This window comes from Aedoeadaptatus urinae (assembly GCF_900155585.1).
Classification (GTDB): Bacteria; Bacillota; Clostridia; order Tissierellales; family Peptoniphilaceae; genus Aedoeadaptatus; species Aedoeadaptatus urinae.
This window is the reverse complement of sequence record NZ_LT707416.1, coordinates 1-115,343: the sequence shown is the minus strand read 5'-3', so window position 1 is coordinate 115,343 and position 115,343 is coordinate 1. Positions and strand designations below refer to the sequence as shown.

Below are 115,343 nucleotides of genomic sequence, written 5' to 3'. Positions count from 1 at the left end.
GTTTCGGCGATCTTTGTTGAAAAGCCGCCGGAAACCTATAACGTAAACCTCGTATCCTCGCCGCCGTTGGGCGGCACGGTGGGCGCAAGTCCCACTTCGGGAAAAGCAGGCACAGAGGTCACCGTATCGGCGACGGCCAATACAGGCTACACCCTCGACACGATTTCCGTCGTCGACGCAAATAATAAACCGGTTACCCTCGCAAACAACAAATTTACCATGCCCGCCTCCAATGTCACCGTCACGGCGACATTTACCAAAAATCCCGATCCCCAAACGCCGGGCACCGAAATTCATGAAGGCGAACTGGCTCTAATCAAAAACAAGCAAACGGGCTTGGATATGAAGATCTTTAAAAAGAACTTCCTGGGTACGGGCTTGAAAGATGCCATCTTCATCCTGACGGAAACGGAATCGGATTACACGACGGAAAAACCGGGCGGCAAAAAACTCAAGGCGAAGTCCGACGACAAGGGCCGGCTGATCTTTATCGACGAGCAGGGCAATCCTTTGGATTCTCAGCTGTTACCTGAAGGCTACTACGTGCTGAAAGAAGACAAGGCGCCCCTGGGCTATAAGAAGATCACGGCACCGTGGAACATTCACGTAAAAGAAGAAAACGGCCAATTAATCGCCGAATACTACGGGCCGGAAGAAACGGCGTCCACGTACCTGAATCTAATTCGGGAGGAAAACGGTAAGTTGGTGGACAAGGCCATGGTCAAAGAATTGACCACGACGCCAAGCGGAATCAAGTACGCCTCCCGCGTCGTGAACATCGATCCGGAAACCAAGACCTTTAGGCAACGGCTCTATTTGGATACGCGGTCGATTGCCGACACGATCAACGTGCAAATCAATCCCGTCATAAAACGGGAAGAAAAAGACACACCGGGTCAACCGCCCGAGACCTTAAGTCCGGGCGTCAAGACGGCCTACCGCACCACCTACAAGGTGGCGGATCCGGGGGCCAACCCGGACGTGGATTCGATCTTAAAATCCTACGACCTGTCCAATAAAAACGTGGCCATGGTGAACACGGCCCGTTGGCGTCCCTTCGATTGGGGCTTCGACGAAGACCAATTGAACTTAACGCCGGGCGTCTACTTTATCGACGTGGAAGGCTACTACGACGACAACATCGTGAAAGACGGAAAGATCGACATTAAATTCGACTTCTTCCGCGGCGAGCGCACCTTCCGGGAAGCCACCGGCGTTACCAACGGATACATCACCTACAAGAGTAGAGATAAGGTCCTCTTACACGACTCCTATCAAAACGGCGATGCAAAGATCGCCGAAGCCTTAGGAGCAAATGGCGATGCGTGGAAGAAGCGACTGTCCCCCGATGGAAAATATCCAAACTGGATAGGGAAGTTGGGCGGTAGGGTCTACCCCGCCGTCGATCCCAAGGATTCCAAAGACGTGGACCACAGTTATGTCGATCCCATGGAAACGCAGACCACCAGCATCAATATCAACCCCCTGTATACGTCGTCGAAACCGAAGGTCATTTCCGAATCGGGCATGATTATTACCGACGAAGAAGAAACCTACAACATTACCTTCTCCAAGCACGGGAAAGACGGCGACGATGAAAGCTGGAATAATACCGGGGCGAAGGTAGCGGAAAATCGTTTGGAAGGCGCCGTCTTCAAATTGCAACAATGGGCGCCTCTCTCCAACAGGTTTGAAGATGTGAAAGGCTCCTATGTGGCATCGGCCTTCAACGGCTACTTCGGCTTCCGCGGCTTAAAGCCCGGGCGCTACCGCCTCATGGAAGTCAAGGCGCCGGAAGGCTACAAGCCCATTGAGGGCGCGATCCTCGAGATGACCATCGCTTACAAAGACGGGGAGCCTGATAAAGATACAGGAAATATTACCCCGGGCAAAGGTCAAATTACGTTGGAATATAAAGACGCCAACGGCATCATTCAATACGTGGATGCTAAAAACCATGAGCTGAACTCCAAATTGGTCGACTTCGTCACCTCCGGTACGGCAAAGAACATGGGTAAAATCGTGAACACCAAGCCGGGCAAAGGGGAAGTCACCGTCACCAAGGTCGATGAAAACGGCACTAAACTGCCGAACGGCGCCACGTTCCGCTTAACCCGCCTGGCAGCCGGAGACAAAGCGACGGCGGACGATATTCGAACCCTTACCGTCGGCGACGACGGCACGGTGAAATTTGACGGCCTCGGCATCGGCAACTACCGACTGGAAGAACGCTCGCCCCACCCGGGCCACATGAACACCGGAATGGTTTGGAACTTTACCGTCGGCGGGAAGACCTTGGACCCCTATGCGGAAGATGCCAACCAGCCCACCCGAGATATTACAGACAACATCCTCCTGAAAAAATCCGATGTCAAGGTACAAAAGTACATGGAGGGTGACAATACCCCGACAGACAACAACATCTATCCCCACAAGGCTCAAAGCGTCAGCATACTCAGCGACTTTAAACTCAAGGATTCGGCACCGGCCATTCAGCCGGGCGATTACTTCACCGTGAAGATCTCCGATTCCATCGACTTGCAGGGGATTTACAAGAATCGATCCATTTCCAACTTGGACATCTTTGCCGACGGCGTCGGTACCGTTGCCAAGGCGAAGTACAACAAGGAAGAAGGCACCATCACCTACACCTTTACGGACTACGCCAAGAGCTACAACTTGGAAGACTTCAAGACCCAGCTCGTCGCGTGGATCAATTTGGAAGAGATCAAAGAGGACAAAGAGAATGTTCGCGTCGGGATCGGCTTAGGCGGAAAAGATCTGCCGGACAGTGAACTTAAGACTAAGCCTCTGAATGTCCACTACGACATCGACAAGGAAACATCCAGTATTCCCGATTACAATGTCTACGACTACAACTATAATATTTCCGGTAAGATCTATGAATTGGACCCCAACACCGGGGAATTCGTTCAGTACTACTATATTAATAGGCAAAAAACTGCCGGCGGCGTTATGCCCAGGTTCAAATTCTATGCCAATCACACGGTGAACGACGTCAGCATCTCCATCGACAAGCTGAAAGACAACAACGACGACATGATCAAAAAATGGATGCCGGAATCCTTTGCCGTGCCGGCCTTCGATAACAGAGAATTGTGGCCGACGGCGCGCTTCGACAGAAGACAGATCACCGAGTACACCTACGATTTCAGCGACGACTATTACGAAGGCATGGGCGAGGACGATTCCTACATCGTCACCGTGCGCGGCAAGGTGGATCCCACCAAAGCCAAAGACCTGCACACCTATGGGCAACTTTTGCTGTGGAACAGGTATGGCTATCCCTACGTTCAAGTCGCGCGGGAAGACTGGGCCTACTTCGATGAAAACAAAACCGAAGCCAAGGCGGCCCTCGCCATTCGCGCCGTGAACCCGGCGAACAAAGTGGTCTTTGAAAAAGTCGATATCGATGGGAAACCCCTGGCAGGCGCAACCTTTACCCTGTTTAAGAAAGATCCGAAGACAGGCGAATTCGGGGGAACCGGACAAAGTCCCAAATCAGGGGATGACGGCCTTATTACCTTCGAAAAAATAGAGCCCGGCGAGTATCAAATCAGAGAAACCGGGGCGCCGGCAGGCTATGCGATTAACGAAGACATCCTTCTGGAATTTACGGTGGATGCCTCAGGCAAGATTATCAAAAAGGTCAAAGGTGCCGCAGGCAATCCCGTCGGTCAAGGAGAAGAAGAAGACGGCAGCGTTCCCATTCGCGTAACGAACCACAGGCTCATTCAGCTTGAAAAGAAAGATGCCAACGACAAGACATTCCTTGCCGGCGCCGAATTCGACGTCTACTACAAGGAAAAAGAAGACGGCAAATACGAAAAGTATGAAGTAAAAGATAATTCAGGAAAGATGATTCCTTACCACGTCGCGGTCGGCCAAGACGGCAAAGTCAGCTTGAAGCTTTACAAAGCAGGCTACTACGCTTTGGAAGAAACCAAGGCGCCGAAAGACTATATTAAGCCCCCGGTGAAGTTCGTAAAGGAATTCAGACTGGAAGACGACCGCTTCTCCATTAAGGAAAAAGGATTTGATGGAAACATCAAGAAAGAAGCTTACGGCACGGATGCGGACACGTCCTTTGTCTTAGGTGAAAAGAACAGCGACATATCGGGAGCATTCAACGCCTATGTGGTCATTAACCCGGCCCATGAAGAGCGCAGCTACAAGCCCGGTGCCAATGTCCTCTTTAACTACAAAGACTTGGGCTACTACACCATGCTGGGCTATCGCATCGACAAAGACGGCAAGCGCACCGATTTTATACCCGATGTTACCTGGCAAGAAGGCCACGATCCCAAGGCCGACCTGTATAAGGCCGCCGGCGGAACAACAGAAGCGGAATTTAAGACCACGGACACCATCGTCCTGAAACTTGTGGCCACGCCGGATAAGGCGGAAAATCCCGTGACGATTACCACGGCCATCACCGATGGAAGCGGCACCAAAAAAGCGGAATACAAGTTTAAGTATGGCGACTTGCCGCAGACCATCGACACAGGGACGTACCCCAAACATCCCGAAGCGCCCGACAAACCGGCGAACTACGACAGCGACGACAAGGCCAAAGCCGATTACGACAAGGCCTATGCCGATTACAAAAGAACCTTGGCAGATGTCATCGACCACTACCGCAACAAGGATCTCACGATACAATATAAAGAGACCGAGCCTGTGGAAGTGTTGAACTACAAGGGTGTCTATCCCTTCACCGGTGGTTTCGGTCCCAGATGGATTGTGATTATCGGGGCGATTATTGCGGCTGTGGCGGCGGAAGAATACATTCGCCGCAAGCGGACTTCCGCGCCGAAAGGGGGTGCGTAATGGGTATGCGGTCCCTTCGGTACAAGCATTGTATGTATGTGAAGATGGAATGAAGCAGAATTGGGCGTGAAGCCCTCTCTCACTAAGTTTTAAGCGCCCGGGCTTTTCCGGCCCGGGGGTTTAAATGTATTTATTGTTTAAAAAAAGGAGGAATGTAATGAAACGTAAGAATACGATATGGTCACTGGTCTTAGCACTGGTGATGGTACTTGGCGTTATCGCACCGCTAAGTGCTTTGGCAAGTTCGACAGGAACTACGAATGATAAGGTTCCCGGAACAGAAGGAAACCCGAAGCCCATTACGGTTAATGTCCACAAGATTTTGATGAATAAGACCGATCTAAAGGCACACGATGAAAACAAAACCTATAAGCCCAGTGAAGGCATTGCAAACATCACTGATTTCTTCGGCGCTAGTGCGAAAGTAATGAAAGGCGTTTACTTTGTAGCCTTAAAGTCAGACCACGCAAACTACGGTAATTTTGAAGATCTGACGGCAGCAGAGCAAAAAACTGTTGTTGAATCAGTGGCCGCAAATATGAAAGGTCTTACTAACGATCAAGGTGTAATTCCATTGACGCTTGAAAGTCCCGGTGTATATAAGATTTATGAAGTAAAATCGATGTCTGAATATGACAAAGATAACACAGATCCGGCAACAAGAAAAATGTTGGCAGAATCAAAAGCAGTTCCTGTCATCCTAAAATTACCGGAACACGCACGGACCGAAGACGGCATCGCTGATGCCATCCACGTTTATCCTAAGAACACGGATGACACACCGACAGTAAAAAAGAAGATTGTAAAGAAAAGCAGAAAAGTCACCGTAAACGATGCCGGAAAAAAGGAAATCAAGGAAGATTTCATTGATGCTGATGCAGCTTCTTTTGACAAAGATGAAGAACACACCTGGGCAATTGAAGCTACGATTCCGACCGGCTTCAAAGATTACGAAGTGTTCAAATTAACGGACGTATTAAAGGAAGCCTTGACCTATAAATCAGGCCAAACTGTAACGGTCAAAGTGAAAGAAGACGGTACGAACATTACCTTGAATAAGGGTGACGATTACAAACTAACAGAACCGACTGGAGACAAAGGCGGAACGTTAATTGTTGAATTAACTAAGGCAGGTATTAAGAAATTAGCCGGTGCCGAAGGAAAAACATTACGGGTTGAGTTTGTTACCACTATTAATGACACTGCTGTTATGTCTAAAGACATTCCTAACGGTGTTGAACTTGAGTATGGTCACAACCCTACGAATACCGGTAAAAAGAAACCGGAAGAACCGAAAGTATACACCGGTGGTAAGAAATTTAAGAAGATTGACTCCGGCGAAAATAAAAAAGCCCTTAAAGGCGCTCAATTTGTTGTTATGCGTACGGTTGGCGAAGGCGACAATGCAGTTAAGCAATGCTTAGTTGAAACTAACGGAAAGTATTCCTGGAAGACAGTCGAAAGTGATAAGGGTGCTGATTTAGCGAAAATTTCGGGATTGAAAGTTATTGAATCTGACGCCAACGGTCTCTTTGAAATCACAGGCCTGGCATATGATCGCCCGAACGGCACAGAATATAAGCTTGTGGAAATTAAAGCACCGGATAAATATTCTTTGTTAGACGATCCTATCAAGTTTACGGTCAATGACACATCCTACTATAAGGATGCAACTCAAGTTACAGTAGTACCGGCAGACCCTCAAGAAGTTGACAATAAGAAGTTAACTATTCCTCAAACCGGCGGTATGGGCACCATGATCTTTATGGTCGCAGGTATCGCTTTAATGGGCGGTGCTTTTATCGCCATGAGAAAACGCAGCGCTGAACAAGCCTAAGAAAGAAGGTGAACCATGCTAAATCTACAAAGTAGGCTTTGTAAGCTTGTATTTGCGGCTCTCGTGTTTAGCATGGTTGCTTTTGGTCTCTTCGCTCCCGCGATCGCCTTGGCCGAGGGGGCGAACACCAAGAGTATGACGATAGACTTAACCCGTTCCGGAAAAAAGGCTGAAGTGGCAGGCCGCAGCATGACGATTTGGAAGCTATCCGACGGCTTGACGGCGGCGGAAAGCGGCCTCAAGGGCGCAAAGAGCCTTCAGGACGTGACGCGCCTGTTGGAAGCAAAGTCCGACAAGGAGTTGAACGACGCCTATTCCTCTCACAAGTCCTATGAAGCGGACGCCGGGGGCAGGCTGAGCTTGTCCTTGGAGCGGGGCATGTATTATCTTCGCGTGGCGGATAAGAAGGGAGCGATTTCGTTTTTCCCCCTTGTCTTTGTGGTGAATCCCGGCGATTCGGAGTCGGTGATTTATCCCAAGCCCAAGGAGCCCTCGTCCAGCGGCGTGGAGCTTTTAAAGATTTCCACGGATCGGGTGCCTCTGCCCGGGGCGGTGTTCCAGTTGTTTCGCTATGAAGGCAACAACCGCATTCCGGTGAAGAACGCCTCCGGCGGCGCGGATTTTACCACGGATGTCACGGGCAAGATCGTGATTAATGATTTGGCTCCCGGCAAGTATGTCTTTGTGGAAGTGAAGGCGCCGGCGGGCTACCGCATCAAGCATCCGGAGGTGCCCTTTGAAATCACGGACAAGAAGGTAAAGAAGCTGACTGTGGAAAACTACAAGGACACGCAGGGCGGCAAGACCTTTAAGAAGGTGTCTTCCGTGGACGGCAAGCCTCTTGCGGGGGCGCAGTTTTTGGTCACGAAGAAGAAGGGCGAGACGTATTTGCGCATGAAGAAGGGGGGCAAGGACATGGTCCTCACCTCCGGCGCAGACGGCACCTTCGTCGCCGACGGTCTTCCCGACGGGGACTATTATCTCTGGGAGATCAAGGCGCCCGACGGCTACGAGCCTTTGAGCAGCAGCATTAAGTTTATCGTAAGCGCAGATTCATTGAAGAAGGAATTGGTTATTAAGAACAATCCCCAGAGCACGCCTCCGGGCACGACGCCTCCCGGCGAGACGCCTCCCGGCGAGACGCCTCCGGGCAAGACGCCGCCTTATGACGACAAGCACGTGAATATCCCGAAGACCGGGGACGTGCAGCTCCTCATGATGAGTGTGGCGGGCCTTTTGAGCGGCATGCTCGGGGTGAAGATTCTGAAGGACAATGAATAGCAGATACAAGTGGAAGGATGTTCCTTTCAAGAAATCCTCTATCTTTTTTCGGTAGGGGATTTCTTTACATATTGGTTAGTTTAGGAGAAAGGACATCGGTCCATGGCTAAGAAGAAGCAGAGTAATTGGTTTTTTAAATTAATTTTCGTCTTGGGTTTTTTGATTTTAATGTATCCTCAGGTCTCCCGGCTCTATTACCGGGTGCAGTCCACCCAAGAGGTGTCGGCTTTCGAAGAGGGCAAGGCGGCGTTGAGCGATGAGGAAATCAAGAAGCGCATGGCCCTCGCCCGGGATTTTAACGATTCGTTGGTGAATCAAAACATGGAGGATCCTTATTCCAAGGCGCGGCACGAGCGGGGCCGGGCGGCTTATGCCCACATGCTGGAAATTCACGAGCAGATCGGCCACATTCAGATTCCCACCATCGACCTGGACATTCCCATTCGTGCGGGCACGTCGGAGGAGGTGTTGCAGACCTCGGCGGGCCACCTGGAGGGGACGAGTCTTCCCATCGGGGGCAATTCCACGCACACGGTGATCACGGCCCACTCGGGCCTTCCCACGGCGAAGCTGTTTACGGATATTCGGGATTTGAAGGAGGGGGACCGCTTTTACATCCACAATATTGCCGAGACTTTGGCTTATGAGGTGGATCAGATTAAGGTGGTGGAACCGTCGAATTTCGAGGATCTCTTGGTGGTGCCGGGCCACGATTACGCCACGCTTTTAACCTGTACGCCCATTGGCATTAACTCGCACCGGCTTTTGGTGCGGGGCCACCGGGTGCCTTACGACAAGGCCGTGGACGATCAGTTTGTGGCGGACAACAAGCTGGGCTTCTTGTATAAGTATGCCTTCTACGCGGTGATCGCGCTGATTCTGCTTTTGGCTTACGGCTCGTGGAATTACCGCAAGAAGCTGAGACAGCTGGAATCGGATATTCGCGCTTTTGAAAAGGTCATGGGCGCAGGCGACGGGAAAGGAGACGGCGATGGCAAGCAGTAAGCGCAAGACCTGGCCTTTTGTCGTGATTTTCATCCTGGGCTTTCTCTTGATGATGTATCCCATGATTTCCAATTACTATTACCGCATCGATGCGAATCGGGAGATTCAGGAGTTTCAGGACGGGGCAAATAAGCTGGACGATGTGGAAATTTTGCGCCGTATCGAGCTCGCCCGCGCCTATAACCAGACCTTGGACCCTTCGAAGCTCGGGGACCCGTACACGGAGAAGGAGAAGGAAGGGATCGCCGCCTATGCCAAGATGCTGGAGGTGGCGGAGAAGATCGGTTTCGTGGAGATCCCCAAGATCGACGTGAATCTGCCTATTTATGCGGGCACGAGCATGGAGGTCCTGGACAAGGGCTGCGGCCACTTGGAGGGCACGAGCTTGCCTGTGGGCGGGCCGTCGACCCACGCGGTCTTGACGGCGCACCGGGGGCTTCCCAAGGCGAAGATGTTTCGGGATCTGGACAAGCTGAAGGAAGGGGACGTGTTTTACGTCCACAACATTCAAACGGTGTTGGCTTACAAGGTGGACCGGATTATGACGGTGGAGCCGTCGAATTTCGATCCGATTTTGGTGGAAGAGGGGAAGGATTACACCACGCTTCTCACCTGTACGCCTTATATGATTAATTCTCACCGGCTTTTGGTGCGGGGGCACCGCATTCCCTACACGCCGCCGGTGGATGAATCGAACCGCGGCTTGCCTTTTATCAATATGGATTTCAGGGACGCGCTCTTGTTTGCGCTGCCGCTGTTGATTCTTTTGGCGCTGATTTACGCCTATCAACGGAAGCAGTTTAAGAAGCAGCGGGCCCGCGTGGATGCCCTGTACGGCTTAAAGAAAAAGAAGGAGGAGAAGGATGAATAGAAAAGGGATGCGGGTGATGGGTCACTTGCTTATACTTCTGGGGATCCTCCTGCCTCTTTACGGCTTCGGCAGCTTGTCCAAGGGGATTTTGCTGGAGAAGGCGAACTACAGGCGCTATATGGCGTCGGACCGTTCGTCTTACGAGAAGGTGGCGCCGGTGATCGAGAAGTACAATGCCGAGCTCGGCGGGCAGGTGGCGGCGGTGGATCCCTTCGCCACCGACGATTACGCGGCGGCGGAGTCCTTTATCGACGATCCCGACGGGGTGTTCGCTTTTCTGCGGATTCCCAAGCTGGATCTGTACCAGCCCATCTACATGGATGCGTCCAAGGAGAATTTGGCCCGGGGCGTGGCCCATATTATGGGCACGGACCTTCCCGGGCAGTCGCCGGGGCTTCGGGCGGTCATCGCCGGGCACCGGGGCTATTACCAATCCACTTTCTTTATCTACCTCAACGAGCTCGCCGAGGGCGACCCGGTGTATGTGGAATGGAAGGACAATGTGCTGGAGTACAAGGTAGTGGGGCAGGAGGTCATCCAGCCCTGGGAGGTTGAAAAGCTGAATCCCGTGGAGGGAAAGACCATGCTCACCCTGCTGACCTGTAATCCCATGCGCCCGCCCCGCCGCCAACGGCTCTTGGTGAATTGCGAGCTGGTGAAGAAGGATGAGGGCAATGCCGCCGCCGCTTCTTCCGCAGGCACCTCCGCCGGGGAAGGTAAAAAGACCCCCGTGTCGAAGAAAGTGAAACAGATGAATGCCGCCGTGCTGGCGATAACCGTCGTGCTGGTTGTCTTGCTTCTGTGGCGAGGGAAGAAGTTTGTGGATGAATTTAGGAAGAAGGAAGATGAAGCAAGAGAATAAAAAAGGACCCGTTGCACTGACCCCCAAAAGTTGGACCAAGAAATCCAACCTTTGGGGGTTTTTTAATGGCAAAATACAGTTATGAATTGAAGAGGGAAATTATTGAGGAATATTTGAATGGACACGCAGGTCATAAAATCCTGGCTAAGAAATACCAAATAGGCGTCTCACAAATTGAACGCTGGGTCAACAATTACAAACATTTTGGCGATGAAGGCTTAATGCGCTCTAGAAATAAACGTGAGTACAGTGTAGAGTTTAAGTTAGAAGCCATTACACGCTACGAAACGAGCGAATGCAGCTACCAACAACTGGCCCTTGAACTCGGTTTGACGAATCCGTCCATCATCGCCAAATGGCGCAGTCAGTATCGAGAGGATGGTATTGAGGGGCTGCAATCACATAAGCGAGGGAGACCTGTGACGAAGAAAGACGCCTGCAATCAACCACCGAAGTCTGCAACTAAGAAGGAGCCCCTTGATGTATCTACACGGGAGGCATTGGAAAATCGCATCAAAGAATTAGAAGCGGAGAATGAAATACTCACCATTCAAAAGCTATACCTGGAGGAGCTAAGGAGTTTGGCGAGGGAAGAAGCAATGAACAAAAGGCGAGGATCGTCGCCAAACTCCGAGAACAATTCCAACTAAAAAAGATTCTTGCCGCCATCAACTTCCCAAAATCCACCTTCATGTATTGGCAAAAAAAATGGAGCGAAGAAGACAAGGACCAAGCGTTAAAAGATGAAATCTTGGCCATCCGGCGCGAACACAAAGACTATGGCTACCGAAGGATCCATCTGGAGCTGAAGAATCGGGAGTGGGTGGTGAACAAAAAGAAAGTTCAGCGACTGATTCAAGACATGGGCCTTCAAGTCCGCGCCTATGGCAGAAAGTACAAGAAGTACAACTCGTACAAAGGCGTCGTCGGGAAAATCAAGAAAAATCGAATCAACCGCCGATTCAACACCTGTATCCCCTACCAAAAAATTACTACCGACACCACGGAATTCAAATACTACATCGAAGATCAAACTGGGAAACTTCAAACAAAGAAACTCTACCTCGATCCGTACATGGACATGTACAATCTGGAAATCATCAGCTACGTCCTCTCCGACCAACCCAACGGCGTCACCATGCTACGAGGCTTAGAAGAAGCCATCGAGCGAACCAACGGCTGTCCCTACCGGCGCACCTTCCACTCCGATCGCGGTTGGGGATACCAAATGACCGCCTATCAAGCCATGCTGAAAAAACATCACATCTTCCAAAGCATGTCCAGAAAAGGCAACTGCTACGACAACGCACCCATGGAAAACTTCTTCAGTGTGCTGAAAAGAGAAATCTACGACGGCTACGTCTACCGAAGCCGGCAAGAACTTGTGCGGGCCATCGAACACTTTATACGCTACTACAACAACGATCGAATCAAAGAAAAGTTAGGAGGCATGAGTCCGAAGCAATACCGTGAACGAATGAACGCAGCATAGAAGGAATGCTATGTAAAACAAAATCGAGCAAGCGAAATGCTTACTCGATTAAGTCCAACTTTATGGGGTCACTCTACGTTGGGTCCTTTTTTTATTGACAGAAAAAGAGATGGAAAAATAGACAAAGTAATCCCATTCATGTACAATCAAATTATAAAAGGGGGGAGAAGCATGGCAACAAAGAGCTTTTTAAAGTCAGTAGATATACGAAATCCGAAACAGACAAGAAACATTGCACATGCCATAGCTAAATCCGAAGCATTTGTGAAAAAGGCACCTCATCGAGAGGAGCCGGCAAAGATCCTTTCCAGAGATGCGATAAAAAAGTATTTTTCAAAAGAAGGCTAGGCCATGGCTATGGGAGTGCAAAAGCCCGTTCCTTATGTTGCTAATCTTAAGGATTTACTCGAAGAACTCGGTGAAGAACGAGTAAAGGAGATTCTTGCTGAATTTGACTGCGCGTATAACGAGGATGTCAATTATTTCCTGCATGAAAAGGCGATAGAGTTTTCAAACCGCGGTTTTTCCACAACGTATTTGGTTTTTCTACCATTTCGCGGAGAACCGGCGTTTGTCGGTTATTTTGCCATCGCCACGAAAAGCATTGATTTTTATAAACTTTCCAGTTTCAACAGCAGATACAAAAATAAAATCACTACTTATGCGACCTATGATCAGCGTTTAAAAAAGCATACGCTACCGGTTTATTTGATCGGTCAATTAGGAAAAAATTATAATGCGGTTGACGAAGTCCTTTCTTTATTTAGCGGCGAACAACTTTTGCGCTTGGCCTGCGATCGTGTAAAATTTATACAGAGTCTTTCCAGTGGGCGTTTTGTCTATTTAGAATGTGAAGACACGCCGGCGCTGTTGAAGTTTTATGAAAGCAATGGCTTTCGCGTGTTTGACAAGCGAGCATTGGACAGGGACGAAAACAAACATTTTGAAAAATCCTATTTGGTGCAATTGATTCGCTATCTATAATAAAATATCGAAGATACAAAAAATAGACCACAGGCTTGGTGCGCCGGCGGTCTATTTTTGTTATTTTGTTGTATTAAATTTATTTTTCCAACTCTAAAAGCATTCCATCAAGTTTATCTAGTAAATGATCTGATGGATTCTCGTCATCGTTTTTCATATTTATCATTTTAAATAGATCCTTATTTGTCAGTAATAGAATTAATTTTCCATTTTCTCTTAAGCATCCTTTTGCAGCCCAGTAAGCATTTTTTTCATATCCATTAGGGGTTATTATTATTCCAACAGATCTGAGAGCCTTTGAATACAAATATCTTTCAGTTGTAAAAATTTCTCTTTGACTAATTGCTTTGGAATAATTCTTAAATTCAAAAACGATATATTTTGACTCAAAATAATTTTCGACAATTGACCAAAATGTTTTCGTATTGTCATCCTTGATTCTGCACAACAAATCAAACCTATATAAATCATTATTTGATTTTTGTTGTTTCTCCCATAGGGCTAAATCGTTCGAGAACAACATTTGTAATATCTTAAAACAAATATCTTCATAGTTTTTAGAGTATTCCCTTCCGGGTTCACATTGCTCTAGTTCCTTAAGTAATGATTCTGTACAATTGCTATCTTCCAAGAAATTTACGCTGAGGAAAGATTCTTTGGGAGAAATATCTTCCACAGAAAAAGGTAATATCGAAGTCAAGCCATACTTAAGCCTGTCATTATTTTCAACAGCATAGAGCAAATTAGAAATGTCAATTATTTCCAGTTCCGGATATTTCTTCTTATAGGCATCTTTTTCTTCCTCTTTAATTTCATAAGCTGTAACAATAACAGGAATCATGTCTGTGCCTTCGATGTAGCTATAAATTTGCTCAATCGCTCTTGCTGATATTGTTGAAAATTTAACCTCAACGCAGTATTCAATTCCCGCTTTTTTTGCAATTACATCTGCTCTTCTATATGGCTTGTCTTGTTTAAGATTCTTTAGTTGGACTTCATTCTTAACGTCGTAACCGAGTTCGCTAAATAAATTTGATACAAATCGTTCAAATAAAAGCCCTGCTCCTGCAATCTTATTATTCATACCGAATTCTCCTTTTTATGGAATTATTCTATCATAACAATTATATGCTAAAGACGTGCCCTGACCTTGCTATTGCCCCTTTTTGCCACTTCTATTTCCATCTACCGAAAAGACAGGCGCCAATGGCTAATGGCTGCTTTGTTCCACATCGATGATATGGTCTACGACGATCATCATGGCTACGGCCACGTCGGCGTAGGCCTCGTCGATGACTTCGATGACGAAGGTGTCGCCCCAGGCGAAGATTTTCTTTTCGATGGCTGCCACTTCACGGTCGGCACTATCCAGGATTCTAAAGTCCCAGGAAAACACATCGCCCTCGAGGAACAGGCTTTTGCCCTTGTAGCTTATGTCGATTTTCTTTTTGAAAAGGGCGAAGCGGGCCTTAATGTCCATGACGTCGCCGTTTTCGAAGTGCACGTGATAGGTGGGCAGCAGGTGCATAAGCTCCTGTTCCACGGTAAAAAGAGGCTTTCTCTCTTTGTCCGATACGCGGACGTCGTAGCCGAAAAATTTCAGATTCTGATCGATAAAATAAATCGGCGTCTCCGATTCGTCGGTGACGGCGTAGTGATCCTCGAGTTTTAAGACTTTTTGTTTTGCGTAAAGACGATACATGATGACCTCCGGGTGGTTTCTTATTTTTTCTTTTTTTATTATACCCAGAGGAGACCGCAGGAGCTATGTATCTTTTTAAGCGGAGCTGTCTTTTTATAATCAAGAAACTTTCTTCGCTCAAAATTTGTTCTTTCACGGCTTTGAGACCAGGGGAAGGGCCCAGGGCGTTGCGATTCGCCCTCAACCCGCAGGGGCCACGAATTTAAATTGCATAGCTGACTCAGTGTAATCAAGAAACTTCCTTTTCTAAAAATCCATTCTTACATGCCTCTTAAACCCGGGGACGGGGGAAAGGTTCCTGCCGGGCCTCGTTTTATTGTGTAGCAGTCTTTTTATAATCATATTACGTTTTTTCTTAAATATTGATTCCTACATGGCTTTTAAACCAGGGGAAGGGCCCAGGGCGTTGCGATTCGCCCTCTGGCCCTTCCCCTGGACCCCATCCCACTCGACCCACAAAACGCTTTTTAGCAGAACGGAACCCTGACGGGTTTCGATTCCTGTTGGGCCGTGTTGCGGAAGATAGAAGGTGAGTTAGGCGATTAATCAGATGAGTATAAATGAGTGCATTATTTTGGAGTGAGCAAGCGTAAAATGGAAGGCGATCGCTTGAAGGAGCAGGGGCAGCGGATTATTAGTGAGGCCAGTCACCTGCATAGTGCCGGTCAACTGTTGTGACATAGGTTTACTATCGCAACGACGAAAAGGGCAATTAGTAGAAAATGCCGCAGGCATTTTCTAACCAATCATACGCGGCCAGAAAGGGGTGGTACAACTATACATCCGTTTCGAAAAGGCTTCGCCTTACCGAAACGGTGTAAGACTGCATCTGACCTTCCTACGACTCGCTTCGCTCGTCGGGATAGGTCATGAGGGTCCCGGGGACGGGGGAAATGCGGCCTTTAACCCGGTCCCCAAGATTTGGACATTCCCCCTACCTTAAATCGTGTATAATTCAATTAAGGAGGGAAACCATGGGACGAGGAAAACTAACCGCTGAAGAGCAAGCCATCTTACGCACCAATCCAAATGTCAAATCAGTCAACGATCAATGCATTTTCTATACGGCCGAATTTAAAAAACACTTCATTGAAGCGCTAACCAAGGGCAAGCGGCCTAAACAAATCTTCGTTGAAGCCGGCTTTGACCTGGAAATCTTAGGCGACAAACGCATCGAACGAGCCACTGCGCGATGGAAAGAGCGCCACATTCGGGACACCATTCTCGCATCAATTGACCAAGAAGCCGCAAAAGAAGCCCTGCAGGCCATCGATGCCATTGACGATCTGAAAAAAGCCAAAGAGCAACTGGCAAAGCAAGAAAAAACCATACAACAACAAGCTGCGGAGATCGAAGCATTAAAAAAAGCTGGCTGGCTAGGAGGGAGGCGATGCGACAAGAAGGTATATGGAACGACTGATCTCTGTAAAATCATCGAAGAAACCGTCGAAACCTACGGGAAAGCCATTAACATCAAAGCCCTTTGCGAAAATCTTCAACTGCCCAGGAGCACCTATTACTACTATAAAGCCAGCAAAGAAAACCGGCAACGAAGAGAAGAAGCAGATCGAGAAGCCCTGTACTTCATACAAAAAGCCTATGACCATAGCGGCAAATACTACCACAAAGGCAGCCGCTCCCTTCGCATGATCCTGAAAAACGACTACGACATCATCTACAACCGCAAAAAAATCCAACGCATCATGCGGAAATACCAACTCAAGTGCCCTGTGAAAAAAGCACGGCCCTACGACAAACGGAAAAACGACGGCCAAGAAAGCAAAATCGCACCCAACCGCGTCAAACGCGCCTTCAAGCCCGGCAAAGCAAGAAAACTCTTCCTCACCGACATCACCTACATCAAACACCAAGGCCACTTCTCCTACGTCTCCGTCATCATCGACGCCCAAACCAACGAACCCGTCGCCTACAAAACCAGTACAAGCTACAGCCTCGACTTCGTCCTCGAAACCCTCGAACAACTCAACACCTGCGGCTACAACCAAAACGCCATCATCCACTCCGATCAAGGCGTTCACTACACAGCAAAAAAATTCCGGGACACCGTCCAATCCATGGGCCTCATCCAATCCATGTCAAGAAAAGGCAACTGCTGGGACAATGCACCCTGCGAATCCTTCTTCGGCAAAATGAAACAAGAAGTCCCGTTCGACGAAAACGCCGACGACCAAGAGATCGAAGCCGCAGTCAGCGACTACATAAACTACTACCGCTACCGCCGATACCAAGAAGGCCTCGGCGACATGACGCCATACGAATACGGCTCAACACTGCTCCACGCATAGGGGTTGACGTGTCCAAATAAGCGGGTCCGCCTTACCTTCGCTCTGAGCCCTTTCCCCCGTCCCCGGGTCTCAAAACCATGTAAGAATGAATATTTAAGTAAAAAAGTATTTTGAAAACATCGTCTTACCAACGCTATTGGAAAGCGTCACAAAAAACTACCGTATCTTTTCCTTCAACATCTCATGTCCATCCTCACTAACGAAAATCTTCCATTTTTCCCTAAAAATACACCCTTCCTCCTCCAGCTCATTTAAATACCGATACAGGCTCCTCATGGGGATGGCCAGAAGATCCGCCAGGTCTTCTCTCTTCAAGGGCAGCATGGCGGGGAAGGGGGCTTTGGCGTTTTTGTAGATGGCGTAGGCGAGGCGGTCTTTTTTGCTCAGGTGTTTTTCCGCGGCGCTTTGGCGCATGGTCTCCTCGTTGAGCCCGGCCAGGTAGCGCAGAAGGAGCATGAGGGTCTCGGGCTTTTGAAAGAGGGGATCTTTCATGTTCAGGCTGTAGTAGCGGCCGGCGGTGACGGCTTTCACGCCGGAGAGGACGGGGCTTTGTGTCAGGCTTTCGATGAGGCCCAAGCATTGGGGGGCGGTCATAAAGCTCTGGAGGATGCGGCTGCCGTCTTGGGCGTAGCGGGACACTTCCACGGTGCCGGTTTCCAAGAGCAGGACGGAAAATTCGGCGCTGTCGGGATACATGAGTTGATCCCCCGGACGAAAGGCGATGGCCGGGGCGTTCAGGCTGCGAAAAAGTTCTTGAAAATTCATCTTTTCCTCCTAAAAGGTGCCAGGTGGCATCTTTTTTTCTTACCAATCAGTATACACTGTAGTTAAGAAAAAAGGGACGATTTTTTGTGACAGGAGGCTATTATGGAACGCTTTTTCACCATGGACGAATTTCATCAAGCGGTGCGCGACGTGCAAAAGGACACGGCGCAAACTTACGAGCAACAGACTTTCCGCCTGGCAAAGCTTGCGGAAAACAGTTTGGATTATCCCGTGGCGAATGACGACGCCTTTTACGACCTCTATGCCAAGGGGGAAATTTGCGATTTGGATGAAGGCCACGCCCCCTATGCGCCGCGCTATATTTTGCCCGACTACGAAAAGTTTTTGAAAGAGGGCAGCGAATTTTTGCGCATCGAACCGCCGAAGACGCTCCTTGAAGCCACCACGGCGCTTTTGATTATGTATCACCACGTCCCCAGCATTACCCGTTTCCCGGTTTACATCGGCGCCCTGGACGATCTCCTGGAGCCCTTTGTTGAAACCACCGACGAGGAGGCCGCACGGGGGATTTTAAAGAGCTTTTTAATGCAGCTGGACCGCACGGTGGACGACTCCTTCTGCCATGCCAATATCGGCCCCTACGAAACGAAGACGGGGAACCTGCTTCTGGAGCTTTTGGAAGAGCTGCAATCGTGACGCCGAATATGACCCTCCTTTACGACGAAGAAAAGACACCGGACGCTTTCGCCGAAAAGGCCCTGGCATGCAGCTTGACCTGCGCCAATCCGGCCTTCGCCAACGACGCCTATTACAGCGCCGATTTCGGCGACGTGCCCTACGGCATCGCTTCCTGCTACAATGCCCTGCCGAAACACGGCGGCGCCTTTACCTTGAGTCGTTTGCGCCTGAACAAAATCGCTCTGGGCGCGGACAGCGTGGAAGGCTTCTTCGAAAAGAATCTGCCCCACGCCATCGACACCATGATTCACTTTATGGAATCCAAGATTCGCTATTTGGTGGAAGAAACGGCCTTCTTTAAATCCAATTTCCTGGTGAAGGAAGATTTCATCGACCTAGACAATTTCGTCGGCCTCTTCGGCATGGTGGGCTTGGCGGAATGTACGGAAGCCCTCCTGAAGCTCGACGGCAAAGAAGGTAAGTACGGCACCGATGAAGCGGCCGATGCCATGGGCATTCGGGTCATGGACTTTATCCAAGAGCGGGTCGGCCAATTTGAATCGGCCTACAGCCCGGTGTGGAACCACCGCTTTATGCTCCACGCCCAAGTGGGGGCTGCAAACGACGAGGGCACCACGGCGGCCCACCGCATTCCCATCGGACAAGAGCCGGATCTGTACAGCCACATTCGCCAAGCGGCGAAGTTCCAAAAATACTTCCCCTCCGGCGTGGGCGATCACTTCCCCTTCGACGAAACGGCGAAGAAGAACCCGAAGGCCGTGCTGGACGTATTTAAGGGCGGCTTTAAGCTGGGGAACCGCTACCTTTCCGCCTACAACGACGACGGCGACCTCATTCGCGTCACCGGCTATCTCGTAAAGAAATCCGACGTGGAAGCCTTTAAGGCGGGCAAGCAAGTGTCCTACGACACGGTGCAATACGCCGCCGATCCCCTCACGAAATACGGCATTTTGGACCGGAAGGTGGAAGGGGTTTAATGCTTCTCGTCAACAAGCTGATTCCCATGAGCGTCGTGGACGGTCCCGGGAATCGCTTTGCTATCTTCCTGCAGGGATGCAATTTCAACTGCAAGTACTGCCACAATCCCGAGACCATTCACCGCTGCATCCACTGCGGCGACTGCGTGCCCGGCTGTCCGGCGGATGCCCTTTCTTTCGTGGAGGGCAAAGTGGTGTGGAATCCGGTGACATGCGTGGACTGCGACAAGTGCATCGCCACCTGCACCCACGGCGCCTCGCCCAAGGTGCGGGCCATGGACGGTGCAGATCTCATGGCGGAAATCGAAAAGGCCGTGCCCTTTATCGAAGGGATTTCCGTGAGCGGCGGCGAAGCCACCCTGCAGGCAAAGGATTTGATCCCCCTCTTTCAATTGGCGAAGGAAAAAGGCCTCACGGCCCTTATCGACTCCAACGGCGGCCTGGATTTCTCCAAGGGCGATTTAAACCGCCTGCTCGAGATTTCCGACGGGGTTATGCTGGATGTGAAGGCCTGGGAGAAGGAAGACCACCTTCGGATTACGGGCCGGGATAACGAACCGGTGAAGAAAAACCTCGCCTACCTGGCCAAAGCGGATAAAATCGAAGAGTTGCGCTTCGTGCTCCTGGACACCTTGGACAACGAACACAGCCTGCGGGAAGCGGCGAAGGTGTTGGGCGAAAGGATTCACACCACTCGGGCGAAACTTATCAGCTATCGCCATTTCGGCGTACGAGGCGAATTCATCGACGAGCTTCGCGCCCCCGATCGAGAAGAAAAAGACCAGCTCTTGGCCTTGGCGAAGGAGCTGGGCTTTCATGAAGTCGTGGATATTTAAACCTGCTGTTTCGGCAGGTTTTTTTGTGCCGTGAATTGAGGGTGTTGATTTTATATAGGGGGGGGTATAATGAAAGAAAGAAGGATCGAGAAAAGGAGGTTAACATGAAAAAATTACTCGGTTTGGCACTGGCCCTGGCCATGATTCCCGGCCTGGCCTTTGCCGCTGAACCCATCACCCTTTATATTAACGGGATCGACGCAAGAGACTATAAGGAGCAGCCCATTCTGCGGGACAATCGCCTGTTCCTTCCCGTGCGAAGCGTCACGGAAGCCATGGGCTACAAAGTGGACTGGAAGGGCGAGAGCAAAACCGTCACCGTCGGCGACGTGGAAATGGTCGTCGGCGAAAAAGATTATGTGGCGAAGGGCGAAAAAAAGACCATGGATGTGGCCCCCTTTATTGAAAAGAACCGCACCTACGTGCCTCTGCGCTTTTTGGCCGAGGGGATGAAGCTCCCCGTCACTTGGGACGAAAACAATCGGGCGGCCGTCGTCGGCGAGTACAAGAGCGCGCCCGCCTTTAAGCCGGAAAAGACCGTCACCTACGGCAATGTGACCTTCTCCCTGCCGAAAGATTGGGAAAAACAGCTGACCATTACTTACGCTTATAATCAAGTGACCTTTTACGACAAAATGAATCACGACGCTCAGGACGGCTACGGCCGCATCGGCGAAATCTATAACACGGCGAATCCCGACTATCCCGTGCCCGCCATTCTTCTGGCTAAGGGCAATTGCTTCTACACCCTGTTCACTTTTTCGAGCGACGTGCAGGTGGCGGATACGGGGAACAAAAAGCTTTGTGACAGTTACACGAAATCCAATCAACTGGTGAAGGAAATCTTGAAAACCGTGGAAATAAACGACGTATTTAAGGAAGCCGACCGCGTGAAGGTGGGCGAGGTGTCCATGGTGCTTCCCGAGGCCTACAAAGACGTGATCGGCGTGGAAGAAGCCGGCGGAAATGTGTTGCTCTTTGAAAAGACCAATGAAAAGGCGAAAAAGGGCAGCGGCCTCATCGGCACCTTCCGCGTGGTCAATCAAAAGGAATTGGAGAAAATAGAAGAGGACTACCGCCTGTTCCGATACAATAAAGACGGCAGCCTGATCTTCGTCAGGGCGGATAAGCCGAGCCTGAAGGATCCGGTTCTGAAAAAAGCCTACGAAGAAGGTGTGGGGAAAGCAGGAGACATTCTCCAGACCGTGAAATAAGAAAAGGAGCCGAGAGGCTTCTTTTTTTGTGGCGAAGAGGGGCGAGGACGATGGTTTTTCAAATAAAGGCGGCGGGGGAAGGGAGGTTTTGCGAAAATTATACGAAATAACTTGCAATTTTTTTTATAGCGGAGTACTCTATAAGAATACAGAAAAAGTTGTCTGCAGGGCACCGACAGGTATCGATTCAGCCCGAGGAATTATTTTTTTATACGCTTCATCTGATAAAGCGATACTCAGTTAATGGCAAGGACGCTGCGGACCGAATGAGCCGGCCCGATTGGGCGAAGGAGGCATTATGAATATAAAAAGAAAAGATATTATTGTTTGCGGATTTGCTCTCTTCGCCATCTTTTTTGGCGCCGGCAATATGATCTTTCCGCCTTACTTAGGCGTACTGTCCGGCGACCGTTGGGTCACCGCCTCCACCGGCTTTATTCTCTCAGACCCGGTGCTTCCCATTTTAGGCGTCATCGTCACCGCCCGCTTAGGCGGACGGGCCATCGACCTGGGCAAGCGGGTGGGCTGGAGGTTTTCGGCGATTATTTCGGCCATATGTATCTTGATTATCGGGCCCTTCTTTGCCGTGCCCCGAACCGGCGCCACAACCCACGAAATTTTTATCGCGCCCAATCTTCCCGGCGTGCCGCCCTTGGCGACCTCCGTCGTCTTCTTCGGGCTGACGCTGTACCTGGTCTTAAATCCGGGGAAGGTGCTGGATTACATCGGCAAAATGCTGACGCCGGCCCTATTAATCGTTTTAGGCGTCATTACGGTCACGGCCGTGGTTCATCCGCCGGCAGCGGCGATTACCACCGATGCGCCGGACTTATTTAAAATGAGCTTTAAGGAAGGCTACCAAACCATGGACGCCCTGGGTGCGGCTCTTCTTAGCGGCATCGTCCTGTCCGACTTGATTCGCCGCGGCTACTCCGATGGCAAGACCCAGGTGAAGGCCAGCATTCAAATCGGCCTCGTGGCCTTTATCTGTCTGGCCCTGGTCTACGGATCCCTCACCTATGTGGGCAGCACGGTAAGCGCCCTTTACACGCCGGACATGGACCGCACCGCCATTTTGTTGGGCGCTGTGGAAAACCTGCTGGGGGGCGGCGGCAGATTCGTTTTGGGATTGGGCGTGGCCCTGGCCTGCCTCACCACCTCCACGGGCCTCATTTCCACCTGCGGCAATTTCTTCAGCGACGTCACGGGCGGCAAGCTGAAATATAAATACGTGGTCATCGTCGCCACTTTAATCGCCTTCGCCATCTCCCTCATCGGCGTGGAAGGCATTATTAACATCGCCGTGCCCGTGCTGACGGCGGTATTCCCCATCGTGATCTTCCTGATCCTGGCATCGATCTTCGATTTCCAAATCAAATACAACGGCTTCTTCATCGGCGGCGTCATCGGCGCCGGCGTCATCAGCGTCATCGAAGCCGTGAATGTCTTCTCGAAAATGCAAAACGGCGACGCATTAGGCGGCCTGGTGAAAACCATCGAGACCTTCCCCCTGGCGAACTTCGCCTTTGAATGGCTGGTCCCGGCACTGATCTGTGCCGTCATCGGCGGGCTCATCGGCAAATTCACCGGCCTCGGCGGTACGAGAGAGGACGTCTACAGACAACAGGCCATTCGCGAGGAGCGCCTGGCCAAGGCCTTGGAAGAAAACGCGTAAATTACTATGTAAAAGACCTCCCCAAGCGGGAGGTTTTTTTGTGCCGTGAATTTGTAATTTAGGGCAAAAAAAATCCGCCGGCTTTCACCGACGGATCGTGAGCGGATCTTATTTAACGGCGTCGTGTAATACTTCGCCTAAGCGCTTAATGCCTTCTTCGATTTTGTCTTCGGGCATGCAGCTGTAGTTCAAGCGGAAGTGGTTTTCTTCCGGGCTTTCGGGATAGAATGCGCCGCCGGGTACGAAGGCCACTTTCTTTTCAATGGCTTTTACGGCGATGTCGCGAGCGTTTAAGTTTTCCGGCAGGGTAACCCACAGGAAGAGACCGCCTTCGGGATTGGTGAAGGTGACTTTTTCGGGGAAGTATTTCTTCATGGCTTCGACCATGACGTTTTTACGGTTGCCGTAGACTTTAATGATTTCGGAGATGTGAGCTTCCAGGTCGTTGTCGTCGAGGAATTGAGACAGAATCATTTGAGTCGTGGTGGACGTTTGAAGGTCTGCCCCTTGTTTAACCATGTTAAACTTGTTCAGGACTTCCTTCGATGCGTTGAACCAACCGACGCGGATGCCGGGGCTGAATACCTTGGAGAAGGTGCCCATGAAGATGACGCGGTCTTCGGTGTCCAAGCTGCGGAGGGAAGGTTGAATTTCGCCTTCGAAGCGGAGTTCGCCGTAGGGATTGTCTTCGAGAATCATGACGTCGTATTTATTGGCCAATTCGATTAAGCCCTTGCGGCGTTCCATGGTCCAGGTTTTGCCGGAGGGGTTTTGGAAGTCGGAAATAACGTAGATGAATTTCACGTTGTCGTGATCTTTTAATTGTTTTTCCAATTCTTCGAGAACCATGCCGTCTTCATCCAAGGGAACTTGTAAGAATCTGGGTTCGTAGGCTTTAAAGGCGTTCAATGCGCCTAAGTAAGTAGGACTTTCGACGACGATGTAATCGCCCGGATCGATAAAGACTCTGGGCATGAAGTCCAGACCTTGTTGGGAACCGGAAAGGATTTGAATGTCGTCAGCTGTAACGTTTTTGACGCCGACTTTGTTCATGCGGGCGATGCAGTGTTCTCTCAATCCCTTAAAGCCGTCGGTGGGGCCGTATTGAAGGGCGGCGGCGCCGTTGTTTTTCATGACTTTATTCGATGCTTCGATCCATTTGTCGATGGGGAACAATTCGGCTGCGGGAAGACCGCCGGCGAAAGAGATGATGCTCGGGTCGGCCGTTAAAGCCAGAAGCTCACGGATTTCGGACGCTTTCAGGTTGTCCATTCTTTTAGCAAATTTAGGCATAAGAACTCCTTTCATGTGATAGAAAAAATGCGTGGTAACGTTTTACGCGTTCATTGTATATCGTACACGAATGAAAGTCAATTACAGGCGAGGGCGCGGGGGCGGGGCTTTTTTGCGAAAATTTTGTGGCTCGCGGGCAAAAAGAAAAAATAATTCCTTTGACGGGCAAAAGATTTTATTTTTTGACGAGGGGGAGGGAAGGGAGCGGAATCTTTTTCAGAAAAGAAAAATACGCGTTAAAATATTTTTTTTTTGGCGATACCGGTGGCGAGAACGAAGCTTGCTTTAGCGAGAGCGGCGCGTCCATGGTGAAAAATGAGAAAACCGTTTCTTTTCACGGCCCGCGCCTTTGTTTTATTCTTTACCTTCGGGTTCGTGTTATAATGATTTCAAAATAAAGAGAGGGGGAGGTTCTGTGGTTAAAAAAATTTTAGAAACGGTGCGCTATTCTAAATCCGAAGAATGTGTAAATGCCCTGTCCCATTGGCTCGGCGTTCTTTTGGGCATTGTAGGTTTGGCGGTCTTGGTTAGATTCGGCATTAAAAACCATTCGACGCCTGAGATCGTCGCCTTTTCCATTTACGGCGGCTGCTTTATCTTTATGTACCTTGCCTCCGCCGTCTACCATACCGTGCCTCTGTCCAAAGCCAAGGGAGTTTTGCGTATCTTCGATCACTCGGCCATCTTTTTATTTATCGCCGCAAGCTATATGCCTATCGCTATTTTGAGCTTTACCGGTTGGTTAAGGATTGCTACCATTGCCGTGGTATGGGCCATCGCCGTCGCAGGCGTCATCTTTAAAATTCTCACCGCCGGCGCTTTTAATCGGACGAAAAAATTGTCGCTCTTTCTCTATTTGCTCTTGGGCTGGTTCGCTCTTTTGTTATTGAAGCCCATTGTGCAGGCCACGGACATCCGCTTTCTTTTGCCCTTGGTCCTGGGCGGCGTTATTTATTCCGTAGGCGCCGTCTTTTATGCGAAGAAGAATTTAAAATTCAATCACGCCATTTGGCATATCTTTGTGCTGACGGGATCCGTGGTGCATTACGTGGGAATTTTGAATTTCTACGCTTTAAGATAAAAAGCCCCTCGACGAAAATGTCGAGGGACTTTTTTTATTGCTCCAGAAAGGCCAAAGCCGATGCCACTTCGGCGCAGATGCCGTAGGTGATGGCCTCTTCCTCCGGGTAAAATTCCGCCGTGTGAAGGGCGTGACGCTTATCTCCCGGCTTTTTTGCGCCGAGATTGATGAAGCTGCCCGGCGCCTTTTGAAGGTAGTAGGCGAAATCCTCCGCACTCATGGTGGGCCGGGGCAGAGTCACGACTCTGTCCGGGCCCAATGCCTCTACGGCGGCTTGCCGGACGATTTCCGTAGCTTCGGGATCGTTGATCAGGGGAATGTAGCCCTTGATGACCTCCATGTCGCAGCGGCAGTCGTGGGCCGCGGCGGTAGTGGTGGCGATGTCTCTCAGCCGGGTGCGCAGAATATTCATATTGTCCATGGTGTCGGCGCGAATGGTGCCTTCCAGGGTCATGGTGTCGGGAATAATATTGTGCTTGTTGCCGCCGTGTACGGAGCCGATGGTGACGACCGCAGGCGTCAGGGGCGAGAAGCGACGGGCCACGATGGTCTGCAAAGCGACGATAATATGGCCTCCGCAGACGATGGGGTCGATGCAGGCGTCGGGGTGTGCGGCGTGACCGCCGCGGCCGGTAATGGTGAATTTAAAATCCTCCACTCCGGCGTACATAAAGCCAGGGCGAACGCCGACGGTACCCAGATCCAAGTAGGGGGACACGTGAAGGCCCATGACATTATCCACGCCGTCCATGACGCCTTCGGCCACCATGACCTCGGCGCCGCCGTCCTTCTCTTCGTTAGGTTGAAAGATGAGGCGGACGGTGCCGGCAAATGCTCTGTGGCGTGTAAAGTAGGTGGCCGTGCCCAAGAGGATGGCCATGTGCATGTCGTGGCCGCAGGCGTGCATCAGGCCTTCGGTTTCCGAAGCGAAGGCAAGGCCCGTAGCTTCCGTTACGGGAAGGGCGTCCATGTCCGCGCGAAGGGCCACGGTGCGGCCTTCTTTCTCGCCCTTAATGTCGCCGTGAAAGCCGCCGTTGGAGTAGGGGACGACTTCGATGCCCATGTCCTTTAAAATCGACTGAATGTATTTCGCGGTTTTGATCTCCTCGCCGCTCAGTTCCGGATGGGCGTGGAGGTGGCGGTAGTGTGTCCGCACCTCGTTCGCGATGGCTTCGATGGCTTTTTTATTCATGGCGGCTCACCAGCTTTCCGTAAAGATCGGGGCGACGCTCCTTAAAGAGATCAAACTTGTCCTTGGCCTCTTCCACTTTGGACAGATCCAGATCCACGGTGTGGACGCAGGCTTCCGTGCCCGTCATGAGCACTTCCTCGCCCATGGGATCGTAGATGCAGCTGCCTCCGCCGCCCATGGCCGGGTAGTCGCCGAGCTTGGTGCAATTCACCGCCACCACATAGCATTGGTTCTCCACGGCCCGTGCCCGGGCGAAGAGATGCATGTGGGGAACGCGGGAAAGGCCCCAGGCCATGGGGACGAAGAGAATTTTCGCCCGCCCCATGACGGCGAGGCGCACCCATTCCGGCATGCGCAGCTCGAAGCAGGTAATAATCCCCACGGGAACGCCGTCCAGTTCGAAGGCCAGGTTTTTCTCACCGGGCTTGAAGTAGGTTTTCTCCGCTCCCATGGGAAAGAGATGGGCCTTGTCGTAGGTGCCCAAGAGGGCGCCGGCGCGGTCGTAAATAAAGCTGCGATTGGCGCGGGCGTCATGATCCCACACGGTGATGCTCCCCGCCACGAGATTCACCTCGTGCTCTTTAGCAAAGGCGGAGAGATCCCGGCGCAAGCTTTCTTCTTCGTAATCGTCGTCTGCGGAGAAGCGTTCCGGGTAAAAGCCCGTGTTCCACATTTCCGGCAAGACGATGACGTCGGGGGAGGATTTTAGGGCCTCTTCCATGGCGTCGAATATGGTTTTTCTGTTGACCTCTTGGGTCATGGGGCCGATGGGGGCCTGTACGATGGAAACTCTCATGCCCGTGCGTTTAAATGTTCTTCCAAAATTTGGATGGCGTTGAGGGCGGCGCCTTTTCGAATGTTGTCGGCGACGACCCAAAGGTTCAAGCTGTTTTCGCAGGAATCGTCTTTGCGAATGCGGCCGACGAAGACTTCGTCCTTGCCTTCGGCATTGATTTGCAGGGGATAGACGAGGTTTTTCACATCGTCTTGAAGCACCACGTGGTCCATAGCCTCATAGGCGGCGCGGAGCTTGTCCAGGTCCACGGGCTTTTCGCAGGTGACGTTGACGGAAATGGCGTGGGCGCCCTTGACCGGCACGCGAACGGCGGTGGCGGTAACGGCGAGGTCCGGGCGGTGGAAAATCTTCCGCGATTCGTTGACCATCTTCATTTCTTCCTTGGAGTAGCCGTCTTCAAGGAAGTCGTCGATGTGAGGCAGGCAGTTGTAGGCGATGGGGTAGGGATAAAATTCCGGATCCTCGCCCTTCATGCCCCGTTCCAAATCGGCGATGCCGCGCACGCCGGAGCCGCTGACGGCTTGGAAGGTGGTAAAGACGATGCGCTTGATCTTAAAGAGATCCTCCACGGGCTTCAGTGCCACGACAGATTGAATGGTGGAGCAGTTGGGATTGGCGATAATGCCCGCGTCGTCGATAATGTCGTCGGGATTGATTTCCGGCACCACCAGGGGAATGTCCTTGTCCATGCGGAAGTGGGAGCTGTTGTCGATGACGATGCTGCCCGCTTCGGCGGCTACGGGGCAAAAGCGCGCGGCCAGATTGCCGTCTAAGGCGCTCAGGACGTAGTCGAACTTGCCCTCTCTCAAGGCCTCTTCCGTAAGCTCTTCCACCATGTGTTCTTCGCCGTTAAAGGTGAAGGTCTTGCCCGCACTTTTTTCCGATGCGAACATAGAAAGCTCCAAGGGGAGATGCTTTTCTTCCAAAATACTGCGCATGGTTTGACCGACCAGGCCCGTTGCGCCTAAAATTGCTGTGCGATAGATCGTCATTGTAAACCTTCTTTCTTATTAAACGATGTTTTACTTGACTATAGCAAAAACACTCTAGTATAGTCAATTCATAATGATTGCAAGGAAAGGGGAAACTATGAAACTGGCATTGATTGGATTCGGCACCGTCGGCCGCGGCGCCTACGACATTTTAAAGGATCGACAAGAGCTTTTCGAAAAGACCGTCGGCCCCATGGAGATCGCCTATGTGGTGGCATCGGATCGGAGCAGAAACACCTTGGAGCTGGAAATCGACGAGCCCGTGGTTACGGCGAAGGAATACGACAAGGTTCTGGAAGAAGTGGACTGCGTCGCCGAAGCTACCGGCGCCATGGACATGGCCTACGAGTACATGCGCCGCGCATTGGAAAAAGGCGTGGGCGTGGTCACCGCCAACAAGGCCTGCGTCAGCGCCCACTACGAGGAGCTGGTGGCCCTGTCGGAAAAAACCGGCGCGCCCTTTTTGTTTGAAGCGGCGGTGGCCGGGGGCATTCCCGTCCTTACGCCACTGAGAGCCCTCTGCCTTCAAAACGAAATCGAAGACGTGAAGGGCATTTTAAACGGCACCTGCAACTACCTTTTAAACGCCATGTTTAAAGAGGGCGCCGATTACAAAGACACCTTGGCCCTGTGCCAAAAGCTGGGCTATGCCGAGCAGGATCCCACCGACGATGTGGAAGGCTACGACACCCGCAGAAAACTCCACCTCTTAATCGAAATGGCCTTCGGTCACGTGGACGGCGACGCCATTCCCACACGGGGCATCGCCCAAATCGATCAGTCCGTGGTGGCCTACTTGAAATCGCAAAATAAAAAGGTGAAGCTCGTAGCCTCCGCCAAGCCCGCAGAGGGCGGCATCGAAGCCGTGGTGGAACCGGTGATCTTCGATGGGGGCCACAGCCTGGCCATTTTGCCCGATGCCATTAATCAGGTGAATGTGAAGGGCAGCTGGGTCGGCGACTTGGCCTTTACGGGCCCCGGCGCCGGCAAGGAGCCCACGGGCAACGCCGTGGTGGCGGATCTCGTGGCAGCCGCCACGAAGAGCGCCATGCCCCTTTTAAAGCGCGGCGACGTAAAGCTTGCACCCATACGCGGCCGCTACTTCGTGGCAAAAGAGCTGGAAGGGGATTTCGTCGACCGAGTGGAAGAGGGATTCACCTACACCAAGGACATGGCACGGGAAGAACTGCTGAAGGCCTTGGACGAAAAGACCTTCTTCGCCCGCCTGGAAGATTAAAAAACGAAAGAGACAAGCCTCCGCGGCTTGTCTTTTTTTGCAAGAAAAAAACGAGTGCCGAAGCACCCGCTTTATTTTTCGTTGATCCGTATGGCATTGTGTTCCCGAATGTCCTTGCCCTTGACTTGATTCAGTGCGCCGATGGTATTGGTCCTTTTAATGGAAATGGACTCTCTGAGGCGCATTAAAAAGTCGTCCAAGGCCTTCGACGAGGTGGACTTAATGCGAATTAAAAATTGGTATTCGCCCATAAGCTTCCAGCAGTCGGTGACTTGATCCGAGGTCTCGACGTAGTTAATAAATTCTTCCAAGGTGTTGTCCTCTTCGGAAATGTCGATGAGGCAGAAGGAGTGGATGTAGGAATCGTCCTCTTCTCCGCCGAGGAGGATGGTATAGCCGGCGATGACGCCCGCATCTTCCAGGCGATGAATCCGATTACGGGTAGCCGAAACGGACAGGCTGACCTTTTTCGCGATGTCGCTTAAGGACATGCGGCTGTTCTCGTTTAACAGGGACAGAATGTATGTGTCGATGGAATCACCGGTAAAGCGATTGATGTGCACGTTATGCACCTCCTTTAACCAAAACAAATAGCTTTATTTGATTATACCAAAAAACCGACTTAATTTCATGGATAAATTGAAAAAATTTGCAAAAAAGCAGGGATTTTTTTGCTTTTACGAAAGAAAAGTGAGTGGGGCGGTGGGCGAGGGGGTCGTTTCATAAGAATGCAGTCGTTATTTCAGGAGATCGGCGAAAAAATATCAAAAAAAATCGCCTGCTCCGTGCTCCGTTTTTTGCTTTAGTCGTGCTCAAGTGATAAAATAATTTTAGTTGCAAATCTTTAAGATACGGGATTTGCCGAAATAAAAAGGGAAAGGGGACTAGGTTGGAACAATTGATTCGAAGCGTCATCGAGCTTGACGAGCGAACCGACGCCATGGTTGAGAAGCAAGAGACGACCATCGACGAAGAAAAGGCGGACCTGCAAAAGCGCTTCACTGAAATGGAAGTGGACGAGCGGGAAGCGTCGAAGGCTTCGGCGAAGGACAGCTACGATACCATTTACAACGAGGCCATGGGCGTGGTGGACAAGATAAAGGAAAACAATCGAAAGAAGCTGGAGTCGGTGGATTCGGTTTACAAGGCCCACAAAGCGGAATTGGTGGAAGAAGCGTTTCAACTCCTGGACATTTAGTGGGAGGCGAATATGAGCTACGCTGCAGTAAACACCAAAGCGGTGACCGTCTATGCGCGCTACCTGAAGCCGGAAGTGCCTTTAAGGATTCTGGAAGCGGGGAATGTAAAGGACGGCTTAGTCATTTTAAAGGATACTTGGGGGCTGGAGCTTTCCGACGACCCTCATCTTTTGGAAATCAATGTGAAGATGGCCCAAAAGGTGTACGACACCTTGATCGGCTTTCACTACTACTTACAGGGACAGGACCGGATTTTTTTCAATGCACTTTTGGATCGCTACGAGATGCAGGATTTAAAGCGGATTTTCCGTGCGGTCTATCACGAGGAAAATGTGGACATCGTGAGGAACAGTCTCCTCGCATTGGATGCGAACTTTTTGCCCAAGGATCAAACCGTGGGTCCCGACGAATTGTTTAAGGCCTTGGAGGGAACGCCTTACGGGCGGATGCTTTCCGCCTACAAGGACGTGAGCCGAGACCGTATTCTTTTTTATATCGAAATGGAGCTGGACAAGAGCTACTACGAGCGCCTGATCAAAGAGGCGAACAAGCTGCCGAAAAAATATCGTAAGGACATTATGGCCATGTTGGACCGGCACGTGGATCTCTTGAACATCCTCTATATCTATCGGGGCAAGAAGACCTATGACATCATGAAGTCGGAAATGGAAAACTTCGCCATTCGCGGCGGCAATATTCCAAGGAAGCTTTTGGATTCGTGGATCTATGCCGACGATGTGGAGGCCCTGGTTCGCTCCGTGCGTGCGTCGTCCTTTTCATTTCTTTTTGAAACGGCGCGGGAAAATCACATGACCGACGTCATGGCGTCGAGAGATCTTGCCGCCATGTATTTCAAGCATTATCAGCAAGGGGGCTTGAGCCCGGCGCGAATCGTCGCCTTATCTATTTTGTTGGAAAACGCCATTAAGGACGTTTCCACCACTTTGGAAGGGCTCAGGCTCGGCTTTGGCAAGGAACTTATCAGGAGTCTGTTGACGATTCCTATGAAAGAAGGTGAAGTATGGCAGTAGAGAGAATGAAGATGCTCAGCGTCGTCGCCCGAAACGAGGACATGAATGATATTCTGTTCGAGATCCTGGATTCCGAAGCGCTGGACATGGTCGATGCCATGACCCAATTGGCGGAGAACAGCAATATCTACTCTCTCGAAGACAATGTGGACATGGTGGTGGATTTAAACAATCTGGCGCCCTTTCCCATTGATACCGAGGTAAGGCAGCGCACCCAAGAGGCGCAAAAGCTGGTGGAGTACTTCCACATTAAGGACTTAAACATAAACAGCTTCGAAGGCACCGACGGCCTGGACGAACGCTACCGGGCCCTGGTGGATCGGGTCGAGCCCTTGCGGGATGAGTACGACAAGATTCACAAGCGCCTGGATACCATCGCCATGTTTAAACAAAACATGGCCCTCTTCGAAAACGTAGATGTGGATTTGACGAAAATCCGGGACATGAAGTATTTCACCGCCCGCTTCGGCCGGCTGGAAAAATCGGCTCGGGTGCGCTTAAAGAGCAGCTACGAAAATCTTCTCGCCCTGATTCTGCACACGGGCTCTTTCGAAGATGAAGAAGTGTACATGATCGTCTACCCCAACGAGGTGTCGGAGGAAATCGACCGGGTGTTGAAATCCATTCACTGGATCGACGTGCCCGTTTTGGACAACGCCATGGGGACGGCGAAGGAAACCTTGATCCGGCTGAAAAAAGAAGAGACGGATCTCTACACCCGTATGGCGGAGCTGGACGAAGAGAGAAAGACCCTGTACCGCGACGATCGGGACACGGTGCGTGAAATCCTGGGCCACACCCTCTTTTTGGGCCGCATCGAAGAAGCGAAACAGCAAATGGCCATTGCCAACAAGTACTTCCTGATCACGGGCTGGGCCGACGATGCCGGCGTGGAAGAAATTCGCCGCCGCACGGCAAAATTTAAAGACGTGGTCATTACCACTCAAAGCGAAGAAGAGGTGGCCAAGGGCATTACGCCACCGACCAAGCTCAAGAACCCGAAGTTCTTCAAACCCTTCGAGCTCTTGGTGCGCATGTACGGCATTCCCCACTACAACGAAATCGACCCGACAATCTTCGTCGGCATTACCTATATGCTCCTCTTCGGCGCCATGTTCGGCGACGTGGGGCAAGGGGCGGTCTTTTTCCTTATCGGCTTTATCCTCTCGAGGCGCCGGCAAAAAGACATGGGCGGCCTTTTGATGCGCATGGGCGGATCGTCCATGGTCTTCGGCTTTTTGTACGGCTCGGTCTTCGGCTACGAAGACGTCATCGACGCCTTGTGGCTCAGACCCTTCCAAAACATCGAGCAGGTGCTTATGGCCGCCATCGGCTTCGGCGTCGTGCTTCTGGTTTTGGCCTACGGCATGAACTTTGCCAATGCCATTAAGAACAGAGACTTGGCCCGCGGGCTTTTCGGCGAACACGGCCTCTTCGGCTTCTTGGTCTTCGCCATGCTTTTAATTATGATTCTGGACGTGGCGGGCATCGTGTCCTTTATCCCCATGTCCGTCGCTGCAGGTATCCTTATCCTATCCATCGTGCTTATGATCTTTAAAAAGCCGATTATGGCAAAGATCCAAAAGACCGACGTGGATTACGAAGGAAACAAGAGCGGCTACTTTATCGAAAGCTCGTTTTCCATGATCGAGCTGTTGATCTCCACTTTATCGGGGATCGTGTCCTTTATTCGTGTCGGCGCCTTTGCCATTAACCACGTGGGGCTGTTTATGGCCTTCCACGTCATGAGTCAAATGGCTTCCCACGACCTGGGCGGTTACATTATTTTAATTTTAGGAAATATTTTGATCATCGGTCTGGAAGGGCTTATCGTCTTTATCCAAGGCCTGCGTCTCGAATACTACGAATTGTTCAGTCGCTATTACGACGGCAACGGACGGGAATTCCGCTCCGACAATTTGAATTTGAATCAAAAATAAGCATTGAGAAGGAGATTATTATGGAAAAAATATTATTTTTAGCATCCCTCGTCGTTTTATCGACGATTATCGCGGGCTTCGTCTTTTTGGAACGGGGCGTGTCCTCTAATCGCGTGAAGCTGAAAAAGGCCATGCGCACCAATTTATTGGCCTTTATTCCCACGGTTCTCGCCGCCTACGTGCTCCTCGCCCCCGGCGTCGTACACGCCGCCACCGGCGCCACCGAAGTCAACGGCCTGGGCCTTTTGGCCGCCGCCCTTTCCACGGGCCTTGCCACCATCGGCACGGGCTATGCCGTGGGCATCGTCGGATCCGCCGCGCTGGGTGCGGTCAGTGAAGACGACTCCATTTTAGGGAAGACGCTGATCTTCGTCGGCTTGGCCGAAGGGATCGCCATTTACGGCTTGATCATTTCCATTATGATTTTGGGGAAACTTTAATGATCTCCAAAGTCATCTCTCGTGATGACGAGTTTCTCGTCGCCCTTCGCATGAGCGGCTTCGAAGGCGTGTTCTGTGCCGATTTAGAGGCGCTGAACGAGGTCTTTGACGCCACTTTGCAGGACAAAAACATCGGCATGATTATCTTAAACGAGAAGGACTTTCGCGCGTTGGAAGAAAAGGTGCTGGCTGTAAAAGCGAAAAAGCGCAGCCCCTTTATTTGCACATTGCCCGGAAGAGGTGGCTATACGGAGGATGATTTCATTATGAAATACGTACGCGAGGCCATCGGGGTCAAACTGGATTAGTAGGTGAGAAAATGCTGCAAGTCGAAAGTAAATTGGAATTATTCGAAAACGTCGTCTACAAGCGACGCTTCGTGGATTTGGAAAAGCGAAAAGAGGCCTGGGAAGAGGAAAAAAATAATCTTCTGCGCCGCAAAGAAAAACAACTGAATGACGAAAAAGAGGCCATCGTTCGTCGCCGCGCCGACCTGGCGAAGGTCATGGGCAATGAAGAGATTGCCAAGGCCAAGGAGAACGAGCGGGTCTTGGAATTAAAAAAGATCAACGAATTAAAGAAGGACTTTATCGAAGCCATTCGCGAGCGCGCCGCGGAATATACCTTTACGGAGCAGTACGCTTCGGATTTGGCCGTCCGCGTGGAGGAATCCCTGGACAATTTAGAAGCGGGGGAATATCGCTTCGCCATGGTGGCCGGAGATATGGACAAGTATTTCGAAGGCTTTCGCGCCATGGCCGAGAAAAAGGGCATTACCCTTCACCCGGAAACCCTGGAGGACTGGCACATCGGCGGGCACACCATCAGCGATATGGACAAGAACTACAGCCTGAACTACGACCTGTACACCTTGATCGAAGATAAGCGCTACACCATCGGCAAGTTGCTCTATCGCCTGTTCCGAGAGGAGATGGACCATGAGTAAAGAAGCGAAGATCATCAAGATTAACGGGCCCGTGGTCATCGGCAAGCCCATGGGGGATTTCTCCATGCGCGAAATGGTTCAGGTCGGACAGAAGAAGCTTATCGGCGAGGTCATCGCCATTCACGGCGACGAAGGCACGGTACAGGTCTACGAAGAAACGGAAGGGCTCATGCGTGACGAATCCATCGTCTCCACCGGCGGGCCTCTGTCCGTGCGCTTAGGCCCGGGGCTGTTGGGCAATATGTTCGACGGCATCGAGCGGCCTCTAAACCGCATTAACGAAAAATACGGCAGCTTTATCCCCGAAGGCATCGGCATGACGAACCTGGACCTGGAAAAGCTGTGGGCCTTCGAGCCCAAGGTCAAGGCGGGAGATGAGGTTTCCGCCGGCGCCGTCTTAGGCACCGTGGATGAAACGGAGATCATTACCCACCGCGTTCTCCTTCCCCCGGACATTTCCGGCGAAGTGACCTGGGTCGCCGAAGCCGGCGAGTACAATGTGGTGGATCCCGTCTGCAAGGTGAAAGACGAATCCGGCGAGGAACACGAAGTGGCCATGAGCCATCGCTGGCCCGTGCGGATTCCCCGTCCCGTCACGGAATTTTTAGACGCGGATCAGCTGCTGGTCACCGGCCAGCGGGTACTTGACGTATTCTTTCCCATCGCCAAGGGAGGCACCGTGGCCATTCCCGGCGGCTTCGGTACGGGCAAGACCATGACTCAACACTCCATCGCCAAGTTTTGTGACGCGGACATTATCGTCTACATCGGCTGCGGCGAGCGGGGGAATGAAATGACGGAAGTATTGGAAGACTTCCCGAAGCTTATCGACCCGAACTCGGGCAAGCCTTTGATGCAGCGAACCATTTTAATCGCCAACACATCGAATATGCCCGTAGCGGCTCGTGAAGCGTCCATCTACACCGGCATTACCATTGCCGAATACTTTAGAGATCAGGGCTACGACGTGGCCATGATGGCGGACTCCACCTCCCGTTGGGCGGAAGCCCTCAGGGAAATCTCCGGCCGTCTGGAAGAAATGCCGGCGGAAGAAGGCTACCCCGCCTACCTGCCCAGCCGCATCGCCTCCTTCTACGAGCGCAGCGGATCGGCAAAGACCCTCTCGGGCGGGGAAGGCTCCGTCACTACCATCGGCGCCGTCTCCCCGGCGGGAGGCGACTTCTCCGAGCCCGTTACGGAAAACACCCGTCGCTTCGTCAATGTGTTTTTGGCACTGGATAAGGACCTGGCTTACTCCCGTCACTATCCCGCCATTCACTGGCTCCATTCCTATTCCGGCTACATCGGCGCTCTGTCCAATTACTACGACAATCGGCTGGACGGCGACCTGCCCGGTCTGCGGAAGAAGTTTATGAACATTTTAAACGAAGAGGCCAGACTCCAGGAAATCGTCATGCTCGTCGGCGAAGACGTGCTCCCCGACAAGGAACGCTTCCTTTTAATCGTGGCACGCTTAATTAAAGACGCCTTTTTGCAACAAAACGCCTTTAACGACATCGACCAATCGGTGCCCTTGGAAAAACAATTTGCCATGATGGAAGTCATCGACACTTTGTACGAAGAGGGCAAGGTGGTGTTGGATCAGGGCATCTCCATCGAAGAGGTGAAGGACGACGCCCTTCATTCCCGGATCGTGAACATGAAGTACAATATCGCCAACGACGATATGAAGTCCTTCACCCACCTGATGAACGACATTCAAGAGCACTACCGCGAAATTCGCATCGAATACGGCATCGCCGAGGACGAAATGGACGCCTTGGAAATCGAAGGGAAAAAGGAATCGGACAAAGCGGACGAAGCGAAGGAAGCGGACGAACAGAAAGAAACAGCGAAGGAAAAGGAGGCGTAGGACGTGAAGAAAGAGTATTTGCGCCTGGATAATATCGACGGATCCCTGATTCAGCTTTCCGGCCTGCATCGGGTGCGCTACGGCGAAATCGTCTCCATTACCAATCGGGAAACGAAAGAGACCTTAGTGGGGCGGGTCATCGGTATCGACGAAGATGCCGCCACGGTTCAGGTCTTCGGCGAATCCATGGGGGTGTCCACGGAAAATTTAAACGTGGTCTTCGAAGGACGGCCCTTTGAAATTCCCCTGGCGCCGGAAATTTTAGGCCGCCGCTTCAACGGCATCGGACGGGCCATCGACAAGGGCGGCCCCGTCTACTCCGACGATTTTTATAATGTCAACGGCAAGCCCATGAACCCGGTGGCCCGGGAGTATCCCCGGAACTTTATTCAAACGGGGATTCGGGGCATCGACTCGGTTATGACCTTGATTCGGGGCCAAAAGCTCCCCATCTTCTCGGGAGCGGGTCTGCCTCATAACGAGCTGGCCGCACAAATTATTCGCCAGGCCAATATCGCCGACGACGGAAGCGGCGACGATTTCGCCGTGGTCTTCTGCGGCATGGGCCTGAAGCGGGAGGTGGCCTCCTTCTTCACCGACAGCTTTATGGAAGCCGGCGTTATGGACAAGGTCGTCATCTACATGAACTACGCCGACGACCCGATTATGGAGCGGATCATCGCCCCGAAATGCGCCCTGACCGCGGCGGAATATTTGGCCTTCGAACGGCACAAGCACGTCTTGGTCATTATGACCGACATGACCAGCTACGGGGAAAGTCTGCGGGAGGTCTCCTCCCAACGGCAGGAAGTGCCTTCGAGAAAGGGCTACCCGGGCTATTTGTATTCGGACCTCGCCGCCATTTACGAGCGGGCGGGCATGATCAAGGGCGTGAAGGGATCGGTCACCTTGATCCCCATCCTAACCATGCCCTCCGACGACATTACTCACCCGATTCCCGACTTGACCGGCTACATTACCGAGGGGCAAATCGTATTGTCACGGGATCTTAACGGCCAGGGCATCTATCCTCCCATTAACATTCTGGACTCCCTGTCCCGTCTCATGAAAGACGGCATCGGGGCGGACTACACCCGGGAGGATCACAGCGACGTCTCCGCCCAATTGTTTGCCTCCTACTCCAAGTGTACGGAAGTGCGTTCTTTGGCCCAGATCATCGGGGAAGAGGAGCTGTCGGAAGGCGATCAAAAGCTGTTGGCCTTCGGGCGCCGCTTCGAAAACGAATTTATCGGCCAGGATTTTAACGAGCCCTCCACCATCGGCCAGACCTTGGACAAGGCCTGGGAGCTCTTGAGGACTTTGCCCAAGGACAGCTTGGTGCGTATCGATCCGAAAATCCTGGACAAGTATTATTAGAGGTGAGCTATGGCGAAACGCGTGACGGCGACAAAAGCCAATTTAATCAAAACAAAAAGCGCCCTGGATTTTGCCAAGAGGGGCTACGGCCTTTTAGACAAAAAGCGGGCCGTGCTTATGCGTGAGATCATGCGCCTAAACGCCCGGGCCCAAACCATTCAACAAGAGGTGGAAGAGCGCTTCAGCCAGTCCTACGACGCCCTGACCATGGCCTCGGTGACCATGGGCTGGGAGTCCGTGGTGGAAATGAGCAAGTCCATGCCCACGGAGGAGCCCTACCACATCGGCTACCGCTCCGTCATGGGGGTGGAGATTCCCGAAATCCACTACAAGGCCTTTAAGCCTCAAACCACCTTCAGTATGTTTGAATCCAATTTTGCCTTCGACGAAGCCTATATTCGCATGCACGATATGCGGGCCAGGATTTACGAGCTCGCGGAAATCGAAACGGACTTGTACCGCCTGGCCAAGGAAATCAAAAAGACGGTGAAGCGGGCCAACGCCCTGGAAAAAATTCAAATTCCCAGGTACGAGGCGGCGAAAAAAGAGATCGAAGACATTTTGGCGGAAAAAGAGCGGGAAGATTTCTTCCGCTTGAAGCGCGTGAAAAACAATGTGAGCAAGTAAGGAGGTCGCCGTGGAACTGAGGCGTATTTACGACGAAGACTTTAACTATCTGGGCTATTTAAAAGATCGAAAAGAGCCATTGGATCCCGAGGAGTATTACGTCGTCGCCGGCGTCATGGTGATTTCCGAAAAGAAGCTTCTGGTGACCAAGCGGGCGAAGGGCAAAGATTTCGCCCATCAATGGGAATTCACCATGGGTAGCGTCGTGGACAAGGAAAGCCCTCTTCAAGGCGCCCTTCGGGAGCTGAAAGAAGAAGTGGGCATTCGCGCCACGGATCGGGACCTTTCTTTTCTCGGCACCATGAAGGAAAATCAGAAATTTTCCAAGATCTTTCTCCTCGTAAGGGACGTGGACAAGATCAAGATGCAAAGAAGCGAAGTGGAAGATTATAAATTCGTCGGCAAAAAAGAGCTGAAGGCCATGTTGGCTTCAGGTGAATTTGCCCCGCCTATGGCCAAGCGCATTGAAAATTATTTCGAAAAAATCGAAGGTTTGATGGAAGATTGATCCGGCGCCCGAAGGGGCGCTATTTTTTTGCGTCATTTAAAAAATCCGAAGATAGTTCACTTCGGTAAAGTAAAGCAGAAAAATTCCGTGTTAATGGAAAACAATCTTTTACATTGTAGTCGTCTATGGTAAAATGTGAACAGTTGTAATAGTACATAGGAAAGAAATTGAGGTGACCCATGGATCTACTACTGAAAGTGAACGGGTATTTGTACTACCCCATACTTATTATTATTTTAATCGGCGCCGGCCTTTACTTCACCGTGCGCACGGGATTTTTGCAATTATCTATGTTCGGTGAATCCCTGCGCGTGTTGAGAGAAAAGCCCCACCAAGGCGAAGTCTCTTCCTTCCAGGCGCTCATGGTTTCCACCGCCTCCCGTGTCGGCACGGGGAACATCGTCGGCGTGGCCCAAGCCATTTGCCTCGGCGGCTACGGCGCCGTGTTCTGGATGTGGCTCATTGCCATTATCGGCGGGGCGTCGGCCTTTGTGGAATCCACCTTGGCGCAAATTTACAAGCGCAGAGGAGAACACGGCAACAGCTTCGGCGGCCCCAGCTACTATATTGAAATCGCCCTGGGCTCCAGAGCCGTCGGCGTGCTTTTCGCCGTCTTTTTAATTTTGACTTACGCCGTGGGCTTCAACATGCTCGCCTCCTTTAACATGACCGACTCCTTCCGCGTCTACGATTTCTTCGTGGAAGGCAGGACCACCTGGGTCATCGGCGGCATCCTGGCCATCGTCGCCGGCTACTGCATCTTAGGGGGCGGCAAGCGCATCATTAAAGCCACCTCCGCCCTCGTGCCTTTCATGGGCATCATCTTCGTGGCCATGGCATTGTTTATGATCTTCAAAAACATTACCTACATGCCCACGGTCTTCAAGAATATTTTCTCCGACGCCTTTAACTTCAAAGCCATCTTCGGCGGCTTTGCAGGCTCCGCCATGGTCCAAGGGATCAAGCGGGGGCTGTACTCCAACGAAGCCGGTATGGGCTCCGCACCCAATGCGGCGGCATCGGCGGATGTATCCCACCCGGTTAAACAAGGCCTGGTTCAAATGTTTTCCGTCTTCTTAGACACCCTGGTCATCTGCTCCGCTACGGCCTTTATGGCCATGGCATCGGGAATAGACGCCACGGAAGAGCTGGCAGGGGCCGCCTACGTGCAAGAATCCCTGGCCACGGTCTTCGGCCACTACGGCTACGTCTTCATCTCCCTGTCCCTGACTCTCTTTGCCTTTACTACTCTCTTAGGCAATCTCTTTTACGTGGACAGCTGCTTGAACTACCTGAATAAAAAGATGCCCTCTAAAACCTTTATGCTGTGCTACCGACTGGTGGCCATCGTCCTTATCTTCTTGGGCAGCAGTATGAAAATGGAACTGGCATGGAACGTGGCCGACTTCTTAATGGCCCTGATGGTGCTGGTCAACATCCCCGCCATTTTGCTCTTGAGCAATCAAGCCATTGCGGCGCTGAAGGATTACAAGGAGCAAACCCACGCCGGCAAGGATCCCCACTTCCTCGGCCGAAGCATCGGCCTGGACGAAAGCAAGCTGGACTATTGGAAATAAGAGAAAAGCAAGCCTCGCGCTTGCTTTTTTTGTGCTCGAAAACGGCCGCCGCCACTTATTATTTATTTTTCCCATGGGAAATAAATAATGAGGAAGTTTTTATTACGAAAGCCTTACCTCCACTTTACTTTTTGGTATAATAAGACCGATCTATGTATGTAAAATTTTACGGAAGGAGAGTTTATGGGCGAGGTAAGTTCATGGTCTCAAATTGATTGGCATTTTATTGCCGGCGGTCTGGGACTGTTTCTTTTCGGCGTTAAACTCATGGGCGACAGCCTGACGAAATTTGCCGGCACAAAGATTCGGGACTATATCGAAAAATATACGTCCAATCCCATTATGGCGGTCCTGGTCGGCATCGTCATGACCGGCCTGATCCAATCCTCATCGGCGGCGACGGTCATCGCCATATCTTTGGTGCGAAGCGGACTGATGGGTCTGAGCCAAGCCATCGCCATTATCCTCGGCGCCAATATCGGTACCACGGTGACGTCGATTTTAATCGGCTTTCAGCTGGATTACCTGGCCTACTTTATTTTGCTTGTAGGCGTCTTTTTGGTCCTTATGGCATCAAAGAAAAAAACCATCTACCTGGGCGAAATCATTATCGGCTTCGGCCTCCTGTTCATCGGCTTAAACACCATGGGTGACGCCTTAAAAGAGCTGCAGTACATCCCGGGCTTTGCGGATATGGTGGTACGGCTCAGTCGTCAACCGATCCTGGCGGCACTTATCGGCGCCGTGGTTACCGGGGTCATTCAATCCTCCTCGGCCATCGTCGGGATCGTGCAAACCCTCTACGCCACCCATTCCATTACCCTGGTGGCGGCACTGGGCCTGGTCTTCGGTGCCAACATCGGCACCACGGTGACGGCGGCCTTGGCCTCCGTGGGCGGGAGCCTCGCCGCCCGGCGCACGTCACTGTTCCACTTTTTATTTAACGTGTCCGTGTCCGTTTTTTTCCTGGCCATCATCGGTCCCTACGAGCGCTTCGTCCACCACGTGACGGATCTGCTCCACTTTAACGACATGATGACCATCGCCTTCGCCCACTTCACCTTTAACTTCGTGGGCATGATTATCTTTTTGCCCATCATTCCCCAATGCGTCAGCCTGCTGAGAAGGATCATGCCCGGTCGCGACGATCTCACCGAGGAAATGGGCAAGATCCAGTTGGACGAAGCCATGATCACCGCCTTCCCCGCCGGGGCATTGACCCAAGCGAAGGTGGCCATCCTGCAGGTCTCGGACATCGTCACGGAAGCCTTGGAAGACAGCAAGCAGTACCTGTTGACCAAGGACAAAAAATACTTCCACGAGGTCAATCAGCTGGAAGACATGATCAACTCACTGGATACGAAAATCGAATCCTACCTTTTGAAAATTTCCAAGCAGTCCTTGACGGAAGAGCTGGCTGACGAATACTCCGCCGGCCTTCAGGTGCAAAAAAACTTTGAGCGCATCGGCGATTTGGTGCAAAACCTGGTGGAATATTTCGAGATGGTCTACGATTCCGGGGAAAGCTTCCACGACGAAGCCATGAAGGAGCTCACGTCCATTTACGATTTGCTGATTCACATGTACACCAACGGCGTAGAAATCTATAAGGGCGGCGACCACCATCTGTACGAAACCATGAAACAGGAAGAAAACAGCCTGAACTATTTGGAATACGAGCTTCGCGCCTCCCACTTCAGGCGCATGACCTCTCAACACGAAGAGGCCACGGTCACCACATCCCTCTACGTCGACATCCTGGGGACGCTGGAACGTATCGGCGACCACATCTTTAATATCGCCCGCCTCACCTTCGACCCCATTAAGACCCACGGGGAAAAATCCCTGGTGGCGGAAGAAATGGCTCAAGGGGCGGAATAAATGCAACGAACGGCATGCCGAAGGGCGTGCCGTTTTTTGTGGAAAATATGGCGAGGGGGGAGGATATAAAATAAAAGAAGCGGCAGACAATCTGCCGCTTCTTAAATAATTGTCGGTACATTTCTCGTGCTTTCCTATTGATTGTTTTGGGGAAGCAGGCGGTGTTTGAGATCCGCTTCTAAAGCTTCCAGCTCCCGCTTGGCCTTTTCTCTGTTTTCGTGGCCTTCGATTTGAATCTTGCGCACTTCGTCCAGTGCGGCGATGAGCTGTTCGTTGGTGTAGCGAATGGTGTCCACATCCACGATGCCCCGCTCGCTTTCCCTCGCCACATTCACCGTGCTTTGGCGCAGAGTTTCGGCGTTTTTCTTCAGGAGCTGATTGGTGAGATCCGCCACTTTCTTTTGGGCTTCGGCGGCCTGTTCGCTGTGGTGCACGCCGAGGGCGAGGACCATTTGGTTTTTCCAGATGGGGATGGTGTTCACTACCGTGGACTGAATCTTTTCCGCCATGACCGTATTTGAAGCCTGCACCATGCGAATTTGCGGTGCCATTTGCAAACTCACCATGCGGGTGAGCTCCAGGTCGTGGAGCTTCTTTTCGAAGCGATTGGCCATGTTTTGCAGGTCGTTGGCCTTTTGGGCCTCCAGGCTTCCCTCCGTGGCCGAGGCCATAAGGGCGGGGAGCTCGCGACTGCGCACGTCTTCCAGCTTTTGATTGCCGGCGAGGATGTACATGGAAAGTTCTTTAAAATACTTTTCGTTGAGATCGTACATTTGATCCAACATGGAAATGTCCTTCATCAAAGTGATCTGATGGTTTTCCAAGACTCGGGCGATGTCGTCCACGTTTTTTTCCGCCTTGTCGTACTTGGCCTTCATGGCGGTGACTTTATTGGCGGAGCGTTTCAGGAGGCCCTTCAGGCCCTTTTCGTCTTCGTTTTCGAAGGTCTTCAGCTCCGTCACGACTTGGGAGAGGAGATTTCCCACTTCGCCCAGGTCCTTCGTGCGCACGGAGTTTAAGGTCTTCTCGGAAAAGTTCGAAATCTTTTTCTGTGCCCCCACGCCGTATTGGAGGATCACCGAGGAGTCGGTGAGGTCGATGGTCTTGGCAAAGTCGTCCACCTGCTTCTGTTCCGCCGGTGTCAGCTTCACTTGGGCCTCCACTTCCTTGGGTTCCAAGGTCAGTTCCGATTCGATGTCCGCGTCGGTGGCGCCGTCTAAGGTCAATTTAATTTCATCACTCATGGAATCCGTCTCCTTCCGATTCTTCGATTAGTCCGTCTTGTTTCATCACCGTCTCCATCACATCCATTTCGGCGTTGAGATCCAAGAGGTCGTCTTTATATAAGGTGTCCAACAATTTTTCGTAGCCGTCGATGACTTTGTCCAGGGAGCGCAAAATATCGTCCATGGTCTTTTTTATGGAATCCGTAATCACCGAGGAGGATTCAAACTGCAGATACCGCTCGATAAGCTTGATGGTGGTGGGGGTGTAGTAGTCCACGAATTTGTTTAAGCTTTCCACCCGGCCGGGATCCGTGTTCACCGCATGGCGAATGGCATCCAAAAGCTTTAAGAGGGCGGAAATTTTTTCCTTCAGTGCGCCGTCGCCGGTACGATCCCGCTGGGCCTTTAAGGTCTTTTCGTAATCATCCATGGCGGTGGCCCGGTCGTCGTCGTTGGTGGCCTGCGGCTCTTCGATTTCAGGCACGTCGTTTTGTGCCACGGCTGCGCGGCCCATGTAATTGTCTTTGTAGGCCTTGTAGGCGGCGTGATCCACGAGGAGCAGATCGCCCCCCTCCACCAGGCGGGCCTGGGGCAGGTAGTCTTTTCGGATCATGTGATTGATCTCGGCGGCCACCGTTTGTTGGGGCTTGTTCAGTGCCGTCACGATGTCTTCCACGGCGAGGACCGATTGGTCTTGAATCTCCCGGCGAATGCGGAAGAAATCCCGCGATAAAATCATATTGCGCTGGCTGATGACGGTGCCTGCGGCGAATACTGCGGCCGAGATCAAAAGAAAGAGGAACGCGGCAATGGTGTCGGAGGAGAAGAAACCATAGGCGATGTCGTCGATAAAGACAAAGAGGGCACAAAGAAAAGAGCTGATGGCCGAAAGGGCGGCTGCATTTCTCAGCCAAAACCAGGTGTTGGGGGCCGTCACCTTTTGCTTCACCTTGGCGGGATCCCGGTTTACGGGAAGGCGCACAGGTTCCTTCGGCCCGAAGCCCTTTTTCACCCCCCGCATGAGGGCGCCGGCGCCCATTTTCGAGTAATGGATGGCGCTTTCCACGCTTTTTTCTATGACATCGGCCACGTCTTGAAAGTCGTCGTCTTCCATGGCGCGGTCCACAAATTTTTCAATGGCATTTTTATCTTTCAATCGGGAAACTCCTTTCACGCCTTGTTTTCATCCAAAGCAGTCTACTTTAAGTTTAGCACAAGACAAAAAATTGCGGGGGGTTTTTTCGCCTTTTAAAAAATCTTAACCGAGACTTAAACATTAAATCTTTTTCCGAAAGCCTTGCAATTGTCGCCGCCATCCTTCATAATAGAAAGAAGTGAAATAATCAGATAAACAAACCAACTGAGTAGTCCGCGGGACTGCTTTTTTTTTTGAAACGAGGAGGAACGTTTGAAATTTAATGAATTTAATCTGTCGGAAGCCATTTTAAAGGGCATCGAGGCCATGGGCTTTGAGGAAGCATCGCCGATCCAAGCTCAGAGCATGGCGCCCCTTTTGGAAGGCAAAGACGTCATCGCCCAAGCCCAGACCGGCACGGGCAAAACCGCCGCCTACGGCATTCCCATGCTGGAGCGGGTGGAAAAGAAGGGCCCGCTCCAAGGTCTGGTGCTCTGCCCCACCCGTGAGCTTTGCCTGCAAGTGGCCAACGAGCTGGCCAATTTAGGCGCCTATAAAAAGGGCGTGAAGATTCTGCCCGTCTACGGCGGCACCAGCATCGACCGACAAATCCGCGCCTTAAAAGGCGGCGTGCAAATCGTCGTGGGCACCCCGGGCCGGGTCATGGACCATATGCGCAGAAAGACCCTGCGCTTCGATAATCTGTCTATCGCCATCTTGGATGAGGCCGACGAAATGTTCGACATGGGCTTTCGCGACGACATGCGCACCATTTTAGACGAGACGCCGGATAACCGCCAGACCTGCTTCTTCTCCGCCACCATGGAAAAGGACATTATGGATTTCTCCCGTAAATTCCAAAGGGATCCGGAGATCATTCGCATTAAGCACAAGCAGCTCACCGTGGAAAACATCGAGCAGTACTATTTGGAAATGAAGGCCTCCATGAAGCCGGAAATTTTAAGCCGCCTCGTGGATATCTACGATCCCACCCTGGCCATCGTCTTCTGCAACACCAAGCGCCGCGTCGACGCTTTGGTGAGCGAAATGGCTTCCCGCGGCTATGCCGTGGACGGCCTTCACGGGGACTTGAAGCAGAACCAGCGTGATTCTGTCATGAAGCGCTTCAGAAACTCCTCCATCGACATGCTGGTCGCCACGGACGTGGCGGCGCGGGGCATCGATGTCGGCGACGTGGACATGGTGGTGAACTACGACCTGCCTCAGGACGAGGAATACTACGTTCACCGCATCGGCCGTACGGCCCGGGCAGGGCGCAAGGGCCTGTCCTTCTCCTTTATCGTGGGCCGGGATATTTACAAGCTGGAAGACATCGTCCGCTACACCAAGGCCGATCTCTCTTACATGGAGCTGCCCACCATGGAGCAAATGGACGTGAACAAGCGTGAAAGCCTGGAGGGCAAGGTAGCCGAGCTTCTCGATGCCGAGGCGGATCTTTCCGAGTACAAGCCCATGGTGGAAAGCATGCTCCGCCTGGAATACGGCGCCGTGGAAATTTCCGCCGCCCTACTAAAGCTTTTAGACGACAGCAGCCAGTCGAAGAAGCACGACGCCTTGGATGAGGTGGACTACGGCAAGAAATTCCGTGCCCGGGGTCTGAGAAAAGACCGCAAGGGCAAGGAGAAGAAGGAAAAGGGCGGCAAGAAGCGCTTTTCCAACAACGCCAAGCTCTATATGGACAAGGGCAGAAAAGACGGCATCAATCCCAAGGCCGTTCTCGCCATCTTTAAAAAGGAAACGGATCTGGGCGCCGACATCGTAGGCAATATTTTGATTCGCGATCACCACACCGTCATCGAGGTGCCGAAGAAGGCCGCGAAGAGCGCCATCGAGCAATTGGACGGCATGAAGAGCCGCGGTAAAACCTACCACGTGCGGACCTACAGAGACTGATCTTTTCGGTGGATGAAAAATAAAATAGAGTGAGGATATTTCCTTAAAAGAAAAAGCACTAAGCGTCACTGCCTAGTGCTTTTGTAATATGGCGTTGGCCAGGCGAATCATCTCCTTGGCCATTTCGAAATTTTCGCCGATTAAATCGTAGACCGCATCCTCGGTGAGGACGCCGCAGTCCACGGTGATCTCGCCCTCGTCGTAGGCGTCCACGTCGTCGAACCAATCCTGGGAGCTGTAGTACCTGTCCAAGACGTCGAAGGCGTCCTGGGCCTTTTCAAAGGCGTCCAGGGCCTCTTTAAACTCGGCCACGGCACGGCTGTGATCGTTTAAGATGGTTTCCATGGCGGCGACCCGTTCGTTTCTGTCCATACCTTCTCCTTTCATGAAAAAAGCACCGAAGCCGCGGCTTTGGTGCTTGGTTTCAATTCATTTTAATAGTTTTCGACGAAGATTTCAAACCATTTTTGCGGGTGGAAGCATGCGGGGCATTTTTCCGGCGCTTCCTTGCCTTCGTGAATGTAGCCGCAGTTGTTGCATTTCCAAAGAACGACTTCGTCGCGCTTGAAGAGCTTGCCTTCCTTGACGTTTTCCAAAAGCTTCAGGTAGCGATCGCGGTGCGCTTCTTCCACTTCGGCGATTTCGATCCAGTTGTCGGCGATGTCGTCGAAGCCTTCTTCCCGAGCAATTTTCGCAAATTCGGGATACATATCGGTGGCTTCACCGTCTTCGCCGGCGGCGGCGTTTTTCAGGTTTAATTCCGTGCTGCCCAAGGCGACGGGGTAGTCCCATTTGACTTCCAGTTCGTCTTCGTTGAAGTCGTCGATTAAGTATCTAAAGAAGCGCTTGCCGTGTTCTTCTTCGTTGCGTGCAGTTTCCAAGAAGATGTTTTTAATTTGAACGGAAGCATCTTTGTCCGCTTGCTTTGCGTACATGGTGTAGCGTGCAGTGGCTTGTGATTCTCCTGCGAAAGAGATCAACAGATTGTTTGCGGTTTTCGTACCTTTTAATGACATAGTGTCCTCCTAACTTCCTATAGTTTCTGCGGTTGCCCTCAGTATACTCCAATTTGTCACTACGTTCAACCGAGGGGGCCGTGATATACTGTAGGTATAAAAACGGGGAAGGTTCCCGGGGGAGTTGAAGGGATTTTCCCTGAGCCTAAAGGGACAAAAGCTATGTTATAATGGGAGCGAGGGGGTGTTTCTTTTTTGAAGGGATTATTTATCGTCATCGAAGGGCCGGACGGCTCAGGCAAATCCACGGTGGCGGAAGGCATTCGACACTATTTTGAAGAAAAAGGCGTCGACGTCCTCCACACGCGGGAGCCCGGCGGCACGGCGATCTCGGAAGACATTCGAAAGATCTTATTGGATCCCGAAAACAAAGCCATGCACCCGCGGTGCGAGGCCCTCTTGTACGCGGCCTCGCGCGCCCAACATGTGGAAGAAGTGATCCTCCCGGCACTGGAGGCGGGGAGTCTCGTCCTGTGCGAGCGCTATGTTTTTTCCAGCCTCGTCTATCAGGGCCTGTGTCGCCGACTGGGGATACAAGCCGTGGAGGCCGTCAACGCCTTTGCCACCGACGGCTTAAAGGCCGATATCACCCTTTACTTAGACGTGCCCAAGGGCACCGGAGACAGCCGCATGAAGGATCGCCTCGCCGACCGTTTAGAGTCCGATCGACGGATCATGGACACGGTGGAGGAGTATTACAGAATTTTAGCCAATCAGCTGAAGGAGGAGCTGGTCCTTATCGACGCATCGCGGGATGCGGAGCAGGTCCTTAAAAGCTGTATAGAAGCCATTGAAAAGGAGTACCGGTTCAGATGAAACTTATATTTGCTATCGTGCAAGATCAAGACGCCGCAGGTTTAATCGACGCCCTGACGGAAAAGCGCTTTCGGGTAACGAAGTTGTCCTCCTCCGGGGGCTTTTTGAAAGCCGGCAACACGACCCTTTTAATGGGCGTTAACGAAGAAGACATGGACGAGCTTTTCGACATTATGGAAGAAAACTGCTCCGTGAGAGAGGAGCCGTCGACATTGGCTATGTCGCCGGGGGAATCCTTTATGCCTTATCCTTTAAATGTACGCGTCGGGGGCGCCACCATATTTATTCTCGACGTCGCGGAATACAGTCGCTATTAAGGGGGGCATCATGAATAAAATGGTGTTTGCGATTATCGCCGACCGCTTTATCGGCGAGGTCATCGACGAATTATTGGAGGCGGACATTGCCGTGACGGAAATGGCCTCCACCGGGGGCTTTCTGAAGGAAGGCAACACCACGGTGGTCATCGGCGTCTCCAATGAGCAATACGACCAATTAAAAGAAATTTTGGACCGCGTCGTCGGCAGTCGCGACGACAAGGACAGCATCCACGCCGGCGCCCACGTCTTTGCCATCGATTTGGTCAAGGGCATACGCATTTGACCGGGGAACTCTTTCAATCTCATCTCCACGCCTATATCTTAAAGGGAGCGGGGGAGGAGGCGCTGAAGGAAGCCCGCCGCCTGGCTATGGGCTATCTGTGTCGAGGGGAAGAGGCGCCCTGCGGTGCGTGCCCTTCCTGCCGGCTCTTTTTGTCCGGGGAAGGTCGGGGAGAAAATCATCCCGACTATATCGAAATTGCCCCGACGAAAAAAACCTCCAAGGCCTCCATTAAGAAGGAGCGCATCGAAGGAGTGCTTAAGCAGGCGGCCATGACCGATTACGGCGAGGGGGGCAAGGTCTTTCTCTTCGTGGACTTCGACGCCACCACGGCGGAGGGGCAAAACGCCCTTTTAAAGGTCCTGGAAGAGCCGCCGGCGAAGACCCGCTTTCTGCTTCTGTCTTCGTCTCCCGAAAAAATCTTGCCCACGGTTCGTTCCCGGGCGGGCTTTTTGGATTTAAAGGCGAAGGAGGCCCCGGGAGATCCCGAGCGGCGCCACCGCACCTACCGATTAATGGAGAAGGTGTTTTTACGGCGGGAGGAAGTTTTTTTTGCGCGCCATTTTTTCGAGGAAGAGAAGGAGCATTTGCCGGAAATTTTCGATTATATGCTCTCTTACCTAAGGGATATGGCCGTGGTGTACGAGACAGGGGATGTGTCCCTGGTAAAAAATCAGGACTACGGAACCCTCATCGCCGAGCAGGCGCAGTCTGTGGGTCCGCGAATTTACGAGATCATCGACGCCCTCTACGAGGCGCGTCGCTATATAGACATGAATGTAAATAAAAGCTTTGCCTTTGAATGGCTGCTTTTAACTATGGGAGGCTAAAGGAACTTGACAGAAACGAGAGATGTCGTCGGCGTACGCTTTAAGCGCCGGGGAAAAATATATTACTTCGATCCCAAGAACGCGGCGCCCGCCGTGGACGAAGGGGTCATTGTGGAGACGGCTCGCGGCGTGGAGTACGGCTATGTGGCCATCGAGCGCAAGGCGGTGGAGGAAGAGTCCATCGTCGGCGAGCTGAAGCCCATTATTCGTACGGCTACGGAGGACGACGAGAGGCGCAACGCCGCAAACAGAAATTTGGCCAGAGAGGCCATGGCGGTGTGCGAGGATAAGATTCGCGAGCACGGCCTGAAGATGCATTTGATCAACGCGGAATACACCTTCGACAATTCCAAGCTGCTCTTTTACTTTACCGCCGACGGCCGGGTGGATTTTCGCGGCCTGGTACGGGATTTGGCGTCGATCTTCCGCACCCGCATCGAGCTGCGCCAAATCGGCGTGAGAGACGAGGCGAAGCTGGTTGGCGGCATCGGCATCTGCGGCAGGGAATGCTGCTGCACCACCTTCCTCGGCGACTTTGCCCCGGTGTCCATTAACATGGCCAAGGATCAGGGCCTTTCCCTGAATCCCGACGCCATCAGCGGCGTCTGCGGCAGGCTCCTGTGCTGTCTGCGCTACGAGCAGGACGGCTACGAGGAGAATTTAAAGATTCTGCCCCGCGTTGGTCGCACGGTCTATACCTCCGAGGGCCAAGGCGTGGTCGTCGGCACCGACACCTTGCGTGCCTTGGTGAAGGTGAAGATCGAAACCGATGACGGCGTGGAGTTCGTCGTCGTTTCCGCATCGGAGGTTTCGAGAAAGCCCTGTCACGGAAAGGGGTGCCCCCATGAAGCAAGTGAAGCAAGTATGGAAGAAGCTGAATAGCGGCCTCTTTAACGGCGGGCGACTGGTGTGGCTCGCTGCCTTTCTTGCGCTCTTTTTGCTGGACGCCTTTCCCGGCTTTTACTTTCAAGCAAAGATTCCCCACCTTTTGGCCGATGCGGCCCTGTGGGGGATCTATTTTTGTGCCCTGACGGCCCTTCTCTTTGTCGTCGGAAAGTGGGCCCGCCCCGTCCTGACACCGGCGGCCACGGAGCTCATCATGCTCGGCCTCCTGGCCTATATGGTAAACGACGTGATCCTATCCACATCGTCACTAGGTCCCTCCTCCGACGCATACACCTACGGGGCCACGGCGGCGGTGGTGGCGGTGATTTGGCTCTTCGCCCTGGGAATCGGAGCGCGAAAAATCTTCCCCATGGGCACCGTCCTCGGCGCCCTGCTCATGGCGGGACTGATCTTTCTCTGCGCCTGGCCGGGGCCCAAGACCCGGAAGGATTTCGCCGCAGCGCAAAAAGAAATCCCCCCTTCTTACAAGGTGGAAAAAATTACATACGGCCCGAAGAAGGCCTACGACTTCGGCGAGGAAAGCTACAGCCGCTACATGAGTCTGCCCAAGCGGCAAGACCGTTTGCGGGAAATGTTTTTCGGCTACACCCCCGACCACGTGCCCTACGAGGGAGATCTCTATCTGCCCGTGGGGGTCAAGCATGCGCCTCTGGTGGTCTTCGTTCACGGCAATCACAATATGATCGAAGACAATAGGGGAGGCTACGAGTATTTGGGCCGCTACCTGGCCGCCCGGGGCGTGGCCTTTCAGTCCGTGGAGCAGTCCCACTTTAACGCCTATTTGGGCAAGGGCCTTTCCGGCGAAAACGACGCCAGGGCGCTGAGCCTCTTGGATCACGCCGTGAAGGTGGCGGAGGATCCGAGGCTGAAGGAGCGCATCGATGCCGATAGAATCTACTTCGGCGGCCACAGCCGGGGCGGCGAGGCGGCGGCCATTGCGGCCTCCTTCGCGAAGCTCCCCTACAATCCCGACACGGGAGAGGCGACGAAGACCCTCAACGTGGCCGGAGTCTTGGCCGTGGCGCCCACAGACAGCCAGTACAAGCCCGGGGACCGTCCCGTGGCTTTGGACGTGCCCTACTTCCTCGTCACCGGGGCATGGGATCAGGACGTGGCTTCCTTGGAGGGCATGGATCAATACATGCGTGCCCGCGCCTGGCGGGGCCAGCTCATGGTGGATTACGCCAATCACAGCCAATTTAATTCCAACTGGGGCCGGCTGGACCGGGAAGGGCTGGAGGCTTTGGCCCTGGACACGGGCAATGTGCTCCGCAAAGAGGACCAGCAGCGCTATTTGGAGGTGGCGGCCTACGCCTTTGTAAAAGACCGGGCGATCTTCGACGATTTTAAAGCCTATGTGCCGGAGGCGGGTGTCGTCTTGGCCACGGAGCCCGAAAGCTATGTCCTCGCCGATTTCGAAGAAGACAGCGATCTGACCACGGCCAGCGCCGAGGGTGCATCCCTTGACTTTACCGGGGCAAGCACCTATGAGGAGGGGGCCTTCGTCCCCTCGGATCGGGGCGGCAACAATCACGTAGCGCGACTCTTCGGCACCCTCAGCCTTTCCGCGGAGAAGGGAGCGGAGGGCGACTTCGCCATGGACGTGGCGGCGAAAAGAGGCCGAGCCGACGTGAGGGTGAAGCTGATCGATGCCGCCGGGGAGGCCGTGGAATTTCATCCCGACAAAAACAACCTTCATGCCGCCCTGGAGACCGGGCTCTTGAAATGGCAGTACGCGGCGAAAAGCTGGGAGTACAAGCGATCCTTGGAGACCGTGCGCCTTTCGAGAGAAGCCATGGCCGAGGCGAATCCCGCCTTTTCCATCAGGGACCTGCGCCGCGTGGAAATCACCGCCAAGAGCCTTACGGAAATCGACAACATTCGCATCGAGACCGCTGATTAAAACAAAAGCTCACGGGTATATACCTACCGAACAGAGTTCGGGGGGTTGGGTTCATGCACGATACACTTTTAATTAAAACAATCAATAAAGAGAGTGCCGGTATTCGAAATATATTTTTTCAAATCGGCGATATGGACGCGCACATCGGCGAGGTAATGGACCTTTTAAATCGTCCCGAAAGCCCTTACGCCGGGCGCTGCCTCTTTCGCTATAACGGCATCCGTCTCAGATTGGAAGTCGACGAAATCCCCGTTGTTCTGGCGCTGCTCGTGGAAAAGGGCGTGCCGGTGTATGGCGTATATGAACCGTATTTTTAATTTGAAAGACCGGGAGGAAAAGTATGTCCAACGAATTAAGCAAGAAGCTGAACGAACAATTAAACTTTGAAATGGAATCGGCCTATCTCTACATGGCCATGGCAAGCTACATGGACGCACAAGGCATGTCCGGTTTCGATCACTTCTTCGTGCATCAAGCGAAGGAAGAATTGGAACACGCCAAGGATTTCTATGACTTCCTGCAAGAAACAGACTGCGTACCGGAATACGAAGCCATTCCGAAGCCGCCGAAGGAATTCGGCAACTTCACCGACACCTTCCGTGCCGCTTACGAACACGAACAAGAGGTCACCCGTCGGATCAAGGCCATTTATAAGGATGCCATTGAAGTGGGCTGCCTCAACACCCAACAATTCTTGAATAAATTTATCGAAGAACAAAGAGAAGAAGAAGACACCTTCCGCAGCATCGTCGAACGCCTCGAACGCATTAACGAATCCTGGAACGGCCTCTATATCTTCGACCACGAATTGGGCCAAAGATAAGCAAATAAAAACTCCCTCGCCATGTGGCGGGGGAATTTTTTTGTGCAAAAAGAAAGCACTTGTTTTTCATACCTAAAATTAAATCACCACAATACGCGTCGATGCGGCGCAAGCACGTGGACCTGAAAAAAGCGCCCTCATAAAGCCCGCGGCAATCCTTTTGTCCTCCCCCTGATTGAATCGGTCGGGGGTTTTAGTTTGTCTGCGGTTCAATTTCCCGATTTAAAAGGCCTTGATGAATGTAGGACCTGATTTGGAAAGAAACACTGAGCAGAAAGCGCGTTTGACTGTTGCTTAAATCGATCTGACAAAGCTCTGTAATGCGACGAAGGCGATAAGTGACCGTGTTTCGATGGAGGTAAAGCCGCTTGGCTGTTTTTTGGACGGACGCTTCCGACTCTAAGTAAACCTCGAGGGTGCGGTAAAGTTGGCTTTGGTTTTTTTTATCGTAATCCAGGAGAATTTCTAAGCTCGGGTGAAGGTAGTTTCCCCAGGAAAAATCCTTCTCGCTTCGTCGTTGAAATTCTTGTAACAGGGCTAGAAAAAAGACTTGATCGTAGGAGTTGACCGGCTCGGGGGTTGGCGTTTCTAAAGCCATTTGCCCTTGCCGAAAATAGTCGGATACTCGGTTTAAATCCTCAAACCCATGGCTGAGGCCGACAATCAACTGTTGTTCCGATGCCAGATCCTCCAACCTTTTCAATATTTGAGGGAAGGAAGATTTTTCTTTGGCATAGGAAAGAAAGAGAACGGCTTGGTTTTGGAGCTCGGCCACGGGAGCGGTAGGAAAGTACCGACGAATCTTTGCCATAGGCGGCGCTATTTTTTCATCTTTTCCACGCGCCTTTAAAACGGCTATTCGGTGGATCTCTCCTTTTGCAAGTAATTCGTTTGAATGGGCCAGATCTTCGGGATGCGCCCCTACCAAGAGACGATAAAATGCCTGATCCACAGGACGCCCCTCCGGCGACGCGGCGGGAAGGAGCCGAGGCAAAATTTCTTCTAAAAGCCGGCTGATTTTCGGCAGATTTTCATAATGCACCGCGGAAAGCGGGGAAGATTCTTCGATAAGGATGATGGCGCCCCAGTACCGGCCGTTGAAAAAAATCTTGCTGTAAATCTTCGGACTGGGCGTATGCTGACAAATCTCCCCGAGGTACGCTTCTCTGCTTCGTTGCCCCAGCCGGAAGGAGGGGGAGGCTTCACTTGCCTTGATTAAGGGATACAAGCAGTAGCCTCGCCGAACGATTCGAGCCCAAAGATCTTCTTTCACCGGCGGGCAATTGGAGCTTGCGACGACGCGGTAATCGGCATCGATGAGAATCAAGGGATTATCTAAGCGCAGGGCAAGGGCATTGATAAAGCTTTCAAAGTCCTTCGCCTGATACGCCAAGTCTTTAAATTCCAGATACAAATCCGGCACTTCTTTTTCGCGAAGTATTTGCTGCGCCATATTATAGACGGAAAAAATCCGGTCCTCCGGAAATCGAAGGAAGCAATGCACCTCCCCCTTGATTTTTGCATCGCCGAAAAGAAAGCCCTGAAGGGGCGGATTGTCGCCGAAATCATAAGCAAAATAAAGAACATCCTCCCTGTAGCTCTCTTCACTGCCATCCAAAAGGCGCACCTCGCGAATCGCTGGGGCCTCTTCCATGGCCAAGTCCTGAAGGGAAAAATGGTTTTTTAAAATATCAATAAGTTCGCTAAAGTACATAAGAAGCACCTCCCATCATAGCGTCCTTTTATTTTGGTGCATTTTGCACAAATGGTCAAGCTTTTTTTGTCCGGTACGTCCATTGTTGCCCTTCCCGTCGCCACCGTATACTAAAGGCACCAAAGATTTGTTATAAATCAAACGATTAAAAGGAGGATCATTATGGATCAAGTTGAAAAGTTACTTGCAATCGAGGAAATCAAGCAATGTAAAGCAAGGTACTGGCGAGCCATCGACACCAAAAATTTCGATCTCTTAAGAACCGTATTTGCAGATGACATCGTGTTTGACCTTTCCGACTCTACCCGAGACCCCCTTAAGGGACAGCATCCGGACATTCCTGAAAAGTCGGAACCCTCGAGATCTTGTGAGCAAATTATCAGCAACTCGAAAAAACTTATGGGCGCGACAACGCAAAGTGCCCATATGGGACATATTCCTGAAATTGAACTTACATCGGAAACGACGGCAAAAGCCTATTTCCCCTTCGAAGACAAAGTCATTACTCACGGCTTTGCCGCATTCACAGGCTACGGCTACTACGCAGACACATTCGAAAAGATCGACGGTTGCTGGAAGGTTAAGACCAGCAAGATTCATCGTTACCGCGTGATTTTCGACGATATAAACGACTAGGAGGTACTTATGTATTCCCATTTATTTTCAAGAGGCAAAATCGGCAAGGTAGAGATTAGAAATCGCGTCGTTATGCCCGGCATGCTGACGCTTTTAGCGGATTCTTACGGTCGAGTCGACGACGCCTTGGTGAAATATTATGAAGAAAGAGCAAAGGGCGGCATCGGCCTGATTATCGCAGAATACGCCAACATCGACTTTGAAACCGGTCGCGCGGCACCAAGCCAGTTGACCATGCTGGATTTAAATTCCGCTTTGTCCGTTCAAAAGATCGCCAGAGTCGTTCATCGCCACGGCGCCAAGTTTTTCGCCCAGCTCGCCCATGCAGGACAGGGAGCCAATCCTCTCTTGCTGAATGGAAAAGATCCCATCGGTCCTTCGGAATCCACCACCCCTGACGGACGTCGGGTGCGGGCCATGACCGTAGAGGAAATTCAAACCTTGATCGATCGATTCGTTCAGGGAGCTGTTTATGCACAGCTCGGAGAAGCGGACGGGGTTGAAATCCACGCCGCCCACATTTACCTTCTCTCTACCTTCTTAAGCCCTCACTTAAACCGCCGCGAGGATGCCTACGGTGGAAGCCACGAAAATCGCGCCCGCGTCATTTGCGAAATCATCCGCGGCATTAAGGAAAAATGTGGTAAGGATTTTCCCGTCAGTGTCCGCTTTAACGGCTCGGATTTTGTCGAGGGAGGCACCACCTTGGACGATGCCGTCATCACGGCGAAGCTCCTCGAAGCGGCCGGAGCCGATGCGCTAAACATTTCCAACTCCACCTTCGGCGCCGAAAAGCCCGTCATCGAACCGGTTTTTTACGGCCAAGGATGGAAGAAGCACTTGGCAAAAACCATTAAAGCCGCTGTTCAGATTCCCGTGATTGCCGTAAACACCATTAAAACACCGGAATTTGCAGAATCCCTTCTCGAAGAAGGCGTCAGCGACTTCGTCGGCTTGGCGAGACAGTCTCTGGCAGATCCTTATTGGTGCAAAAAAGCCATGGCAGGCGAAGAAGATCTCATACATCACTGCATTTCATGTCTGTATTGCGCCGACTGTGAAAGTAAGTTCAAAGTTGTCTCCTGCGCCGTCAATCCGAAGACCGGCAGGGAATCTGAACTTGCGCCTTTAAAAATCGACGGCCAAGGACGGCAAGTGGTTGTTATCGGCGGTGGCGTCGCCGGTATGGAAGCCGCCTCTGTTTTAGGTCAACGGGGCTTTAAAGTCACTTTATTCGAACAAAAAGACCATTTAGGGGGCGATACCTTCTTGGCAGGCCAACCGCCTATGAAAGATTGGACCCACCAATTGCCCGAGGTTTTGAAAAGAGAATGCGACAAGTACGGTGTTGAAATCCATTTAAATCATGGGCCGACGGTCGACGAGATCAAGTCTTTAAATCCCTACGCCGTCTTCGTCGCCACAGGTGCGGATCCGGTTATTCCTAAAAAAATTCCCGGCATCGAATCCGATCACATTTACACCGTAGGACAAATTTTAGATCAAGAGATTACACTTTCCGGGAAGAAAATCGTCGTCATCGGCGGCGGTTTATCGGGACTGGATGTGGCTTCTTTCCTGGCAGAGGATAATGAAGTCCAAGTTGTGGAAATGCAAAAAGCCATCGGCATCGGCGTCCTTCCCACCTACATTAAGCCGGAACTGGACCACTTAAAGGAAAAAAATGTAGTCCTCAACACGTCTTGTGCACTTCAATCGATTCAAGAAAAATCAGTCACTTTGGAAGATTTAAACACGGGAAAAGTCTTTGATTTGGAAGCCGATGCCGTCATCCTTTCCTTAGGCGTCCGCCCCAATAACGAGAAAATCCAAAAGATTCAAGACAATTTCGAAAACGTCCGCGTCATCGGAAGTGCCGTCGCCACCACCGGCCGCATCGGCCAAGCCATGCGAGACGGCTTCGATGCCGCCTATGCCCTGGATTAGAAAGGAAACAGCCATGGAAAAGAGTATGCCGAAAAAAATTCATTATGCCTGGATTATTTTAATTGCCTGTTGTTTGATGAGTGTTGCCGGAATCAGTATATTCGGTAGCTGTATGGGGATTTTTATGACACCGGTATCTGAAAGTCTCGGCGTGGCGAAAAGCTCCTTTACCCTTGCCACGGCCACCCTTTCCGGGTTAGTCACCGGTTTTTTGAGCCCCTTGGCCGTCAAGCTCATCCAAAGAAAAAAAGTCAATCTCTTGGCAGGAGGAAGTTTTGCCCTCATGGCCCTTTCCTTGGTCCTTATGTCTCGTGCCCAAGGACTGACTACCATGGCCCTTGCCTTTGTTCTGGCCGGGGTGGGGGCAAGCGTCGTGTTTTACGTCTTAACCCCTATCTTAATCGGCAATTGGTTTAAAGAAAAAATGGCCTTTGCCTTGGGAATTGCCCTCGGCTTTTCCGGAATCGGCGGCATGATCTTAAGCCCCTTGGGCGCAGCTTGCATCGCTCAATTCGGCTGGCGAAGCGCCTACCTCTTATATGCCCTTTTAGTATTTGTTCTCGGCGTCTTGCCCGCTTTATTCCTCATTAAAAAAAGCCCGAAAGAGATGAACCTTCATCCTTACGGCTACATAGAGGAAAAGGAAACGGCCGATGTCCCATCCGAAAAAAATGAAGAACTGACGGGAATGACCAAATCTCAAGCCCTTCGTTCCGCGAAATTTTATTACGTCTTATTGGCAGCGGCCCTTATGATGATTTTAACTTGCTTTACCTATCATATGCCGTCCTACGCGCCGTCGGTGGGCTTAAGCCCTGTCTTCGGAGCCTCGATGATCTCCTATGTCATGTTGACGAATACATTGAGTAAATTTGTTTTAGGCAGTGCTTGCGATCGCTTCGGCATCTCTAAAATTACATGCCTCGTTCTAACCATCGTCGGGGCCGGCTTTGTCCTCTTATACTTTGCCGGCGCTAATCCCTTGCTCAATAGTCTGGGCGCCATTCTTTTCGGCTTCATCGTTCCGACGACCACCATGTTTCTCCCGTTAATTGTTCGAGGTGTTTTCGGCAACAGAAATTACGGCGAAATTTATTCCTATGTCGTCCTCGTTACCACCGTGGCCTCGTCCTTGGGCGTAACCCTTATTGAGGTTTTCCGCAGCCTCACCGGAGGCTATGGCAAGCCCTTCCTGTTGGCCGTCGTGCTGGTCCTCGCAGCCATTGTGTTGATCGGATTGGCCTTTTCGAAGACGAAAGCACCGGAAAAAAATCCGTCACAGCGTAGAAAAATTCCCTTTTCCGTTCGCCACTTTAATTGATTTTTGCTGAAATAAACCCCCACATCCAAATCGGATGGAGGGGTTTTTTCATGCAAAGCGCACAACAAAAAGGAGCCTGATTTTCACCAGACTCCCCTATGGTTGACATAGAACCGAATTTTTTTGTGCCGAAAATTTTCGGCGGATGTTTTTTAAATGGTGCGGGGATGCTATCCTCGCCCTTTTTTTCTTTCCTTGATCTCGCCCTTTTCGTAGAGAGCCGCCAGGGTGGTGAGCTCTTTAATGGCCGCCTCCGCCCGCTTGCCGCCGTCGGTGTCTCGCACCAGACGCCGTCGGTCGTATTCCGCAACAAAGGCCAAGGAGGAGGTGATGTCGATGTCGTCTGAGATGCGCTTCTCCTCGTCCTTCATGGGACTGTGGGTGGCGAGGAGCACGCCATAGGAATTGGAGATCAGGGTGTAGCCCGCCGTTCCCGTGGTCTTTCGATAGGCGTGGGCAAAGCCGCCGTCGATAACCAGGACCTTTCCATCCGCCTTCACCGGGTCCTCGCCGGTGTTTCGTTTCACCGGCGTGTGGCCGTTAATGATCTTTCCCCGGGCCTCGTCGATGCCGAAGGCGCGAAGGATTTTTTCCGCAAAGGCGGATTCTTCCCGCAGGCGGTAGTAGGGATTTTTTTCCTCGATATGAGTGACGGGGTCCTCGATAAAGTAGCGCTCAAAGGTGGTGATGCGCTCCTTTCCGAAAAGGGGCGAGCCCTTGCCGCACCAGAGGTAAAAAAGCATGTCCGAGGCCTCCCTCTGCTTCTCGCCTCGGGCGAAGAAGCTGTCACGAACCACGCGGTCGAAGGCATCGAAGAGCTCTCGCCCGGCCAGGGGCGCGCCCAAGACGTCGGTGGGGGCGAAGCTGCCCTCTTCGCCTGTAGGCAAACAACCGTGGAAGAGGAGATTGTCGTTTCGAATTAAATACATGCTCCCCGATTCGACCATAAAGCGAATATGTTTTTTCAACCGCTCGCAGGAAGTAAAGCTTTCCGTAAGCCGGGCCACCACGTCTTTTTCCTCCGCCGTGTAGGCGTAGGGATCTGAGGGATCCACCGTGGGAAAGTCGGCGTCGAGAAGGGGATAGCTCTTGCCGTCGACCTCCACGGTCTTCGTTTCGAAATCGATGCGGTGCAATAGGCGCATGGAGTCCATACCGTACTCCGGATGGGCGGCGATAAGCTGGCCCTCCGCCTTAAACTGCAGGACGGCCATGGCCTTGTGCAGCTTGGCGAGACTTTCGTTTCGCGACGGATCGGGATCGGGATTTTTCGGATAAAAGGGCGCCGACGCTTCGTATTTTTCCGCGTAGGGCACCAGGGGCATGAGATTGATGCCGTAGCCGTCCTCGATGGTGTGGGCCACATTGTAGCGCAGAGCGATGCGGATCACATTGGCGGCTAAAGCAAAGTTCCCCGTGCAGGCGCCGATCCAGGCGATGTCGTGATTGCCCCACTGAATGTCCACCTTCGGCAGGGCCATGAGCAGGTCCATGATTTTTTCCGCCTCTTCCCCCCGGTCGTAAATGTCGCCTAAGACGTGTAGGGTTTTGACGGCGTAGCGCACGGAAAGATCGGCCAGGTCCTTAATATAGACCTCCCCTTCGCCGTAAGCCACGATTTTTTCGTGGAGGGTTTTGACGTAATTCGCCTTGTGGCGCAGGCCCGCCTCTTCCAAAAGCAGCAGATTTAAAATTTTTCTCCTGTCCTCGGGAAAGGTGGCCTCCACCTGACTGTGGTCGTACTTCGCCGCCACCCGCTTTGCCACCACGATTAAATCCGCCAAGGTATTTTTCAGCAGAGCGTCGTAAGCGTCGGGGGCCATGGTTTCCTTCAGCAGCTTTAGCTTTTCCTCCGGATAGTAGAGAATGGTGGCCAGCCGCTTTCGATCGGCCTCGTTTTTATCGGGAAATAATTCGTCGATGTAGCGGCGCAAAACCCCCGATGCGTTTCGAAGCACGTGGGTAAAAGCGCGGTACTCGCCGTGTAAATCGCTGACGAAATGCTCCGTGGGCTTCGGCAGATTCAGGCCGCTTTCCAATAAAAGCGCCTCGGCCAAAGCGCGGTCCCGGGACGGGTACTTTTCGGCCAAGAGGCGGTAGTAATTTTTTTCTAATCGGGATAATTGGTCCATGAGCTCCTCCTTAGTTGTTCTATACCCACTTTTTGGGTATAAACGATGAAGAAAGAGAGGCGACCATGGATTTAAAAGAAAAAATCAGAAGCTTGAAAGACTATCCCAAGGAAGGGATTATCTTTCGCGACATTACCACCCTTTTAAAAGACGGCGAGGCCTTCCGCGCCTGCATCGACGCCCTAAAGGAGCTGGTAAAGGATGAGAGCATAGACAAGGTCGTGGCCATCGAAGCCCGGGGCTTTTTACTGGGCGCGCCCTTGGCCTACGACCTGGGGGTGGGCTTTGTGCCCGTTCGAAAGCCGGGGAAGCTTCCCGCAGCCACGCTGTCCGCAGAATATGATTTGGAATACGGCTCCGACAAGGTGGAAATGCACATCGACGCCGTGGCACCCGGGGAAAAGGTTTTGATCGTCGACGATCTCTTGGCCACCGGCGGCACGGGGAAAGCGGCGGTGGAAATTTGTGAAGCAGCCGGTGCCGATGTGGTGGGCTGTTTGGTTTTAATCGAGCTGGACGGCTTAAACGGCAGGGAAAAAATAGGCGTGCCCGTCTATTCTCTCATGCACTTTCCCGCTTAATTGCAACAAAAAAACGGCCAAAGGCCGTGGAGCGGGTGAAGGGAATCGAACCCTCGCGATCGGCTTGGGAAGCCGAGGCTCTGCCACTGAGCTACACCCGCATAAGTAAACTCATTTTACGTCTGAAAAAAATTTCTGTCAAGGCTTGAAAATGCATTCCCGTATTGTTAAAATATTTACTATCAAGGGGTGTAAGTAATTGTACCTCGGGGTAACGATGGAAAGAGATTATCTCGCCGACACAGTCGGTTGTCACTGCGATGCACGGGAGCTAAGGCCCCGTTCAAAGACGTGCACCGTAAATTATGAACCTGTGAGGAGGATTCATTTATGAAAAATATCGTCATTGCCAGTGCGGTCAGAACGCCCGTCGGTTCCTTCGGCGGTGCTTACAAAAGTGTCAGCGCCGTGGACCTGGGCGTCGTCGCCGCCAAGGAAGCCATCGCCCGCGCCGGCATTAAACCGGAAGATATTGACGAAGCCATTATCGGTAACGTGTTGCAAGCAGGCTTGGGACAAAACGTCGCTCGTCAAATCGTCATTCACGCCGGATGCCCCGTAGGCGTCCCCGCCATGACCATCAATAAAGTTTGCGGTTCCGGTCTTCGCGCCGTTTCCTTGGCCGCACAAATCATTAAAGCAGGCGATGCCGATGTCGTTCTCGCCGGCGGTACGGAATCCATGTCCGGCGCTCCCTTCCTCGTAAGAGAAGCGCGTTGGGGTGCTCGGATGAACGACAAGGCCTTTGTCGACTCCATGATTAACGACGCACTGTGGGACGCATTTAACGGCTACCACATGGGTATGACCGCAGAAAACGTCGCTGAAGAATACGATGTCTCCCGCGCCGATCAAGACGAATTGGCAGCAGGCAGCCAACAACGGGCATCGAAGGCCCGCGCCGAAGGCCGCTTTAAAGACGAAATCGTCCCCGTAGAAATCCACGGACGCAAGGGCAAAGTCACCGTCGTAGACGAAGACGAATACATTCGCGACGGCGTTACCGTCGAAAGCATCAGCGGACTGAAGCCGGTCTTCAAAAAAGACGGCGGTACGGTCACCGCAGCCAACGCATCGGGCATTAACGACGGCGCCGCCATGCTCGTCGTCATGAGCGAAGAAAAAGCAAAGGAATTAGGCGTTAAGCCTCTGGCTACGATAGTCAGCTACGCATCCGCAGGCGTCGATCCCAAGGTTATGGGTACGGGCCCCATTCCTTCCTCGAGAAAAGCCATGGAAAAAGCCGGCTGGGAATTCGGCGAATTGGATCTCGTCGAAGCTAATGAAGCCTTTGCCGCACAAGCCTGTGCCGTCGTCAAGACCCTGGGCTTGGATATGGATAAGGTCAATGTCAACGGCGGCGCCATCGCCATCGGTCACCCGGTAGGCGCATCCGGCGCACGGATTCTCGTCACCTTGCTCTATGAAATGGCTAAGAGAGATGCGAAAAAAGGTCTCGCCACCTTATGTATCGGCGGCGGCCAAGGCACGGCCGTTACCGTTGAACGCTAATTGTGCACGATTGGGGGAAAGAGATAATGGATTTTAAGTTTTTAATCGTTGATAAGGCCGAAGGCATTGCTAAAATCACCATTAACAAACCCAAGAGCTTAAACGCCCTGAACACGGAATTGTTAACAGAGTTAAGAGAGTGCTTCCTCGCGTTGGAAGATGATAACGAAGTCAAGGTCGTCATCATCACCGGCGAAGGCAAAGCCTTCGTCGCCGGCGCCGACATTTCTGAAATGGCGCCCCTCTCCGCAGCCGAAGCGCACAGCTTCGCTAAATTGGGCATGGATACCTTTATGCTGATCGAACACCTGTCCAAGCCCGTCATCGCCGCAGTCAACGGCTTCGCCTTAGGCGGCGGCTGCGAACTGTCCATGGCATGCGACATTCGTATCGCATCGGAAAAAGCCGTCTTCGGTCAACCTGAAGTAGGCCTGGGCATTACGCCGGGCTTCGGCGGCACCCAACGCCTGTCCCGCACGGTAGGCATCGGCATCGCCAAAGAAATGATCTACACGGCCAGAAACATTAAGGCTGACCGCGCCTATGAAATCGGCCTGGTCAACGCCGTCGTTCCCGCAGAAGAATTAGATGAAGCCGCTATGAAAATGGCACGCACCATCGCATCCAACGGCACCATTGCCGTCAGCTACTCCAAGGCCGCTATCGTGGACGGCATTCAAGCCGACATCCACACCGGTATGGATATCGAAAAATCCGCATTCGGTCTGTGCTTCGCCACAGCCGATCAAAAGGAAGGCATGAAGGCTTTCTTGGAAAAACGCAAACCTGAATTTAAGGGAGAATAAAGGTAATTCTTGAGACAGTTCCTAAAAGGAGGAATTAAAATGAAAATTGGTGTAATCGGTTCCGGTACCATGGGAAGCGGCATTGCTCAAACGATGGCTCTTCATCACGACGTCGTTATTCGAGATATTATTCCCGAAGCCCTCGAAGGCGCAAAGAAAAAAATCGAAAAAGGCTATAACCGCAATGTGGAAAAAGGCCGCATGGAAGAAGCGGATGCCAAGGCAGCCTTCGCTCGCATTTCCACCACGGAAGACATTAAGGATTTAAAGGACTGCGATTTAATCGTCGAAGCCGCTACGGAAAATCCGAAGATCAAAAAAGCCATCTTTACGGAGCTCTGCGAAACCTGCGACGCAAAAACCATTCTCGCATCCAACACCTCGTCCTTGAGCATCACCGACATCGCCGCCGCCACGAAACGCCCCGGCAAGGTCATCGGCATGCACTTCTTTAATCCGGTTCCCGCGATGAAATTAGTCGAAGTTATCTGCGGCTTGAACACCGACGAAGAAACGAAGAAGGTCGTCATCGAGCTGGCGAAGGAAATCGGCAAGACCCCCGTTGAAGTAGAAGAAGCTCCGGGCTTCGTCGTTAACCGCATCCTGATCCCCATGATCAACGAAGGCATCGGCATCGTCGCCGACGGCGTCGCATCCGTAGAAGATGTGGACACCGCCATGAAGCTGGGTGCCAACCACCCCATGGGCCCCTTGGCACTGGCTGACTTAATCGGCTTGGACGTTTGCCTCGCCATTATGGACGTTCTTTACAACGATTACCACGACGGCAAATACCGCGCTCACGTTCTTCTTCGGAAGATGGTTCGCGGCGGCAAGCTGGGTCGCAAGACCGGCGAAGGCTTCTACAAATACGACAAATAAAAGAGAAAAGATCGGAGGCTTCGGCCTTCGATTTTTTTTTGGAAAAGTAAAGTGCCGCGGCGTAATCCCCCCATTATTTGTGTTACACTGTTTATTAGAAATAAAGGAGGAGCCATGGGTTACTTAAAAGAACGAATTAAAAACGAGGGCGTCATCTACCCGGGAAATGTGTTGAAGATCGACTCCTTTCTCAATCATCAGATCGATCCCACGGTGATGAAGGAGATCGAAGGGGAGTTTTACGATTACTTTAAGGACCGAAGGGTGACGAAGGTGCTTACCGTGGAGGCATCGGGAATCGCGCCGGCCATTATGGTGGCGGCTCATTTCGGCGTGCCCATGCTCTTTGCCAAAAAGGCGCGGCCCTCCACCTTGAAGGAGGAGGACGTCTACGTGACGGACATTTTTTCCTACACGAAAAACACCTCCTCCAAGGTGGTGGTGAACAAGTCCTATTTAAAGGCGGAGGATTCCGTCCTGATCATCGACGACTTTCTCGCCAACGGGGAAGCTTCCCTGGGCCTCGTGGACATCGTGAAGCAGGCCGGCGCCACCGTGGCGGGGATCGGCATCTGCGTGGAGAAATCCTTTCAGCCGGGGCGCGAGCGGCTGGAGGAGGTGGGCCTCGACGTCTATTCCATCGTGCGCATCGAAGCCATCGACTCGGACAAGCAGTGCATTACCTTTAAAGAGGGGCATTAAAAAAGCGGCCGGAGGGCAATCGCCTCCCGGCCGTTTTCTATTTAATAGCTGTCCTTGTGGACCTTGGACGAAATATCGAAATACTTCCGCGCCGGCACCCGCTCGTCGGCGATACCGAAGGGAATTAGGCACAGGATGCCGTAGCTTTTCGGAATGCCGAAAAGCTCCTTGACGAGCTCCTCGGAGTCATTGCCTTTAGAATCGGTTTGCTTGCGAATATTGATCCAGCTCGAGGCGTAGCCCTCGGCGTGGAGCAACAGCCCCAAATAGGCGGAGGCGATGGTGGCCTCTTCGATCCAGGTGGGCTCTTCCGTGTCGTTGCCTATGACCACGATGATCTGAGGCGCATCGGCCAGGTACTTGGTGCCGAAGGGCTTTAGGCTCGCCAGGGCCTTTTTCTTTTCCTCATCCTCCACGACGAGAAATTCCACCGGGTGGGTATTGCCCTTACTGGGACCCATGGAGGCGTAGGTCAACACTTCCGTTAGCGTCTCATCGTCCATTTTTTCTCCGGCCTTGTATTTTCGAATCGACCGTCTTTTTTTCACCATATCTTTAAAATCCATAAAAACCTCCTTTGGCATTTGTATCTTTCTTATTTATACCCAATAAATATCTTTGTAAAGGTTTCACAAGAAGTTCAAATTCGATGGGTATAGTTTGATTTAGCAGATGAAAATAATTTGTTTCGATAGAAAGGAAAGCTATGGAACCGAATAGACCATATGATCAAGACAATCGGCCAGTGACCTATTACTACGGGCCGAAGAAGAAACGCCGCGGCGGCTTTCTCATCCTGTGGGCGCTGATTTTTTCCTTAATCGGCGGCGTGGTGGGAAGCGTCGTCACCTATAAATACATGCCCACGCAGTCCGTAGCAGGCGCTCAGGCGCCTCAAGCTCAGCTGCCCGCCGATACGACCCGTAAGCACGAGGCCGGCGTCGTAGAAAGCGTGGCGCAACGGGCCATGCCTTCGGTGGTGGGCATTACCACCTCCACGACGAAAAACACCCTAATGGGCCCCATGGCCGTTCAAGGCAGCGGCAGCGGCTTTATTATTTCGGAAGACGGCTATATCCTCTCCAACGCCCACGTGGTGGGCGCCAAGGGCAACAAGGTCAAGGTGCTCTTAAACGATCAAACGGAAGCCGACGGCAAGGTGGTTTGGTCCGACGAGACCTTGGATTTGGGTCTGGTAAAGATCGCGAAGAAGGGCCTGACGCCCCTGCCCATGGGGGACAGCGACGGCATTAATATCGGCGAAACCGCCGTGGCCATCGGCAATCCCCTGGGTCTGGACTTTCAACGCTCCGTCACCTCCGGGGTCATTTCCGGTCTGAACCGAAACATCGGCGAGGTGCAGGGCAATTACATGGACGGCTTGATTCAAACCGACGCCTCCATTAACGCGGGCAATTCCGGCGGACCTCTCTTAAACAGTGAAGGGCAGGTCATCGGCATTAACTCCGTGAAGATCTCTTCGGCGGAAGGCTTGGGCTTTTCCATTCCCATTAACACGGCGAAGCCCATTGTGGAACAGGTCATGAAGACCGGCGACTTTAAATCCGTGGCCCTGGGCATGAGCGGCTACACCGTCAGCGCCGTGGAACGAAGCGGCTACGATTTGGGCACCGGCGGCAAGGGCGTCATCGTCGGCGGCGTGGAAGCGGGATCCCCTGCGGCTGCTGCGGGCCTTCAGGTCAACGACATTATTCTGAAAATGGGCGATGCGGACATCCAAAGCATGAGCCAACTGCGCCGCGAACTCTATAAGTACAAGGCCGGCGATGCCGTGGACGTGGTGGTATCCAGAAACGGCAAGAAGGAAACTCTGAAGCTTACCTTTACGGACTACCGAGTCCCCGCGGTCGGTGAAGAACAAAGCGGCCTGCGCCGACTGATTCCGGGCTTAAATGATTAGGGGAGAGACCTTGCTTCGGCAAGGTCTTTTTTTATGTTCGCTTTTCTCCGGCGCTGTGTTTGACTATAATAAGAGTTAGGAGGAAGCTATGATACTGAAAAGCACTGCAGAAACCGAAGCCTTCGGTCTCTATTTAGGCGAAAAGCTAAAGGCCTACGACGTCCTGGCTCTTATCGGCGATTTAGGCACGGGGAAGACCACCTTTGTCAAGGCTCTGGCCAAGGGCATGGGCCTCACCGGCGACGTGACCAGCGCCACCTTCGCCATTTTAAATATATACGAGGGGGATCTGCCCCTTTACCATTTCGACGTCTATCGTTTGAAAGACGAGGACGAATTTTTCGACATGGGGGGCGAGGATCTCCTGGATTCCGGCGCCGTCTGTGCCGTGGAATGGGCGAACATTATCGAAGACAGCTTGCCCGATGACGTGTTGCAGCTGGAATTTAAGCGCGTCGACGAAAACACCAGGGAAGTCACGGCCACGGGCTTCGGCTCCCGGGGCAGGGAACTTGAAGAGGAGGTGGCGACTTATGAAAATTCTCGCCTTTGACACGGCGACCATGGAAACCACCTGCGCCCTGGTGGAGGACGAGAAGGTCGTGGCGGAAGCCTCGGTCAACAGCATGGCGAGCCACTCGGAAGGGCTTATCAATATGATTCAAAACATGTTGGATCGGGCGGATTGGGCCATGGAGGATTTGGACCTCATCGCCGCCGGCGTGGGCCCCGGCTCCTTTACGGGGCTGAGGATTTCCGTGGTGCTGGCCAAAGTTTTTGCCCGCAGCTTAAACATTCCCGTCGTCGGGGTCTCCACCTTAAAGGCCCTGGCTCGGGAGGTGGCCACGGACGGCGTAGTGATTCCCCTCTTCGATGCGAGAAGGGAGCGGGTCTATGCCGGCGTCTTTGAAAAAAAGGGCGGCGAATTGTTGCGCCTGAAAAAAGACGACGCCTATGCCGTGGCATCCATGATTGAAGAGGCGCCGAAGGGTGCCGTTTTAATCGGCGACGGCTTAAAGAAGTACCGGGAGGCATTCTCTGCGCGGGAGGATTTTATTCTCTATCCCGATCACCTCTCCCGGGTGTCGGCGGCCGCCATCGCCTTGGAGGGTGCGGCGCAGTTTGAGGCGGAAGGTCCGTCCAATCCCTACGCCCTGGAGCCCAATTACCTACGGCCCACTCAGGCCATGCGAGAATACAGGAGGAAACATGGAGAATCTCTCGACGCGGGAAGTGACGCTTGATGATTTAGACGACATCATGGCCATCGAAGAGGAAAGCTTCGCCGCCCCCTGGTCCCGAGACAGCTGGGAGCGGGAGCTGAAAAGCCCCCTCACCTATTACGAGGTGCTCCTATACTTGGACGTGGTCATCGGCTACGTGGGGGCGTGGCTTTTGGGGGATCAGGCCCATATCGGCAATGTGGCCGTGGGCGGCGAATTTCGCGGCAACGGCTACGGCCGCTACATGATGAACCATTACCTTTTCGCCGTCTACGACAAGGGCATGCGGGCCGCCACACTGGAAGTAAGAGACGACAATGTCCCCGCCATTAATCTCTACGAATCCTTGGGCTTTCAATTGGAAGGCGTTCGAAAAAATTACTACGCCCACGTGAAGCGCGACGGGCTGATTTATTGGAAGAGGTGGTAATATGCTGACACTGGGCGTGGAATCGTCCTGCGACGAAACCTCTGTCGCCGTGGTACGAGACGGCAGAGAAATTTTGTCCAATATGATTTCGTCACAAATCGAAATACACCGGCTCTTCGGCGGCGTGGTGCCGGAGATCGCATCCCGCAAGCACGTCTCCGCCATCTTGCCCATGCTGGACTTGGCCTTGGAAGAGGCGGGCGTCACCATGGATGATGTGGATCTTATCTGTGCCACCCGGGGCCCGGGACTTATCGGCGCCCTTCTCGTGGGGCTTACGGCTGCCAGGGGGCTGGCTCTTGCAAATGACAAGCCCTTTGTGGGCGTGAACCACATTCGGGGCCACATCTGCGCCAACTACCTGACTCATAGGGAGCTGGAGCCTCCCTTCGTCGGGCTCATCGTCTCCGGGGGCCACAGCTATTTGATTCACGTCACCGACTACGTGGACTTCACCCTCTACGGTAAGACGAGGGACGATGCCGCCGGCGAGGCCTTCGACAAGGTGGCGAGAGCCATGGGCATCGGCTATCCCGGCGGGCCCGTTATCGACAAGCTGGCCAAGGAAGGGAAGGAGACCTACGACCTGCCCCGAGTCATGCTGGAGCCGGACAGCTACGACTTCAGCTTTTCCGGCCTCAAGACCGCCGTCTTAAACGAATTGAATCAGGCCAAGCAAAGGGGCGAGGAAATTCGCGTGGCGGACATGGCCGCTTCCTTTCAGGCCGCCGTCATCGACGTCCTCGTGGAAAAATCCTTCCGCCTGGCGAAGGCGCTGGGCGAGAAGACCATCGTCCTGGCAGGCGGGGTCAGCGCTAACTCCGCCTTAAGAGCCGCCATGGAAGGCAGAGGCGAGAGAGAGGGCGTAGCCATTTACTACCCAGACCCCGTGCTCTGCACCGATAATGCCGCCATGATCGCCTCTGTGGGCTACTACAGCCATCTGAAAGGCGAAGAGTGCGAGGTCTATGCCGATCCGAATCTGGGCCTGGAATAAAAAATAAACACGTATTTGCCGCAGCGAGAAAGCTGCGGCTTTTGTTTTTTCCATGTAAAGTTGTGAATGAGAATGAGGGGACAAGAAAGGGAGAGAGTGCATAAAAAGGCAAAAGGTTGGCAAATGCCGTGAAATAGACGAAACTTAGATATTCGCTCACAGTCCGGAGCAAGCTTCAGGAAAACGTGCATAAGACTGTGGATAAGGTGGATAACTTCGTAAAAGCCGTGAATAAGGGGGAGGTGGTGTGGATAGCTCTGTGCATACTGTGAAGAAAATGTGGATGCCGGAAAGCAAAAATGAAAATGGGAGGGCGATGAAAATGAGAACGGGATAAAAAGGGGAAGAAAGGGAAATAGAAAGTGGAGGACGAGATTTTAAGCTTTTTGTAAAATAAAGATGAAAAGATTGTCGGCGGCGAATGGAGATGAGGGGCGAATTTCAATTCTTCTTTCTGTAGCGAAGGGCTCTTTTTTTATAAACCGAATGCTTTTTTTGCGTCCTCTGCTTTGCGGTTTGTTTTGATCCGGAGAGGGGCGCAAATGTCCCATTCGGTTCTTATAAATAAGGTGTCTTCAGCAGAGGTCCCACTGAGCTTAAATAAATTTATATAACAGGACAAAATACTGTATTAAATTTAAAACCGGGTCGATTTCTTTCAATTTCCTATTGCGAATCCTTATGTAGGCAGTATAATAGTTAAGTAGAACTTTGATAAACCTTAGATTATGGTTTTCAAAAAAATTTTATTAGGAGGTATTTTATGACTACATTTCTCATCGGCCTCGCCATGTTAATCATCGGCGGCTTCGTCTATGGCCGATTCGCCGAGAAAGTCTTCCAACCGGACGACAGAGAAACGCCCGCCATCGCAAATCAAGACGGCGTGGACTACGTCCCCATGGACAAGAAGAAAAACGCACTGATCGAGTTATTGAACATTGCCGGTACGGGACCGATTTTAGGGCCCATCCAAGGGATTTTGTTCGGACCTTTAGCATTTATTTTAATTCCCATCGGCTGCGTCTTAGGCGGTGCAGTACACGACTACATGAGCGGGATGATTTCCATTCGCTCGAAGGGTGAACAAATGCCTGCCCTTATTAAACGTAATTTAGGCGGCAAGGTGTACGCCGTGTACAACATTTTCGTCATCGTGCTTATGATTTTAGTCGGGGCCGTATTTATTTACACCCCCGGAGACTTAATCGTGGCCAATGTTCTTCACCAAGATACCGTCGCCTCGAACCCCGTGGTATGGATCGTCTATGGCTGCATTTTCGCATACTATATTATCGCGACGCTGTTCCCCATCGACAAGATCATCGGCCGCGTCTACCCGATTTTCGGCTGCATCTTGCTTCTGTCGGCAGTAGGTATTTTCTTCGGCCTCTTCGGCAAGGGCTATCAGTTGGATAACCTGACCATGAGCAACATCACCGGCGTTCATCCCCAAGGCACGCCCCTTCTTCCCGTATTCTTCGTTACCGTCGCCTGCGGTATCGTCTCGGGCTTCCACTCCACACAAGCAACCTTAATCGGTCGCTCCGTCAAGAGTGAAAAAGAAGGCCGCTTCGTCTTCTACGACATGATGATTCTTGAAGGCTTCATCGCCATGATCTGGGCTGCTGCCGCCATGGGCATCTACAATAAAGGCATCGACGCCGGCCTCATCGGCAAACCCGCCGTCATCGGCCTCGTGGCCAACGATATGCTGGGAACCATCGGCGGCTTAATCGCCATCATCGGCATTATCGTGCTCCCCATCACTTCCGGCGATACGGCTCTGCGTTCGGCACGTCTTATGATCGCCGACCACCTGCACATTTCTCAAAAATCCATGAAGAACCGTTTGAGCCTCTCCATCGGTATCTTCATCGGCGTGTTGATCATCTTGATCTTCGCAAAACTCAGCCCCAGCGGCTTCAACGTCTTATGGCAATACTTTGCATGGGCAAACCAAACCATCGCAGTCTTTGCCTTTGCCATGATCGCCATCTACCTGAAACGCCACGGCAGAGCTTATCTGATCTCCTTGATTCCGGGAATGTTCTATGTCTACATCATTACGTCTTACATTTTCGGCGCAAAGATCGGCTTCCGCCTGCCCTATATGGCAGCCAATGTCATCGGCATTGCAGCTGCATTGATCTACGGCTATGTCGTTTCCAAAGAAGGCAGCAAGCAACAAGATATTGTCAATGCATAAAGCTTAAAAAGAGTGTGGATTTCTCCACGCTCTTTTTTTGTACGCAATTTTGACGGGAAGTAAAACATCCATCGGGATCTCCGATGGATGTTACCTGCTCAGCCCCAAGGCTCCGATGAGGATGCCCTCGTCGGAGCTGTCCTCGTAGCGAAGGACGGGGCCGGCGTAAACCTGTATGTTCATATTTTTGTAGATAGGCGAGAGCATATTGTCTCGGTGGCCCGGGCTCAAGGACCAGGCCTTAAAGCATTCCTCCGCCAGGGCCTCGGGATCGATAGCGAGGCTTTGGCTGTTGCTGTAGCCCTTTTTCTTTAAGGGGAATTGGATGAGATTTTCTCCGACGAAAAAGGCCGGATTCCTTTTGTTCAGATAGCTGTAGGCGGTGTAGTAGGCTTCACCGTTCGGGCGCACGTGGCGCTTGCCGTTCACGCGCATATTGCCGTAAAGGGCCAGCTCCTTGGCCCGGGTGTAGGCGCCTGCCTCCATGCTCTTATTTAAGGTCAGGGGGCGCACGCGATACCTTCTGCGCTCGGCATTCAGTCGTTTCAGAAAAGCCATCTGAAAGGCCACGTGGTCAAAGGTGCTGCGGCGATTGAGCCCGTCGGCCAGGTAGAAAAAGCGGCTCATGTCCGTATTAAAGGCGGGCTTGGCGTAGAGGATGTCGTAGAGCGTGAGAAAGACAGCTTCCCGGGTGGCGGGGGCATTAAAGGGCTCGTCGGCCACGGGAAGGGAGAAGGCCATGGCGCGGTAGATCCAGCTGTCGGGCCATGAGAAGAGGGCCGCCTCCTCGGCGGTAAGGCTGTCGTCCGCGAGGAGGGTGGCGACCTTCGACGCCTCGGCACCGGTTACGGAGCGATCGGGGCGGAAGCTGCCGTCCTCGTAGCCGCGGAGCAGAGGGACAGGCCTCGCATCCTCATGCACGGTGAGGGCGCGGATGTAGCCCTTGGCCCAATGGTCCTCCGGCACGTCCTTAAAGGGCGAGGGAGCTTGATTCAGGGCCTCCGCCTCGGCCTTGATACCCAAGGCACAGGCGACGATTTTGGCGAACTGGGCTCGCGTAATGGGCTTTGTGAGGGCCAAGTCGCCGGTTTCGTCGCCGACGACGAGGCCCTCCGCCCGCAGCATTTGAATTTTTTCCGCAGGCTTTAATTCATTGGGCGAAGGAGCGTTTTCGGCAAAGCAAAACTCAGGCGCAGCGACGAGGGCCGCTAAAAGCAGAGCCGCGTATTTATTTTTCTTCATCTGCGCCTCCTTTTTTATTTGCTTTCCGCCTTTTCCGCCTTCTCCGGTTTTAAATCCAAGAGCTGAATTTCCACCCGGGCGATGCGCTTGTCCGTGATCCCCAAGGTGGTGAGCTTCACGGAACTGTCGTAAAGGACCTTGTGCTTCTTCGTGTCGCCGGCTTCGGGGATAAAGCCCAGAAGCTCGATGGTAAGGCCGGAAATGGTCTCGTGGTTTTCGCTTTCAAGATCCAAATTCAGCTTTTCGTTAATGGTATCCAGCTCCGTCATGCCGTCAGCCACGTAGGTGTAGTCGTTGATTTTTAAAATTTGCTTCAAGTCCTCGTCGTACTCGTCTTCGATTTCGCCGACGATTTCTTCCACAATGTCTTCGATGGTGACCATGCCCGACAGGCCGCCGTACTCGTCGATTAAAATCGCCAGGTAATTTTTTGTGGACTGAAGTTCCTGCAGAAGGCGGTCGATGTTTTTCGTTTCGGGAACGAAGTAGGGTTCCTTCATGACCTCGTCGATGTCGATGGAGCGGTAGCTGCGCTTGGCGTATTCCACGAAGAGGTCTTTAATGTAAATGGTGCCCACGATATTGTCCGGACTGTCCCGATAGACGGGGACGCGGCTGTAGCCGGATTCAAGCATTTCCCGAATCTTTGCCGCATCGAACTCGTCGTAGTCCAACATATACAGGGAGGTGCGGGGCGTCATGATCTCGTAGGCCAGCTTGTCGTCGAAGTCCATGATGTTCACCATCATGACTTCGCCGGATGCGTTAATGACCCCGTGCTGTTGGCCGACGCGGAGGTAGCTTTTGATTTCTTCTTCGCTGATATTTTTTTCCACGTCCTTGGAGTAATTGCCCGTGGCCTTTAAGACCAGGGTCGTGGACAGGGCGAGGAGCTTCACGTAAGGCGTCATGAGCTTGGAAAAAAGCGATGCGGCGCCGGCGTTTTTCAGCGCCGTCTTGTCCGCCTTTTGAAGGGCCGTGCGCTTGGGCACGAGGACGCCGAAGACCAGGCTGATGTAGGAAAGAATCAAGATCACCAAAACAAAGGCCAGGGTGTCGGAAAAACCGATGCCGGTCTCGGCCAGTCGCGGGGCCAGGAGGGGCGCAAAGGCCCTTGCCCCAATGGCGGCGGCAAAAAAGCTCGCTAAAGTCGTGCCCGTTTGGATGGTGGAAAGAAAGCGGGCCTGATTTTTCGTCAAGTCTAAAATTTTTTGCGCACGCCTGTCGCCTTCCTCCGCCAAATTGCGAAGCTGCTCCCCATTGGCGGAGACCATGGCGATTTCAGTGGCGGTAAAAAAAACGTTAATCGCCGTGAGTAAGATAATAAGTAGTAATTCAGGCAGAACCTGCCCAACGGAATCCATAAAAATTCATTCCTCCTTTGCTAATAGTATATACCCCGACGGGTAAGAATCATACAGGAGAAGAACTCAATTCTGTTATACTTAGAAGAGGGAAAGGAGCGATTATGGATATTAACGATTTGAAATCCTTTGTGGACATGAGCCCCACCTCCTACCAGGTGGCGGAGCATATAAAAATGATGGCGGCGGGTTTTATCCGCCTGGAAAAGGAAGAGGCTTGGCATTTGGAAGAAGGGGGCAAGTATTACCTCGTCAATGAAGACGGGGCGATCCTTCTCTTTTCTCTCGGGAAGAGAGATCCCGAGACCATGGCTTTTCGCACGGTGATCAGCCACACGGACAGCCCGGCTTTGCGCCTGATCCCCGGCGGCATTCGCGGGGAAAAGGACTGCGTGAGGATGGATGTGGAGCCCTACGGCGCCATCATCAATGCCGATTGGTTCGACCGGCCCCTGTCTCTTGCCGGCAGAGTCATCGCAGACGGCAAGACGGGCGTGGAAAGTATTCCCGTGGACTTTCGGGATGCCGTGGCGACGATTCCCCATCTGGCGCCTCATCTGCACAAGGAAGTAAACACGGGCTACGTCTTTAAGGCGGGAAAGGATCTGGTGCCATTGGCATCGAAGGCATGGGACGGCGGCGGCTTTATAAGAGATCTCGCCGCCCTTGCCGACGTGGAGGCCGATAGTATTTTAGATTACGATCTCTATTTTTATCCCGCCGGCGAATCCGACTTTATCGGCGTAGATAAGAAGTGGCTCTCTGCGCCGCGGCTGGACAATCTGGCCACGGCCTATCCCGCGGTCATGGCCCTTTTCGACGAGGAGAAGAACGATCTGACTCAGGTAGTCTATCTCGCCGATCAGGAAGAGATCGGGAGCTTGACCCAAAGCGGCGGCGACAGCAGCTTTTTCGGCAACACCCTGCGACGCATGGTCGGCGACTTAGGGGAAGAGGCCTACTACCGCATTTTGGCCCGGAGCTTTTTGCTCTCCTGCGACATGGCCCACGGCGATCACCCGAACTATCGTGATGCGGCCAATCCTTCCGCATCCCCCGTCCTGGGCGGTGGCGTCGCCGTAAAACTTTCCGCGAGCCGCAGCTACGCCACCCAGGGCCACAGCAGCGCCCGCTTTAAGCGCATGATGAAGGAGGCCGGGCTTAAGGTACAACTTTTCGCCAATCCCCACGGCCAGCGGGGCGGCTCCACCATCGGGCCCTTGAGCCTGCGCCACGTGGACATGGAGGCCATCGACATCGGCATCCCCACCTGGGCCATGCACGGGGCGCGGGAGGTGGTTCACGTGGACGACGTGAGGGATTTTTACGACGCCATGGCGGCATTTTTTAAGGCAGAGAATTTTTAATGGATGAGAATCAAGGAGGTTCTTATGAAAAAGCGTTCTGAATGGGCACCCGTCGCGGGACTGATTTGCGGGGCATCGATTATGCCTCAGCTGGCGGCCCGGGCCCGGGAAAGAAGAACGGCACGCACCCTGGCCCTGTGGGAGGCGATGGGTTGCGAACACCGGGCGGCGATTTACGGCGACGACGACGGCGTCGTGAGCGGCGTCTATAAATCGCCTATCGACGGCATGCCCCTGGCCTTTACCATCATCAAGGCACAAGAGCCCGTGGGTCTCGTGCAAATCGTCCACGGGGCGCAGGAGCACAAGGGCTATTACAAGGCCTTTGCCCACCGCCTGGCGCGGGCGGGCTACACCGTGCTCCTCTCGGACAACCGGGGCCACGGCGATTCCGTCACCGTAAAGCATCCCCGGGCCTATATCTCATCCATCGACGATGTCGTGGCGGATCAATACGCCTTGTCCCTCTTTTTTAAGAGCCGCTTTCCGGATCTCCCCCTGGCCATGTTCGGCCACTCCTTCGGCTCCTTAATCGCGAGAAACTACATCATGGCCCACGACGATATCATCGACAAGCTCATCCTTACCGGCGTGGTGTGCTACCCGCCCTCAGCCCATGTGGGACTGTTTTTCGGCAATTTGGAAAGCTTCTATACCACGCCGAAGAAGCGGGGCGCTCTGGTCCGCCTCATGGATTCGAAGACCAAGGCGGCACTGGATACGATCAGCAACAATCCCGAATTTCTGCGGGTCTTTGGAGCCGACGACAAATTGGTGAACGACTACCTGAACGGCGGTGCCATGGCCATTTGGGACAGCGCCGCCCGCTTGAAGGACTACCGCCGCTATGCCGTAAAAAATCCCGGGCTGAAGGTGTTGGTCTTAAACGGCACGGAGGATCCCTTAACCGGCGGGGCGAAGGGCTTGGCCGATACGGCGAAAACTTTTTATAAATTAGGGTATGAAGAGTATGAAAACAAAATCTATCCCCACATGAAACACGACCTGCTTCACGAAGAGGCAAGCGAGTTCGTCATCGGGGATATCATTAAATTTTTAAAGAAATAGACAATAGGAGGTCATCATGGCAGTAGTAGAATTAACTCTGGTTCCCATCGGAACCCAAAAGACATCCTGCAGCCCCTACGTGGCGGCGGCATACGATGCGGTCAAAGAAAACGACAAGGTGGAAATTCGCCTCAATCCCATGGGCACCGTCCTGGAAGGGGACATCGACGAGCTCTTCGCCTGCGTGCGGAAGATGCAGGAAGCCGTCTTTGAAGCCGGCGCGGAACGGGTCTATTCCGTGGTAAAAATCGACGATCGCCGGGACAAAAAGGCGAGCCTGGATCAAAAAGTCAACTCCGTTATGTCGAAATTAGTGTAGCCCTATGGAAAAGAAACAATCATTAAAAAAACCCCTAAACGCCAATTCATCCATCGGCAAGACCATCGCCGTCCTAAGCGGCAAGGGCGGCGTAGGTAAATCCATGGTCACGGGCCTCTTGGCATCGGAAATGAAGCGCCGGAACAAAGAAGTCGGCGTCTTGGATGCGGACATCTTGGGCCCCTCCATTCCGAAAATTTTCGGCACCGACGGTGAGGTCTTTCAAACGGAAAAGGGCATCCGTCCCTTAAGGACATCCACGGGCATCGATCTCATGAGTGTCAACTCCATTTTGGAAAGCCCCACGGATCCCGTGCTGTGGCGGGCGCCGGTGGTGGGCAATATGCTCACCACCTTTTGGAGCGATGTGAACTGGGGCAAGAAAGATTACCTCTTTATCGACATGCCCCCGGGCACCGGCGACGTGGCCCTCACCGTCTTTCAAACCATGACGGTGGACGGCATCGTCATCGTCACCTCGCCACAGGATCTGGTGTCCATGATCGTGGAAAAGGCCATTAAAATGGCGAAGATGATGGGCCTGCCCGTCATCGGCATTGTGGAAAACATGCAGTACTTTATCGCCCCGGACACCGGCGTGCGCTACGATATTTTCGGCGTGAGCAAAACCGCCGCCGTCGCCGAGGAAAAAGGCATCCCCTATTTAGGCGCCCTGCCCATCGATCCCAAACTGGCGGAATGTGCCGATGCCGGTCGCATCGAGGATTACGAGGTGGATACCTTGGCCCATATCGTGGATGAAATCGAAAAATTCAAATAAGAAGCCCTCGAGGCGCAAAAAAGGCTATGAGTTTTTTCTCATAGCCTTTTTGATTGCTTTATTCGAATTCTTGTATATATTCCCGATTGCCCAGGACCTCGTTTAAAATGACCTCGTCGGTTTGTTTCATGCCGTAGCGGGCGATATTGCCCATGACCTCCAAGGTCTCGTCGATATCCTCCTTCACGACGCCGTCGTTGGCGTTAAAGGAGCGGCCGGCCACAGCCTGGTCGTAGGCCAAAAAGCCGTTGCGCAGGCTGGAGGCGATTTTCATGGCACAGGAGGCCTTGGCACCGTCGCAGAGAATGCCGCCGTTGACGGCCAGGGCGTTGGCCAGGGTTTCTTTGATGACTTCTTTGTCGTCGCCCTTCATAAAGGCGATGCCGCAAGCGGCGGCGGAGGATGCGGAGACTGCGCCGCAGAAGGCGGAAAGCTTGCCGCTGTTTTTCTTTTGGTAGAGGCCTAAGAGATTGGAAAATAAGAGTCCCCTGAGCAGCGTTTCGCGAGGCAGCTTTTTATCCTCGGCATAGAGGATGAGGGGCACGGAAATAGAAATGCCCTGATTGCCCGATCCGGAATTGATGACCACCGGGTTTTCCGCACCGGACATGCGGGCGTCGCTGCCGGCGGCGGTGTAGGCGACGATTCTCTCCCGCAGATCGTCGGGGTGGGCGTCAAGAACCAGTCGGCCGATGCCGGAGCCCCAGAGATTGTCGATGCCCTCCTTGGCGATGGCGGTATTGTATTCGATCTCCTGATCCAAAAGGGCTTCGAACTCTTTTAGATCCGCGGTTTTGGCGTAATCGTAAATGTCGTCGAAGGTGAAAGCTTCGAGCAGCTCCTCTTCCTCGTCTTCGCTTTTTTCAAAGAGCACCTTATGATCCTTCTCTATAAGAATGATATTGGTGTGCCCGTCCGCGATGACGACCTTGGCGTAGGAATCGCCGGCGTAGGCCGTGACGTCGATGTAGAGATTGGCCACGTTTTTTTTCAGTGACACGTGGATGCGGCCCTCACGAATATATTTATCGCAGGCCGAAAGCCCCTCCTTGTCGATATCGGCCAAGACCTCCAGCTCCTTGGACGGATCGCCTAAAAGGGCGCCGGCGGCGATGGAAATGGCGATGCCCTTTCGCCCTTCGGTGCCCGGAACGTAGACGCTGTTGGCATTTTTAACCATATTGCCGGAAAGCTCGACCTGAATATTTTCAGGCTCACACCCCAACACCTCCCGAGCCTTGGCGGCGGCGTAGGCCAATGCGATGGGCTCCGTGCAGCCGAAGGCCACCTTCATTTCTCTTTTCAAACAATCCTTATAATTCATGACTGTCCCCTCTCTTTCTTCAGTTGCTTTTATTATAATTGTTTTTTGCGAAAAAAGGGGAAAATTTAAAGGGAAGCGCGGAAATTTTTAAAATTTTATCGGCGAGAGGCGACGGTTTTTTTCTCTGAATTTTCTCGGTTTTCCAAACCTCGGTTTCGGTATATACTAATTGACAGAGAACAACTAGCCGGGAATGATTAGAATGGAGAAAATTATGGACAGAGACGTTATCGTCGCCTTGGATTTTCCGTCGAAGGCTGTGGCCAAGGAATTTTTGGCGCGCTTCGACGGGGAAAAAGAAAAGCCCTTCGTGAAGGTGGGTATGGAATTGTTTTACGCCACGGGGCCCGACTTTGTGCGGGAGCTGAAGGCGGAGGGCTACAAGGTCTTTTTGGACTTGAAGCTTCACGACATTCCCAATACCGTGGCGGGAGCCGTGCGTTCCCTCAAGGGCTTGGGAGTGGATATGCTCACCCTCCACGCATCGGGGGGCAGCGAAATGTTTATGCGGGCCCGGGAAGCGGTGAAGGACATGGACCATGCGCCTATTCTTTTGGCGGTGACGGTCTTGACGTCCTTTTCCGACGCCGGCAGAAAGGACGCCCTCTTAGGTGAAAATCGCACGTCGGAGGATACGGTTCATCATCTGGCCTACCTGGCCCTTCAAGGCGGTGCCGACGGCATCGTCTCCTCGGCCATGGAAGGCGAGTATTTAAGGGAACACATTCGCCAAGCCTTCCCCCTCGTATGCCCCGGGATTCGACCGGCGGGGGAAAGCGTCGGCGATCAAAAGCGGGTCGTCACCCCGGCACAGGCGCGGGAGATCGGCGTGGATTATATCGTCGTGGGCCGTCCCATTACACGGGCTGCGGATCCCGTGGCTGCATACAAGACCATTAAAGAAGAATTTTTAGGAGGTACGCAATGAAAGCCGTCTGCGACTATTTATTGGACATCGGCGCCGTAAGCCTGTCCCCTAACGCCCCCTTTACCTGGGCCTCGGGGATCAAGAGCCCCATCTACTGCGACAACCGCCTCATCCTTTCCTATCCCGAAGCGCGCAAGGTGATCGAGGAGGCCCTGGCGGATTTGGTGAAGCGTGAATTCCCCGAAGCTCAGGCCGTCCTCGGTACGGCAACGGCGGGCATTCCCCACGCCTCGTACATTTCATGGATACTGGATATGCCCTCGGGCTTCATTCGTTCCAAGGCCAAGGACCACGGCAAGAACAAGCGAATCGAAGGGGCCTTTAAGGAAGGGGAGAAGGTCGTGGTGGTGGAGGATCTCTTCTCCACCGGCGGCAGCTCCATCGACGCAGCCAAGGCCTGCGAGGCGGAAGGCCTGGAGGTCGTTGGCATTATTTCCATTTTCAGCTACGAGTTGAAGGCGGCGGAAGAAAATTTCGCAGCCTCGGGCTTTAAGCACGCCTCCCTCGCCACCTTCCCCGAGCTGGCGGAGGTGGCCGTGGCTCGCGGCGATTTAAGCGAAGAGGAAAAAAACCGCCTCAATCAGTGGCGCAAGGATCCCTACGACGAAAGCTGGTATAAATAATGAATTGGGCCAAAATCCTGTTTAAGTACCTGCCCAGGGCGAGGAAAATCGTCTCCGATCCCGAGCGCATGGAAAAGCTCGCCAAGGAAAGCTTCTCCCTTTTAAAGGGCGAGGGCAAATTGGCCGTGGTGCGAAGAGAGGGCCTGCTCCTGTGGAAGCTGGCGAAGGATACGGTCACCGGGCGCTACCGGGGTCTGAAGAAACGAAACCTCTTTCTCATCGTGGCCGGGCTCATGTATCTGGTGAATCCCATGGATCTGCTGCCGGATTTTCTCTTTGGCCTGGGCTTTGCCGACGACGTGGGCGTGTTAATGTATGTGTTTAAGAAGCTCGACGGAGAGATCAAGGCCTACGAAGCCTGGCGCGGCGAGGAAGGGCCCATGGCCGCCGGCTCCGATTTATATGAAGAGGCTTCCGATCTTTACGGAGAGGAAACCTACGGAGCGACCATGGAAGAGGCGCCGGATCTCGAAGGCTATCAGGTCATCGACTACGACGAATAGATTTTTAAGCAAGAGACGAAGGAAAAAGCCCCTGCGGGGGCTTTTTTTCATGGGGCGAATCGGCTGCGAGGAGAAAAAGGCTTTAACTCTCCATGATATGTAAGAACACTGCAATCACCATAAGCACCCCAACTATATTCAAACAAACCAATCGGTAAATTTTGGAAGTTTCCGCTATCTTCAACAAATGATAAAGCATAATCTAAATCAATCACTCCTTGTAGAAATCCTCCGCCCTCGCTTTCGTCATTGCCAGTAGCGTCATAAGTAAATACATAGTATCCATTATGGACAAAATAGTTTATACAATCCAAATATGAATTATGACCACCGTCGCCAAAACCATGTGCGATAATAATGATCCTTTTCTGATTATCTCCTACACTATATAGTGAGCCAGTGAGCATTTGATCTTTATCTGAAGGAAATTCATACTTTGTACAAATCAGCCCTTCAAAGTCCTCAACTTTAAACATTAGCGGCTTATAACTTTCAAATCGTTTGTTGATGTTATCATTATACATAAATAATGAAAAATACCAAACAATGCCTACTATTAGCATTAGACAGATTACTTCATTATTTTTTACTATTTTCTTTTTTGATTTTTCATAGTGAATTAATTTTACAACCTACCATAAAAATAAAATATCACCATTTATGAATTTCACCATTTATATTAATTGCGAAAAAGATGTTATAGATGTAAATCTGAATAGTTAGCATAATTAGTATAATGATTACCCATAGAATTATGGGTTCATAATAGCTATATTTAAACTTTGCTTTGGATTTTTTAATTAGTGAATTAGAAATAAATCCATTAAATAATTTGTATACACCGTATCCTAAACCTGATCCAACTGTATTTGTAATTAAATCATTTACATCTGTTCTTCCAAAACCAAACATTTGAATAACTTCTATGGACAATGAAAATAAAAATCCAATGAGTAAAACTTTAGATAAACAATTATATTCCTTATAAAGTAGAGGTAGGAAAAATCCTAAAGGAAGAAACAAAATTATATTTAAAATTGTATCTTTGGGGCCTCTAATCATATCTATAAATGGTATGAACGAAAATGTCGGAGAATAATTAGGTTTCAAGCAAATACCAGTTGTAGTTAAAACTCCAACAAGATAAAATGAAAATACAAAAGTCAAAATTATACGTTCTTTATATTGATTGTTTCCATATATTTTTAAGACTATAAAATATAATGTTAATATTAAAACAGTAGGTATATAGCCACTTATTGCGTGACTAAAAACAAAATCCCAATCCATTCAGATATCCTCCTCTATTTTATGAAAACATTATATCACTATCAATTAGTCAAGCCCAAAATATTGTGCTAGTAAATTTTACGCAATATTATGGATCTGACTTAAACTAAGATATCCAAAAATATAATTAATAATAAAAATAAGACTTTAGGAGTCATGTCAAGCCCTTAAAGTCTTATTTAAATATTATTTTTTAAGATGAGTGATTACTTCCACATGGGGAGTAAGTCCTCAATGGATAGTTTCATGCGAAAGCGCACAAAAAAAGGAGCCCGGCTTTCACCGAGCTCTCCAATGGTTAATATAGAACCTTTTCTATTTTACTCATTGACCATAAGGTAGTTGTAGGCGCCGAGGGCGGCGGTGGCGCCGCTTCCGGCGGCGATGACGATTTGCTTAAAGAGGGTGTCCGAAACGTCGCCTGCGGCGAAAATTCTTTCCAAATTGGTCGATCCGTCTCCTGCCGTGAGGATTTCGCCTCTGTCGGAAAGCTCGATGCCCGAATCCTTCAACCACTCCGTATTGGGCACCAGACCCACTTGGATAAAGCAGCCGGAAATGGCGATCTCCGCTTCATCTCCGCTGATCCTGTCCGTGTAGGCGAGCTTTTCCACCTTGCCGTCGCCGTAAAGGCCCGTGGTTTGAGCATTGGTAATGACCTTTACATTGGAAAGGGTCTTTAATTTCTTCAGCAGGGCGTCGTCCGCCTTGAGGTCCGGTAAAAATTCCAAGACGGTGACGTGCTTGGCGAGGCCGGCGAGGTCGATGGCCGCCTCGATGCCGGAGTTGCCGCCGCCGATGACGGCCACATTTTTCCCCTTGTAGAGGGGACCGTCACAGTGGGTACAATAGGCGACGCCTTTGTTTCTGAATTCCGTTTCGCCGGGAATGCCGATGAGTCGCCAGCGGGCGCCGGTGGCAATGATCAGGGTCTTGGCAAAAAGCTTGGCGCCGTTATCCAAGCTGACTTCCACCTTGTCGCCCGGGGCTTCCATGCCTTCGGCGAGGACGCCGGTCATGATGTCCACATCCAAGGATGCGACCTGGGCCTGCATTTGGTCCATAAAGTCGGGGCCTTCCGTGTATTTAAAGCCGGGAATATTTTCGATGGCCAGGGTTTCTTTCACCTGGCCGCCGAACTCTCCGGCGACGAGGCCGGTTTTAATGCCCTTTCTCGCGGCGTAGATGGCGGCTGTAGCCGCTGCCGGGCCGCCGCCGACGATCAGGGTATCGAAGAGGGGCTTGTCCTTAAATTCGCCCTTGTCTACCTTGCTGCCCAGCTTCGTCAAGAGGCTCGAAAGGGATTGCTTGCCCCCTTCGAAAAAGTCTCCGTCCTTAAAAATGGCGGGCACGGCGAGAACGTCTCTGGATTCGGCCAGGTCTTGGAAGCTGCCGCCGTCGATCATGGTGTGGTTGACCTTCGGATTGAGGATGGCCATAATGTTTAAGGCCTGAACCACGTCGGGGCAGTTGTGGCAAGAAAGGGACACGACGGTTTCGAAATCCGCCGGCGCCAGGCCTTGGATTCGCTTCTTGTCGGCGTCGTCTATTTTCGGTGCCACGCCGCCTGCCTGGAGCATGGCCAGGGCGAAGGAGGCGAACTCGTGGCCCAAGGGAAGGCCGGCGAAGACGATCCGGCCGTGATCGAAGCTTCCCTTAATTTCGAAGGAAGGGCTGTAGCTCAGTTCCTTCTCCACCAAGATGATCTTGTCCGACAAGGCCGCCACTTCTTCGACAAAAGCCCGAACCTTTTTGCAATTTTCGTCGTCATGATGAGCAGAAAGCCCAATAGTGACCTCCGTTTTCAAGAGGTCAAAGTATTGGGCCAACTGGTTTTTTAGATTTGTATCTAACATATTAGATTTTACCTACCAGGTCCAGACCCGGCGTAAGGGTGGCGTCCGCTTCGCTTTCCCACTTGGCGGGGCAAGCTTCGCCCGGGTGTTCGGCGACGTATTTGGCTGCCTTGACCTTGTTAATATTGACATTGGCTTTTCTGCCGATGCCGTCGGCGTTGATTTCAATGGTTTGAATCACATTGTCCGGATCGATGACCAGGGTGGCGCGATGAGCCTTGCCCGAATCGTCGAGGAGGCCGAGTTCTCCGGTCAATTCTTTATTGGAATCGCCGATCATGGTGTATTTGATCTTGCCGATGGCTTCGGAATGATCGTGCCATGCCTTGTGAACGAAGTGGGTGTCCACGGAAACCGAATACACTTCGGCGCCCAGGGATTTTAATTCGTCGTAAGATTCCTGCATATCTTCGAGCTCCGTGGGGCAAACAAAGGTAAAGTCGGCGGGGTAGAAGATTAGAACGGTGTAAGAGCCCTTCAAGTCTTCGTTGGACACCGTTACGAATTCGTCCTTCGCCGGATTATAAGCGTCGAGTTTAAACTCGGGTAATGTTTTTCCTATTAAAGCCATAATTTTCTCCTTATATTTCCTAAAAATCAAACTGCATCCTACTAATGATAATTATAATCAATTCATCGGGCAAAGTCAAACAGGGGACCACTCTTTAGCCGCTGACTTTTTTCAATTCTTCCACCATATTCAAGCCCTTAATCTTCCTGCGTCCCAATGCCTGAGCCGCGGCAAAGACGGCGAGGTCCAAGGCGTAGATCGCAACATAGCTCTTGGCGGCGAAGTGGGGCTCCATGTAGACGGAAAGCTTCGATACGGACAGGGCGAAGAGGTAGCGCACCAGAGGATCAAAGAGAGGCAGGCTCAGGGGATAAAAAAGCGCCACGGCGACACCTAAGCCCAAGAGATAGACGGATGCCACTTCCCCGTCTCCGTAGCCGAAAATTTTCAGGTAGCAAATATCCTTTTGAGATTTTTCCAAAATCAGCTTGCTTACGGTATAGACCAGAGTGAAATAGAAAACTATGGCCAAAATACGGGTGGTAAGCAGGGCACTGTCGAAATTTTCTAAAAAGGCCTCCAGGTAATCGCCGATCTTTGCGCGGTCGATGGTGGTAAGAAGTCGGTCGTCGTCCACATGCAGGGGCTTTTGAGACCAATAGAGATTGAAATTCCCTGCGTCCTTGTCGATAAATTTATTCAGTGCCTCCATGGGCATTAGGGCCTGGACGGAATGAATGTCGTAGGCTACGGCGGCGATTTTTAATTTCCTGTATTCCTTTTTGCCGGGAAGTTTTACTTCGATGGTGTCGCCGATTTTTAGGTCGTCCCGTTTGGCGAGGCCTGTAGAGATCACCACCTCGTCGGCCTTCATGGTCGTGGGCAGATCCTTGTCGTAGGCCGTATTCTTGTCCGGGCCAAGCAGATTCAGATCACTTTTTTCGCCGTCCTTTTTGTAATCCATAGTAAGGCTCAGGCCCTTGTCGGCGTCAACGTCGGGATCCGGCGCCTTCACCATGTAGGTGTAGCTGTACTTCATGTCCCGCTTGATCGAGTCCGCGTAGTCGTCGAACATGGGGCCCATGGCCATGGAGAAGAGAAGGAGTACATTGCCCACGAACATGCCGAAGAAAAGGGCGAGAATATTTAATCGGTTTTCCCCCAGGATCCGCAGACGGGCGGCGCGCAAAAGGGAAAGGCCCTCCAGAGACGGTGCGCTCTTTCTTTTTTTGTGGTAAAATTCCCGCCGCAAAAAGCGGAGCGGCGACAGGCGGAAGTAGCGCATAAGAAGCAGGCGGTTGACAAGCCATACGATGCCCAAGGGAATTAGGGTGGTGATGGCGAAGGCCTTCAGCGAAAGAACGGGCACAAAGGGCGGCAGGTTATAGGAGGTATAGTAAAGGCCGGCGTACAGCTCGTAGCCCTTCACATAGGCGATTATATTGCCCGCCACCCCGGCGAAAATCGTGAGGCAGGTGGGGACCAGGCTGTAGTGGCGTATCAGGGCTTTCGTCTCGTAGCCCATGGAAAGGAGGGTACCGATCACCGGCGCCTCTTCCCGCAACAGACCTCGGGTTTGCAGGGCGCTGATAAAGCCCAGGGAAATAAACAGAAGCACCATGGTGATCACCATCATCGGTACATCGCCGCCCATGTCGTCGATAAAGTATTGGATGCAGCGATTGTCGTAAGTGGTGGTGGCGCCGAGAAGGGGACCCGAGCTTTGTGCATCGGAGAGAATGTCTTCGAATTTGTCTCGCGCCGCATCCTCCGACAGGCGAGTGTGATTTCTGTAGGCGTAGAGGTAATTAGTTTTTTCCTTCAGGGAATCGAAGGCCTCTTTCGTCACGAAGGCCACGGAAAAATGCTTCGTGTCCATGGCCAGATCTCCTTGGGTTTTTAAAATGGTGGAGTAATCCGGCGTGGTCACCAGGGCCGTAATCACATAATCGTCGCCGTCGAGGATGAGCCGGTCGCCGACCTTAAGCTCGCTCGCTTTGGCCAAGTTGGCTGCGATGGCCACCTCATTTTTCTTTTCCGGCAGACGGCCGGCGTGAATGGCGGCGGTATTGATCTTGTCCCGATTGACGAAGGTACGAAGTATTTTTCCCCGGGAATCGTCATCGCCGGGGATGCGGAAGCTGACGTCCTTGTAAAAATTTTCCGCGAGATCCAAATCCCTTTTCTCTATGGCCTCCTTCGCCTCTTTTGTTAAAGGATCCGCCATAAGAAATTGACCGTCCTCCACCTTGTTTTCCCGAAGGCCCCGGTAATAAATGGGCTTAATGGAATTTTGGCTGATGAAAAAGGACGAGATGAATGCCACGGTGAGAAGTGAGATGAAAAACAGAGGCAAATAGGTGCCGGGCTTTTTAAAAAACAGCCGAGGTATTCGTCGATGAATGGGGTTTTTCATTACCATTGCACCTCCTCGGCGGAGAGGATGTGTTTATTTTCTTCATAGGACTTCAAGGCGCCGTCGTGAAGGCGGAGAACCACTCCGCACATAGAGGCGATGGCCTCGTTGTGGGTGGCGATAATCACCGTGGTTCTGTACTTTCGATTCAGATCCTCGATTAAATGCAAGACGGCCTTGGCGCTTTCGTAGTCCAAGGCGCCGGTGGGCTCGTCGCAAATAAAGAGGGAGGGCTTTTTCGCCATGGCACGGGCGATGGACACCCGTTGGGCCTGGCCGCCGGAAATTTCCGAGGGAAACTTATGTAGCTGATCGTCGATGCCCAGCTCCTCGGCTAAGGCGTCCACATCCAGGGGATCGTCGGAAAGGTAGGCGCCGGTCAGAATATTTTCCCGAACGGTTAAATTTTCCACCAGATTATAAAATTGAAAGACGAAGCCCAGCTGCTTTCTGCGGTAGCGCTCCAGCTCTTTTTTATTCATCGGCGCCAGGTGATTGCCCGCCACGGTAATGTCGCCCTCATCCATGGTTTCGATGCCGCCTAAAATATTCAGCAAGGTGGACTTCCCCGAGCCGGAAGGGCCCAAGAGACATGCCATGCATCCGTCGGGCAAGGTAAAGCTGACGTCCTTTAAAACGTGGAGCCGTTGATCTTTCGTGCCGTAGCTTTTATGTAAATGGTCGATGGTAATCATAGGAGCCTCCTTTTGATTGATATTATTTATCAAGTTTATTCTATGCTCGGAAGCTCCCTTTGTCTATAAAATTATTGCCGGCTCATATAAACTTTGATTTTTATTTTGCGCGAAAAAATCCCCTCGCCTTTGCGAGGGGAAGGGTTTATTGACTTCTGTCGCCCATGGACAGGTATTTTTTTCTGGAGTTTAAGTGGACGTAGGCCGGGCGAATGATCTTCTTGTCTTGGACCTGCTCCAAGCGGTGGGCACACCAGCCCGCCATGCGCGCCGTGGCGAAGAGGGGGGTGTAGAGATCCCGGGGGATGCCCAGCATTTGATACACCAGGCCCGAGTACAGGTCGATATTGGCGGTGAGGGGATAGCTGGTGCCGTTTCGCTCTTGAAGGAGTCGTCCGCCGATGTCTTCCACAAGGCGAATGAAATTGTATTGATCGCTGTAGCCCTTTTCTTCGGCGAGAGCCTTGGCCTGTTCCTTTAAGAGCTCCGCCCGCGGGTCGCTTAAGGTATAGACGGCGTGACCGATCCCGTAGATCAGGCCCTTTTCGTCGAAGGCATGGCCGCCTAAAATCCGGCGCAGGTAATCTTCGATATCGTTTTCATTGTGAATGTCCCGCACATTGGATGCGATATCGTCCAGCATGGCGGAGCACATGAGATTGGCGCCCCCGTGGCGAGGCCCCTTCAAAGAGCCCAGGGCCGTGACGATGGCGCTGTACGTATCCGTGCCCGAGGAGGAGACAACGTGGGTGGCGAAGGTGGAGTTGTTCCCGCCCCCGTGTTCCGCGTGAAGCACGAGCATCAGGTCTAAAATCTTGGCCTCGGCGTCGGTGTAGTCGGAATTTTTTCGGATCAAGGATAGAATCATTTCCGCCGTGGACATGTCGCTGTCCGGGTAGTGGATGACCAAACTGTCCCCGTCGATGTAGTGCTTCTTGGCTTGGTAGTTGTAGGCCATAATCAGCGGCGTCTTGGCGAGAAGGCTCACGCTTTGGCGAAGCACATTGGCCGTGGAGGTGCCGTCGGGATCCGCGTCGTAGGAATAGAGGCACAGGGTGGAGCGCATCATTTTGTTCATGACGTCGCGGCCCGGTACCTTTAGAATCGTGTCCTCTAAGTAATTTTTCGGCAGATTGCGCTCTTCCCGCAAAAGGCCCTTAAAGAAATTCAAATCCTTTTTCGAGGGCAGGTTGCCGAAGAGCAGGGTATAGGCGATTTCCTCGTAGCCGAAGCGATTGGTTTCCTTAAAATCCTTTACCATGTCCTTCACGGAGTAGCCGCGGTAGAGGAGATCCCCTTCGATGGGAATTTTTTTGCCGTCGATTTTTTCGTAACCGGTGACGTAGCCGATGCGGGTAATGCCGACGAGCACGCCGGTGCCGTCGGAGTCGCGCAAGCCGTGCTTCACATTGTACTTGGCATAGAGCTCGCGATTGATCGTATCCCGCTTCGAGATTATTTCCGCCAAGTCGTCTAAGCGGGGATCCATTTTTTGATTAAGCATCTCACACCTACTATCTTTCTATTAGGGCGTGCACATACGCCTCGGTACTTAGCTTGCCGCCGAGATCCGCCGTGCGCGTCTCGGGATCGGACAGGACGTCGTAAATGGCGCGGCGAATTTTTTCAGCCGATTCGCCTTCGCCTATGTCGTCGAGCATGAGACAGGCGCTTAAAAGCATGGCCGTGGGATTAGCGATGCCCTTGCCCTGAATGTCCGGGGCCGAGCCGTGGACGGATTCGTAAATGGCCATGTCCCTGCCCTTGTTCACGCCGGGAATCATGCCCAGGCCGCCGATGAGGCCGGCGCCTAAATCGGAGAGGATGTCGCCGTAAAGGTTTTCCGTGACGATAACATCGAACTGCGCCGGATTCATGACCATCTGCATGGCCATATTGTCCACGAGGATTTCCTTCATGGGCACGGAATAGTCCTTGGCCACCTCCCGGGCCACGTCTAAAAACAAACCGTCCGTGGCCTTCATAATATTGGCCTTGGTCACCACGGCCACGGATCGGCGTTTATTGGCCTCGGCGTAGTCGAAGGCCGCTCGGATGATCCGCTCCGATTTGTCCCGGGTAATGATTTTAATGGAGTGGGCCTCGTTTTCTGAGATCACTTCCTCCACGCCGGCGTAGAGATCCTCCGTGTTCTCCCGGAAGAGAACCATGTCCACGTCGTCGAACCTCATGGGCAGATTCGCCGCAGGCTTGATGGGGCGAATGTTTTGGTAGAGATCGTATTTTTTTCGAAGCTCCACATTCAGGCTCCTGAAGCCGTGGCCGATGGGAGTGGTAATGGGGCCTTTTAAGGCGATTTTATTTTTCTCCAGGGATTCGAAGAGGGCGTCGGGGAGATAGGTGCCTTCTCTTTCAAAGACCGCCTTGCCCGCGTTCACCTCTTCGAAGCTCACCGGGACCTTCATGGCCTCGAAGACCTGCTTGACCGCCTCGGCGATTTCCGGGCCGATGCCGTCGCCGGGAATAAGCGTCACGGTTTTCATTTCGCGGCCCTCCTGTTCTTCGTGTAGTTCAAATAGCCGCCTTCCAGCAGCATGGCCCTTTCACGCTCGCTGAAGTCGCCGACGAGCTCAATATCGTCGTCTCCCGCCTTCATAATGAAGCGGCCGCTTTCCACGGAGGCCTTTAAATCCTTCATGGCGATAGTTTCGCCTTCGACTAATTTATCGTAATCGGCGGGATTTTTAAAGACCAGGGGAAGAATGCCCATATTGATTAAATTGGAGCGGTGGATGCGGGCGAAGCTTTTCGCCACGATGGCCTTTACGCCCAGGTACAGGGGCAAGAGGGCCGCGTGCTCCCGGCTGGAGCCTTGGCCGTAGTTGTCGCCGCCGACGACGATGCCGCCGTCGTGCTTTTCCGCACGGTCCTTAAAGTCGTCCACTAGGGTGGAGAAGGCGTGCTTGGAAAGCTCGGGGATGTTGCTCCGGTAGGGCAAGAGCTTTGCCGTAGAGGGGCAGATGTCGTCGGTGGTTACATTGTCCGAGGCCTTGAGGAGAATGGTTTTTTCAAAGGCATCCTCCAAGGGACGGGCGATGGGGAAGGGCTTAATATTCGGGCCCATCTTCACATCCTTCGGCCGCTGAGATTTTTCCTTGGGATAGATCAGGTAATTGGTGGCGTGCTCGTAGCGATCGGGCTCTTCCACCGCCGTGACCTCATCGGGGGTGGTAATGTAGCCGGCGATGGCGGATGCGGCGCAGGTTTCGGGACCGGCGAGATAAATCCTCGCATCCTTCGTGCCGCTTCTGCCCTTAAAGTTTCTGTTAAAGGAGCGCAGGCTCACGGCGCCGGATTTAGGTGCCTGCCCCATGCCGATACAGGGGCCGCAGGCGCTTTCCAAAATGCGGGCGCCGGCTTCGATCATAATGGCCAGGGCGCCGTTTTTCGACAGGGCCTCCAATATAGTGGCGCTGCCGGGGGAGATAACCAGGCTCACGTCCTCGTGAACCTTCTTGCCCTTTAAGATCTGAGCCACCTTCATCATGTCCGTGTAGGAGGAATTGGTGCAGCTGCCGATAGCCACCTGATCCACCTTGACCTTGCCCAGGTCCCTTACCCTTTCGTATTGATCGGGCAGGTGGGGCTTGGCTACGGCGGGCTCGATGTCGGAAAGATTGATGTCCAATACTTCGTCGTAGGCCGCATCCTCCGTGGCGGCGAGGGGCACGAAAACCTCCTCGCGGCCGTGGCGCTTCAAAAAGGCCCGGGTCACCTCGTCGGAGGGGAAGACGGAGGTGGTGGCGCCCAGCTCCGCCCCCATATTGCAAATGGTGGCCCGGTCCGTGACGGAAAGATTCTTGACGCCGTCGCCGGAATATTCCACGATGTAGCCCGTGCCGCCCTTGACGGTCTTTTTACCTAGGATGGCGAGGATCACGTCCTTGGCGTTGACGCCGGGCTTTAGCTTGCCGCTGAGGCGTACGTTCAGCACCTTGGGCACCTTCAGGAAGTAGAAGCCGCTTGCCATGGCCACGGCCACGTCCAAGCCGCCGGCGCCGATGGCGAGAGCGCCAAGCCCACCCGCCGTGGGGGTGTGGGAGTCGCTGCCCACCAAGGTCTTGCCCGGTGCGGCGAATTGCTCCAGCTGCACCTGGTGGCAGATGCCGCCGCCGGGCTTGGAGAAGACCAGGCCGTATTTGGCCGCCGCCGATTGAATAAATTCGTGGTCGTCGGGATTTTCAAAGCCCGTTTGCAGCATATTGTGGTCTATGTAAGCCACGGAAAGCTCCGTTTGAATGGCGTCGATGTCCATGGCTTCCAACTGCAAGTACACCATGGTGCCCGTGGAGTCCTGGGTCAGGGTCTGATCTATTTTTATTTTGATCTCTTCTCCGGCGCGGAGCTCACCCTCCAATAAATGGCTTTCGAGTAATCGGTACGCGATGCTTGTCATATTACCTCCTCATTGCGGTCAAGGAAACGACAATGCCGTTTTTAAATTCATATAGTCGTCATTACTAACAGTATACCCGTTCTTACTTTAAAAAGGTAGAGTGTTCCGAAAGTAGATTGTATATTTAATCGCCGAGTTTTGCAAATAAAAAAGCGACGCCGGGCGCCGCCTTTTTATATAAGGGAGTAAGAAATGAAAACTGAACGGGATCGCAAGTCCCTTCCTATTTCCATCATCAGTATAGGGCCCCAATGTTTTTCCGGCGTTGTCCTTTTGTAAAAAGGAAATTAAATTACGCCAGGGGCGCGTCCGTGGGCACCTTCTTTTCAAAATAACGGATGTGGGTAAAGCCAAGACTCAGCAAATAATCCTTCGCCGACGAAAAATCCCGGCCGATGTGCTCCGACCTGTGGGCGTCGGAGGAGAGGCAGATGTTTTTTCCTCCGAGATCTCTGTAAAGGGCGAGGATTTCTTTTTTCGGATTGCCGTAGCTCAGGCCCTTGTACTTGCCCGCCGTGTTGTATTCCAAAACCAAATCCCGCCGAATTAAAAATTCCAGCACCGCCGCCACCTGATCCCGGTAAAAGGCAAAGGGCGGAATGGCGGATTTGTCCGGCACGTAGCGGTCCAAGTAATCCACGTGGCCCAAGACGTGGAAGCCCGATGTGTTTTCCACGGCGGCCACCATGGCGTCGTAATAGGCCTTATAATAGGAGCGTAAATCCCCGGCGCTGTTTCTCATGGCGGAGGCCACGTCCTTATCGTCTAAGGTGTGGAGGGAGCCGATAAAAAAATCGAAGCGATCGTCGGTCATGGCATCCTCGATCCAATCATTTTTCTTTAAATTAAAGCCCATTTCCGCGCCGAGGAGCAGTCGGATTTTATTTTTGTAGCGCGCCTTTAAGGGAAGAAGGGTCAGGAAGTACTCGTCGAAGTCGAAGGTATTGTCCAAGGGGCCGTCCACCCGGTCGATGTGATCCGTAAAGGCCAGGCCGTCGAGGCCGGCATCGACGGCCGCGAGAATATTTTCCTCGCAGTCGGCATTGGAGTCGAAGGAAAAGCGGGTGTGGCTGTGTGAATCGATGAGCAAGGGATTCTCCTTTCCGAATGAGAATTTTAATGAATAATGCATATTTTTTCAAAGCTTGGGTACATGTACAATAGTAACTTATATTTTGGAGGTTGACTATGATATTTGATTTTGGAAGAAGAGAACGCGAACGCTATTTAAGAGAAGAACGGGCTCGTAAATTTGCCTTAGGTGCCTTCGTCGGTGCCGCAGCCGGTCTTTTATTTGCTCCTCAAAGCGGCAAAAAGACCCGCGAGGATATCGCCGATCGATCCAGAGAATTGGCAGAAAACGCCAAGGACGTGGCATTAGACACGGCAGACGAATTATCCGTCCGCGCCTATGAAGCACAACAAGCTGTTCAAGATACCTATGACGACTTAAAACTTCGCGCCGCCATTAAGGCCGACGAGGTTCGCGACGATGCGGAAATCGCAAAAGCCAAGGCCAAAGCCATCGGTGAAATCGTCCGCGAAGAAGGCACCAATGTGAAGGCCGAATTAAAGGATTCCGCCAAGGCCATCGGAGACGCCGCCAAGGAAGTAGGCGAAGAAGCCAAGGATCAAGCGAAAGAGGCAAAGAATCAAGTGGAAGACAGTGCCGACAAGATCGCTAAAGCAGCAAAGGATGCCGAAAAGAAATCCGAAAAGGTAGTAAAAGACGAAAAGAAAAACAAGTAGAGCACGGAGGTCACAATGGACACCATGATTAATTTACACGACCTCTTGCGCTTTTTACTTTATCTTGCGGGAATCGGGGCACTGGTCTTTTTAATGATCACCCTGAAAAACGTCGCCGGCATTTTAAAGGTCGTCAAGACAAAATTGGAGGCCCACGAAGCCGTCATCGACGATACCATGCAAAAGCTTCCGACGATTACGGATAATGTCACCATTATCTCGTCCAACGCATCGCGTCTGACCACCGAAGCCACGGAAATGGTAGAAGTGGTAAAGCCGGAGGTAGAAAAGATTGCGGCAACGGTAGGCGATGTCACAGGCACCGTCGACAGCGTGGCGCGCACCGTGGACCAAACGTCCTTAAAATTAAAAAACACCGCCGATGTGGTATCCGATTCCATTTCGGACACGGCAAAGACCATTTCTTTCAACGCCAACAATGTCGTAGATTACTTCTACATTATGCGCGAGGTGCTGGAGGCTTTGCGGGATGTATTGAGCACGCGGTAACAGAAAACGAAAGAAGCGGCTTCGGCCGCTTTTTTTATTGCCCGAAACGACGCCTCAAGTATAAATGAAGGTCGTTAGAAAAAAATAAAAGCCGTGTAAAAAAGCGTACCTTAAACATTGCCGGGCGAGAAAAAAACAAACGCTTGCCGATTATTTTGAAAAACACCGTTTCGGGAAAATCCATTTTATTTTCCCGATCATTACCCTTTGCCGCGGAGGAAATCGGGCGAGAAGGAGAAAAAACGCGTCGAGCATCCTTCGCTCTGTCTTCCGCCACCTGTTTTCCCGGAAAAATTTTCCGAAGGCGTTTTGTGTTAAAAATTTGATTTCCTCTTTGTGGTATCGTTCGCCATGGCGTATAATAAGGAGACGGAGGTAGTTAATGAAAAAGATTAAGATCATCGCCAATCCTTCCAGCGGCAGGGAAGGGGCCGTGGAGATCATAAAAAAGCTCATCGTTCCCTTTTCCTCAAAGGGCACATCCGTATTACTTAACTTTACGCAAAAAGCGGGAGATGCACGGGCCTTTGCCGCCACCGACGACGGGGAGGACTGCATCATCTCCATGGGCGGCGACGGCACACTCAACGAGGTGGTCTCCGGGCTTTACGATGCAAAAAGAGAAACGCCTCTGGCCATTTACCCGGCGGGCACGGTCAACGACTTTGCCGAGTCCATGGGCATCCCCAAGGATCCCTACGACTTTTATACCATGGTGGTTTACGGGAAGAAGAGCGCAGTGGACATCGGCCTTTGCGGCGACAGTGCCTTTATTAACGTCTGTGCCGTCGGCGCCTTTTCCGAAATCGGCTACAGCGTTCCCGACGAGGCGAAATCCGCCGTGGGCAGGCTTGCCTATTACGCCGAGGGCTTTCGCATGTTTCGCGAGAAGGATTTTTTAAAAAACGGCTTCGACGTCCACATCGATTGCGACGGCGAGCATATCGACACGAAGGCGATGATGGTCATGGTATCCAATTCCAACAGCGTCGGCGGCTTTGCGAAAATCTCTCCCGAAGCCGATGTCAGAGACGGCCTGCTGGAGCTGACGGTCATCGAAGAGATGAGCATGGCCAAGGTCTTTGAGCTGTTTCGCACCATCGGCATGGGAAAGCATCTCGATCACGATCATTTCATTTATCGCCACGGAAAAAAGATTACGCTGCGTGCAGACAAAGCCATGCACGTGGACATTGACGGCGAAAAGGGTCCCTGCCTGCCACAAACCATTGAAGTGGTGCCGGGCGCCGTTCAACTCATTACAAAATAGGAGGATTTTATGGCATCGACCATTAAAGATGTAGCAAAAATGGCGGACGTGTCCATTTCCACGGTTTCCCGCGTGATTAACGACTCCAAGCCCGTGAGCCCCGAGGCTCGCCGGCGCGTGCTGCACGCCATCGGCGTCTTGGACTATAAGCCCAACGAGGTGGCGCGGAGTCTGGTCACGAAGAAGAGCAATATTATCGGCGTCATCGTTTCCGATATCGGCAACCAATACGTCTCCCAGGTCCTTCGCGGCGTGGAAGAAATCGGGCGCATGTATAATTACGACATTCTCCTCTCCTCGTCCTACGACGATCCCGAAATCGAAATCAAATTTGCCAATCTCTTCAGCCAAAAGCAAGTGGAAGGGATCATTATTATTTCGGAAATTTTAAATCAAAAGCTCCTCTACAAGCTGGACGAATTTAAAATTCCCTGCGTCGTCATCAATCGCTTCTACAATGTGGACGAGGCGCCCACGGTGACCATTAACAACAAGGCGGCGTCCTACAACATGACCGACTACCTGATCAATTTAGGTCACCAATCCATCGGCTACGTGGCCATGCGAAAGGACATGGACCGCACCAACGAAAAATACAAGATTCGCGGCTACCGCGACGCCATGCGGGCGGCGGGGCTGAAGCCCTCCATCCTTTACTCCGAGGGCCTGGAAGAAAAAGATGCCCTGGAGCTGTTTGAGGAACACGAGGAAGAGCTGAGAGGCGGCAAGTACTCCGTTCTCTTCTGCAGCCAAGACCTCATGGCCATCCATCTCATGAACGTCATGCGGGATCACGGCATGAGCATCCCCGACGACATGTCCTTCGCCGGCTTCGGCGGAAGTGCCCTGTCGGATATTTACCGTCCCAAGCTCACCACGGTGAAGGAGCCCTATTACGATATCGGCGCCGTGGCCATTCGCAAGCTCTTTAAAATGCTGGACAAGAAAAATCCGGACAAGGGCGAGGAAATGATTCTCCTGCCCGTGGAAATTATTAAGCGACAAAGCGTGGTAGACTTAAATCACAAAAAATAGTGGTTAAAAGACAGAACACCCCCACATATGGTGGAAAATCGGTTATAATGGAAATAGCAGATAATTGATTGATTCATATAGATAAGGAGTATTTCCATTGAAAAAACTCGCTGTGAGTTTGGTCTGTTGTCTCGCGCTCACCGGCTGCGGCTCTTCCGTCAGCTACAGCGCCGAGGAGCCGGTTGCCGAAGCAAAACAGAACCAAGCGGTGGAATCGAGGCAAGAGGGCAGACATTTATTAAAAGACGGCAGCTATGTCTCCGCCGGGCGGGGCATGCAGGGCGACATTCAAGTGGAGCTGCGTGTTCGTGACGGCTTTATCGATCGCGTCAATGTAGTCGAACATAATGAAAACGTCGGTGTCTCGGAGGATGCCTTCGATCGTTTGGAGGATGAGGTCCTTCGAAAGCAATCGGCGGATGTGGATACGGTCTCCGGTGCCACGGAAGCATCCTACGGCTTTATGGAAGCGGTAAGAAATTGCATTCGACAAGCGGAATAGGAGGCCTTAATGAAACTTTCACAGTATTACTTACCTACCCTGCGGGAAGCCCCGGCAGATGCCCGCACCGAAGCCCACAAGTGGATGCTTCGCTCCGGCATGGCTCGGGAAGTAGGCGTCGGGCTCTATTCCCTATTGCCCTATGGCCTGGCTTTGTCGGAAGCCATCGAAAAGCGTTTAGAGGATGAATTTTTCGAGGGCGGGCTCCCCGTGGCTTTGTGCGCCCTTCAACCCCGCACCCTGTGGGAGCGAAGCGGTCGCTGGGACAGCTACGGCAGCGCCATGTATAAGGTGGCGGATCGCACCAACCGCCAGGCGGTACTGGCGCCGGAATCCGAGGAAGCCTTCCTGTCCTTCGTCGACGGAGAGCTGAAGAGCTACAAGCAGCTTCCCCTCTTTTTATACGAAAAAGCCAATCGCTACAGCGACGTGCAAAAGCCCGGATTGGGCCTCGCCGACGGGCGCGGCATGCGCGTTGTGGACGGCATGCGCTTCGACGGCGACGAAGAGGCGGCACAGGCCTTTTTTGACGAAGCGAAGAGCCGGGCGGAAAAGCTTTTGAACGACCTGGGCATCGATTTTTGCGTCGTGGATCAAGACGATTACATCATCTATTACGCTACGGCGGATAATTATAAAGACAGCGTGGCCCTGGACGGAGCTGCGGCCTTTTTAATGGACGAAGCTCCCATTCGCTACCCGGTTCCCGAAGGACAGGAGCCGAAAGAGGCGGAGGACATTCACACCCCCGATGCCCGCACCATTAAAGATTTAAGCGACATGATCGGCGTAGAACCCGCCCGCTGTACGAAAGCGGTGGATCTGCGTATCGATGGCGAGCCCGTCTTCGTCTTCGTGCCCGGCGATCGGGATCTGAATCAAAAGAAGCTCGAAAAATACTTAGGCGTCGACGCCGATCAAATCGACATGCTCGACGAAGAGACCATTTTGGAAATGGGTACCTTCCCCGGTTTTACCGGGCCCGTGGGTCTCGGGGATAAGGCGCGGATCATTGTGGACCGCTCCGTCACCTTTATCGACAATATGGTGGTGGGCGCCAACAAGGAAGACTACCATAAAAAAAACGTCAACTACGGCCGGGATTTCGAAGGCGAAATCGCCGAAGACCTCTTGGACGTGCGCGAAGGGGATCTGTCCCCCTCGGGCGATGCCTACGAATTTACCACGGCCTTTGAAGTGGCGCGGATCAGAAAGCCCTCCACGGCCTTTTCCGAAGCCATGAACGTGCGCTTCTTAAACGACGAAGGCAAGGAAGCCCCCTATATTATAGGCGGAGCCACCTGGCGCACCGGCGCCCTCCTGGCGGCCCTCTTGGAAAACCATCGGGACGACGACGGACCGGCCTTCCCCCTTCACATCGGCCCCTTCGACGTGGCCCTTACCGTGGTCAATGTGAAAAAAGAAGAGCAGGTGGCCCTGGCCGATAAGCTTTACAACGCCCTTCGTGATGAAGGCATCGGCGTCCTCTGCGACGACCGCAACGAGCGTGCCGGCGTCAAATTTAAAGACCGCGACCTTTTAGGCATTCCGCTGCAGCTCACCGTAGGCAAGGAAGCCGCGGAAGGCGTCGTGGAATTTAAACGCCGCGGCGGCGACATGGAAAAGCTTCCGGCGGAAGATGCCCTTCGCCGCATCGTGGAACTAATAAACGAATAGCAAAAGACCTCGCGAGAGCGAGGTTTTTTCTTTTCCCGAGAAATGGCCAATCTGTTATAAAATCGTAACGGCGTCCGCCCTTTCCTTGGTTTATAATAGATATAAGGAGGGATTCTATGAAGAAAAGCCTATGCACCCTTTTGGCCTTGTTAATGATTTTTGCGTCCACGGCGGTTTTTGCCGCGAAAGATGTTGAAACTCAACTGAATCTTCCCCTGACCTACAATCAAAAAGCAGGGGACGGCTACGGCATGGAATTAAATGTCGTTTTGCCGGACAATTACAAGAATGATTTAAAGACATTTTCCATGTCCTTTCGCGTGGATAAGACCATCCACATCGACAAAGCCATTTTCGTCGGCGACCTGGCGGACAACGACTACCGTCTTATGTCCACGAAAACCGACAGCTCCAAGCAAGAGATCGTGACTTTGGTCATTCCCGATATCAAGGCCCTGAACCGCCCGAATTTTACCCTGAAGCTCAGCGGCAAATTTAAAAAGGGCGTAAAAAACGTGAACCACGTGTCCATGTCCTACGTCATCGCCTTGGTAGATAATAAGGGCAAGAACCGTTCCATTCAAAAAAATGTCACCAGCGACAAGGGACAGGCCATACCGGCGGTGCCCTCCGGACAAACTCCCGGGACAGCCCCTTCCGGATATAAATTTACCGTGGATCCCATTAAGCCCGGCGACAATACTCTCACGGGAAAAGCCGTCTCCAATGCCGGCGTCCGCGTCTATCGGGGCAAGACTTTGATCGGCACTACCGTCGCCGAAAAAGACGGCCGCTTCGCCGTGGTCATCAATCCCCAACCGGAAGGAAGCGAACTGACCTTTATCTTTAAGACCAAGGCCGGGGAAGACGAAGTGCGGGCCGTGGTGAAAAAGAACCCGACGACGAATTCGTCGTCTGCCACCGCGCAAAATAAGACGAAAATCGACGACTACCTGCGCGTCCTCAGCTCTGTCAACATGAGCGGAAGAGAAAAGCTGGCGCAGCTGCAGGTCAATGCCGCCGTGGCCACGGGGCAATTTATCCTCGCCAAGGACAACGCCGACGGCACAGAAATCGCCGGTGCGGAAAACACCTTGGCCGAAGCCATGAAGGTGGCGCGGCCCGCCTATTTCTCGGGCTACCCCAACGGCAAATTCCTGCCGAAAAAAGCCATGACCCGGGCGGAGGTCTCGGCGGTCTTTGCCCGCGTCGCCAGCGGCAAGAAAGAATTGGCCGGCTTCACCTCCTTTAAAGACGTGGACGACAGCCAATGGTTCGCCGCCTCCGTGGGCTATATGGAAAAGCGGGGACTGATTTCCGGCTACAAGGACGGCACCTTCAAGCCCCATCAATCCATTACACGGGCGGAATTTGCCCGCATCCTCGCCGCCTACGCCAATCTGACGCCGACGGCGGGCACGTCCTTTACCGACGTGAAGTCCAATCACTGGGCCAAGGGCTATATCGGCGCCGTTCAGGAAGCGGGACTGATGAGCGGCAAGGGCAAGGGGCGCTTCGCTCCCTCGGCGAAAATCACACGCCAAGAGGTTTGCACGGCACTGAACAAGGCCCTGAGCCGCACGCCGGACAAAGCCTTCCTGGATACCTACGGAAGCAATCCCTTTAAAGACGTAAACAAAAAAATGTGGAGCTACTACGATATTTTAGAAGCCACGGGGCAACCCCAATAGAGCAAAAGAAAGGAAGCCTTCGGGCTTCTTTTTTTGTGCGGGAAAGCGAGCTAAAAAAATTTTTCGTTAAATTAGAGATTATACGAAAAGACTTGCAAAAACGAAAAAATGTATATACAATATAATGAAAGAAATCGAATTGTTTTCACAAAGGAGGCGAGCAGATGAAATTTGAAAATAAAGTCTTAGTCATTACCGGTGCATCGTCCGGTGTCGGGCGGGCGGCCGCCGTTCTCGCGGCGAAGCAAGGCGGCAAGGTCTATGCCGTAGCCAGAAGAAAAGAACGCCTGGAAGAGCTGCAAAGGGAAGTGGAACAGGCGGGATATGCCGGCGTCGTCATTCCCTTGGTTTGCGACGTAGGCAAGACGGAGGATGTGGCCAAGGCCTTCGACCGCGTGAAGGAAGAAAACGACAAGCTGGATATTTTAATCGCCAATGCCGGCGTCATGGACAAGTTCGAGCCCGTGACCCACTGCGACGAGGAAACCTTCGACCGCATCTACAGCACCAATGTTAAAGGCAATTTCAGAGTGTTTAAAGCCGCCATTCCCCTGATGAAGGGCGGCGGCGCCATCGTCGCTACCTCGTCCATTGCGGGCAATCGCGGCGGCAAGGCCGGCGTCGCCTACACCATGTCCAAGCACGCCATTAACGGTCTCGTGAGAAACACGGCGGCCATGTACGGCAACGACGGCATTCGCTGCAACGCCGTGGCGCCGGCGGGAATCCAAACGGAAATTCTGCAAAATTTAAGCGACGTGGACGAAAAAGGCATGGAAGTCGTTCAACGGGGCGCCAATGTCAATAAAATGTTGGCCATGCCCGAAGAAATCGCCGAAGACATTCTCTTTTTGGCATCGGACGAAGCCTCCAATATTAACGGCACGATTTTAGTTTCCGACGGCGGATTGACCGGCATCTAAAAATTTTCAAAGAAAGCTCAGCCTGCGGGCTTGGGCTTTTTTTCTTGCCCGAAAATATCGCCGCCGCAGATAGACATAGATTGCCCATAACTTTTTTGTTCACTCCAAAAGCCTATGCTATAATAGTAACGTTAAGGAGGGAGGCAATATGGATTTATCAATCGATTTACACACGCATACCGTGGCCTCCGGACATGCCTATTCGACCATAAGAGAAAACATCGCCGTCGCAAAGACCGTCGGCCTGCGCATCATGGGCACCAGCGACCACGCCAAAGCCATGCGCGGCGTAGCAAGTAACGCCGTCTTCGGCAACTACATGGCCCTGCCCCGCGTGCTGGACGGCATCGTGCTCTTGTGCGGCGTCGAAGCCAATATTATCGACGTAGACGGCACCATCGACATCGACATGGACCGGCAGAGGGTCGATTACGCCATCGTCAGCCTGCACAAGCAGTGCTTTACGCCCTTGGATGAAAAAAGCAACACCGACGCCATCATCAACGCCTGTAAGCATCCGGCCGTTCAGATCATCGGTCATCCCGACGATGCCCGCTATCCGCTGGACTACGAGCGCCTCAGCGATTTTATCGTGGAGCGGGATCTGTTTTGCGAAGTGAATAATTCGTCGCTGAAGGTCAACGGGCCGCGGATCGGCGCCAGAGAGAATTTGCTCAAGCTGCTGTCTTTGGGAAAAGAGAAAAAGATGAAAATCATCGTGGGAAGCGACGCCCATATGGACGTAGACGTCGGCCATTTCGATTTGGCCCGCGGGCTGATCGAAGAGATGGACTATCCGGAGGAACTGATCGTAAACACCTGGGACACGGAGAAGATCCTACAGGCGTTTACCCTAATGGACAAATAAGGAGGAAGTATGGACAATGTACGGGTGCGCTTTGCCCCATCACCCACGGGGTATCTGCACATCGGCGGCCTGAGAACCGCCGTATATAACTACCTATACGCGAGACAAAAGGGCGGAAAATTTCTGCTCCGCATCGAAGACACGGACCGAACCCGCTTCGTAGAAGGCGCCATCGAAAATCTGATCCGCTCCCTGAACTGGGCGGGCCTTGAAATCGACGAGGGCGTCATGATGAAGGACGGCAAGGTCGTGGAAGAAGGGGACCGAGGCCCCTATATCCAATCCAAACGATTGGACATCTACAAAAAATACGTGAATCAGCTCCTGGAAACGGGCCACGCCTACTACTGCTTCTGCACCAAGGAGCGGCTGGACAATTTGCGGGAAGGCCAAAAAATCAAAGGCCAAGTGCCTCGCTACGACGGCCTCTGCCGCTCCATTTCCATGGAAGAAGCCAAAGAGCGCATCGCCAAGGGCGAAGAATACGTGGTGCGCTTAAAGCTGCCCCACGACGAAGACATCAGCTTTATGGACGAAGCCCGGGGCAAGATCACCATAAACACCAACGAAATGGACGATCAGGTCCTTATGAAAAGCGACGGCTTCCCCACCTACCACATGGCCGTCGTCGTAGACGACCACCTCATGGGCATCACCCACATCATCCGCGGGGAAGAGTGGCTGCCCTCCACGCCCAAGCACGTGTACCTGTACCAAGCCTTGGGATGGGAGGTACCCACCTACATTCACCTGCCCGGCGTCTTAAACAAGGATCACAAAAAGCTCTCCAAGCGCCAAGGCGACGTGTCCGTGGAAGACTTTAAGGGCCACGGCTACCTGCCGGAAGGCCTGGTGAACTACCTGGCCCTCGTGGGCTGGTCCCCGGAAGACAATCAGGAAATCTTCTCCATGGACGAACTCATCCAAGCCTTCGACACCAAGCGCATCGCCCGAACCGGCGGCGTATTTGATGTCAAGAAGCTGGACTGGATCAACAGCCACTACATGAAAGAGCTCTCCGCCGACGAGCTTCTCGACATGGCCATGCCCTATATCGAAAAGGCCGGCCTGTTTACGAAAGCCGACGTGGACAAAAATCCCGAGCGCTACCGCGTTTTAATGGAAACCATTCAAGACGGCCTGGACCGCCTGGAGCAAGTCCCCGAGGAATGCGGCTTCCTCTTCGACGATTACGAGGTCACCGAGGATGCCGCCCTGGAGCAAATCAATTCCGAATCGGCACCCGCCGTGCTGGAAGGACTGGAAGAAATTCTGAAAGGGATGGATGCCATCTCCCTTGAAGAAGCGGGCAAGCTCATGAAGCAAGTGCAAAAGGCGAGCGGCGTGAAAGGCAAAAACCTCTACATGCCCGCCCGTGCCGCCATGACCGGCAACGTCCACGGCCCGGATCTGTCCAACATCATCTACCTCTTGGGCAAAGACGAAATCTTAAAACGCATCGAAAAAGCAAAGAGCTACAGAAAATAAAAAGCCGCGGCGAAGGCCGCGGTTTTTGTGTGGGGCGAAGCGAAAAAGCCGTGATATACTGATAGAAAAGGAGATGAGATGGTGGAGAAACAGACGAATCGAGAAAGAATAAAGGCACCTGCAACTATCGACGAGCGCAATGTAACTTGTTCGAAAATCGGCGATTCGACATTTAATCGACCGAATCCGGAGACCTTTTCCGCCATGGAAGAGGGAAGAAGAATCGCCGCCGACGATCATGTTCTCGGCTATAGGACCATGGATGAATTGAAAGCTGCCCTTGAAAAATGAAAATAGAAACGAAGCCCCTACCGTGATTTTCCCAACAAAAAAAGCTGCCCTCGCGAGCAGCTTCTTTTATTGCTTATAAACAAGCCTTGTAGATGGCCAGCACATCGTCCTCGTGTAGATCCACAAAGCCGCGGACGACGCCGCCGGCGTGGTCGACACAGGCCTTGGCCATTTCCGCCAAATGTTCCTCGCCGATGCCCACTTCCTTCAGACTCATGGGAATCCCCATGGCTACGAAGAAATCGTAGAGCGCCTCGATGGCTTCATTTGCCGCATCCACATCGTCCTCCGTACGAATGTCGAAGACCCGGCGGCCGAAGCGGGCGATCTTCGACGCGGTCTTGGCGCTTAACACGTGACTGAGCCAGCGCGGCGTCAAAATCGCAAGACCTACCCCGTGGGTAATGTCGTAGAAAGCGGAAAGCTCGTGTTCCATGGGATGCACGCTCCAGGCCTGAGCCTTGCCCTTTCGGAGGAGCCCGTTAATGGCCCAGCTGGAGGCCCACATTAAATTGGCCCGAGCCTCTATATCCCCGCCGTCTTTTATCGCCGCGGGACCGGCGTGGAGGCAAGCTCTTAAAATCCCTTCCGCCATAGAATCCTGAACATAGGCACTGTCGTCCACGGAAAAATAATTTTCCATGGTGTGGCTCATAATGTCCGCCGTGCCCGCCGCCGTGTGATACGCATTGACCGTCGTCGTGTAGGCCGGGTTCAACAGGCTCGCCTTGGGAAGCACCTTCGGGCTGCCCCAACCAAGCTTTTCCTTCGTGTCGGGATTCGTAATGACAGATCCCTGATCCATTTCAGAGCCGGTGGCCGCCAGGGTGAGCACCGAACACAGAGGCAGAGCGTCGGTCACCTTCGCCTCGCCGATGACGATCTTCCAGGGATCCGCCGGCGTCAGCGCCCCCGCTGCTATCAGCTTCGACGCGTCGATGGTGGAGCCGCCGCCTATGGCCAGGATCACATCCACCCCTTCCTTTTTGACACGGTCGATCCCCGCCCGCACGCTTTCAACGCGCGGATTCGGTTCGATGCCACCGTGATCCACCGTATCGACACCGGCGGCGTGAAGCGCCGTGGTGACCTCGTCGTAAATGCCGTTTTTCTTAACGGAGCCGCCGCCGAAAACGATCAGAGCCTTGTCCCCGTAAGACTTCACCGCATCGGCAAAAGCCCGCACCTGATTATCACCGAAAAAAATCGTCGTCGGTACCGAAAAAATAAAATTATCCATAATGCCTCCTGTCATACAAGTAACTACTTTTATAATTATACCCAAAGGCGGAACGGTCGAACGCGGAAAATAAACCCGTGACGGGAGCCGCCGAATGGGTATAAATCAAAAAACAAAGGAGGACATCATGAACAAACAAGACATTTATAACTTTTTAGACGAAAAAAACATCCCCTACGAAGTCACCGAACACGAAGCCGTCATGAACATGGAAGAGCTGGGCAAAGTGGACCTCCTCTACCCGGGCCGCGATGCCAAAAACCTCTTCGTTCGCGACGACAAAAAGAAAAACTACTACCTCATCACCGTCTTCGGCGACAAGCGCGTGGATCTGAAGCAATTTAAAGAAAAACACAACACCCGCCGCCTCTCCTTCGGAAAAGAACAGGACCTGAAAGAAAAACTCGACCTGGAAACCGGCGCCGTGAGCCCCTTCGGTCTCTTAAACGACGCCGAACACGCCGTGCACTTCTATTTGGACAGACAATTTACCAAAAACGGCGGCATCATCGGCATCCACCCCAACGACAACACCGCCACCGTGTGGCTCAAAGCCGAGGATTTAATTAAACTTATCGAAGAGGCCGGCAACCCCGTTCACGTCGTATCCATTTAAAGAGAAGAAAAGAAAAAATCGGGCAGGTTCCATTAGAGTGACCCCATAAAGTTGGACTTAACCGAGTAAGCATTTCGCTTGCTCGATTTTTTTGTGTGAAAACAGCGATTCCACAAACATTTTACTTTTCATCTTAGAAGAGAAAAAAATAATCTCTAGATATAGGAAATAACTGTCATTTCACATAGATAAAAAAGAGAAGTAGTGATAAAATAAAAATGTATCTATCTGTGATGATGTAGCAAGGAAGCGATTAAGTAAGGAACGAAGAAAGGAAGTGCGTTTGGCAACGAAAAGATGTACGGCGTCACTAAGAATGTATTAAAGGAGGAAGCTATGAACGTTAAGCAGATGCAAAAGCAAATCACTGCCGGGCTCTTGGCTGCCATTATGGTCGCCGGGACCCTGCCCATAAATGCCTTTGCTGAGACCTTCAAGGCGCAAGATCCGACGACGGGGAAGGAAACCACCCAAACCACCGATTGGACCTTGAAAGAAGAAAACCTAAAGGGTAAAAACTTTTGGCCACTAGCTGAAAAACAATACTTAAGTGAAGTATCTACACTAGCTGAACCAATGAAAAACCCAATGATAGGTTACGGAGGCTACTTCATAAGACCTGACGGACGGACTGTAATCAGACTTACGATGAGAAAGTTTGACAAGGTTGGTACAGGTGTTTGGCATGTCATGCAAATGAAGTTAGAAGATAGCTTTGACGATATGGTAGACTGGAACGACACAGAAACCGGCATCTATAAGGGTGTGTCAGCCGGATCAAATGTTGGATGGTACCACGACGACCTTGCTTACAAAGCAATAACACCTTTTGGTGATACAACAATTACTGATGCCGGTTCAGTCAACGTAAAAGAAGTAAACATAGCAGATAATAGAAATACAGGCACTACAGCTGCCCTTAATGAAGTTCCAATAAACCTAGTATTAAAAGAAGGACAAAGTGTAGACTCCTTTAAAAAGGAACCTTTAGTTCAAATAAGGATGTTGGCTAGAGATAAGAAACAAGTTGCTTGCTACGCTGATGCAGGTTCCGGTAAAGGTAACTATTCAACGTATACTTTCTCATCTATAGTTCCTTTAAAGCATAACTACGAACAAAATCTTTTAAGAGAAATACGTGCGTCAGTAACTCCAGATAGAGCTTTTAGAGCTGCAGGATCTTCTGTATTATATAACAAGGAAAAGGGCTATATCGAAGTAAGACATCGTTATAACAAGGTGGCCATTACAAACAATGAACTTTACGGAAGAAAGCTTGGCTATAGACAAACGGTAGACAAGAGATTCTTCGAGGTGCTAAAGGCGAAAGATGCTTCGGGAACGATCGCCCATATATTCTCGACATCAAACAATGGACTTCCTACAAGTGGTAGACTGGATGCAAATGGAGAACCTACATCTACAGGTTCTGTTGCAGTATTAAAGGAGAACATCAATTTCCTTCCAGGTTCAGACCTTGGTTTCATACAAGTTGCCGCAAGTGATTTCAATAGAGATGCTGAAGCACAAGCAGGTATAAAAACGAACCTTACTACAAACCAACCGCTTGATTCTTGGCTGGATGGGGTTGAATCACTTTTAAATAACGGTCAAGGTACGACAGTTAGATACTATGTAGATACAGATAAAGTGGATAAATTGTTAGGTGGAAATGATGGACTTCAATACTTCCCATTCTACTCCACAATAATAACAGATAATGCTTCAGGACAATATAAGTACACCTTTAAACTAACAAAAGACGTAACACTAAATGCAGGCGATAAAATCAAGATTGACTTTAAGACTGCTTATGGTGCTGGCTTGATTGGAAATTCAGCTAAATCACGTAATAGAGAGATGCGTCTTGGAATTAGAGGTATGGGTACTGAAATGTTCCTAGGCTCAAACTTCTTAAACGTAGACAAGGGTTTAGCCTATGAATACACTGTACAAAATGGCATGGCTATGACATTAAAAGCCGGCACAGAACTATATTTATATGGTAACTATCCGGATGGTGGAGAAGCAACCCTGCACTTCAAGAATGAACCAACATTTTATAAAGCTAATTATGTAGTAGACAAAAACCCAATCGTTCTTGACTGGCAAGGAACTTACTCAGCAGGAACTGTTACAACAACATTCCAAAAACCGGACGTTGATGAAATTTTCTTAGGAGATAAAAACATCACCGGTCGTACAGCCTACGAAAATGCTGAAGTAAATATTAGAAAATCTAAGGCTGATCAAAAAGTACAAACAATTATTGCAAAGCCGGGTAACACTTCAAACAAAGATGACTCAAGAATAGACGTTGTGGTAAACAATGTTAAGTCAAAAGGTTATGAATTCGATACGACGAAGCCCGGTAATCAAGCAGACGGCACAACGCCGAGAACATTTACAATGCCTGAACTGAAGAGAGACATGCCTCTACTTTTCACAAACACAAATGTCGATATTCTTGCAGAAGAATCAAAACCGGCAGTTGTTGAACAAGTACAGGCAAAAGTCAACTTCGACCTTAATGGAGTAAAATCAAAAGACAACAAAGATGTTATTGGAAAAATTGCTCCATTAAGTAAAGAATATGCTGTCGACATTGAAACAGGTCAAGCCAATGCCAACTATAAAGCATCGGGCTTTGAAGGCGACAATGTCAAAGTCAATGAAAATGCAAAAACAGTAAAAGTAAAAGAAACAATAGATGGAAAAGAAGTCGAGAGAACTTTCCAAAACGTGTTAAATCACGACGGCAAAGTTTACGACATCAACAACCAAGATGCCGCCATTGCCAAGGCTGAAAAAGAAGCGCTCAAGCTAAGACAAATGCCCGACAAGTACGACATCAACGTCCCCCAAGGCAAGAAGCTTTTAGGTTGGACCACCGTGAAGTTAGTAGACAAAGCGGATGAAAGCATAGCCGAACAATTCAACGCTCTGAAAGACGTCAACAAAATTGTTAAGGAAACCGGCGACTGGGCCAATGCCGAAAATGAAGCTTATATCTTTGACGCCAACTCGCCCATCGACAAAAACCGCACGGTCTATGCCGTTTACGGCGAAGGCATCAACTTGATCCTTCACTCCAACAACACCGCCGACCCCAAGGCTGAAACAACAATAACGGTACCTCTTGTTATTTCCGATATTGACAAGACCGACAAGATTCTGGACGCCGTTTCCAGCGCCACCTTGTCTAAGATGAAGGGGAACCTGATTATTAAACAATTGCCCAAGGTGCCCGTGACCGGCGAACAAGCAGAAATAGATAAAGTAACCGACACCAAGGCCAAGACCTTTAATATTCCGGAAAACTCTTTCATAGGTTGGACTACAAAGAGATACACGAACGATGCTACTTCTGAATTTGCTGCAGGGAACAACAATGAACGGATCGGGGAAATTACCCAAGGCCTTGTGGCCAATGGAACCAAGCGAATTCCGCAAAAAACCGAATGGTTGAAAGACCTGAACAAACTTCAAAACACATATTATATACCAAATGGCTATTCCGTAGCCGTAAGTCCTCAAGATGTTGACAAGAGCTACACGGAAATCAAAAAAGCCATTGAAGAAGGTAAGGACATTCACCTCTACGCCAATTACCGGCCCTTCTTCGACATCAATGTGGTAGCCTCTTATAAGAACATTGATCTGACCCAAGGTACGTATGGCAAGTACGTGGACAACGTTGATGTTGCTAAGAAAAAAGCCGCAAAGATCGGTCTTTTAAGACGGACAGCGGTCACGAACTACGGTACACCGACCGTCCACCAAAACGCCAACTACTATCCCTTAGGCGATGCAGGCTTAAAAGATTGGGACGGCACGGATCAAACCTTAACGTGGAAGCTGCCCGGCTTTGACGAATTAGGCCAACGGATGTCCTATGTATCGGCAGTCGTTCCCGCAGGTATGGAAGATGCCTACAAGAACTTCAAAGTACCCAACTGGGGCGATTTAGGCTTAAAGACCTACCTTCGTTTGCAAGGCTCCGCCGCCACGGTGGATCCCAATGCGCCCAAGAACTTACACGAAAACGCAGGCAATCCTTACGGCGACCCCTTGGCGAAGAACCAAGCCTACAGCATCGATGTTGACGCCTATACTTCCGCAACATCCAGAAAGTCTGCAACCGTCGATCGTCATGGAACGGACGAAGTGACCGGCTACACCATTTGGAACACATCCACGCCGCTGGATATTCCGAAGCCCGCCTTTAGCAATGTCTATGACACCGACACTAAAGCCAAGCTCACTTGGGGCGAAGCGGAAAAGAACGCCGGAATCAAAGCCATTAAGCTCACCGTCGCCGACGGTACGGAAGTCGTACTTGCAAAACAATCCGACGGCAGCTATGACGGTGGCGACCTTACAGCCAAAGAAGGTATCGGAGACGATGCAGGTAAGTTAATTATCAGCACCCTGAATCTGACAGGAAAGGCAGGCCAAGACATTGTCGCCAAGTACGTGGTTGAAAAAGCCGGCAAAGACATCGAAGGTCCGGAAGGCCGTGTAACCATTAACGAAAAGGGCACCTCCGCTCCGGTGGATCGAATGAAACAAGTGCCCAATGCCCAAGACGGCAAACCCGTCGTGGAATTCGACATTCCCAACCCCACCTTAAACAAGCCCACCCCCGGCACGGAATACGTGGCACAAAAGTGGGATAAGGCCAACAACAAGTGGGTTGACGTCGGTAAGACCACCATGGAAAGTACCGACACCTTGGGACAAACCAAGACCATTCCTCTGGACGGTGTTACCAATGACGACATCATTCGCATCGTGTCCAAGCAACCGGATATGCTTCCTTCCGCATCCAATAAAGATGGCGATAATGCCATTGGCGGAACCGACGTAGCGGGCAGAAACTACGTCAAGATCGACGCCGCCGGCCCGGAAATTAACCCTGCAAAAGCCACAGATGAAAAATTCAGACGCTTTATCGACTTAACCGCCGTTCTTTCGGAAATCCCCGAAGGCCGCCAAGTTCACGTGAAGGTAGCCTACCAAGGCATGACGGAAACGAACGAATTTGACTACGAAGTTACCAAAGGTGAAACAACGATCAAAGCCGATCTGTTGAACACCATCTTAAGACAAGCGGTGAATGAAGGAAAAGATCCTACCATTACCATTACCGCAGTAGACGAATTCGGCAACGAGACGGTAAAGACGGTCGACTACCAAAAGACCTACCAATTATTGGTTAAAATTAAAGGCCAACGGGCAGGCAGAAAATTTATGAAGGTGACCGCCGATAGAGATAACTCTGACGTGACCATTAAGGTCCTGGGCGCCGACGGTTCCGATAGAGGTGCTGATGTTACAGTGAAAGTACCGACGAAGGGAACCTTTGTGAAAGCATCCTTCGGTAACGGCTATAAGTTGCAATCCGGCGACGTCCTGGTTATTTCGGGAACCTGCCAAGAAGGACAGGACCAAGGCGTCAAGACCTACGTCACCAACCCCTACAAATGCCTCATTAAGTAGGAAAACATCGTTTAGAGAAATCGGCAAAAAACAGAAGAAAGAAAAAAGGAAACCGGGACGGCTTCGGCCCCCCGGAAAGGAGGAAACATGAAAACAAGTAAAAGATGGCTTTCCCTGCTCCTTGCTTTTGTCATGTTGTTTACAAGCTTTGACAGCGCTGTACTTGCAGCCGGCGCGGCTCTGGCCCCCAAAGCACAAACAACGGAATTAAAAGGCGTGGTTAAGGGGAAAAAAGAAATCTTTAACTTTACGGTACCGCAAACAGGTAAAAAGACGGCGGTGAAGTCGCAAGCCAAACGAGGCTCCGGATTTTTCCGTGCCGGAGCACCCGTCAAGGCACCCGGCAATCCGGACACCGAAATTACCGTAAACACAACAGGTTTAGGGTCAAATGACTTTGACTGGTCCGCCCTTCCCAATGGTGAATTTAAAATTACCGCCCGTTGGAATACCTCAGATGGACAAGAACACGTCGTTCAAGACTTTGCGACCATTACTAAAGACGGTACCCAAGAATTTACCGTGGGTTGGCCCACCGATGGAACCATGGTAGGCAATGCCTCCATTGAAACCGAATATGATCAAGGTATTAGTGTCCGAGTTCAATTCGCCACGAGTTCGTCCACAGGTCAAATGGGAAAGTTAAGCTTTACAATCGATCTGACGGAGCTGGCCAACTCCATGGTAGATGTGAAGTACGTGGATCCCTATGGAAAACCCTTGGCGGCTGAAAATATGCCCGCTCAAGGCAGCACCATGCCCAACATCACCTCGGACAACTTAACCGACGTCGCTATGCCCTTACCGGCAGAATCCGCCACCGTCAATATGCGAGATCTTAAAAAGACTGTGGGACAAATTGACGAAGACGATTTAAATGCAGCAGAAAGCGGCGTGGCCTATAAGGTAGATGGAAAAGTAAATGGTGAAAAAGTCACCATCGACAACAAGGAATACACCTTGTCCATTTCCGATCCCGACCCCAAGAAAAATGCCACTATCAGCCTGCGGTACGAACCCGACGTTCTCGTCCCCGATAGAGATAACGGCGAGTATCCGCCGGTCCCCAAGGGCTACAAGCGACTGACCTTTAATGCCAATCAACCCGCAGAAGGTCAAACAGCCGCTGTGAACGGTCGCTTCAACGACTCCGGTGAAAAGGTCAAAGTCATCGACGTCAAAGACGGCGTAAAGTATGACAACGAAAGCTTAAAAGCGGAAATCGCCAAACTGAAACCCGTCGCATTAGACGCTCAAAGTACTCCGGATCCAAGCAAGGTCTTCGATAAATGGAACCCCGCTGTACCGACAGATGCGACTGCCGTAGACACGGCGACTTATAATGCGACTTATACGGATAAATATTCCAACGAAACCGTGATTCCTTACGTTCCGGACAAACCGGACGATCCGACCAACCCGGACGACAAAAACGTTCCGACCAAAGACGATGAAGGCAAAACCGTCGACAAGACGCAGTACGTCATCGTCGCCTTCAAAGTCGCCGATGCCGACAAAGCCAAAGGCAGCCTGACCCTGGGCGACAAGACCGAACAACAAGTCATCTCCGCCCTCGTCAAAAAAGGCAGCAAGTGGGAAAAAGTCACCGCACCGACCATCAACGTCGCCGATGCAAAAACCACCAAAGCCAACGGCTATAACCCCGCCATCCCGGCAGGTACCGAAACCGTCGTCGACAAATCCGTCTACACGGCTAAGTTCATCACCAACGGCCAAGAAATCACCCCGGGAACCAAACTTCCCGACGGCGTCTTCGAAGTCAAAGT

General features: G+C 52.0%; 103 protein-coding genes and 1 tRNA gene (1 of these 104 running past the window's edge). 73 read left to right on the top strand and 31 right to left on the bottom strand.

Translation table 11 applies throughout. The features are described 5' to 3' along the window. From BQ7397_RS01500 to BQ7397_RS01455, 9 genes are all read left to right on the top strand, one after another. Positions 1–4,851: the end of a SpaA isopeptide-forming pilin-related protein gene (locus BQ7397_RS01500; RefSeq protein ID WP_144019949.1), read on the top strand. 5,328 nt of this gene lie to the left of the window's left edge; only the last 4,851 of its 10,179 coding nucleotides appear in the window; its start codon lies beyond the left edge, outside the window; it ends in the stop codon at positions 4,849–4,851. Positions 4,852–5,008: 157 nt separating this feature from the next. After that, positions 5,009–6,688 carry a SpaH/EbpB family LPXTG-anchored major pilin gene (locus BQ7397_RS01495; RefSeq protein WP_077074425.1) on the top strand — a complete coding sequence of 560 codons (1,680 nt, stop codon included), beginning with the start codon at positions 5,009–5,011 and terminating at the stop codon, positions 6,686–6,688. A 135-nt stretch (positions 6,689–6,823) separates the two neighbouring features. After that, positions 6,824–7,969, top strand: a complete 1,146-nt coding sequence (locus BQ7397_RS01490; protein ID WP_083703354.1) for an MSCRAMM family protein — start codon at positions 6,824–6,826, stop codon at positions 7,967–7,969. A 102-nt stretch (positions 7,970–8,071) separates the two neighbouring features. Then, positions 8,072–8,974: a class C sortase gene (locus tag BQ7397_RS01485; protein ID WP_077074423.1), complete on the top strand. Its 903-nt coding sequence runs from the start codon at positions 8,072–8,074 to the stop codon at positions 8,972–8,974. Beyond that, positions 8,961–9,845, top strand: a complete 885-nt coding sequence (locus BQ7397_RS01480) for a class C sortase (protein WP_077074422.1) — start codon at positions 8,961–8,963, stop codon at positions 9,843–9,845. Before BQ7397_RS01485 ends, BQ7397_RS01480 begins: the two co-directional genes overlap by 14 nt. After that, on the top strand, positions 9,838–10,707 hold the full coding sequence (locus BQ7397_RS01475) for a class C sortase (RefSeq protein WP_077074421.1): 870 nt from the start codon (positions 9,838–9,840) through the stop codon (positions 10,705–10,707). Before BQ7397_RS01480 ends, BQ7397_RS01475 begins: the two co-directional genes overlap by 8 nt. Positions 10,708–10,772: 65 nt before the next feature. Beyond that, a protein-coding gene (locus BQ7397_RS08935) for an IS3 family transposase (RefSeq protein ID WP_417874995.1) occupies positions 10,773–12,199 on the top strand; the annotation gives its coding sequence in 2 pieces (ribosomal slippage) (positions 10,773–11,343 and positions 11,343–12,199; 1,428 coding nt in all). A gap of 171 nt (positions 12,200–12,370) precedes the next feature. Continuing rightward, positions 12,371–12,547, top strand: a complete 177-nt coding sequence (locus tag BQ7397_RS01460) for a hypothetical protein (RefSeq protein ID WP_159435150.1) — start codon at positions 12,371–12,373, stop codon at positions 12,545–12,547. Positions 12,548–12,550: 3 nt separating this feature from the next. After that, positions 12,551–13,183, top strand: coding sequence for a hypothetical protein (locus BQ7397_RS01455; RefSeq protein ID WP_083703353.1), 633 nt, complete (start codon positions 12,551–12,553; stop codon positions 13,181–13,183). A gap of 79 nt (positions 13,184–13,262) precedes the next feature. Here the strand turns inward: BQ7397_RS01455 and BQ7397_RS01450 are convergent, their stop codons facing one another. After that, entirely contained in the window at positions 13,263–14,267 is a 1,005-nt protein-coding gene (locus tag BQ7397_RS01450) for a restriction endonuclease (RefSeq protein WP_077074417.1), read from the bottom strand. A gap of 126 nt (positions 14,268–14,393) precedes the next feature. Next, positions 14,394–14,885, bottom strand: a complete 492-nt coding sequence (locus BQ7397_RS01445) for an LURP-one-related/scramblase family protein (RefSeq protein ID WP_077074416.1) — start codon at positions 14,883–14,885, stop codon at positions 14,394–14,396. Between the two features lie 974 nt (positions 14,886–15,859). Between BQ7397_RS01445 and BQ7397_RS01440 the strand changes: the two genes are divergently transcribed. Then, positions 15,860–17,191, top strand: a complete 1,332-nt coding sequence (locus tag BQ7397_RS01440) for an IS3 family transposase (protein WP_077074415.1) — start codon at positions 15,860–15,862, stop codon at positions 17,189–17,191. A gap of 156 nt (positions 17,192–17,347) precedes the next feature. Here the strand turns inward: BQ7397_RS01440 and BQ7397_RS01435 are convergent, their stop codons facing one another. Further along, positions 17,348–17,956 (bottom strand): Crp/Fnr family transcriptional regulator, encoded by a 609-nt coding sequence (locus tag BQ7397_RS01435; protein ID WP_077074414.1) that lies wholly within the window; start codon positions 17,954–17,956, stop codon positions 17,348–17,350. Positions 17,957–18,058: 102 nt separating this feature from the next. Between BQ7397_RS01435 and BQ7397_RS09415 the strand changes: the two genes are divergently transcribed. From BQ7397_RS09415 to brnQ, 5 genes are all read left to right on the top strand, one after another. Continuing rightward, entirely contained in the window at positions 18,059–18,613 is a 555-nt protein-coding gene (locus tag BQ7397_RS09415; protein WP_268801888.1) for a glycyl radical enzyme domain-containing protein, read from the top strand. Next, positions 18,610–19,593, top strand: coding sequence for an anaerobic ribonucleoside-triphosphate reductase (gene nrdD / locus BQ7397_RS09410; protein ID WP_268801887.1), 984 nt, complete (start codon positions 18,610–18,612; stop codon positions 19,591–19,593). Before BQ7397_RS09415 ends, nrdD begins: the two co-directional genes overlap by 4 nt. Further along, on the top strand, positions 19,593–20,429 hold the full coding sequence (locus BQ7397_RS01425; protein ID WP_077074413.1) for a YjjW family glycine radical enzyme activase: 837 nt from the start codon (positions 19,593–19,595) through the stop codon (positions 20,427–20,429). Before nrdD ends, BQ7397_RS01425 begins: the two co-directional genes overlap by 1 nt. Positions 20,430–20,533: 104 nt before the next feature. Further along, complete coding sequence (locus BQ7397_RS01420; protein ID WP_077074412.1) at positions 20,534–21,643, top strand: copper amine oxidase N-terminal domain-containing protein; 1,110 nt, start codon at positions 20,534–20,536, stop codon at positions 21,641–21,643. Between the two features lie 298 nt (positions 21,644–21,941). After that, positions 21,942–23,318 (top strand): branched-chain amino acid transport system II carrier protein, encoded by a 1,377-nt coding sequence (gene brnQ, locus BQ7397_RS01415; RefSeq protein ID WP_077074411.1) that lies wholly within the window; start codon positions 21,942–21,944, stop codon positions 23,316–23,318. 108 nt (positions 23,319–23,426) lie between these two features. Here brnQ and BQ7397_RS01410 read toward each other — a convergent pair whose 3' ends face one another. Next, positions 23,427–24,611, bottom strand: coding sequence for an aminotransferase-like domain-containing protein (locus BQ7397_RS01410; protein ID WP_077074410.1), 1,185 nt, complete (start codon positions 24,609–24,611; stop codon positions 23,427–23,429). 415 nt (positions 24,612–25,026) lie between these two features. Here BQ7397_RS01410 and trhA point away from each other — a divergent pair, with 415 nt between their 5' ends. Then, a complete protein-coding gene (gene trhA, locus BQ7397_RS01400) occupies positions 25,027–25,692 on the top strand; it encodes a PAQR family membrane homeostasis protein TrhA (RefSeq protein WP_234970553.1) in 666 nt (221 codons plus the stop codon). 34 nt (positions 25,693–25,726) lie between these two features. Here trhA and BQ7397_RS01395 read toward each other — a convergent pair whose 3' ends face one another. The 3 genes from BQ7397_RS01395 to BQ7397_RS01385 are packed head-to-tail and all read right to left on the bottom strand — an operon-like array spanning position 25,727 to position 28,672. Further along, positions 25,727–26,884 (bottom strand): M20 metallopeptidase family protein, encoded by a 1,158-nt coding sequence (locus tag BQ7397_RS01395; protein ID WP_077074408.1) that lies wholly within the window; start codon positions 26,882–26,884, stop codon positions 25,727–25,729. Continuing rightward, the gene (locus BQ7397_RS01390; protein ID WP_077074407.1) at positions 26,877–27,680 is read right to left on the bottom strand and encodes a nitrilase-related carbon-nitrogen hydrolase; all 804 of its coding nucleotides are present in this window, start codon (positions 27,678–27,680) and stop codon (positions 26,877–26,879) included. Before BQ7397_RS01390 ends, BQ7397_RS01395 begins: the two co-directional genes overlap by 8 nt. Beyond that, complete coding sequence (locus BQ7397_RS01385; protein ID WP_077074406.1) at positions 27,677–28,672, bottom strand: aspartate-semialdehyde dehydrogenase; 996 nt, start codon at positions 28,670–28,672, stop codon at positions 27,677–27,679. The genes BQ7397_RS01390 and BQ7397_RS01385 overlap by 4 nt, the downstream gene beginning before the upstream one ends. A 97-nt stretch (positions 28,673–28,769) precedes the next feature. On the opposite strand from BQ7397_RS01385, the gene BQ7397_RS01380 reads away from it, so the two are divergent. After that, a complete protein-coding gene (locus tag BQ7397_RS01380; protein WP_077074405.1) occupies positions 28,770–29,909 on the top strand; it encodes a homoserine dehydrogenase in 1,140 nt (379 codons plus the stop codon). Between the two features lie 71 nt (positions 29,910–29,980). On the opposite strand, the gene BQ7397_RS01375 is transcribed toward BQ7397_RS01380, so the two are convergent. After that, positions 29,981–30,472, bottom strand: coding sequence for an Lrp/AsnC family transcriptional regulator (locus BQ7397_RS01375; protein WP_068456377.1), 492 nt, complete (start codon positions 30,470–30,472; stop codon positions 29,981–29,983). A gap of 326 nt (positions 30,473–30,798) precedes the next feature. Between BQ7397_RS01375 and BQ7397_RS01370 the strand changes: the two genes are divergently transcribed. From BQ7397_RS01370 to BQ7397_RS01315, 12 genes are all read left to right on the top strand, one after another. Further along, on the top strand, positions 30,799–31,107 hold the full coding sequence (locus tag BQ7397_RS01370; RefSeq protein ID WP_077074404.1) for a hypothetical protein: 309 nt from the start codon (positions 30,799–30,801) through the stop codon (positions 31,105–31,107). 12 nt (positions 31,108–31,119) lie between these two features. Then, entirely contained in the window at positions 31,120–32,139 is a 1,020-nt protein-coding gene (locus BQ7397_RS01365) for a V-type ATPase subunit (protein WP_077074403.1), read from the top strand. After that, positions 32,130–34,079, top strand: a complete 1,950-nt coding sequence (locus tag BQ7397_RS01360) for a V-type ATP synthase subunit I (RefSeq protein WP_077074402.1) — start codon at positions 32,130–32,132, stop codon at positions 34,077–34,079. The genes BQ7397_RS01365 and BQ7397_RS01360 overlap by 10 nt, the downstream gene beginning before the upstream one ends. A gap of 20 nt (positions 34,080–34,099) precedes the next feature. Further along, a complete protein-coding gene (locus BQ7397_RS01355; RefSeq protein WP_077074401.1) occupies positions 34,100–34,519 on the top strand; it encodes an ATP synthase subunit C in 420 nt (139 codons plus the stop codon). Further along, the gene (locus BQ7397_RS01350; protein WP_077074400.1) at positions 34,519–34,827 is read left to right on the top strand and encodes a V-type ATP synthase subunit F; all 309 of its coding nucleotides are present in this window, start codon (positions 34,519–34,521) and stop codon (positions 34,825–34,827) included. The genes BQ7397_RS01355 and BQ7397_RS01350 overlap by 1 nt, the downstream gene beginning before the upstream one ends. An 11-nt stretch (positions 34,828–34,838) precedes the next feature. Further along, positions 34,839–35,465 (top strand): hypothetical protein, encoded by a 627-nt coding sequence (locus BQ7397_RS01345; protein WP_077074399.1) that lies wholly within the window; start codon positions 34,839–34,841, stop codon positions 35,463–35,465. After that, a complete protein-coding gene (locus BQ7397_RS01340; RefSeq protein WP_083703349.1) occupies positions 35,458–37,338 on the top strand; it encodes a V-type ATP synthase subunit A in 1,881 nt (626 codons plus the stop codon). The genes BQ7397_RS01345 and BQ7397_RS01340 overlap by 8 nt, the downstream gene beginning before the upstream one ends. A 3-nt stretch (positions 37,339–37,341) precedes the next feature. After that, positions 37,342–38,715 carry a V-type ATP synthase subunit B gene (locus BQ7397_RS01335; RefSeq protein ID WP_077074398.1) on the top strand — a complete coding sequence of 458 codons (1,374 nt, stop codon included), beginning with the start codon at positions 37,342–37,344 and terminating at the stop codon, positions 38,713–38,715. 9 nt (positions 38,716–38,724) lie between these two features. Next, a complete protein-coding gene (locus BQ7397_RS01330; protein WP_077074397.1) occupies positions 38,725–39,342 on the top strand; it encodes a V-type ATP synthase subunit D in 618 nt (205 codons plus the stop codon). A gap of 10 nt (positions 39,343–39,352) precedes the next feature. Then, the gene (locus tag BQ7397_RS01325) at positions 39,353–39,850 is read left to right on the top strand and encodes an NUDIX domain-containing protein (protein WP_077074396.1); all 498 of its coding nucleotides are present in this window, start codon (positions 39,353–39,355) and stop codon (positions 39,848–39,850) included. Between the two features lie 179 nt (positions 39,851–40,029). Further along, positions 40,030–41,427: an alanine/glycine:cation symporter family protein gene (locus tag BQ7397_RS01320; RefSeq protein WP_077074395.1), complete on the top strand. Its 1,398-nt coding sequence runs from the start codon at positions 40,030–40,032 to the stop codon at positions 41,425–41,427. A gap of 183 nt (positions 41,428–41,610) precedes the next feature. Further along, entirely contained in the window at positions 41,611–43,308 is a 1,698-nt protein-coding gene (locus BQ7397_RS01315; RefSeq protein ID WP_077074394.1) for a Na/Pi cotransporter family protein, read from the top strand. 134 nt (positions 43,309–43,442) lie between these two features. Here BQ7397_RS01315 and BQ7397_RS01310 read toward each other — a convergent pair whose 3' ends face one another. Both BQ7397_RS01310 and BQ7397_RS01305 read right to left on the bottom strand, forming a co-directional pair. After that, the gene (locus BQ7397_RS01310) at positions 43,443–44,552 is read right to left on the bottom strand and encodes a toxic anion resistance protein (RefSeq protein WP_077074393.1); all 1,110 of its coding nucleotides are present in this window, start codon (positions 44,550–44,552) and stop codon (positions 43,443–43,445) included. Beyond that, positions 44,545–45,690: a 5-bromo-4-chloroindolyl phosphate hydrolysis family protein gene (locus tag BQ7397_RS01305; RefSeq protein ID WP_077074392.1), complete on the bottom strand. Its 1,146-nt coding sequence runs from the start codon at positions 45,688–45,690 to the stop codon at positions 44,545–44,547. The genes BQ7397_RS01310 and BQ7397_RS01305 overlap by 8 nt, the downstream gene beginning before the upstream one ends. 252 nt (positions 45,691–45,942) lie before the next feature. Here BQ7397_RS01305 and BQ7397_RS01300 point away from each other — a divergent pair, with 252 nt between their 5' ends. Then, a complete protein-coding gene (locus tag BQ7397_RS01300; protein ID WP_077074391.1) occupies positions 45,943–47,583 on the top strand; it encodes a DEAD/DEAH box helicase in 1,641 nt (546 codons plus the stop codon). A 72-nt stretch (positions 47,584–47,655) separates the two neighbouring features. Here BQ7397_RS01300 and BQ7397_RS01295 read toward each other — a convergent pair whose 3' ends face one another. Together BQ7397_RS01295 and rbr are read right to left on the bottom strand one after the other, a co-directional pair. After that, on the bottom strand, positions 47,656–47,955 hold the full coding sequence (locus tag BQ7397_RS01295) for a DUF4298 domain-containing protein (protein ID WP_077074390.1): 300 nt from the start codon (positions 47,953–47,955) through the stop codon (positions 47,656–47,658). Between the two features lie 62 nt (positions 47,956–48,017). After that, a complete protein-coding gene (gene rbr, locus BQ7397_RS01290) occupies positions 48,018–48,599 on the bottom strand; it encodes a rubrerythrin (RefSeq protein WP_077074389.1) in 582 nt (193 codons plus the stop codon). 195 nt (positions 48,600–48,794) lie between these two features. Between rbr and tmk the strand changes: the two genes are divergently transcribed. The 8 genes from tmk to BQ7397_RS01250 are packed head-to-tail and all read left to right on the top strand — an operon-like array spanning position 48,795 to position 54,477. Next, positions 48,795–49,415, top strand: a complete 621-nt coding sequence (gene tmk / locus BQ7397_RS01285; RefSeq protein ID WP_077074388.1) for a dTMP kinase — start codon at positions 48,795–48,797, stop codon at positions 49,413–49,415. Beyond that, positions 49,412–49,732 (top strand): cyclic-di-AMP receptor, encoded by a 321-nt coding sequence (locus BQ7397_RS01280; RefSeq protein ID WP_077074387.1) that lies wholly within the window; start codon positions 49,412–49,414, stop codon positions 49,730–49,732. The genes tmk and BQ7397_RS01280 overlap by 4 nt, the downstream gene beginning before the upstream one ends. A 10-nt stretch (positions 49,733–49,742) precedes the next feature. After that, positions 49,743–50,018 (top strand): cyclic-di-AMP receptor, encoded by a 276-nt coding sequence (locus BQ7397_RS01275; protein WP_077074386.1) that lies wholly within the window; start codon positions 49,743–49,745, stop codon positions 50,016–50,018. Further along, positions 50,015–50,845, top strand: a complete 831-nt coding sequence (locus BQ7397_RS01270) for a DNA polymerase III subunit (RefSeq protein ID WP_077074385.1) — start codon at positions 50,015–50,017, stop codon at positions 50,843–50,845. Before BQ7397_RS01275 ends, BQ7397_RS01270 begins: the two co-directional genes overlap by 4 nt. Before the next feature lie 6 nt (positions 50,846–50,851). After that, positions 50,852–51,727: a PSP1 domain-containing protein gene (locus BQ7397_RS01265; protein ID WP_077074384.1), complete on the top strand. Its 876-nt coding sequence runs from the start codon at positions 50,852–50,854 to the stop codon at positions 51,725–51,727. Then, positions 51,690–53,654, top strand: coding sequence for an alpha/beta hydrolase (locus BQ7397_RS01260; protein ID WP_077074383.1), 1,965 nt, complete (start codon positions 51,690–51,692; stop codon positions 53,652–53,654). Before BQ7397_RS01265 ends, BQ7397_RS01260 begins: the two co-directional genes overlap by 38 nt. A 53-nt stretch (positions 53,655–53,707) precedes the next feature. Continuing rightward, positions 53,708–53,971 (top strand): hypothetical protein, encoded by a 264-nt coding sequence (locus tag BQ7397_RS01255; protein WP_077074382.1) that lies wholly within the window; start codon positions 53,708–53,710, stop codon positions 53,969–53,971. Between the two features lie 23 nt (positions 53,972–53,994). Further along, the gene (locus tag BQ7397_RS01250) at positions 53,995–54,477 is read left to right on the top strand and encodes a ferritin (protein ID WP_077074381.1); all 483 of its coding nucleotides are present in this window, start codon (positions 53,995–53,997) and stop codon (positions 54,475–54,477) included. Between the two features lie 193 nt (positions 54,478–54,670). Here the strand turns inward: BQ7397_RS01250 and BQ7397_RS01245 are convergent, their stop codons facing one another. After that, entirely contained in the window at positions 54,671–56,191 is a 1,521-nt protein-coding gene (locus BQ7397_RS01245) for a PucR family transcriptional regulator (protein ID WP_077074380.1), read from the bottom strand. A gap of 162 nt (positions 56,192–56,353) precedes the next feature. On the opposite strand from BQ7397_RS01245, the gene BQ7397_RS01240 reads away from it, so the two are divergent. From BQ7397_RS01240 to BQ7397_RS01230, 3 genes are read left to right on the top strand one after another with little or no spacing between them, the layout of a single operon-like run. Continuing rightward, positions 56,354–56,827 carry a nuclear transport factor 2 family protein gene (locus BQ7397_RS01240; protein ID WP_077074379.1) on the top strand — a complete coding sequence of 158 codons (474 nt, stop codon included), beginning with the start codon at positions 56,354–56,356 and terminating at the stop codon, positions 56,825–56,827. Positions 56,828–56,836: 9 nt separating this feature from the next. Further along, positions 56,837–58,774, top strand: coding sequence for an oxidoreductase (locus BQ7397_RS01235; RefSeq protein ID WP_077074378.1), 1,938 nt, complete (start codon positions 56,837–56,839; stop codon positions 58,772–58,774). A gap of 13 nt (positions 58,775–58,787) precedes the next feature. Continuing rightward, the gene (locus BQ7397_RS01230) at positions 58,788–60,095 is read left to right on the top strand and encodes an MFS transporter (protein ID WP_077074377.1); all 1,308 of its coding nucleotides are present in this window, start codon (positions 58,788–58,790) and stop codon (positions 60,093–60,095) included. A gap of 170 nt (positions 60,096–60,265) precedes the next feature. On the opposite strand, the gene BQ7397_RS01225 is transcribed toward BQ7397_RS01230, so the two are convergent. Then, the gene (locus BQ7397_RS01225; RefSeq protein WP_077074376.1) at positions 60,266–62,227 is read right to left on the bottom strand and encodes a fructose-1,6-bisphosphatase; all 1,962 of its coding nucleotides are present in this window, start codon (positions 62,225–62,227) and stop codon (positions 60,266–60,268) included. 65 nt (positions 62,228–62,292) lie between these two features. On the opposite strand from BQ7397_RS01225, the gene BQ7397_RS01220 reads away from it, so the two are divergent. Further along, on the top strand, positions 62,293–62,808 hold the full coding sequence (locus tag BQ7397_RS01220; RefSeq protein ID WP_077074375.1) for an adenine phosphoribosyltransferase: 516 nt from the start codon (positions 62,293–62,295) through the stop codon (positions 62,806–62,808). A gap of 27 nt (positions 62,809–62,835) precedes the next feature. Here the strand turns inward: BQ7397_RS01220 and BQ7397_RS01215 are convergent. Next, positions 62,836–62,909, bottom strand: a tRNA-Gly gene (locus BQ7397_RS01215). A 229-nt stretch (positions 62,910–63,138) separates the two neighbouring features. Between BQ7397_RS01215 and BQ7397_RS01210 the strand changes: the two genes are divergently transcribed. The 4 genes from BQ7397_RS01210 to BQ7397_RS01195 all read left to right on the top strand — a co-directional run bounded on the left by BQ7397_RS01210 (position 63,139) and on the right by BQ7397_RS01195 (position 66,710). Next, on the top strand, positions 63,139–64,320 hold the full coding sequence (locus BQ7397_RS01210; protein WP_077074374.1) for an acetyl-CoA C-acetyltransferase: 1,182 nt from the start codon (positions 63,139–63,141) through the stop codon (positions 64,318–64,320). Between the two features lie 26 nt (positions 64,321–64,346). Beyond that, complete coding sequence (locus tag BQ7397_RS01205; protein WP_077074373.1) at positions 64,347–65,126, top strand: enoyl-CoA hydratase-related protein; 780 nt, start codon at positions 64,347–64,349, stop codon at positions 65,124–65,126. A gap of 39 nt (positions 65,127–65,165) precedes the next feature. After that, positions 65,166–66,008 carry a 3-hydroxybutyryl-CoA dehydrogenase gene (locus tag BQ7397_RS01200; RefSeq protein ID WP_077074372.1) on the top strand — a complete coding sequence of 281 codons (843 nt, stop codon included), beginning with the start codon at positions 65,166–65,168 and terminating at the stop codon, positions 66,006–66,008. Between the two features lie 114 nt (positions 66,009–66,122). Beyond that, complete coding sequence (locus tag BQ7397_RS01195; RefSeq protein ID WP_077074371.1) at positions 66,123–66,710, top strand: xanthine phosphoribosyltransferase; 588 nt, start codon at positions 66,123–66,125, stop codon at positions 66,708–66,710. 41 nt (positions 66,711–66,751) lie between these two features. Here BQ7397_RS01195 and BQ7397_RS01190 read toward each other — a convergent pair whose 3' ends face one another. Beyond that, the gene (locus tag BQ7397_RS01190; RefSeq protein ID WP_077074370.1) at positions 66,752–67,276 is read right to left on the bottom strand and encodes a nitroreductase family protein; all 525 of its coding nucleotides are present in this window, start codon (positions 67,274–67,276) and stop codon (positions 66,752–66,754) included. A gap of 140 nt (positions 67,277–67,416) precedes the next feature. Between BQ7397_RS01190 and BQ7397_RS01185 the strand changes: the two genes are divergently transcribed. From BQ7397_RS01185 to BQ7397_RS01160, 6 genes are all read left to right on the top strand, one after another. Next, a complete protein-coding gene (locus BQ7397_RS01185) occupies positions 67,417–68,631 on the top strand; it encodes a S1C family serine protease (protein ID WP_077074369.1) in 1,215 nt (404 codons plus the stop codon). Positions 68,632–68,719: 88 nt separating this feature from the next. Beyond that, positions 68,720–69,184 carry a tRNA (adenosine(37)-N6)-threonylcarbamoyltransferase complex ATPase subunit type 1 TsaE gene (gene tsaE / locus BQ7397_RS01180; RefSeq protein ID WP_077074368.1) on the top strand — a complete coding sequence of 155 codons (465 nt, stop codon included), beginning with the start codon at positions 68,720–68,722 and terminating at the stop codon, positions 69,182–69,184. After that, on the top strand, positions 69,165–69,875 hold the full coding sequence (gene tsaB, locus BQ7397_RS01175; RefSeq protein WP_077074367.1) for a tRNA (adenosine(37)-N6)-threonylcarbamoyltransferase complex dimerization subunit type 1 TsaB: 711 nt from the start codon (positions 69,165–69,167) through the stop codon (positions 69,873–69,875). Before tsaE ends, tsaB begins: the two co-directional genes overlap by 20 nt. Next, complete coding sequence (rimI, locus tag BQ7397_RS01170; protein ID WP_077074366.1) at positions 69,841–70,284, top strand: ribosomal protein S18-alanine N-acetyltransferase; 444 nt, start codon at positions 69,841–69,843, stop codon at positions 70,282–70,284. The genes tsaB and rimI overlap by 35 nt, the downstream gene beginning before the upstream one ends. A 1-nt stretch (position 70,285) precedes the next feature. Then, positions 70,286–71,281, top strand: a complete 996-nt coding sequence (gene tsaD / locus BQ7397_RS01165) for a tRNA (adenosine(37)-N6)-threonylcarbamoyltransferase complex transferase subunit TsaD (protein WP_077074365.1) — start codon at positions 70,286–70,288, stop codon at positions 71,279–71,281. 763 nt (positions 71,282–72,044) lie between these two features. After that, on the top strand, positions 72,045–73,490 hold the full coding sequence (locus tag BQ7397_RS01160; protein ID WP_077074364.1) for a carbon starvation CstA family protein: 1,446 nt from the start codon (positions 72,045–72,047) through the stop codon (positions 73,488–73,490). A 90-nt stretch (positions 73,491–73,580) separates the two neighbouring features. On the opposite strand, the gene BQ7397_RS01155 is transcribed toward BQ7397_RS01160, so the two are convergent. Together BQ7397_RS01155 and BQ7397_RS01150 are read right to left on the bottom strand one after the other, a co-directional pair. Beyond that, positions 73,581–74,732 (bottom strand): CAP and S-layer homology domain-containing protein, encoded by a 1,152-nt coding sequence (locus tag BQ7397_RS01155; RefSeq protein ID WP_077074363.1) that lies wholly within the window; start codon positions 74,730–74,732, stop codon positions 73,581–73,583. Between the two features lie 14 nt (positions 74,733–74,746). Beyond that, positions 74,747–76,096, bottom strand: coding sequence for a hemolysin family protein (locus BQ7397_RS01150; protein WP_077074362.1), 1,350 nt, complete (start codon positions 76,094–76,096; stop codon positions 74,747–74,749). 104 nt (positions 76,097–76,200) lie between these two features. Between BQ7397_RS01150 and BQ7397_RS01145 the strand changes: the two genes are divergently transcribed. Genes BQ7397_RS01145 through BQ7397_RS01130 form a run of 4 tightly spaced genes read left to right on the top strand, consistent with a single transcriptional unit; the run spans position 76,201 to position 79,631 of the window. Then, entirely contained in the window at positions 76,201–77,463 is a 1,263-nt protein-coding gene (locus BQ7397_RS01145) for a M18 family aminopeptidase (protein WP_077074361.1), read from the top strand. A gap of 24 nt (positions 77,464–77,487) precedes the next feature. Then, a complete protein-coding gene (locus BQ7397_RS01140) occupies positions 77,488–78,531 on the top strand; it encodes an alpha/beta fold hydrolase (protein WP_077074360.1) in 1,044 nt (347 codons plus the stop codon). A gap of 16 nt (positions 78,532–78,547) precedes the next feature. Beyond that, positions 78,548–78,850 carry an MTH1187 family thiamine-binding protein gene (locus BQ7397_RS01135; protein ID WP_077074359.1) on the top strand — a complete coding sequence of 101 codons (303 nt, stop codon included), beginning with the start codon at positions 78,548–78,550 and terminating at the stop codon, positions 78,848–78,850. Positions 78,851–78,854: 4 nt separating this feature from the next. After that, positions 78,855–79,631, top strand: coding sequence for an Mrp/NBP35 family ATP-binding protein (locus tag BQ7397_RS01130; protein WP_077074358.1), 777 nt, complete (start codon positions 78,855–78,857; stop codon positions 79,629–79,631). Positions 79,632–79,689: 58 nt separating this feature from the next. Here BQ7397_RS01130 and BQ7397_RS01125 read toward each other — a convergent pair whose 3' ends face one another. Beyond that, positions 79,690–80,955 carry an L-cysteine desulfidase family protein gene (locus BQ7397_RS01125; protein ID WP_077074357.1) on the bottom strand — a complete coding sequence of 422 codons (1,266 nt, stop codon included), beginning with the start codon at positions 80,953–80,955 and terminating at the stop codon, positions 79,690–79,692. A 214-nt stretch (positions 80,956–81,169) separates the two neighbouring features. Here BQ7397_RS01125 and pyrF point away from each other — a divergent pair, with 214 nt between their 5' ends. From pyrF to BQ7397_RS01110, 3 genes are read left to right on the top strand one after another with little or no spacing between them, the layout of a single operon-like run. Further along, positions 81,170–81,883, top strand: a complete 714-nt coding sequence (pyrF, locus tag BQ7397_RS01120) for an orotidine-5'-phosphate decarboxylase (RefSeq protein ID WP_077074356.1) — start codon at positions 81,170–81,172, stop codon at positions 81,881–81,883. Further along, complete coding sequence (gene pyrE, locus BQ7397_RS01115) at positions 81,880–82,506, top strand: orotate phosphoribosyltransferase (protein ID WP_077074355.1); 627 nt, start codon at positions 81,880–81,882, stop codon at positions 82,504–82,506. Before pyrF ends, pyrE begins: the two co-directional genes overlap by 4 nt. Further along, on the top strand, positions 82,506–83,009 hold the full coding sequence (locus BQ7397_RS01110) for a YkvA family protein (protein ID WP_077074354.1): 504 nt from the start codon (positions 82,506–82,508) through the stop codon (positions 83,007–83,009). Before pyrE ends, BQ7397_RS01110 begins: the two co-directional genes overlap by 1 nt. A gap of 47 nt (positions 83,010–83,056) precedes the next feature. Here the strand turns inward: BQ7397_RS01110 and BQ7397_RS01105 are convergent, their stop codons facing one another. The 10 genes from BQ7397_RS01105 to BQ7397_RS01060 all read right to left on the bottom strand — a co-directional run bounded on the left by BQ7397_RS01105 (position 83,057) and on the right by BQ7397_RS01060 (position 95,284). Continuing rightward, positions 83,057–83,572, bottom strand: coding sequence for an alpha/beta hydrolase family protein (locus BQ7397_RS01105; protein ID WP_200801186.1), 516 nt, complete (start codon positions 83,570–83,572; stop codon positions 83,057–83,059). A gap of 88 nt (positions 83,573–83,660) precedes the next feature. Further along, positions 83,661–84,299, bottom strand: a complete 639-nt coding sequence (locus BQ7397_RS01100; RefSeq protein WP_077074353.1) for a VanZ family protein — start codon at positions 84,297–84,299, stop codon at positions 83,661–83,663. 320 nt (positions 84,300–84,619) lie between these two features. Further along, positions 84,620–86,155, bottom strand: coding sequence for an alkyl hydroperoxide reductase subunit F (gene ahpF / locus BQ7397_RS01095; protein WP_077074352.1), 1,536 nt, complete (start codon positions 86,153–86,155; stop codon positions 84,620–84,622). A 1-nt stretch (position 86,156) separates the two neighbouring features. Then, the gene (gene ahpC / locus BQ7397_RS01090; RefSeq protein WP_077074351.1) at positions 86,157–86,726 is read right to left on the bottom strand and encodes an alkyl hydroperoxide reductase subunit C; all 570 of its coding nucleotides are present in this window, start codon (positions 86,724–86,726) and stop codon (positions 86,157–86,159) included. Positions 86,727–86,820: 94 nt separating this feature from the next. Continuing rightward, positions 86,821–89,088 carry an ABC transporter permease family protein gene (locus BQ7397_RS01085; RefSeq protein WP_077074350.1) on the bottom strand — a complete coding sequence of 756 codons (2,268 nt, stop codon included), beginning with the start codon at positions 89,086–89,088 and terminating at the stop codon, positions 86,821–86,823. After that, complete coding sequence (locus BQ7397_RS01080) at positions 89,082–89,777, bottom strand: ABC transporter ATP-binding protein (protein ID WP_077074349.1); 696 nt, start codon at positions 89,775–89,777, stop codon at positions 89,082–89,084. The genes BQ7397_RS01085 and BQ7397_RS01080 overlap by 7 nt, the downstream gene beginning before the upstream one ends. Positions 89,778–89,922: 145 nt before the next feature. Beyond that, entirely contained in the window at positions 89,923–91,281 is a 1,359-nt protein-coding gene (locus BQ7397_RS01075; protein WP_077074348.1) for a citrate synthase, read from the bottom strand. 10 nt (positions 91,282–91,291) lie between these two features. Then, a complete protein-coding gene (locus BQ7397_RS01070) occupies positions 91,292–92,281 on the bottom strand; it encodes an isocitrate/isopropylmalate dehydrogenase family protein (RefSeq protein WP_077074347.1) in 990 nt (329 codons plus the stop codon). After that, positions 92,278–94,194 carry an aconitate hydratase gene (locus BQ7397_RS01065; RefSeq protein WP_077074346.1) on the bottom strand — a complete coding sequence of 639 codons (1,917 nt, stop codon included), beginning with the start codon at positions 94,192–94,194 and terminating at the stop codon, positions 92,278–92,280. The genes BQ7397_RS01070 and BQ7397_RS01065 overlap by 4 nt, the downstream gene beginning before the upstream one ends. A gap of 292 nt (positions 94,195–94,486) precedes the next feature. Further along, positions 94,487–95,284: a histidinol-phosphatase HisJ family protein gene (locus BQ7397_RS01060; protein ID WP_159435149.1), complete on the bottom strand. Its 798-nt coding sequence runs from the start codon at positions 95,282–95,284 to the stop codon at positions 94,487–94,489. Between the two features lie 98 nt (positions 95,285–95,382). Here BQ7397_RS01060 and BQ7397_RS01055 point away from each other — a divergent pair, with 98 nt between their 5' ends. Both BQ7397_RS01055 and BQ7397_RS01050 read left to right on the top strand, forming a co-directional pair. Continuing rightward, positions 95,383–95,943, top strand: a complete 561-nt coding sequence (locus tag BQ7397_RS01055) for a YtxH domain-containing protein (RefSeq protein ID WP_077074344.1) — start codon at positions 95,383–95,385, stop codon at positions 95,941–95,943. 15 nt (positions 95,944–95,958) lie between these two features. Next, complete coding sequence (locus BQ7397_RS01050) at positions 95,959–96,453, top strand: hypothetical protein (protein WP_077074343.1); 495 nt, start codon at positions 95,959–95,961, stop codon at positions 96,451–96,453. Positions 96,454–96,487: 34 nt separating this feature from the next. Here the strand turns inward: BQ7397_RS01050 and BQ7397_RS01045 are convergent, their stop codons facing one another. After that, positions 96,488–96,730 (bottom strand): hypothetical protein, encoded by a 243-nt coding sequence (locus BQ7397_RS01045; RefSeq protein ID WP_077074342.1) that lies wholly within the window; start codon positions 96,728–96,730, stop codon positions 96,488–96,490. A 105-nt stretch (positions 96,731–96,835) separates the two neighbouring features. Here BQ7397_RS01045 and BQ7397_RS01040 point away from each other — a divergent pair, with 105 nt between their 5' ends. The 9 genes from BQ7397_RS01040 (at position 96,836) to BQ7397_RS01000 (ending at position 106,198) form a co-directional block, all read left to right on the top strand. Then, positions 96,836–97,723 carry a diacylglycerol/lipid kinase family protein gene (locus BQ7397_RS01040; protein ID WP_077074341.1) on the top strand — a complete coding sequence of 296 codons (888 nt, stop codon included), beginning with the start codon at positions 96,836–96,838 and terminating at the stop codon, positions 97,721–97,723. Between the two features lie 9 nt (positions 97,724–97,732). After that, positions 97,733–98,758 carry a LacI family DNA-binding transcriptional regulator gene (locus BQ7397_RS01035; RefSeq protein WP_077074340.1) on the top strand — a complete coding sequence of 342 codons (1,026 nt, stop codon included), beginning with the start codon at positions 97,733–97,735 and terminating at the stop codon, positions 98,756–98,758. Positions 98,759–98,855: 97 nt separating this feature from the next. After that, positions 98,856–99,260, top strand: a complete 405-nt coding sequence (locus BQ7397_RS01030) for an FMN-binding protein (RefSeq protein WP_077074339.1) — start codon at positions 98,856–98,858, stop codon at positions 99,258–99,260. A gap of 9 nt (positions 99,261–99,269) precedes the next feature. Beyond that, positions 99,270–100,937, top strand: a complete 1,668-nt coding sequence (proS, locus tag BQ7397_RS01025) for a proline--tRNA ligase (protein WP_077074338.1) — start codon at positions 99,270–99,272, stop codon at positions 100,935–100,937. Positions 100,938–101,053: 116 nt separating this feature from the next. Beyond that, on the top strand, positions 101,054–102,628 hold the full coding sequence (locus BQ7397_RS01020) for an S-layer homology domain-containing protein (protein ID WP_077074337.1): 1,575 nt from the start codon (positions 101,054–101,056) through the stop codon (positions 102,626–102,628). Between the two features lie 164 nt (positions 102,629–102,792). Continuing rightward, positions 102,793–103,551 carry an SDR family oxidoreductase gene (locus BQ7397_RS01015; protein WP_077074336.1) on the top strand — a complete coding sequence of 253 codons (759 nt, stop codon included), beginning with the start codon at positions 102,793–102,795 and terminating at the stop codon, positions 103,549–103,551. A gap of 148 nt (positions 103,552–103,699) precedes the next feature. After that, complete coding sequence (locus BQ7397_RS01010) at positions 103,700–104,419, top strand: PHP domain-containing protein (protein ID WP_077074335.1); 720 nt, start codon at positions 103,700–103,702, stop codon at positions 104,417–104,419. A 9-nt stretch (positions 104,420–104,428) separates the two neighbouring features. After that, on the top strand, positions 104,429–105,907 hold the full coding sequence (gene gltX / locus BQ7397_RS01005) for a glutamate--tRNA ligase (protein ID WP_077074334.1): 1,479 nt from the start codon (positions 104,429–104,431) through the stop codon (positions 105,905–105,907). Positions 105,908–105,985: 78 nt separating this feature from the next. Next, a complete protein-coding gene (locus BQ7397_RS01000) occupies positions 105,986–106,198 on the top strand; it encodes a hypothetical protein (RefSeq protein WP_077074333.1) in 213 nt (70 codons plus the stop codon). 73 nt (positions 106,199–106,271) lie between these two features. Here BQ7397_RS01000 and BQ7397_RS00995 read toward each other — a convergent pair whose 3' ends face one another. After that, on the bottom strand, positions 106,272–107,438 hold the full coding sequence (locus BQ7397_RS00995) for an iron-containing alcohol dehydrogenase (protein ID WP_077074332.1): 1,167 nt from the start codon (positions 107,436–107,438) through the stop codon (positions 106,272–106,274). A 127-nt stretch (positions 107,439–107,565) separates the two neighbouring features. On the opposite strand from BQ7397_RS00995, the gene BQ7397_RS00990 reads away from it, so the two are divergent. The 3 genes from BQ7397_RS00990 to BQ7397_RS00980 all read left to right on the top strand — a co-directional run. After that, positions 107,566–108,054, top strand: coding sequence for a prolyl-tRNA synthetase associated domain-containing protein (locus tag BQ7397_RS00990; RefSeq protein WP_077074331.1), 489 nt, complete (start codon positions 107,566–107,568; stop codon positions 108,052–108,054). Positions 108,055–108,390: 336 nt separating this feature from the next. Continuing rightward, complete coding sequence (locus BQ7397_RS09055) at positions 108,391–113,556, top strand: hypothetical protein (RefSeq protein ID WP_144019946.1); 5,166 nt, start codon at positions 108,391–108,393, stop codon at positions 113,554–113,556. An 87-nt stretch (positions 113,557–113,643) separates the two neighbouring features. Beyond that, positions 113,644–115,343 (top strand): hypothetical protein (locus BQ7397_RS00980; RefSeq protein WP_144019945.1); only part of this gene is annotated, 1,700 nt, incomplete at its 3' end.

Bases quoted from the DNA above. Each gene is read 5' to 3' on its own strand.
- BQ7397_RS01125 (WP_077074357.1), bottom strand. From the start codon at position 80,955: ATGAATTATAAGGATTGTTTGAAAAGAGAAATGAAGGTGGCCTTCGGC.
- BQ7397_RS01390 (WP_077074407.1), bottom strand. From the start codon at position 27,680: ATGAGAGTTTCCATCGTACAGGCCCCCATCGGCCCCATGACCCAAGAG.
- BQ7397_RS01055 (WP_077074344.1), top strand. From the start codon at position 95,383: ATGATATTTGATTTTGGAAGAAGAGAACGCGAACGCTATTTAAGAGAA.
- ahpC (WP_077074351.1), bottom strand. From the start codon at position 86,726: ATGGCTTTAATAGGAAAAACATTACCCGAGTTTAAACTCGACGCTTAT.
- BQ7397_RS01080 (WP_077074349.1), bottom strand. From the start codon at position 89,777: ATGATTACCATCGACCATTTACATAAAAGCTACGGCACGAAAGATCAA.
- BQ7397_RS01245 (WP_077074380.1), bottom strand. From the start codon at position 56,191: ATGTACTTTAGCGAACTTATTGATATTTTAAAAAACCATTTTTCCCTT.
- BQ7397_RS01070 (WP_077074347.1), bottom strand. From the start codon at position 92,281: ATGAAAACCGTGACGCTTATTCCCGGCGACGGCATCGGCCCGGAAATC.
- BQ7397_RS00995 (WP_077074332.1), bottom strand. From the start codon at position 107,438: ATGGATAATTTTATTTTTTCGGTACCGACGACGATTTTTTTCGGTGAT.
- BQ7397_RS01360 (WP_077074402.1), top strand. From the start codon at position 32,130: ATGGCAGTAGAGAGAATGAAGATGCTCAGCGTCGTCGCCCGAAACGAG.
- BQ7397_RS09415 (WP_268801888.1), top strand. From the start codon at position 18,059: ATGGAACGCTTTTTCACCATGGACGAATTTCATCAAGCGGTGCGCGAC.
- BQ7397_RS01230 (WP_077074377.1), top strand. From the start codon at position 58,788: ATGGAAAAGAGTATGCCGAAAAAAATTCATTATGCCTGGATTATTTTA.
- BQ7397_RS01225 (WP_077074376.1), bottom strand. From the start codon at position 62,227: ATGGACCAATTATCCCGATTAGAAAAAAATTACTACCGCCTCTTGGCC.
- brnQ (WP_077074411.1), top strand. From the start codon at position 21,942: ATGAATATAAAAAGAAAAGATATTATTGTTTGCGGATTTGCTCTCTTC.
- BQ7397_RS01210 (WP_077074374.1), top strand. From the start codon at position 63,139: ATGAAAAATATCGTCATTGCCAGTGCGGTCAGAACGCCCGTCGGTTCC.
- BQ7397_RS01420 (WP_077074412.1), top strand. From the start codon at position 20,534: ATGAAAAAATTACTCGGTTTGGCACTGGCCCTGGCCATGATTCCCGGC.
- BQ7397_RS01365 (WP_077074403.1), top strand. From the start codon at position 31,120: ATGAGCTACGCTGCAGTAAACACCAAAGCGGTGACCGTCTATGCGCGC.
- BQ7397_RS01480 (WP_077074422.1), top strand. From the start codon at position 8,961: ATGGCAAGCAGTAAGCGCAAGACCTGGCCTTTTGTCGTGATTTTCATC.
- pyrF (WP_077074356.1), top strand. From the start codon at position 81,170: ATGGACAGAGACGTTATCGTCGCCTTGGATTTTCCGTCGAAGGCTGTG.
- BQ7397_RS01205 (WP_077074373.1), top strand. From the start codon at position 64,347: ATGGATTTTAAGTTTTTAATCGTTGATAAGGCCGAAGGCATTGCTAAA.
- tsaB (WP_077074367.1), top strand. From the start codon at position 69,165: ATGAAAATTCTCGCCTTTGACACGGCGACCATGGAAACCACCTGCGCC.
- BQ7397_RS01425 (WP_077074413.1), top strand. From the start codon at position 19,593: ATGCTTCTCGTCAACAAGCTGATTCCCATGAGCGTCGTGGACGGTCCC.
- BQ7397_RS01260 (WP_077074383.1), top strand. From the start codon at position 51,690: ATGAAGCAAGTGAAGCAAGTATGGAAGAAGCTGAATAGCGGCCTCTTT.
- BQ7397_RS01255 (WP_077074382.1), top strand. From the start codon at position 53,708: ATGCACGATACACTTTTAATTAAAACAATCAATAAAGAGAGTGCCGGT.
- BQ7397_RS01385 (WP_077074406.1), bottom strand. From the start codon at position 28,672: ATGACGATCTATCGCACAGCAATTTTAGGCGCAACGGGCCTGGTCGGT.
- BQ7397_RS01320 (WP_077074395.1), top strand. From the start codon at position 40,030: ATGGATCTACTACTGAAAGTGAACGGGTATTTGTACTACCCCATACTT.
- BQ7397_RS01445 (WP_077074416.1), bottom strand. From the start codon at position 14,885: ATGTATCGTCTTTACGCAAAACAAAAAGTCTTAAAACTCGAGGATCAC.
- BQ7397_RS01330 (WP_077074397.1), top strand. From the start codon at position 38,725: ATGGCGAAACGCGTGACGGCGACAAAAGCCAATTTAATCAAAACAAAA.
- BQ7397_RS01280 (WP_077074387.1), top strand. From the start codon at position 49,412: ATGAAACTTATATTTGCTATCGTGCAAGATCAAGACGCCGCAGGTTTA.
- rimI (WP_077074366.1), top strand. From the start codon at position 69,841: ATGGAGAATCTCTCGACGCGGGAAGTGACGCTTGATGATTTAGACGAC.
- BQ7397_RS01195 (WP_077074371.1), top strand. From the start codon at position 66,123: ATGGGTTACTTAAAAGAACGAATTAAAAACGAGGGCGTCATCTACCCG.
- pyrE (WP_077074355.1), top strand. From the start codon at position 81,880: ATGAAAGCCGTCTGCGACTATTTATTGGACATCGGCGCCGTAAGCCTG.
- BQ7397_RS01450 (WP_077074417.1), bottom strand. From the start codon at position 14,267: ATGAATAATAAGATTGCAGGAGCAGGGCTTTTATTTGAACGATTTGTA.
- BQ7397_RS01000 (WP_077074333.1), top strand. From the start codon at position 105,986: ATGGTGGAGAAACAGACGAATCGAGAAAGAATAAAGGCACCTGCAACT.
- BQ7397_RS01105 (WP_200801186.1), bottom strand. From the start codon at position 83,572: ATGCTAATAGTAGGCATTGTTTGGTATTTTTCATTATTTATGTATAAT.
- BQ7397_RS01035 (WP_077074340.1), top strand. From the start codon at position 97,733: ATGGCATCGACCATTAAAGATGTAGCAAAAATGGCGGACGTGTCCATT.
- BQ7397_RS01460 (WP_159435150.1), top strand. From the start codon at position 12,371: ATGGCAACAAAGAGCTTTTTAAAGTCAGTAGATATACGAAATCCGAAA.
- BQ7397_RS01135 (WP_077074359.1), top strand. From the start codon at position 78,548: ATGGCAGTAGTAGAATTAACTCTGGTTCCCATCGGAACCCAAAAGACA.
- BQ7397_RS01350 (WP_077074400.1), top strand. From the start codon at position 34,519: ATGATCTCCAAAGTCATCTCTCGTGATGACGAGTTTCTCGTCGCCCTT.
- BQ7397_RS01235 (WP_077074378.1), top strand. From the start codon at position 56,837: ATGTATTCCCATTTATTTTCAAGAGGCAAAATCGGCAAGGTAGAGATT.
- BQ7397_RS01485 (WP_077074423.1), top strand. From the start codon at position 8,072: ATGGCTAAGAAGAAGCAGAGTAATTGGTTTTTTAAATTAATTTTCGTC.
- BQ7397_RS01410 (WP_077074410.1), bottom strand. From the start codon at position 24,611: ATGCCTAAATTTGCTAAAAGAATGGACAACCTGAAAGCGTCCGAAATC.
- BQ7397_RS01040 (WP_077074341.1), top strand. From the start codon at position 96,836: ATGAAAAAGATTAAGATCATCGCCAATCCTTCCAGCGGCAGGGAAGGG.
- BQ7397_RS01075 (WP_077074348.1), bottom strand. From the start codon at position 91,281: ATGCTTAATCAAAAAATGGATCCCCGCTTAGACGACTTGGCGGAAATA.
- BQ7397_RS01145 (WP_077074361.1), top strand. From the start codon at position 76,201: ATGGATATTAACGATTTGAAATCCTTTGTGGACATGAGCCCCACCTCC.
- BQ7397_RS01455 (WP_083703353.1), top strand. From the start codon at position 12,551: ATGGCTATGGGAGTGCAAAAGCCCGTTCCTTATGTTGCTAATCTTAAG.
- BQ7397_RS01475 (WP_077074421.1), top strand. From the start codon at position 9,838: ATGAATAGAAAAGGGATGCGGGTGATGGGTCACTTGCTTATACTTCTG.
- BQ7397_RS01345 (WP_077074399.1), top strand. From the start codon at position 34,839: ATGCTGCAAGTCGAAAGTAAATTGGAATTATTCGAAAACGTCGTCTAC.
- BQ7397_RS01085 (WP_077074350.1), bottom strand. From the start codon at position 89,088: ATGGTAATGAAAAACCCCATTCATCGACGAATACCTCGGCTGTTTTTT.
- BQ7397_RS01100 (WP_077074353.1), bottom strand. From the start codon at position 84,299: ATGGATTGGGATTTTGTTTTTAGTCACGCAATAAGTGGCTATATACCT.
- BQ7397_RS01155 (WP_077074363.1), bottom strand. From the start codon at position 74,732: ATGAAGAAAAATAAATACGCGGCTCTGCTTTTAGCGGCCCTCGTCGCT.
- tsaD (WP_077074365.1), top strand. From the start codon at position 70,286: ATGCTGACACTGGGCGTGGAATCGTCCTGCGACGAAACCTCTGTCGCC.
- BQ7397_RS01435 (WP_077074414.1), bottom strand. From the start codon at position 17,956: ATGAATTTTCAAGAACTTTTTCGCAGCCTGAACGCCCCGGCCATCGCC.
- BQ7397_RS01220 (WP_077074375.1), top strand. From the start codon at position 62,293: ATGGATTTAAAAGAAAAAATCAGAAGCTTGAAAGACTATCCCAAGGAA.
- BQ7397_RS01495 (WP_077074425.1), top strand. From the start codon at position 5,009: ATGAAACGTAAGAATACGATATGGTCACTGGTCTTAGCACTGGTGATG.
- gltX (WP_077074334.1), top strand. From the start codon at position 104,429: ATGGACAATGTACGGGTGCGCTTTGCCCCATCACCCACGGGGTATCTG.
- BQ7397_RS01355 (WP_077074401.1), top strand. From the start codon at position 34,100: ATGGAAAAAATATTATTTTTAGCATCCCTCGTCGTTTTATCGACGATT.
- BQ7397_RS01340 (WP_083703349.1), top strand. From the start codon at position 35,458: ATGAGTAAAGAAGCGAAGATCATCAAGATTAACGGGCCCGTGGTCATC.
- BQ7397_RS01200 (WP_077074372.1), top strand. From the start codon at position 65,166: ATGAAAATTGGTGTAATCGGTTCCGGTACCATGGGAAGCGGCATTGCT.
- BQ7397_RS01440 (WP_077074415.1), top strand. From the start codon at position 15,860: ATGGGACGAGGAAAACTAACCGCTGAAGAGCAAGCCATCTTACGCACC.
- rbr (WP_077074389.1), bottom strand. From the start codon at position 48,599: ATGTCATTAAAAGGTACGAAAACCGCAAACAATCTGTTGATCTCTTTC.
- BQ7397_RS01020 (WP_077074337.1), top strand. From the start codon at position 101,054: ATGAAGAAAAGCCTATGCACCCTTTTGGCCTTGTTAATGATTTTTGCG.
- tsaE (WP_077074368.1), top strand. From the start codon at position 68,720: ATGATACTGAAAAGCACTGCAGAAACCGAAGCCTTCGGTCTCTATTTA.
- BQ7397_RS01310 (WP_077074393.1), bottom strand. From the start codon at position 44,552: ATGAGTGATGAAATTAAATTGACCTTAGACGGCGCCACCGACGCGGAC.
- BQ7397_RS01240 (WP_077074379.1), top strand. From the start codon at position 56,354: ATGGATCAAGTTGAAAAGTTACTTGCAATCGAGGAAATCAAGCAATGT.
- BQ7397_RS01130 (WP_077074358.1), top strand. From the start codon at position 78,855: ATGGAAAAGAAACAATCATTAAAAAAACCCCTAAACGCCAATTCATCC.
- BQ7397_RS01110 (WP_077074354.1), top strand. From the start codon at position 82,506: ATGAATTGGGCCAAAATCCTGTTTAAGTACCTGCCCAGGGCGAGGAAA.
- ahpF (WP_077074352.1), bottom strand. From the start codon at position 86,155: ATGTTAGATACAAATCTAAAAAACCAGTTGGCCCAATACTTTGACCTC.
- BQ7397_RS01185 (WP_077074369.1), top strand. From the start codon at position 67,417: ATGGAACCGAATAGACCATATGATCAAGACAATCGGCCAGTGACCTAT.
- BQ7397_RS01490 (WP_083703354.1), top strand. From the start codon at position 6,824: ATGACGATAGACTTAACCCGTTCCGGAAAAAAGGCTGAAGTGGCAGGC.
- BQ7397_RS00990 (WP_077074331.1), top strand. From the start codon at position 107,566: ATGAACAAACAAGACATTTATAACTTTTTAGACGAAAAAAACATCCCC.
- BQ7397_RS01190 (WP_077074370.1), bottom strand. From the start codon at position 67,276: ATGGATTTTAAAGATATGGTGAAAAAAAGACGGTCGATTCGAAAATAC.
- BQ7397_RS01150 (WP_077074362.1), bottom strand. From the start codon at position 76,096: ATGGATTCCGTTGGGCAGGTTCTGCCTGAATTACTACTTATTATCTTA.
- BQ7397_RS01295 (WP_077074390.1), bottom strand. From the start codon at position 47,955: ATGGACAGAAACGAACGGGTCGCCGCCATGGAAACCATCTTAAACGAT.
- BQ7397_RS01050 (WP_077074343.1), top strand. From the start codon at position 95,959: ATGGACACCATGATTAATTTACACGACCTCTTGCGCTTTTTACTTTAT.
- BQ7397_RS01010 (WP_077074335.1), top strand. From the start codon at position 103,700: ATGGATTTATCAATCGATTTACACACGCATACCGTGGCCTCCGGACAT.
- BQ7397_RS09055 (WP_144019946.1), top strand. From the start codon at position 108,391: ATGAACGTTAAGCAGATGCAAAAGCAAATCACTGCCGGGCTCTTGGCT.
- BQ7397_RS01250 (WP_077074381.1), top strand. From the start codon at position 53,995: ATGTCCAACGAATTAAGCAAGAAGCTGAACGAACAATTAAACTTTGAA.
- BQ7397_RS01380 (WP_077074405.1), top strand. From the start codon at position 28,770: ATGAAACTGGCATTGATTGGATTCGGCACCGTCGGCCGCGGCGCCTAC.
- BQ7397_RS01275 (WP_077074386.1), top strand. From the start codon at position 49,743: ATGAATAAAATGGTGTTTGCGATTATCGCCGACCGCTTTATCGGCGAG.
- BQ7397_RS01015 (WP_077074336.1), top strand. From the start codon at position 102,793: ATGAAATTTGAAAATAAAGTCTTAGTCATTACCGGTGCATCGTCCGGT.
- BQ7397_RS01315 (WP_077074394.1), top strand. From the start codon at position 41,611: ATGGGCGAGGTAAGTTCATGGTCTCAAATTGATTGGCATTTTATTGCC.
- proS (WP_077074338.1), top strand. From the start codon at position 99,270: ATGAAACTTTCACAGTATTACTTACCTACCCTGCGGGAAGCCCCGGCA.
- BQ7397_RS01395 (WP_077074408.1), bottom strand. From the start codon at position 26,884: ATGAATAAAAAAGCCATCGAAGCCATCGCGAACGAGGTGCGGACACAC.
- BQ7397_RS01065 (WP_077074346.1), bottom strand. From the start codon at position 94,194: ATGACAAGCATCGCGTACCGATTACTCGAAAGCCATTTATTGGAGGGT.
- BQ7397_RS01140 (WP_077074360.1), top strand. From the start codon at position 77,488: ATGAAAAAGCGTTCTGAATGGGCACCCGTCGCGGGACTGATTTGCGGG.
- BQ7397_RS01160 (WP_077074364.1), top strand. From the start codon at position 72,045: ATGACTACATTTCTCATCGGCCTCGCCATGTTAATCATCGGCGGCTTC.